At 72.7% G+C, this 110,574-nt stretch carries 103 protein-coding genes, 2 tRNA genes and 1 pseudogene (1 of these 106 only partly in view); 44 read left to right on the top strand and 62 right to left on the bottom strand.

The window, feature by feature from the left end:
* Positions 1 to 104 precede the first annotated feature (104 nt).
* Positions 105 to 818, top strand: a complete 714-nt coding sequence (locus ACIA8F_RS06735) for a DUF2293 domain-containing protein (RefSeq protein ID WP_399377150.1) — start codon at positions 105 to 107, stop codon at positions 816 to 818.
* Here the strand turns inward: ACIA8F_RS06735 and ACIA8F_RS06740 are convergent.
* A complete protein-coding gene (locus ACIA8F_RS06740; RefSeq protein WP_399377151.1) occupies positions 811 to 1,518 on the bottom strand; it encodes a chaplin in 708 nt (235 codons plus the stop codon). The genes ACIA8F_RS06735 and ACIA8F_RS06740 overlap by 8 nt on opposite strands.
* Positions 1,519 to 1,681: 163 nt before the next feature.
* Here ACIA8F_RS06740 and ACIA8F_RS06745 point away from each other — a divergent pair, with 163 nt between their 5' ends.
* Positions 1,682 to 2,227 (top strand): hypothetical protein, encoded by a 546-nt coding sequence (locus ACIA8F_RS06745; RefSeq protein WP_399377152.1) that lies wholly within the window; start codon positions 1,682 to 1,684, stop codon positions 2,225 to 2,227.
* On the opposite strand, the gene ACIA8F_RS06750 is transcribed toward ACIA8F_RS06745, so the two are convergent.
* From ACIA8F_RS06750 to ACIA8F_RS06760, 3 genes are all read right to left on the bottom strand, one after another.
* Complete coding sequence (locus ACIA8F_RS06750; RefSeq protein WP_399377153.1) at positions 2,208 to 3,416, bottom strand: SWIM zinc finger family protein; 1,209 nt, start codon at positions 3,414 to 3,416, stop codon at positions 2,208 to 2,210. The genes ACIA8F_RS06745 and ACIA8F_RS06750 overlap by 20 nt on opposite strands.
* Positions 3,413 to 6,289, bottom strand: coding sequence for a DEAD/DEAH box helicase (locus tag ACIA8F_RS06755; RefSeq protein ID WP_399377154.1), 2,877 nt, complete (start codon positions 6,287 to 6,289; stop codon positions 3,413 to 3,415). The genes ACIA8F_RS06750 and ACIA8F_RS06755 overlap by 4 nt, the downstream gene beginning before the upstream one ends.
* A gap of 213 nt (positions 6,290 to 6,502) precedes the next feature.
* On the bottom strand, positions 6,503 to 7,846 hold the full coding sequence (locus ACIA8F_RS06760) for a helix-turn-helix domain-containing protein (RefSeq protein ID WP_399377155.1): 1,344 nt from the start codon (positions 7,844 to 7,846) through the stop codon (positions 6,503 to 6,505).
* Between the two features lie 151 nt (positions 7,847 to 7,997).
* Between ACIA8F_RS06760 and ACIA8F_RS06765 the strand changes: the two genes are divergently transcribed.
* Positions 7,998 to 8,636 carry a hypothetical protein gene (locus ACIA8F_RS06765; protein WP_399377156.1) on the top strand — a complete coding sequence of 213 codons (639 nt, stop codon included), beginning with the start codon at positions 7,998 to 8,000 and terminating at the stop codon, positions 8,634 to 8,636.
* Between the two features lie 79 nt (positions 8,637 to 8,715).
* Positions 8,716 to 8,979 (top strand): DUF6343 family protein, encoded by a 264-nt coding sequence (locus tag ACIA8F_RS06770; RefSeq protein WP_399377157.1) that lies wholly within the window; start codon positions 8,716 to 8,718, stop codon positions 8,977 to 8,979.
* Positions 8,980 to 9,038: 59 nt separating this feature from the next.
* On the opposite strand, the gene ACIA8F_RS06775 is transcribed toward ACIA8F_RS06770, so the two are convergent.
* The 4 genes from ACIA8F_RS06775 to rpsA all read right to left on the bottom strand — a co-directional run bounded on the left by ACIA8F_RS06775 (position 9,039) and on the right by rpsA (position 12,956).
* The gene (locus ACIA8F_RS06775) at positions 9,039 to 9,434 is read right to left on the bottom strand and encodes a tetratricopeptide repeat protein (RefSeq protein WP_266958771.1); all 396 of its coding nucleotides are present in this window, start codon (positions 9,432 to 9,434) and stop codon (positions 9,039 to 9,041) included.
* Positions 9,435 to 9,647: 213 nt separating this feature from the next.
* Complete coding sequence (gene coaE, locus ACIA8F_RS06780) at positions 9,648 to 10,256, bottom strand: dephospho-CoA kinase (protein WP_399377158.1); 609 nt, start codon at positions 10,254 to 10,256, stop codon at positions 9,648 to 9,650.
* Positions 10,257 to 10,305: 49 nt separating this feature from the next.
* Positions 10,306 to 11,244, bottom strand: a complete 939-nt coding sequence (locus ACIA8F_RS06785; RefSeq protein ID WP_383948326.1) for a PAC2 family protein — start codon at positions 11,242 to 11,244, stop codon at positions 10,306 to 10,308.
* 194 nt (positions 11,245 to 11,438) lie between these two features.
* Entirely contained in the window at positions 11,439 to 12,956 is a 1,518-nt protein-coding gene (rpsA, locus tag ACIA8F_RS06790) for a 30S ribosomal protein S1 (protein WP_399377159.1), read from the bottom strand.
* 358 nt (positions 12,957 to 13,314) lie between these two features.
* On the opposite strand from rpsA, the gene ACIA8F_RS06795 reads away from it, so the two are divergent.
* Entirely contained in the window at positions 13,315 to 14,163 is an 849-nt protein-coding gene (locus tag ACIA8F_RS06795) for a class I SAM-dependent methyltransferase (RefSeq protein WP_399377160.1), read from the top strand.
* Between the two features lie 4 nt (positions 14,164 to 14,167).
* Positions 14,168 to 16,810 carry an ATP-dependent RNA helicase gene (locus tag ACIA8F_RS06800; RefSeq protein WP_399377161.1) on the top strand — a complete coding sequence of 881 codons (2,643 nt, stop codon included), beginning with the start codon at positions 14,168 to 14,170 and terminating at the stop codon, positions 16,808 to 16,810.
* On the opposite strand, the gene ACIA8F_RS06805 is transcribed toward ACIA8F_RS06800, so the two are convergent.
* From ACIA8F_RS06805 to ACIA8F_RS06815, 3 genes are all read right to left on the bottom strand, one after another.
* Positions 16,800 to 17,777, bottom strand: coding sequence for a DUF3068 domain-containing protein (locus ACIA8F_RS06805; RefSeq protein ID WP_399377162.1), 978 nt, complete (start codon positions 17,775 to 17,777; stop codon positions 16,800 to 16,802). The genes ACIA8F_RS06800 and ACIA8F_RS06805 overlap by 11 nt on opposite strands.
* Positions 17,778 to 17,791: 14 nt before the next feature.
* On the bottom strand, positions 17,792 to 17,932 hold the full coding sequence (locus tag ACIA8F_RS06810) for an SPW_0924 family protein (RefSeq protein WP_243338278.1): 141 nt from the start codon (positions 17,930 to 17,932) through the stop codon (positions 17,792 to 17,794).
* Between the two features lie 205 nt (positions 17,933 to 18,137).
* Positions 18,138 to 19,484: a lytic transglycosylase domain-containing protein gene (locus tag ACIA8F_RS06815; protein ID WP_399377164.1), complete on the bottom strand. Its 1,347-nt coding sequence runs from the start codon at positions 19,482 to 19,484 to the stop codon at positions 18,138 to 18,140.
* Between the two features lie 157 nt (positions 19,485 to 19,641).
* On the opposite strand from ACIA8F_RS06815, the gene ACIA8F_RS06820 reads away from it, so the two are divergent.
* Entirely contained in the window at positions 19,642 to 20,550 is a 909-nt protein-coding gene (locus tag ACIA8F_RS06820) for a DUF4184 family protein (RefSeq protein ID WP_399377165.1), read from the top strand.
* Between the two features lie 38 nt (positions 20,551 to 20,588).
* Here the strand turns inward: ACIA8F_RS06820 and polA are convergent, their stop codons facing one another.
* The gene (gene polA, locus ACIA8F_RS06825) at positions 20,589 to 23,312 is read right to left on the bottom strand and encodes a DNA polymerase I (RefSeq protein WP_399377166.1); all 2,724 of its coding nucleotides are present in this window, start codon (positions 23,310 to 23,312) and stop codon (positions 20,589 to 20,591) included.
* A 425-nt stretch (positions 23,313 to 23,737) separates the two neighbouring features.
* Here polA and ACIA8F_RS06830 point away from each other — a divergent pair, with 425 nt between their 5' ends.
* The 9 genes from ACIA8F_RS06830 (at position 23,738) to ACIA8F_RS06870 (ending at position 33,786) form a co-directional block, all read left to right on the top strand.
* On the top strand, positions 23,738 to 26,008 hold the full coding sequence (locus tag ACIA8F_RS06830; protein ID WP_399377168.1) for an FdhF/YdeP family oxidoreductase: 2,271 nt from the start codon (positions 23,738 to 23,740) through the stop codon (positions 26,006 to 26,008).
* A gap of 54 nt (positions 26,009 to 26,062) precedes the next feature.
* Positions 26,063 to 26,542 (top strand): PaaI family thioesterase, encoded by a 480-nt coding sequence (locus ACIA8F_RS06835; RefSeq protein WP_383948353.1) that lies wholly within the window; start codon positions 26,063 to 26,065, stop codon positions 26,540 to 26,542.
* A gap of 39 nt (positions 26,543 to 26,581) precedes the next feature.
* Positions 26,582 to 27,007 carry a hypothetical protein gene (locus ACIA8F_RS06840; RefSeq protein ID WP_399377169.1) on the top strand — a complete coding sequence of 142 codons (426 nt, stop codon included), beginning with the start codon at positions 26,582 to 26,584 and terminating at the stop codon, positions 27,005 to 27,007.
* Entirely contained in the window at positions 27,004 to 27,681 is a 678-nt protein-coding gene (locus ACIA8F_RS06845) for a Tat pathway signal sequence domain protein (RefSeq protein ID WP_399377170.1), read from the top strand. The genes ACIA8F_RS06840 and ACIA8F_RS06845 overlap by 4 nt, the downstream gene beginning before the upstream one ends.
* A gap of 300 nt (positions 27,682 to 27,981) precedes the next feature.
* On the top strand, positions 27,982 to 29,208 hold the full coding sequence (locus ACIA8F_RS06850; protein WP_399377171.1) for a branched-chain amino acid ABC transporter substrate-binding protein: 1,227 nt from the start codon (positions 27,982 to 27,984) through the stop codon (positions 29,206 to 29,208).
* 143 nt (positions 29,209 to 29,351) lie between these two features.
* Complete coding sequence (locus ACIA8F_RS06855; protein ID WP_383948364.1) at positions 29,352 to 30,281, top strand: branched-chain amino acid ABC transporter permease; 930 nt, start codon at positions 29,352 to 29,354, stop codon at positions 30,279 to 30,281.
* A 5-nt stretch (positions 30,282 to 30,286) separates the two neighbouring features.
* Positions 30,287 to 32,110, top strand: a complete 1,824-nt coding sequence (locus ACIA8F_RS06860; protein WP_399377172.1) for a branched-chain amino acid ABC transporter permease — start codon at positions 30,287 to 30,289, stop codon at positions 32,108 to 32,110.
* Positions 32,111 to 32,113: 3 nt separating this feature from the next.
* Complete coding sequence (locus ACIA8F_RS06865; RefSeq protein WP_399377173.1) at positions 32,114 to 33,073, top strand: ABC transporter ATP-binding protein; 960 nt, start codon at positions 32,114 to 32,116, stop codon at positions 33,071 to 33,073.
* Complete coding sequence (locus ACIA8F_RS06870; RefSeq protein ID WP_383948373.1) at positions 33,070 to 33,786, top strand: ABC transporter ATP-binding protein; 717 nt, start codon at positions 33,070 to 33,072, stop codon at positions 33,784 to 33,786. The genes ACIA8F_RS06865 and ACIA8F_RS06870 overlap by 4 nt, the downstream gene beginning before the upstream one ends.
* 79 nt (positions 33,787 to 33,865) lie before the next feature.
* On the opposite strand, the gene ACIA8F_RS06875 is transcribed toward ACIA8F_RS06870, so the two are convergent.
* Complete coding sequence (locus tag ACIA8F_RS06875) at positions 33,866 to 34,549, bottom strand: response regulator (RefSeq protein ID WP_327307288.1); 684 nt, start codon at positions 34,547 to 34,549, stop codon at positions 33,866 to 33,868.
* Positions 34,550 to 34,624: 75 nt separating this feature from the next.
* On the opposite strand from ACIA8F_RS06875, the gene ACIA8F_RS06880 reads away from it, so the two are divergent.
* Both ACIA8F_RS06880 and ACIA8F_RS06885 read left to right on the top strand, forming a co-directional pair.
* Positions 34,625 to 34,699: transfer RNA gene (locus tag ACIA8F_RS06880), tRNA-Leu, on the top strand.
* 109 nt (positions 34,700 to 34,808) lie between these two features.
* Positions 34,809 to 35,558 carry a transcriptional regulator gene (locus ACIA8F_RS06885; RefSeq protein ID WP_399377174.1) on the top strand — a complete coding sequence of 250 codons (750 nt, stop codon included), beginning with the start codon at positions 34,809 to 34,811 and terminating at the stop codon, positions 35,556 to 35,558.
* A 19-nt stretch (positions 35,559 to 35,577) separates the two neighbouring features.
* Here the strand turns inward: ACIA8F_RS06885 and ACIA8F_RS06890 are convergent, their stop codons facing one another.
* On the bottom strand, positions 35,578 to 36,201 hold the full coding sequence (locus tag ACIA8F_RS06890) for a TetR/AcrR family transcriptional regulator (protein WP_399377175.1): 624 nt from the start codon (positions 36,199 to 36,201) through the stop codon (positions 35,578 to 35,580).
* A gap of 85 nt (positions 36,202 to 36,286) precedes the next feature.
* On the opposite strand from ACIA8F_RS06890, the gene ACIA8F_RS06895 reads away from it, so the two are divergent.
* The gene (locus ACIA8F_RS06895; RefSeq protein WP_399377176.1) at positions 36,287 to 36,898 is read left to right on the top strand and encodes an alpha/beta hydrolase; all 612 of its coding nucleotides are present in this window, start codon (positions 36,287 to 36,289) and stop codon (positions 36,896 to 36,898) included.
* Between the two features lie 26 nt (positions 36,899 to 36,924).
* Here ACIA8F_RS06895 and pyk read toward each other — a convergent pair whose 3' ends face one another.
* Both pyk and ACIA8F_RS06905 read right to left on the bottom strand, forming a co-directional pair.
* Positions 36,925 to 38,352, bottom strand: coding sequence for a pyruvate kinase (gene pyk / locus ACIA8F_RS06900; protein WP_399377177.1), 1,428 nt, complete (start codon positions 38,350 to 38,352; stop codon positions 36,925 to 36,927).
* 146 nt (positions 38,353 to 38,498) lie between these two features.
* Positions 38,499 to 39,206 (bottom strand): SIMPL domain-containing protein, encoded by a 708-nt coding sequence (locus ACIA8F_RS06905; protein WP_399377178.1) that lies wholly within the window; start codon positions 39,204 to 39,206, stop codon positions 38,499 to 38,501.
* Positions 39,207 to 39,346: 140 nt separating this feature from the next.
* Here ACIA8F_RS06905 and ACIA8F_RS06910 point away from each other — a divergent pair, with 140 nt between their 5' ends.
* A complete protein-coding gene (locus ACIA8F_RS06910) occupies positions 39,347 to 41,158 on the top strand; it encodes a bifunctional metallophosphatase/5'-nucleotidase (protein WP_399377179.1) in 1,812 nt (603 codons plus the stop codon).
* A gap of 22 nt (positions 41,159 to 41,180) precedes the next feature.
* Here the strand turns inward: ACIA8F_RS06910 and ACIA8F_RS06915 are convergent, their stop codons facing one another.
* The 9 genes from ACIA8F_RS06915 to ACIA8F_RS06955 form a co-directional block, all read right to left on the bottom strand.
* Positions 41,181 to 42,590 (bottom strand): lysine N(6)-hydroxylase/L-ornithine N(5)-oxygenase family protein, encoded by a 1,410-nt coding sequence (locus ACIA8F_RS06915; RefSeq protein WP_399377180.1) that lies wholly within the window; start codon positions 42,588 to 42,590, stop codon positions 41,181 to 41,183.
* Positions 42,587 to 43,987 carry a pyridoxal phosphate-dependent decarboxylase family protein gene (locus ACIA8F_RS06920; protein ID WP_399377181.1) on the bottom strand — a complete coding sequence of 467 codons (1,401 nt, stop codon included), beginning with the start codon at positions 43,985 to 43,987 and terminating at the stop codon, positions 42,587 to 42,589. The genes ACIA8F_RS06915 and ACIA8F_RS06920 overlap by 4 nt, the downstream gene beginning before the upstream one ends.
* 1,404 nt (positions 43,988 to 45,391) lie before the next feature.
* The gene (pepN, locus tag ACIA8F_RS06925) at positions 45,392 to 47,965 is read right to left on the bottom strand and encodes an aminopeptidase N (protein ID WP_399377182.1); all 2,574 of its coding nucleotides are present in this window, start codon (positions 47,963 to 47,965) and stop codon (positions 45,392 to 45,394) included.
* 46 nt (positions 47,966 to 48,011) lie between these two features.
* Positions 48,012 to 48,383, bottom strand: coding sequence for a chorismate mutase (locus ACIA8F_RS06930; protein ID WP_399377183.1), 372 nt, complete (start codon positions 48,381 to 48,383; stop codon positions 48,012 to 48,014).
* A 96-nt stretch (positions 48,384 to 48,479) separates the two neighbouring features.
* Positions 48,480 to 48,716: a helix-turn-helix transcriptional regulator gene (locus ACIA8F_RS06935; RefSeq protein WP_266876969.1), complete on the bottom strand. Its 237-nt coding sequence runs from the start codon at positions 48,714 to 48,716 to the stop codon at positions 48,480 to 48,482.
* Positions 48,716 to 49,300: a DUF2975 domain-containing protein gene (locus ACIA8F_RS06940; protein ID WP_399377184.1), complete on the bottom strand. Its 585-nt coding sequence runs from the start codon at positions 49,298 to 49,300 to the stop codon at positions 48,716 to 48,718. Before ACIA8F_RS06940 ends, ACIA8F_RS06935 begins: the two co-directional genes overlap by 1 nt.
* A gap of 74 nt (positions 49,301 to 49,374) precedes the next feature.
* Positions 49,375 to 50,565: a sensor histidine kinase gene (locus ACIA8F_RS06945; RefSeq protein WP_399377185.1), complete on the bottom strand. Its 1,191-nt coding sequence runs from the start codon at positions 50,563 to 50,565 to the stop codon at positions 49,375 to 49,377.
* A 448-nt stretch (positions 50,566 to 51,013) separates the two neighbouring features.
* Positions 51,014 to 51,673 (bottom strand): response regulator, encoded by a 660-nt coding sequence (locus ACIA8F_RS06950; protein WP_399377187.1) that lies wholly within the window; start codon positions 51,671 to 51,673, stop codon positions 51,014 to 51,016.
* A 364-nt stretch (positions 51,674 to 52,037) separates the two neighbouring features.
* Positions 52,038 to 52,820 (bottom strand): serine protease, encoded by a 783-nt coding sequence (locus ACIA8F_RS06955; protein ID WP_399377189.1) that lies wholly within the window; start codon positions 52,818 to 52,820, stop codon positions 52,038 to 52,040.
* A 143-nt stretch (positions 52,821 to 52,963) separates the two neighbouring features.
* On the opposite strand from ACIA8F_RS06955, the gene ACIA8F_RS06960 reads away from it, so the two are divergent.
* Positions 52,964 to 53,857 (top strand): hypothetical protein, encoded by an 894-nt coding sequence (locus ACIA8F_RS06960; protein WP_399377190.1) that lies wholly within the window; start codon positions 52,964 to 52,966, stop codon positions 53,855 to 53,857.
* Positions 53,858 to 53,970: 113 nt separating this feature from the next.
* Entirely contained in the window at positions 53,971 to 54,651 is a 681-nt protein-coding gene (locus ACIA8F_RS06965; RefSeq protein ID WP_399377191.1) for an HAD family acid phosphatase, read from the top strand.
* Between the two features lie 18 nt (positions 54,652 to 54,669).
* Here the strand turns inward: ACIA8F_RS06965 and ACIA8F_RS06970 are convergent, their stop codons facing one another.
* The 5 genes from ACIA8F_RS06970 to hsaA are packed head-to-tail and all read right to left on the bottom strand — an operon-like array spanning position 54,670 to position 59,881.
* Positions 54,670 to 56,394, bottom strand: coding sequence for an FAD-dependent oxidoreductase (locus ACIA8F_RS06970; protein WP_399377192.1), 1,725 nt, complete (start codon positions 56,392 to 56,394; stop codon positions 54,670 to 54,672).
* Positions 56,391 to 56,912, bottom strand: a complete 522-nt coding sequence (locus tag ACIA8F_RS06975) for a flavin reductase family protein (protein ID WP_399377193.1) — start codon at positions 56,910 to 56,912, stop codon at positions 56,391 to 56,393. Before ACIA8F_RS06975 ends, ACIA8F_RS06970 begins: the two co-directional genes overlap by 4 nt.
* On the bottom strand, positions 56,900 to 57,805 hold the full coding sequence (locus ACIA8F_RS06980) for a VOC family protein (protein ID WP_399377194.1): 906 nt from the start codon (positions 57,803 to 57,805) through the stop codon (positions 56,900 to 56,902). The genes ACIA8F_RS06975 and ACIA8F_RS06980 overlap by 13 nt, the downstream gene beginning before the upstream one ends.
* 40 nt (positions 57,806 to 57,845) lie before the next feature.
* On the bottom strand, positions 57,846 to 58,715 hold the full coding sequence (gene hsaD, locus ACIA8F_RS06985) for a 4,5:9,10-diseco-3-hydroxy-5,9,17-trioxoandrosta-1(10),2-diene-4-oate hydrolase (protein WP_399377195.1): 870 nt from the start codon (positions 58,713 to 58,715) through the stop codon (positions 57,846 to 57,848).
* Positions 58,712 to 59,881 (bottom strand): 3-hydroxy-9,10-secoandrosta-1,3,5(10)-triene-9,17-dione monooxygenase oxygenase subunit, encoded by a 1,170-nt coding sequence (hsaA, locus tag ACIA8F_RS06990; protein ID WP_399377196.1) that lies wholly within the window; start codon positions 59,879 to 59,881, stop codon positions 58,712 to 58,714. The genes hsaD and hsaA overlap by 4 nt, the downstream gene beginning before the upstream one ends.
* Before the next feature lie 258 nt (positions 59,882 to 60,139).
* On the opposite strand from hsaA, the gene ACIA8F_RS06995 reads away from it, so the two are divergent.
* Positions 60,140 to 61,021 (top strand): IclR family transcriptional regulator, encoded by an 882-nt coding sequence (locus tag ACIA8F_RS06995; RefSeq protein WP_399377197.1) that lies wholly within the window; start codon positions 60,140 to 60,142, stop codon positions 61,019 to 61,021.
* Between the two features lie 236 nt (positions 61,022 to 61,257).
* Here the strand turns inward: ACIA8F_RS06995 and ACIA8F_RS07000 are convergent, their stop codons facing one another.
* The 10 genes from ACIA8F_RS07000 to ACIA8F_RS07045 all read right to left on the bottom strand — a co-directional run bounded on the left by ACIA8F_RS07000 (position 61,258) and on the right by ACIA8F_RS07045 (position 69,644).
* The gene (locus tag ACIA8F_RS07000; RefSeq protein ID WP_399377198.1) at positions 61,258 to 62,442 is read right to left on the bottom strand and encodes a 2Fe-2S iron-sulfur cluster-binding protein; all 1,185 of its coding nucleotides are present in this window, start codon (positions 62,440 to 62,442) and stop codon (positions 61,258 to 61,260) included.
* On the bottom strand, positions 62,435 to 62,674 hold the full coding sequence (locus ACIA8F_RS07005) for a hypothetical protein (protein WP_399377199.1): 240 nt from the start codon (positions 62,672 to 62,674) through the stop codon (positions 62,435 to 62,437). Before ACIA8F_RS07005 ends, ACIA8F_RS07000 begins: the two co-directional genes overlap by 8 nt.
* Complete coding sequence (locus ACIA8F_RS07010) at positions 62,674 to 63,822, bottom strand: Rieske 2Fe-2S domain-containing protein (protein ID WP_399377200.1); 1,149 nt, start codon at positions 63,820 to 63,822, stop codon at positions 62,674 to 62,676. The genes ACIA8F_RS07005 and ACIA8F_RS07010 overlap by 1 nt, the downstream gene beginning before the upstream one ends.
* Positions 63,823 to 63,922: 100 nt before the next feature.
* Entirely contained in the window at positions 63,923 to 64,963 is a 1,041-nt protein-coding gene (dmpG, locus tag ACIA8F_RS07015) for a 4-hydroxy-2-oxovalerate aldolase (RefSeq protein ID WP_399377201.1), read from the bottom strand.
* Positions 64,960 to 65,862 carry an acetaldehyde dehydrogenase (acetylating) gene (locus tag ACIA8F_RS07020; protein ID WP_399377202.1) on the bottom strand — a complete coding sequence of 301 codons (903 nt, stop codon included), beginning with the start codon at positions 65,860 to 65,862 and terminating at the stop codon, positions 64,960 to 64,962. Before ACIA8F_RS07020 ends, dmpG begins: the two co-directional genes overlap by 4 nt.
* Positions 65,863 to 65,868: 6 nt before the next feature.
* A complete protein-coding gene (locus tag ACIA8F_RS07025; protein ID WP_399377203.1) occupies positions 65,869 to 66,651 on the bottom strand; it encodes a 2-keto-4-pentenoate hydratase in 783 nt (260 codons plus the stop codon).
* A 145-nt stretch (positions 66,652 to 66,796) separates the two neighbouring features.
* On the bottom strand, positions 66,797 to 67,057 hold the full coding sequence (locus ACIA8F_RS07030) for a DUF397 domain-containing protein (RefSeq protein ID WP_399377204.1): 261 nt from the start codon (positions 67,055 to 67,057) through the stop codon (positions 66,797 to 66,799).
* On the bottom strand, positions 67,017 to 67,865 hold the full coding sequence (locus tag ACIA8F_RS07035; protein WP_399377205.1) for a Scr1 family TA system antitoxin-like transcriptional regulator: 849 nt from the start codon (positions 67,863 to 67,865) through the stop codon (positions 67,017 to 67,019). Before ACIA8F_RS07035 ends, ACIA8F_RS07030 begins: the two co-directional genes overlap by 41 nt.
* Before the next feature lie 104 nt (positions 67,866 to 67,969).
* A complete protein-coding gene (locus ACIA8F_RS07040) occupies positions 67,970 to 68,878 on the bottom strand; it encodes an SDR family oxidoreductase (protein WP_399377206.1) in 909 nt (302 codons plus the stop codon).
* Between the two features lies 1 nt (position 68,879).
* Positions 68,880 to 69,644 carry an SDR family oxidoreductase gene (locus ACIA8F_RS07045; protein WP_399377208.1) on the bottom strand — a complete coding sequence of 255 codons (765 nt, stop codon included), beginning with the start codon at positions 69,642 to 69,644 and terminating at the stop codon, positions 68,880 to 68,882.
* Between the two features lie 56 nt (positions 69,645 to 69,700).
* Here ACIA8F_RS07045 and ACIA8F_RS07050 point away from each other — a divergent pair, with 56 nt between their 5' ends.
* From ACIA8F_RS07050 to ACIA8F_RS07070, 5 genes are read left to right on the top strand one after another with little or no spacing between them, the layout of a single operon-like run.
* On the top strand, positions 69,701 to 70,492 hold the full coding sequence (locus ACIA8F_RS07050) for an enoyl-CoA hydratase family protein (protein WP_399377209.1): 792 nt from the start codon (positions 69,701 to 69,703) through the stop codon (positions 70,490 to 70,492).
* Positions 70,489 to 71,340 carry a CoA transferase subunit A gene (locus ACIA8F_RS07055; protein WP_399377211.1) on the top strand — a complete coding sequence of 284 codons (852 nt, stop codon included), beginning with the start codon at positions 70,489 to 70,491 and terminating at the stop codon, positions 71,338 to 71,340. Before ACIA8F_RS07050 ends, ACIA8F_RS07055 begins: the two co-directional genes overlap by 4 nt.
* Positions 71,337 to 72,101 carry a CoA-transferase subunit beta gene (locus ACIA8F_RS07060; protein ID WP_399377212.1) on the top strand — a complete coding sequence of 255 codons (765 nt, stop codon included), beginning with the start codon at positions 71,337 to 71,339 and terminating at the stop codon, positions 72,099 to 72,101. The genes ACIA8F_RS07055 and ACIA8F_RS07060 overlap by 4 nt, the downstream gene beginning before the upstream one ends.
* 4 nt (positions 72,102 to 72,105) lie before the next feature.
* Entirely contained in the window at positions 72,106 to 73,212 is a 1,107-nt protein-coding gene (locus tag ACIA8F_RS07065; RefSeq protein ID WP_399377213.1) for an NAD(P)H-dependent flavin oxidoreductase, read from the top strand.
* Between the two features lie 31 nt (positions 73,213 to 73,243).
* Positions 73,244 to 74,176 (top strand): tyrosine-protein phosphatase, encoded by a 933-nt coding sequence (locus ACIA8F_RS07070; RefSeq protein WP_399377214.1) that lies wholly within the window; start codon positions 73,244 to 73,246, stop codon positions 74,174 to 74,176.
* 71 nt (positions 74,177 to 74,247) lie between these two features.
* Here the strand turns inward: ACIA8F_RS07070 and ACIA8F_RS07075 are convergent, their stop codons facing one another.
* The 4 genes from ACIA8F_RS07075 to ACIA8F_RS07090 form a co-directional block, all read right to left on the bottom strand.
* Positions 74,248 to 75,939, bottom strand: a complete 1,692-nt coding sequence (locus tag ACIA8F_RS07075) for a DEAD/DEAH box helicase (protein WP_399377215.1) — start codon at positions 75,937 to 75,939, stop codon at positions 74,248 to 74,250.
* Positions 75,940 to 76,058: 119 nt separating this feature from the next.
* Entirely contained in the window at positions 76,059 to 76,262 is a 204-nt protein-coding gene (locus ACIA8F_RS07080; protein ID WP_112447913.1) for a cold-shock protein, read from the bottom strand.
* 127 nt (positions 76,263 to 76,389) lie between these two features.
* Positions 76,390 to 77,595 carry a sensor histidine kinase gene (locus ACIA8F_RS07085; protein ID WP_399377216.1) on the bottom strand — a complete coding sequence of 402 codons (1,206 nt, stop codon included), beginning with the start codon at positions 77,593 to 77,595 and terminating at the stop codon, positions 76,390 to 76,392.
* Positions 77,596 to 77,714: 119 nt separating this feature from the next.
* On the bottom strand, positions 77,715 to 78,851 hold the full coding sequence (locus tag ACIA8F_RS07090) for a peptidoglycan DD-metalloendopeptidase family protein (protein WP_399377217.1): 1,137 nt from the start codon (positions 78,849 to 78,851) through the stop codon (positions 77,715 to 77,717).
* Positions 78,852 to 79,080: 229 nt separating this feature from the next.
* On the opposite strand from ACIA8F_RS07090, the gene ACIA8F_RS07095 reads away from it, so the two are divergent.
* From ACIA8F_RS07095 to ACIA8F_RS07105, 3 genes are read left to right on the top strand one after another with little or no spacing between them, the layout of a single operon-like run.
* Positions 79,081 to 79,734, top strand: coding sequence for a response regulator (locus tag ACIA8F_RS07095; RefSeq protein WP_399377218.1), 654 nt, complete (start codon positions 79,081 to 79,083; stop codon positions 79,732 to 79,734).
* A gap of 52 nt (positions 79,735 to 79,786) precedes the next feature.
* Positions 79,787 to 80,596: a class I SAM-dependent methyltransferase gene (locus tag ACIA8F_RS07100; RefSeq protein WP_399377219.1), complete on the top strand. Its 810-nt coding sequence runs from the start codon at positions 79,787 to 79,789 to the stop codon at positions 80,594 to 80,596.
* Positions 80,597 to 80,615: 19 nt separating this feature from the next.
* On the top strand, positions 80,616 to 80,771 hold the full coding sequence (locus ACIA8F_RS07105; RefSeq protein WP_399377220.1) for a hypothetical protein: 156 nt from the start codon (positions 80,616 to 80,618) through the stop codon (positions 80,769 to 80,771).
* Here ACIA8F_RS07105 and ACIA8F_RS07110 read toward each other — a convergent pair.
* From ACIA8F_RS07110 to ACIA8F_RS07120, 3 genes are read right to left on the bottom strand one after another with little or no spacing between them, the layout of a single operon-like run.
* The gene (locus ACIA8F_RS07110; RefSeq protein WP_399377221.1) at positions 80,753 to 81,736 is read right to left on the bottom strand and encodes an acyl-CoA dehydrogenase family protein; all 984 of its coding nucleotides are present in this window, start codon (positions 81,734 to 81,736) and stop codon (positions 80,753 to 80,755) included. The genes ACIA8F_RS07105 and ACIA8F_RS07110 overlap by 19 nt on opposite strands.
* Complete coding sequence (locus ACIA8F_RS07115; RefSeq protein WP_399377223.1) at positions 81,736 to 82,881, bottom strand: acyl-CoA dehydrogenase family protein; 1,146 nt, start codon at positions 82,879 to 82,881, stop codon at positions 81,736 to 81,738. The genes ACIA8F_RS07110 and ACIA8F_RS07115 overlap by 1 nt, the downstream gene beginning before the upstream one ends.
* Complete coding sequence (locus ACIA8F_RS07120; protein WP_399377224.1) at positions 82,881 to 83,735, bottom strand: enoyl-CoA hydratase; 855 nt, start codon at positions 83,733 to 83,735, stop codon at positions 82,881 to 82,883. The genes ACIA8F_RS07115 and ACIA8F_RS07120 overlap by 1 nt, the downstream gene beginning before the upstream one ends.
* Positions 83,736 to 83,780: 45 nt before the next feature.
* Here ACIA8F_RS07120 and ACIA8F_RS07125 point away from each other — a divergent pair, with 45 nt between their 5' ends.
* Genes ACIA8F_RS07125 through ACIA8F_RS07140 form a run of 4 tightly spaced genes read left to right on the top strand, consistent with a single transcriptional unit; the run spans position 83,781 to position 87,553 of the window.
* On the top strand, positions 83,781 to 84,929 hold the full coding sequence (locus ACIA8F_RS07125) for an acyl-CoA dehydrogenase family protein (protein WP_399377226.1): 1,149 nt from the start codon (positions 83,781 to 83,783) through the stop codon (positions 84,927 to 84,929).
* A 5-nt stretch (positions 84,930 to 84,934) separates the two neighbouring features.
* Positions 84,935 to 85,720, top strand: a complete 786-nt coding sequence (locus ACIA8F_RS07130; protein WP_399377346.1) for an SDR family oxidoreductase — start codon at positions 84,935 to 84,937, stop codon at positions 85,718 to 85,720.
* A 24-nt stretch (positions 85,721 to 85,744) separates the two neighbouring features.
* Positions 85,745 to 86,380, top strand: a complete 636-nt coding sequence (locus tag ACIA8F_RS07135; protein WP_399377227.1) for a TetR/AcrR family transcriptional regulator — start codon at positions 85,745 to 85,747, stop codon at positions 86,378 to 86,380.
* A gap of 15 nt (positions 86,381 to 86,395) precedes the next feature.
* Positions 86,396 to 87,553, top strand: coding sequence for an acetyl-CoA C-acetyltransferase (locus ACIA8F_RS07140; protein WP_399377228.1), 1,158 nt, complete (start codon positions 86,396 to 86,398; stop codon positions 87,551 to 87,553).
* A 124-nt stretch (positions 87,554 to 87,677) separates the two neighbouring features.
* On the opposite strand, the gene ACIA8F_RS07145 is transcribed toward ACIA8F_RS07140, so the two are convergent.
* Positions 87,678 to 88,025, bottom strand: coding sequence for a hypothetical protein (locus ACIA8F_RS07145; protein ID WP_399377229.1), 348 nt, complete (start codon positions 88,023 to 88,025; stop codon positions 87,678 to 87,680).
* Between the two features lie 43 nt (positions 88,026 to 88,068).
* Positions 88,069 to 88,386 carry a hypothetical protein gene (locus ACIA8F_RS07150; protein ID WP_399377230.1) on the bottom strand — a complete coding sequence of 106 codons (318 nt, stop codon included), beginning with the start codon at positions 88,384 to 88,386 and terminating at the stop codon, positions 88,069 to 88,071.
* 67 nt (positions 88,387 to 88,453) lie between these two features.
* Here ACIA8F_RS07150 and ACIA8F_RS07155 point away from each other — a divergent pair.
* Positions 88,454 to 88,528 (top strand) — tRNA-Asp (locus tag ACIA8F_RS07155).
* Positions 88,529 to 88,549: 21 nt separating this feature from the next.
* Here the strand turns inward: ACIA8F_RS07155 and ACIA8F_RS07160 are convergent.
* The 3 genes from ACIA8F_RS07160 to ACIA8F_RS07170 are packed head-to-tail and all read right to left on the bottom strand — an operon-like array spanning position 88,550 to position 91,302.
* Positions 88,550 to 89,440 (bottom strand): alpha/beta hydrolase, encoded by an 891-nt coding sequence (locus ACIA8F_RS07160; RefSeq protein WP_399377232.1) that lies wholly within the window; start codon positions 89,438 to 89,440, stop codon positions 88,550 to 88,552.
* Complete coding sequence (locus tag ACIA8F_RS07165) at positions 89,437 to 90,162, bottom strand: SDR family NAD(P)-dependent oxidoreductase (protein WP_399377347.1); 726 nt, start codon at positions 90,160 to 90,162, stop codon at positions 89,437 to 89,439. Before ACIA8F_RS07165 ends, ACIA8F_RS07160 begins: the two co-directional genes overlap by 4 nt.
* 9 nt (positions 90,163 to 90,171) lie before the next feature.
* Complete coding sequence (locus ACIA8F_RS07170) at positions 90,172 to 91,302, bottom strand: LLM class flavin-dependent oxidoreductase (RefSeq protein ID WP_399377233.1); 1,131 nt, start codon at positions 91,300 to 91,302, stop codon at positions 90,172 to 90,174.
* 127 nt (positions 91,303 to 91,429) lie between these two features.
* Between ACIA8F_RS07170 and ACIA8F_RS07175 the strand changes: the two genes are divergently transcribed.
* Positions 91,430 to 92,089: a helix-turn-helix transcriptional regulator gene (locus ACIA8F_RS07175; RefSeq protein ID WP_399377348.1), complete on the top strand. Its 660-nt coding sequence runs from the start codon at positions 91,430 to 91,432 to the stop codon at positions 92,087 to 92,089.
* Between the two features lie 47 nt (positions 92,090 to 92,136).
* Here the strand turns inward: ACIA8F_RS07175 and ACIA8F_RS07180 are convergent.
* A pseudogene (locus tag ACIA8F_RS07180) lies at positions 92,137 to 92,550 on the bottom strand (flavin reductase family protein); the annotation flags it as partial.
* A gap of 143 nt (positions 92,551 to 92,693) precedes the next feature.
* On the opposite strand from ACIA8F_RS07180, the gene ACIA8F_RS07185 reads away from it, so the two are divergent.
* The 4 genes from ACIA8F_RS07185 to ACIA8F_RS07200 all read left to right on the top strand — a co-directional run bounded on the left by ACIA8F_RS07185 (position 92,694) and on the right by ACIA8F_RS07200 (position 97,020).
* A complete protein-coding gene (locus ACIA8F_RS07185; protein ID WP_399377234.1) occupies positions 92,694 to 94,343 on the top strand; it encodes a FadD3 family acyl-CoA ligase in 1,650 nt (549 codons plus the stop codon).
* Between the two features lie 11 nt (positions 94,344 to 94,354).
* Positions 94,355 to 95,638 (top strand): acyl-CoA dehydrogenase family protein, encoded by a 1,284-nt coding sequence (locus ACIA8F_RS07190; RefSeq protein ID WP_399377235.1) that lies wholly within the window; start codon positions 94,355 to 94,357, stop codon positions 95,636 to 95,638.
* Between the two features lie 95 nt (positions 95,639 to 95,733).
* The gene (locus ACIA8F_RS07195; protein ID WP_399377236.1) at positions 95,734 to 96,462 is read left to right on the top strand and encodes a VWA domain-containing protein; all 729 of its coding nucleotides are present in this window, start codon (positions 95,734 to 95,736) and stop codon (positions 96,460 to 96,462) included.
* 36 nt (positions 96,463 to 96,498) lie between these two features.
* Positions 96,499 to 97,020 (top strand): pyridoxamine 5'-phosphate oxidase family protein, encoded by a 522-nt coding sequence (locus ACIA8F_RS07200; protein WP_399377237.1) that lies wholly within the window; start codon positions 96,499 to 96,501, stop codon positions 97,018 to 97,020.
* Positions 97,021 to 97,050: 30 nt separating this feature from the next.
* Here the strand turns inward: ACIA8F_RS07200 and ACIA8F_RS07205 are convergent, their stop codons facing one another.
* Both ACIA8F_RS07205 and ACIA8F_RS07210 read right to left on the bottom strand, forming a co-directional pair.
* Positions 97,051 to 98,544 (bottom strand): glycoside hydrolase domain-containing protein, encoded by a 1,494-nt coding sequence (locus ACIA8F_RS07205; RefSeq protein WP_399377238.1) that lies wholly within the window; start codon positions 98,542 to 98,544, stop codon positions 97,051 to 97,053.
* Between the two features lie 109 nt (positions 98,545 to 98,653).
* Positions 98,654 to 99,148 (bottom strand): MarR family winged helix-turn-helix transcriptional regulator, encoded by a 495-nt coding sequence (locus ACIA8F_RS07210; protein ID WP_399377239.1) that lies wholly within the window; start codon positions 99,146 to 99,148, stop codon positions 98,654 to 98,656.
* Positions 99,149 to 99,244: 96 nt separating this feature from the next.
* On the opposite strand from ACIA8F_RS07210, the gene ACIA8F_RS07215 reads away from it, so the two are divergent.
* The 3 genes from ACIA8F_RS07215 to ACIA8F_RS07225 all read left to right on the top strand — a co-directional run bounded on the left by ACIA8F_RS07215 (position 99,245) and on the right by ACIA8F_RS07225 (position 101,363).
* Positions 99,245 to 99,736: an SgcJ/EcaC family oxidoreductase gene (locus ACIA8F_RS07215; protein WP_399377240.1), complete on the top strand. Its 492-nt coding sequence runs from the start codon at positions 99,245 to 99,247 to the stop codon at positions 99,734 to 99,736.
* 107 nt (positions 99,737 to 99,843) lie between these two features.
* On the top strand, positions 99,844 to 100,533 hold the full coding sequence (locus ACIA8F_RS07220; RefSeq protein WP_399377241.1) for an SgcJ/EcaC family oxidoreductase: 690 nt from the start codon (positions 99,844 to 99,846) through the stop codon (positions 100,531 to 100,533).
* Entirely contained in the window at positions 100,530 to 101,363 is an 834-nt protein-coding gene (locus tag ACIA8F_RS07225; RefSeq protein ID WP_399377242.1) for an SDR family NAD(P)-dependent oxidoreductase, read from the top strand. The genes ACIA8F_RS07220 and ACIA8F_RS07225 overlap by 4 nt, the downstream gene beginning before the upstream one ends.
* A gap of 15 nt (positions 101,364 to 101,378) precedes the next feature.
* On the opposite strand, the gene ACIA8F_RS07230 is transcribed toward ACIA8F_RS07225, so the two are convergent.
* The 7 genes from ACIA8F_RS07230 to gltB all read right to left on the bottom strand — a co-directional run.
* Positions 101,379 to 102,467 (bottom strand): hypothetical protein, encoded by a 1,089-nt coding sequence (locus tag ACIA8F_RS07230; protein WP_399377243.1) that lies wholly within the window; start codon positions 102,465 to 102,467, stop codon positions 101,379 to 101,381.
* Positions 102,464 to 102,670 (bottom strand): hypothetical protein, encoded by a 207-nt coding sequence (locus tag ACIA8F_RS07235; protein WP_399377244.1) that lies wholly within the window; start codon positions 102,668 to 102,670, stop codon positions 102,464 to 102,466. Before ACIA8F_RS07235 ends, ACIA8F_RS07230 begins: the two co-directional genes overlap by 4 nt.
* Before the next feature lie 158 nt (positions 102,671 to 102,828).
* Positions 102,829 to 103,734 carry a S41 family peptidase gene (locus ACIA8F_RS07240; protein WP_399377245.1) on the bottom strand — a complete coding sequence of 302 codons (906 nt, stop codon included), beginning with the start codon at positions 103,732 to 103,734 and terminating at the stop codon, positions 102,829 to 102,831.
* A gap of 53 nt (positions 103,735 to 103,787) precedes the next feature.
* On the bottom strand, positions 103,788 to 104,744 hold the full coding sequence (locus ACIA8F_RS07245; protein ID WP_399377247.1) for an FAD binding domain-containing protein: 957 nt from the start codon (positions 104,742 to 104,744) through the stop codon (positions 103,788 to 103,790).
* Positions 104,741 to 107,335 carry a molybdopterin-dependent oxidoreductase gene (locus ACIA8F_RS07250; protein WP_399377248.1) on the bottom strand — a complete coding sequence of 865 codons (2,595 nt, stop codon included), beginning with the start codon at positions 107,333 to 107,335 and terminating at the stop codon, positions 104,741 to 104,743. Before ACIA8F_RS07250 ends, ACIA8F_RS07245 begins: the two co-directional genes overlap by 4 nt.
* Positions 107,336 to 107,783: 448 nt before the next feature.
* Positions 107,784 to 109,244: a glutamate synthase subunit beta gene (locus ACIA8F_RS07255; protein ID WP_399377249.1), complete on the bottom strand. Its 1,461-nt coding sequence runs from the start codon at positions 109,242 to 109,244 to the stop codon at positions 107,784 to 107,786.
* A protein-coding gene (gene gltB / locus ACIA8F_RS07260; protein WP_399377349.1) for a glutamate synthase large subunit crosses the window boundary here: on the bottom strand, positions 109,237 to 110,574 show its end. Its footprint extends 3,213 nt past the window's final position; only the last 1,338 of its 4,551 coding nucleotides appear in the window; the start codon falls outside the window, past its right edge; the stop codon is at positions 109,237 to 109,239. Before gltB ends, ACIA8F_RS07255 begins: the two co-directional genes overlap by 8 nt.

Here is a 110,574-nt window from a genome sequence, read left to right on the forward strand (position 1 = left end):
ACTCACGGTAGGAGGACACCATGAGGTCAGGGAAGACTCTGTGAAACGACAACTATCCATTCCTACAAGGTGATATAGGGCCGGAACGACGGTATTACTTCGGCATGAGTCTGGTCGTTTTCGAGTCGACGAAGCAGATCCACTGCGCGGACTGCAGGCAGGGACCGCTGCGCCGCCTCGTCCGCGAGGCGGGCGTGCCCCGCTGCCTGGACTGCGCCGAGCTCGGACACCTCGTCTACCTGCCGCGCGGCGACACCGCCCTCACCCGCCGGGCCCACGAGGCCAGTTCGCTGTCGGCCGTCGTCGTCCGCTTCCACCGGCGCCGCCGCCGCTACGAGCGCATGGGCATCCTCGTCGAGGACGCCGCCCTGGCCCGGGCCGAGCGCGCCTGCCTCGCGGACGCCGAGGCGCGGGCCCGCCGCCGGGAGCGCGACCGGCTGCGCCGGGCGGCCGAGGACATCCGGTTCACGGCCGCCTTCGCCGCGGAGATCCTGAGCCTGTTCCCCGGGTGCCCCGCCGACCGGGCCCGGGCCATCGCCGCGCATGCCTCGGTGCGCGGCAGCGGCCGGGTGGGCCGCAGCGCGGCCGGCCGGGCCCTGGACCCGCCGGCCGTGTACGCGGCGGTGCGGGCCGCCGTGCGGCACCTCGACACCGAGTACGACTCCCTGCTGATGGGGGGCGTGCCCCGGTTCGCGGCCCGGGCCCGGCTGGCGCCCCGGATCGACGCGATCCTGGACGGCTGGCGGGCGGCCTCCGACGAGGACGACGCACCCGCCGACGCGTCCGGAGCGTCCGGCGCTTCCGCGCGGGCTAGTTGAGCCGGAACCGGCGGTAGAGCAGCACCCCGCCGAGCAGCATCGCGCCGCCACCGGAGAGCAGGTAACCGGTTCCCTCGGCTCCGGTGTGCGCGAGCGCCGAGGGGTGGTTGCGCGCCGGGGCCGGCGGGGTGACCGGCCGCACGGCGACGGGCGGCACAACGGGCGGCTGGACCGGCGGCTGGACGGGCTTGCCGACGACGGGCGCCGGCCCGTTGACGGAGGTGTTGCCCGCGGAGGCATTGCCGATGCCCACGACGCTCACCGAGTTGCCGCTGACGTTGAGCGGCAACTCGACGGGGAGCTGTAGTCCGTTGCCGGACAGCAGCCCCGGAGAATCCTTTCCGCGCCCGTCCGCGACCGCACCCCGGCCGGGTCCGCCGTGCCCGCTCTGGCCGCCGTTCCCCGCACCGTTTCCGGCGCCGGGTTTCGACGGATGCGAGGAGGGCGATCCGGGATGGCCCGGCTGGCCCGGATTCCCCCTGCCCTGCGGGGCATTGGCACACCGGTTCCCGGTGGCCGAGTTGAGGACGCCGACCACGCTCACGGTGTTCCCGCACACGTTCACCGGTGCGTTCACCGGAAGTTGCAGCAGGTTCCCCGACAGCACCCCCGGCGAGCCCACGGCCTGCCCGCCCGCCTCCGCGTCGGCGTAGGCGAAGCCGCCCGCACCCGCGACCGCGAGTCCACCCCCCGCAACCACCGCCGCGATCAAGCCATTCCGACGACTGTGACGCATCAGATTTCCTGCCTTCCGGAAGGGTCCACGGGCTGTGCACCCGTACCGGAAACAACGCTGTAACCCCATTTGGGTTATAGCGCCGGTAGGCATTTCACCCCATCGTGTACTGGGTAATCCCTACTTCATGACTCGCCCGCTGCTCCTCCTCGACGTGGACGGCCCCCTCAACCCCTTCCGGTCCCCCTTCGCCGGACTCCGCGGATACGCCAGCCACCGGATGCGTCCGAGCATCTGGCTGTCCCACCGCGAACCGGAGTCCCGCAGCGCCAGGCGCGGCCTGCGGGTGCGCCTGCACCCGGCCCACGGCGCCCGCCTGCTGGCCCTGCCCTACGAACTCGCCTGGGCCACCGCCTGGACGCACGAGGCCAACACCCTGATCTCCCCGCGCATCGGACTACCCGCTGATCTTCCTGTCATCGACTGGCCGGAACCCTTCACTCGCGACCCCGACGGCCTCTTCTGGAAGACCCGCCCCCTCCTGGAATGGGCGGCCGGCCGGCCCTTCGCCTGGGTCGACGACCTGATCACGCCCCGGGACCGCGACTGGGTGGCCGCCCATCACCCGGCCCCGGCCCTGCTCCTGCGGATCCATCCCCGCCACGGCCTGCGCGCGCAGGACTTCGCCACCCTCGAACGCTGGGCGGCCGGGCTCAGCCCAGCAGGGCCGTGACCGGGTCCGGGGAAGGGCTGCGGCCCGTGGGCCACCAGTCGTCGTCCCCCAGGCGGTTCTCGTAGGAGTACCAGAGGGCGTCCCGGCCGAGCCGGAGCTGCTGGTAGGAGCCCGTGAGCCGGTTGCGGTCGGGGCGGAAGGAGCCCTGGGCGGCGGCGAGGAGCGCCGGGCGGGCCCGGTCGAAGGGGCCGGCGGGCGGGTCCCAGGGCTCTTCGAGGGCGAGCAGCCCGGGCAGACCGCCCTGCCGCCAGGCGGCCGCCCCCCGGGCCAGGTCGGTGGTGCTGCGCCCCGTGGCGCGGGCCAGCTCGCGGTACAGGGCGCGGGCCGCGCCAGTGAGCCCGGCCGTGGGATGGGCCGAGGCCAGCCGGACGGCGTCCTGCCAGCGGCTGAGCCCGGCCATCGGATCCTCGCCGGTGCGCAGCAGCGCCAGGGCGCGGGCGGCCGCGTCCCCGGCGAGCTGGTCCAGGGCGAGCGGGTCCGGGGCCGCCGGGTCGGCCGGATACGCCGGCGGCAGCCCGGCGGCGGTGGGCGCCGCCAGCGGGGCGGGCAGCGGCGGCAGCACGGTGCGGACGAGGGCGGCCCGGGCCGGAACACCGGGGAAGTCCGGTGTCGCGTCGGGCTGTTCGCGCGCGGCGTGGGCGGCGTTGCGGCGGGTGAGCTCCTCCAGCAGCTCCCGCTCACCGCGGCCGCGCAGCAAGAGCAGGACGAACGGGTCGGCGTCCAGGAGTCGGGCCGCGCGGTAGCAGAGGGCCGCGGCGTGCTTGCAGGGCGGATGCGCGACGTCCGGGCAGGAGCAGCGCGGCACGAGCTCTCCCGCACCGGGCAGGACCGACTCCGAGAGGGACTCCGGGACCTCGCGCTCCAGCAGCGCGGCGAGCGCCGTCGGATCGGCCACCACCGCTTCCAGCAGCTCGCTCCACTCGGAGTCCGAGAGGGCGGGCAGGGACAGCTCGGTGCGGTACGGCCGCGGCCGGCTGCCCCGTACGTAGGCCACGATCCGGCCCGGGGTGACGGTGACGGCGTCGACGTGGCCCTCGGCGGCGTACGTCCGGCCCCGGGCCAGGCGGGCTCCGTCGCGGGCCGCCGTCTCCAGGGCGGACACCCAGGCCCGGCCCCACCAGCTGACGGCCTCCACCCCCGGCGGCACGGTCTCGAAGGTGCGGCGGCGGTCGTCGCGCGCGGTGATCATGCGGGCCTGCGCAGGGAGACGAGGTCGGCCAGCTCGCGGTCGGTGAGCTCGGTCAGCGCCGTCTCGCCGGAGCCGAGTACGGCGTCGGCCAGCGCCCGCTTGGCCTCCAGCATGTCGGCGATGCGGTCTTCGACGGTGCCTTCGGCGATGATGCGGTGGACCTGGACTGGCTGGGTCTGGCCGATGCGGTAGGCGCGGTCGGTGGCCTGTTCCTCGACGGCCGGGTTCCACCAGCGGTCGTAGTGGATGACGTGCCCGGCGCGGGTCAGGTTCAGGCCGGTGCCCGCCGCCTTGAGGGACAGCAGGAACACCGGGACCTCGCCCGCCTGGAAACGGTCCACGAGCTCCTCGCGGCGGGGCACGGGCGTGCCCCCGTGCAGCAGTTGGTGGGAGATCCCGCGCGCCGTGAGGTGGCGCTCGATGATGCGGGCCATCGTCACGTACTGCGTGAACACCAGCACCGAACCGCCCTCGGCCAGGATCGTGTCGAGCAGCTCGTCGAGCAGGGCCAGCTTCCCGGAACGGTGCGCGATCCGGGGCTCGTCCTCCTTCAGGTACTGGGCGGGGTGGTTGCAGATCTGCTTGAGCGAGGCGAGCAGCTTCATGATCATGCCGCGCCGCTCGATGCCCTCGCTCGCTCCGATCACGGCCATCGCCTCGTCGACCGCGGCCTGGTAGAGGGAGGCCTGCTCGCGGGTGAGGGACACGGGGTGGTCGGTCTCCGTCTTCGGCGGCAGTTCGGGTGCGATCCCGGGATCGGACTTCTTGCGCCGCAGCAGGAACGGCCGGACCAGCGCGGCCAGTCGGGCGACCGCGGCCTCGTTCCCCCCGTCCTCCTCAGTCTGGTGCTCCACGGGCCGGGCGTGCCGGGCCCGGAACGCGGTGAGCGGGCCGAGCAGTCCGGGCGTGGTCCAGTCGAGCAGCGCCCACAGCTCGGAGAGGTTGTTCTCCACCGGGGTGCCGGTCAGCGCCACCCGCGCGGGCGCCGGGATGGTGCGCAGCGCCTTCGCGGTCGCCGAGTGCGGATTCTTGACGTGCTGGGCCTCATCCGCGACGACCATGCCCCAGGGCTGTTCGGCCAGCCGGGCCGCTCCCGCGCGCATCGTTCCGTAGGTGGTGAGGACGAATCCCCCGCCGCCCGGGCCGGCCAGGCCGTCGAGGCTGCGGCCCGCGCCGTGGAAACGGCGCACCGGCACACCCGGGGCGAACCGCTCGATCTCCCGCTGCCAGTTGCCCAGCAGCGAGGCCGGGCAGACCACCAGGGTCGGCTCGGGGCGGTCGCGGTGCAGGTGGAGCGCGATGAGGGTGACGGTCTTGCCCAGGCCCATGTCGTCGGCGAGGCAGCCCCCGAGTCCGAGCGAGGTCATGAGGTCCAGCCAGGCCAGGCCGCGGGCCTGGTAGTCGCGCAGGGTGGCCTTGAGGCCGGCCGGCTGGGGCAGCGGGGCCAGCTCCCCGGTCAGCCGGTCCCGCAGGGCGGCCAGCGCCCCCACGGGGACCGCGGCCACCGGTTCCCCCTCGACCTCGATCTCGGCCGTCCCCGTCAACACGGCCGCCAGCGCCTCCACCGGGTCCAGCAGGCCCAGTTCCCGCTTGCGCGCCTTGCGCACCAGCTCGGGATCGACCCGCACCCACTGGTCGCGCAGCCGCACCACGGGCCGGTGGGCCTGCGCGAGGGCGTCCATCTCCCCCGGGGTGAGCCGGTCGCCGCCGAGGGCCAGCTCCCAGGAGAAGGCGAAGAGGTGCTCGGCGTCGAAGAACGCGGTGCCGTCGGTGGCGGAACCGGGCGCGGTGGATCGTACGACCGCGGTCGCGCTGAGCGTACGAGCCAGCTCGCGCGGCCAGTGGACCAGGACTCCGGCCTCCGCAAGCCGGGTCGCGGCACGGCCCAGCAGGTCTTCCAGCTCGGGGTCCGAGAGGGCCAGGACATCGGGGACCGGCTGGTCCAGCAGCCGCAGCAGCGGCGGCCAGACCCGGGCCGCCCGGCGCAGCGCGAGGACGGCGTCGATCCGGGCGCGGGGGCCGAAGCCGGCCGCGGCGGCGCCCGCCCAGAGCATCGCGGCGTCCGTGACCAGGGTCGGGTCGGCGAGGCTGTGGACCTGGACGACGGCGGCCCCGGCGCGGCGCACGTCCTCCTCCGGGTCCGTGCCGCTCTCGGCCTCGTCGAAGAGACGGAAGGAGGACAGGTCGAGGCGGAGCGAGATCCCGACTCCGGTGTCCGCGCCCGAGGCGACCTGCGCGGCCCAGTCCCGTATCCCCGGGACCTGCTGCGGCTCCCGGGCCGCGAACGGCCGGCCCGCGGCGAAGGGCGCCGCGGGGGTCCGGGGCAGGCTGTCGGCGACGGCGTCGAGGAAGGCCCTGACCAGCGCCTCCGGTTCGGGCAGGTGGAGCGGGCGGCGTCCGGCGAGCGGGGTCGCGTACCCCTCGTGCGGCAGGGCGGCGGCGACCGCGCGCAGGTGCGCGACGTCGGCGGCGTCCAGCGGCCCGGCCCGCCAGGCGTCGACCCCTTCGGGGGTCAGCCCGGGCAGCAGCCGGCCCCGCGCAACCAGGGACAGCGCCTGGACGGCGGCGGTCCCCCAGGCGCGGGTCGCGGGATGCGTGCTGTGCCCGCGGACGGCGCCCACGAGCACGGGCAGGGCGGCGGCGACCGTCAGCGTGACGGCGGGCACCGTGCGGGTACGGACGCCCTCGCCATGGGGACGGACCACATCGAGCGTGCCCGGTACGCCTTCGGCGGGCAGGGCGTCCCCGTCGGGAGCCCAGAACGCGATGCGGCTCTGGCGGGGCACGGCGGCGGGCAGGAACACGGCGGCATGGCGCGCCAGTACGGAAACCGGCACGGTCGCCTGCGCCGCGGCGTACCGCGTGGTCGGCATGGCGTCCATCCTGTCCCCCCCTCGCGCTCCCCGCGGCGTTCCCGGTCGACGCGGTCTGCGTCGGCACCCTCGCGGTCAGACGGATCCCGTCTGCCGCCGAGTCTAGGCGCGGCCACTGACAATGCCGCTGAGCTGCGCCTTTCCCGGAGCCGCACAGCCCGGGAAAGGCGGATCAGCGGATGCAGCGGGTCGGTTGGAGGCGGGAAAGGCGAGTCAGCGGATCCAGCGGGACTGTTCGTGGGCGTAGCCGTAGACCGGACGGTTCGGCGCGACGGCGGAGAGCCGCCAGGGACGGCCGGACTCGTCCAGGCGGAGGGTGCCGGAGCCGGTGGGACCGCTCCAGCGGAGGTCCAGGTACCAGTCGCAATCGCATCCGGTGCTGCTCGCCACCACCCGCAGGACGGCCGGTTCGGCGGCCGAGACCCGCATCGGGAAGGCGGGGGCCTCGATCTTCTCCCCCTGGTCGTTGCCGGCCGCCGGCCGGGCCAGCGGGCGCGGAGCGTCCAGGTTGACCGTGAACCCGGCCGGGGTGAGCCCTCCGCCGCAGCCCTGCGACATCTGGTACACGTTCCACGCCGGCGGGGTCCGCCGCGCGGGCACCCGCACCTCCAGGGCCTCCAGGACCACCGGGTCCTTCCCCGTGCCCAGCAGCGTGACCTCCACGATCTGCATCCCCGCGTGCACGGCCTTGCGCCCGGCCGCCCACGCGGGCGCGTCCGCAGCCACCGGGGGCGGGGGCACCGCCTCGGGCGCCGGAGCGGCGAGGTACGCGTGGTCGCAGTTCGCCGCCCACACGTGGGACCGTACGGACGCCCTCAGGGGCGGGGCCGCCGGAGCGGGGCCGCCCGTTGCCGCGGGCCCGGTCGGCACTCCCGTCGCGGTGCCGGTCGCCGACGGGGCCGGCGCGGGAGCGGCCGGTGTTCCCGGCCCGGTCTCCGGCGCCGTCGGCCCGGCCGCCGGGCCCGTCCCCGTGGCCCCGCCCGTGCCCGTGGGAGCGCCCGCGTCCGCCGCCGCCGTCGGTCCGGCCTGGGGTGCCCGGTCGTCCCGGCCCGTCTGCGGAAGCCACCGGACGCCCACCGCGAGGGCCACGACCGCGGCCGCCGCCACCCCGGCGAGCAGCAGGCGGCGCCCGGTCCGGGGAGACACGCGCGCACCGGGCGCATCCGCAACGGCCCGAACGGCCGGAACGGCCGAAACCACCGGCCCCACCGGACCTGCCGGACCCACCGGATCCGCAGCCGCCGCCCCCCGGTCCCCCGTATCCACCGGCGGCGCCTCCACCACCGCCCGTCGCCGCGCGTCCGCGAGCAGCCAGGCCCGGTGCAGCTCCACCGCCTCCGCCGGCTTCGCCCCGCAGGCCCGGGCGAAGCGGTCGACCACCGCGAACTCCGCGGGCAGCGCCTCGCCGCTGCAGTACCGGTGCAAGGTCGACGTGCTCGTGTGGAGGACCCGCGCGAGAGCCCCGTAGCTCAGGCCGCCGCGCTCCTTCAGTTCCCTCATCAACCGGGCGAACGCCTGCGCCTCGGCCGATCTCCCCGTCCCGGAAGTCCGTTCCATGTCCACGATGTTCCCGCAGCTGAGGGCCCGTACGGCCGTTCCATTGTCCCGAGTTCGTCCCGAACCGCCGGCCCGGGCCCGGGCCGGGGTACAGCCTTCTCACCAAGCACCGCCACACCGACCGCCACGGACCACACGGGGAGTACCGACCATGTTCCGACGCACAGCCCGCACCGCCCGCACAGCCCGCACCGCCACCGTCCTCGCGGCCACCGCGGCCGCCGCCACCGCCCTCGTCCTCGCCGCCTCCACCACCTCCACGGCCGCCGTCACCGCACCCGGGTTCCTGGCCGGCGCCGACCTGCCCCCGCACCCCAGCTCCCCCTGGTACGCCGGGAAGGTCACCAAGGGGCTCCCGGAGTTCGCGCCGTTCTGCCTGGAGGGCGTGCTCCCCAGCGCCGGGAGCTGGTACCGCGACTTCTCCACCGAGTTCGACACGGGCGCGGTACAGGTGTCCGTACGCGCCTCCTCCGACGCGGCGGCCGTCAAGCTCGCGGCGGCCCTGGAGCGCAAGGTGGCGGCCTGCGCCGCCGACTGGCTGCGCAAGACCCCCGGCGGTACGGCCTCCTGGCAGGACTACGGGAAGCTCACCGTCGAGGAGGGCGCGCACGTCTACGGGGTGCACACCTCCATGCCGGAGTCCGAGCCCGGCGTGCACCTGTACGGCATCGGCCGCGACGGCTCCACCGTGACGGTCGTGAAGTGGGGGCAGATGGGATACCTGAACGAGGCCCCCCTCCCGGCCTTCAAGAAGACGACCGTCAAGGCCGTCAACAAGCTCAACCCCTGACGCCCCGCCCCCGGTCCCGGCCGGGTGGGACCATGGAAGGAGCGGAGGGACCGGGGCGGGGGACGACCTCGAGGCGGTGATGTCCGTGCGCACCGGAAACGAGCCGGTGACCGCCCGCAGCGCGCTGCGGCTGCGCTTCTGGCTGAGCCTGTGGGGGATGGTCTGGTCCGGCGCCGGGGCGGCGGCGTTCTCGCTCGCCTCCCGGCCCGGGTGGGCCGCGGCCTGCGCCGCCGTCACCGTGCTCGCGGCCGTGGACCTGGGCGTGGTCCTTCACCGCATGCGTCAGGGCCCGCACTACCAGCCGGGCCGCGACGTTCCCCCGTACGAACCCCCCGGCCGTTAGACCGGCCGCCGGGCCGTTCCCCCGGGCCGGCCGCCGGACCAGCCCGGAGCCGGGCCCGGCTACTTCTCGAAGCGGGCCGCCGCCAGGTAGTCCGGCTGGGGGTCGAGGGCGGCCGCGAGCCTGAAGTGCTTGCGGGCCTGGTCCGGACGGCCGGCCCGCTCGTGGGTGCGGGCCAGCGCGAAGTGGGCGAACGCGTTGTCCGGCTCCCGCTCCAGCACGATCTCGAACTCCAGCTCCGCCGGACGCAATTGGGCGGCGGCGAAGAAGGCCCGGGCGCGCAGCAGCCGGGCCGCCGTGTTCTCCGGGTGGGCGGCTATGACCGAGTCGAGCAGCTTCACCGCACCGCGCGGGTCGCGCGCGGCGAGGAGCTGCTCCGCGGCCCGGTAGTCGATGACGTGCGTCTCGGGCGACGAGGATCGCGACGGCGGCGGGAGCTGCGGCGTGGTGTCGGACACGGTCTGTTCCTTCCCTCTACAGGCGCGTTCAACGCCCCGCACACCGCCCGCTATTCCGTGAACACGTCACGCACCACACGCCCCAGGTCAGGCGCTACGGGTCACGGGCCCGGGAGCGCAGGTCACCGGTGACGAGTCGCAGGTCACGAGCCACGGGTTCCAGGTCACGAGTCACGGGTCACCGGTGACGAGTCACAGGTGACGGGCCACACATCAGCCCGCGCCGCCCGCCGCCCGCGCCCTGAGCTCCTCCCACACCGTGCGCACCTGCGGCTCCAGCGCCTCCAGCGGCCCGTCGTTGTCGATCACGAGCGTGGCCACGGCCAGCCGCTGGTCCCGCGTGGCCTGCGCGGCCATCCGGGCCCGGGCCTCCGCCTCCTCCATGCCCCGCAGCTCCGTGAGCCGGGTGAGCTGGGTGGCGGGAGCCGCGTCCACGACGACGACCAGGTCGTACAGCGGGGCGAGCCCGTTCTCCGCGAGCAGCGGTACGTCGTGCACCACGATCGCGTCGGCTCCCGCGGCGGCTTCCAGCTCGGCGGACCGGGCCCCGACCAGCGGGTGCACGATCCCGTTGAGGATCTTCAGCTGCTCCGGGTCCGCGAACACGATCGACCCCAACTTGGGCCGGTCCAGCCCGCCTTCCGGGGTCAGCACGGACTCCCCGAAGGCGGCGACCACCGCCGCGAGCCCGGGCGTACCCGGCTCGACGACCTCCCGCGCGATCCGGTCGGCGTCCACGACGACCGCCCCGTACCCCGCCAGCAGCCGCGAGACCTCGCTCTTGCCGGCGCCGATTCCGCCTGTCAGACCAACTTTCAACATGCCCGGCAGACTAACCCCCGCGCCCTGGGCCCCGTACAGACCCCCGACCTCAGCCCTCGCCCTCGCGCTCCGCCAGGAACCGCTCGAACTCGAGGCCGATCTCGTCCGCCGACGGGATCTCGGCGGGCTCCGCGATCATGTTGCCCCGGGTCTCGGCCCCGGCCGCCGCGTCGTACTGGTGCTCCAGCCCCTGCACCAGGCTGACCAGCTCCTCGTCGCCCTCCCGGATCTGCCGGTCGATCTCCGTCTGCGTGCGGTGCGCCTCGGTGCGCAGTGCGTGCGCGACCGACGGCAGGACCAGCCCCGTGGCGGCGGTGATCGCCTCCAGGGCGGTCAGCGCGGCGTCGGGGTACGGGGAGCGGGCCACGTAGTGCGGTACGTGGGCGGCGACGCCCAGCACGTCGTGCCCGGCCTGGCCGAGGCGGAACTCGACCAGCGACTCGGCGCTGCCGGGGACCTGGGCCTCGTCGAAGGGGCTGCGGTGTCCCGGCATGAGGTCGGTGCGGTTGCCGTGCGGGGTGATCCCGACGGGACGGGTGTGCGGGACGCCCATGGGGATGCCGTGGAAGTTGACGGACAGCCGCACGCCCAGGCGCTCGACGATCTGCCGGACGGCGACGCAGAAGCGCTCCCACTCCACGTCCGGCTCGGGGCCGGACAGCAGCAGGAAGGGCGCACCCGTGGCGTCCTGGACCAGGCGCACTTCGAGCGCGGGCTCCTCGAACTCCGTCCAGTGGTCGCGCTGGAAGGTGAGCAGCGGCCGGCGTGCCCGGTAGTCCACCAGGCGGTCCGCGTCGAACCGGGCCACGACCTGGTGGGGCAGCGTGTCGAGCAGCCGCTCGACGATCTGCTCGCCGGTTTCGCCCGCGTCTATGTACCCCTCGAAGTGGTAGAGCATGACCAGCCCGGCCGAGTCCTGGGCAAGCGCCAGGTCGGCCACCGCCAGGCCCTTGGCGTCCCATTCGTACAAACCCTGTGGATCAAGCACCGCCACCACTCCTCCTCCGCCGCGTTCTCTGGCAAGAACGTCCAAGGACCCGCGACCATTCCCCAGTTGACGGTATTGCCCGGAGCAGGCGGTATTCACCGGGGCGGGCGGTGCCGAACGCGGCAAGGCCCGCCCCCCTGAGGGGACGGGCCTTGTCGGTGAAGATCAGCTCAGCTCACGCTGCGCTGCTGCGATCAGCTCTGGCCGCCGGCCAGCTTCTCGCGGAGCGCGGCGAGGGCCTCGTCGGACGCCAGGGCGCCAGAGGTCTCGTCCGCACCCTCGGAGGAGTACGAACCACCCGAGATGCCCGCACCGGCGCTGCTGCTGCTGCCCGCGGCCGGAGCGGCCGCACCCTCGGCAGCGGCGGCCTCGTCGGCCTCGCGGCTCTTGATGACCTGGGCCTGGTGCTGCTCGAAGCGCGTCTGCGCCTCGGCGTACTGGCCCTCCCAGGCTTCGCGCTGCTTGTCGAAGCCCTCGAGCCAGTCGTTGGTCTCGGGGTCGAAGCCCTCGGGGTAGATGTAGTTCCCCTGGTCGTCGTAAGACGCGGCCATGCCGTACAGGGTCGGGTCGAACTCGACCGACGCCGGGTCGGCACCGAAGGACTCGTTGGCCTGCTTCAGCGACAGCGAGATCCGGCGACGCTCGAGGTCGATGTCGATGACCTTGACGAAGATCTCGTCGTTGACCTGGACGACCTGCTCCGGGATCTCCACGTGGCGCTCGGCCAGCTCGGAGATGTGGACCAGACCCTCGATGCCCTCGTCCACGCGGACGAACGCACCGAACGGAACCAGCTTGGTGACCTTACCCGGGACGACCTGACCGATCTGGTGCGTCCGGGCGAACTGCTGCCACGGGTCTTCCTGCGTCGCCTTCAGCGACAGGGAGACGCGCTCGCGGTCCATGTCCACGTCGAGAACCTCGACGGTGACTTCCTGGCCGACCTCGACAACCTCGGACGGGTGGTCGATGTGCTTCCAGGACAGCTCGGAGACGTGGACGAGACCGTCGACGCCACCCAGGTCCACGAAGGCACCGAAGTTGACGATCGAGGAAACGACGCCGGAGCGGACCTGACCCTTCTGCAGGGTGGTGAGGAACGTCTGGCGAACCTCGGACTGGGTCTGCTCGAGCCAGGCACGGCGGGACAGGACCACGTTGTTGCGGTTCTTGTCCAGCTCGATGATCTTCGCCTCGAGCTCCTTGCCCACGTAGGGCTGGAGGTCGCGGACGCGACGCATCTCGACGAGGGAGGCCGGCAGGAAGCCGCGGAGGCCGATGTCGAGGATGAGTCCACCCTTGACGACCTCGATGACGGTACCGGTGACGATGCCGTCTTCTTCCTTGATCTTCTCGATCGTGCCCCAGGCGCGCTCGTACTGCGCACGCTTCTTGGACAGGATCAGACGGCCTTCCTTGTCCTCCTTCTGGAGAACCAGGGCCTCGATCTCGTCGCCGACCTTGACGACCTCGTTCGGGTCGACATCGTGCTTGATCGAGAGCTCGCGGCTCGGGATGACGCCCTCGGTCTTGTAACCGATGTCGAGGAGAACCTCGTCACGGTCGACCTTCACGATGACGCCGTCGACGATGTCGCCGTCGTTGAAGTACTTGATCGTCTCGTCGATCGCGGCGAGGAACGCTGCCTCGTCACCGATGTCGTTGACCGCAACCTGCGGAGTGGTGGCGGTGGTCTCGGTGCTGCTCGTCATGTGGGTAAGGGCTCCGGTTACGGACAGAAAGTCGTAGGTACTGCTACGCCGGGAGCCCTTATCGGCATCTGCCGAAGAAGCCGGACAGCCAAGGAAGCCCCAGTTCCGCGAAGTGCGGGGTGGGGGCCTCGAAAACCGAGGGGACATCAACAGATACAAGCGCAGCCTGCTAGGTCTGAGGAGCACAGGCTCGCAGCGCAACTTGTAGCATACGGGGGCAGCCGGACAGGGTCAATGCGCGAAGGCGCACACCCCGGGCGGATCACCGCACAACCGGCACAATTAGTGGGCGGGCAGGCGCCGATGGCCCTTCCAGCCCGCTTTCCGCAGACATTCGCAGACTACGACGACGGGCCCCATGAACCAAGAGGACTGCGCCCCCGAAGAGGCGTACGAGGCCGGATCGGCCGCCGAGGACGATTCCGAGGCCACGCGCCGTGACGCGGGCGAAGCGGAGAGCAGCCGGGCGAGCCGGAGCTGGTGGGACCGCAACGCCGACGACTACCAGAGCGAGCACGGAGCCTTCCTCGGCGACGACCGCTTCGTCTGGGGACCCGAGGGCCTGGACGAGGCGGAGGCGTCCCTGCTCGGTCCCGTCTCCTCCCTCAAGGGCAAGGACGTCCTGGAGATCGGCGCCGGCGCCGCCCAGTGCTCGCGCTGGCTGGCCGCCCAGGGCGCCCGCCCCGTCGCCCTGGACCTCTCCCACCGCCAGCTCCAGCACGCCCTGCGGATCGGCGAGGACGTCCCCCTGGTCGAGGCCGACGCCGGAAGACTCCCCTTCCGCGACGGCTCCTTCGACCTCGCCTGCTCCGCCTACGGCGCCGTCCCCTTCGTCGCCGACCCCGCGAACGTCATGCGCGAGGTGCGCCGCGTCCTGCGCCCCGGCGGCCGCTGGGTCTTCTCCGTCACCCATCCCATCCGCTGGGCCTTCCCCGACGAGCCGGGCCCCGAGGGGCTGTCCGTCTCGGCCTCCTACTTCGACCGCACCCCGTACGTCGAGCAGGACGAGCAGGGCCGCGCCGTGTACGTGGAGCACCACCGCACCCTCGGCGACCGGGTACGGGACGTGGTCGCGGGCGGCTTCCGCCTCGTCGACCTGGTCGAGCCGCAATGGCCCGCGTGGAACAGCCAGGAGTGGGGCGGCTGGTCCCCGCTGCGCGGCAACCTGATCCCCGGTACGGCGATCTTCGTCTGCGAGCGAGACTGAGCGCATGACGCGCACGCCCGAGCCACGCACGGCCGACCTCGACTCCCTTCCCGTCCGGGAAGCGGTGCCCGCGCTCGTCGCCGCGCTGGACGCCCGCGGCACCGCCGTCCTGTGCGCCCCGCCCGGCACCGGCAAGACCACGCTGGTGCCCCTGGTGCTGGCGGGACTGGTGGGGCCGACGGGCAGTGGTTCGGCGGCCGGCCCCCGCCGCCGGGTCGTGGTCGCCGAACCCCGCCGGATCGCGGCCCGCGCCGCGGCCCGGCGGATGGCCTGGCTGCTGGGCGAGCAGGTCGGCGCCTCGGTGGGCTTCACGGTGCGCGGGGAGCGGGTGGTCGGGCCGTCCACGGTGATCGAGGTGGTCACCACCGGGGTGCTGCTCCAGCGGCTCCAGCGCGACCAGGAGCTCTCCGGGACCGACCTGGTGATCCTGGACGAGTGCCACGAGCGGCACCTGGACGCCGACACGGTCGCCGCCTTCCTCCTGGACGTACGGGAGACCCTGCGCCCGGAGCTGCGGCTCCTCGCCGCCTCGGCGACCACGGACGCGGCCGGCTGGGCCCGCCTGCTGGGGGACGCCCCCGTCGTGGAGGCGGCCGGGGTCTCCCACCCGGTGGAGACCGTGTGGGCCCCGCCGGCCCGCCCGGTGCGGCCGCCGCACGGGATGCGGGTGGATCCCGCGCAGCTGACGCACGTGGCCTCGGTGGTGCGGCGGGCGCTGGCGGAACGTTCCGGCGACCTCCTGTGCTTCCTGCCCGGCGTCGGCGAGATCGCCCGGGTCGCCGGGCAGCTCGGCGGCGTCGACGCGGAGGTGCTCCAGATGCACGGCCGCGCTCCGGCCTCCGTCCAGGACGCGGCGCTGTCCCCGGCCCCGCACCGCCGGGTCATCCTGTCCACCGCCGTCGCGGAGTCCAGCCTGACCGTGCCCGGCGTACGGATCGTCGTGGACTCCGGGCTGGCCCGCGAACCCCGGGTGGACCACGCCCGGGGCCTGGGCGCGCTGGCCACCGTACGGGCGTCCCGCGCGGCCGGCCGCCAGCGTGCGGGCCGGGCCGGGCGCGAGGCCCCCGGCACGGTGTACCGCTGCTGGGCCGAAGCCGAGGACGGGCGGCTGCCCGCGTACCCCTCCCCCGAGATCCGGATCGCGGACCTCGCGCAGTTCGCCCTCCAGGCCGCCTGCTGGGGCGACCCGGACGCGACCGGCCTGGCCCTGCTCGATCCGCCGCCGGCCGGAGCGATGGCCGCGGCCCGCGAGGTGCTGCTCGCGGTGGGCGCGCTGTCCCCGGCCGGGCGGCCCACCCCGCGCGGGCTGCGGATGGCCCGGCTCGGCCTGCACCCGCGCCTGGCCCGGGCCCTCCTCGACGGCTCCGCCGCACTGGGTCCCCGGCGGGCCGCGGAACTGGTGGCCCTGCTGAGCGAGGAGCCGCCGCGGGAGTACGGCGACGACCTGGCCGCCGCCTGGCGCCGGGCCCTGGCGGGCGGCGACCCGTACGCCTCGCGCTGGCGCGCGGAGGCCCGGCGCCTGGAGCGCTCGGCGGGGCCGGAGGATTCGGCCCGCCCGGCGTACGAGGGCACGGGCGCGCGGCGCACGTACGGGGTCGGGGTCCGGGGCCGAGCCCCGGCTTCGGGAGGGGGCGGGGTGGGGGAAAGCCCCGCGGGGCCCGTCCCCCACGACGCCGCCGCCGGGCTGATCGCCGCACTCGCGTTCCCGGAGCGGGTGGCCAGGGCCAAGGGCCAGGGCGCCTTCCTCATGGCCTCCGGGACCGGCGCCGAGCTCGGCGAGGGGTCGGGGCTGCGCAGCGCGCCCTGGCTGGCCGTCGCCGTCGCCGACAGGCCCCCGCACTCCGCCTCCGCACGGGTCCGGCTGGCCGCGCTCCTCGACGAGGACACCGCCCGCGAGGCGGCCGGCCACCTCTTCCGCGCTGGCGAGGAGGTGCACTGGGAGGACGGGGACCTCGTCGCCCGGTCCGTGGAACGGCTCGGCGCCATCGAACTCGCCGCCCGCCCCCTGCGCGACCCCGACCGCGCCCTCGTCAGGGCGGCCCTGCTCGAAGGACTGCGCGCCGAGGGTCTCGGCCTGCTGCGCTGGACCCCGGACACCCGGGCGCTGCGGGCCCGGCTCGGCTTCCTGCACCGCACGCTCGGCCCGCCCTGGCCCGACGTGGCGGACGACGGGGAGCTGCTGGAGCGGGCCGACGACTGGCTGGAGCCCGAGCTGTCGCGGGCCCGCCGCCGCGGGGACCTCGCGCGGATCGAGGCGGGGCAGGCGCTGAACCGGCTGCTGCCCTGGGCCACGGGCGAGGCCGCCCGGCTCGACGAGCTGGCCCCGGAGCGGATCGAGGTGCCGAGCGGCTCCCGGATCCGCCTCGACTACGGCGCCGAACACGGGCAGCCCGTCCTCGCGGTCAAGCTCCAGGAGCTGTTCGGACTGGCCGAGACCCCGCGCGTCGCGGGGGTCCCCGTACTCGTCCATCTCCTGTCGCCCGCCGGCCGGCCCGCCGCGGTCACCGCCGACCTGGCCTCGTTCTGGCAGGGCGGCTACCGCGCCGTCCGCGCCGAGCTCCGCGGCCGCTATCCCAAGCACCCGTGGCCCGAGGATCCGGCGACCGCCGAGCCCACCCGGTTCACGAACGCCCGGCTCAAGCGGTGAACGGCTCCTCGTCGCGGGGGCGCCGGCCGCGCGCCTCCAGCCAGAGCGCCAGCGCGAAGAGCGCGAGCCCGCCGGCCGCCAGCCCGAGCGGGGCGTACGTGTGCAGCGCGAGGACCATGATCCGGTTCGATTTGACCAGGTCGACGGTGTAGTCGCTGTAGTCCTCGCGGATCTTGACGTGCCCGGCGAAGACGGTGAGCTTCCCGTCGGGCGCGTTGCCCGCGATGCTCCCGCCGCGCATCTCCTGCTGGATCTCCTGCTCGGCGTTGACGGGCGCCCCGGTCACCGGGTCGACCCAGAACATCGCCTTGGTCGTGTACCAGAGGCTGGTTCCGGTGGTCTGCTCGAACGTCGCCGGGTCGATGGCGTCGATCGGCATCTTCTTCGGCAGTCCGACCTTCGTCCACGGCACGGTCTGCTCGAAGTAGTAGACGTCCATGCCCTTGAACTTGCGCGGACCCACGTAGTGGATCGGCGAGGAGGTACGGGTCTGCGCGTCGAAGTAGAGGTAGTCGCGCGGCTCGGTGAAGAACGGCCACTTGAACTCGATGCCCTCGCGCTTGACCGGGTCCCCGTCCACGGCCTCGCCGGTGGCGTGCACCGGGTCCTGGCTGTGGGCGTCGAAGATGTAGCGCTCCGGGATCTCGGACACCATCTTCCCGTCCGGACCCATGATGTAGGTCAGGGTGTCCCAGACCACGACGTCCTTGCCGGCGCTGGCCTCTATCTCCTTCGACGCCTCGACGTTGCCCTTGAGGGTCTGGACGATGGTGACCTTGTCGACCTTCTTCGGCTGCAGGGTGGAGTAGTCGACGAGGGTCGCGTCCTTCGCCTCCAGCACCATCTCCTGGTACTGGTTCGGCGGGATCTTCGCGAGCCTGGGGTACGCGTACCAGCGCAGCAGCGGTGCGAGGGCTGCACAGAACACGGCTACGGCTAGCAGGACGAGGCTTGCTCTGCGTCGCATGGCCGGGCCCTCCTCTACTTTCCGGGCGCGGCGGGCGCGGTGGTGAGCAGGGGCTTCGGTGAGGTCTTGCCTTCCGGCGCCCCCGTCGCCGTGATGGCGAAGACGAGGAGCACCGCGAGGACGAGACCGCTGGCGGCGGCGACGAATGCGCGCATGCCGGGGCCTCCGGAATCTGATGGGGTGTCAGGGCGGTGGCACCGTAGCAATGCGGGTGGCAGATGAGAACCGTTTGCGCCACTGCTCGCGCCGTGACCTCGCGGTGGCCCGGTCACGGCCCGGCTGCGGGACCCTCGCGCCGTACCGGGTGGCATGCCGAAGCCCCGCCCCCCGGGCAGCGGGAGGGCGGGGCCGCGGTGTGCGTCAGGGGGTCGCCGTGGCCGCCGGACCGGCGGCGGACGGGGACGGTGACGCGGAGGGCTTGGCCGACGGCTTGGGCTTCGGCGACGGGGAGACCGAAGCCGTGGGCTTCGGAGACGGCGTCGGCGACGGGGTCGGGGTCGGCGTGGGCTTCGGACTCGGGGTGGGGCTCGGGGTGGGCTTCGGACTCGGGGTGGGGCTCGGGGTGGGCTTCGGACTCGGGGTGGGAGTCGGGGTGGGACTCGGCGTCGGGGTGGGTGTTGGGGTCGGTGTGGGCGTCGGCTTCGGCGTGGGCGTCGGGCTCGGCGTCGGAGTCGGGCTCGGCGTCGGCGTCGGCTTCGGCGAAGGCGTGGGCTTCGGGGTGGGGCTCGGGCTCGGCTTCGGAGGCGTCACCACCGGGGTACCGCCGTTCCCGTTCCCGACGCCGTTCCCGCTGCCGCTGCCACCGCCCCGGCCGTCCGGGACCTCGTGCACGCCCTTCAGGTAGTACGTGAACCACGACCTCACCGTCCGCAGGTACGCGGAGGACTGGTTGTACGACAGCACGGCCCGGTCCAGGTCCGCGTCCACCCGCAGGTCGCGCGTGCCGGCACACAGGTAGCGGCCCGCCGCGAGGGCGGCGTCGTGCACGTTGTTGGGGTCGCGCCGGCCGTCGCCGTTGGCGTCCTGGCCCCACGAGGCCCACGTGGACGGGATGAACTGCATCGGCCCGATCGCGCGGTCGTAGCGGGAGTCCCCGTCGTAGGCCCCGCCGTCGGTGTCCGAGATGTTCGCGAAGCCGTTGCCGTCGAGCACGGGGCCCAGGATCGGCCGCAGCGTCGTACCGGCGGAGTCGACCTGCCCGCCGCGCGCCTGTCCGGACTCGACCTTGCCGATCGCCGCGAGGAGCTGCCAGCGCAGTCCGCATCCGGGGTCGGTCCGGGCGATGGCCTGCTCCGCGCCCCGGTACGCGGCGAGCACGCTCGCCGGTATGCCCTGGGCCCCCTCGGCCCCGCCCGTGGCCGCGGGCTCGGTGCGCGGTCCCGGATCCGCGGCGGCCGGTACGACGGGCGGCGCCGCCGGCGCCCCGTCCTCGGGCAGCAGCAGGGCCGGCGGCTCGGGGCTCACCAGCGGCGGCAGGGCGGTGAAGTAGGACCCGTCGCCTGCGGAACCGTCGGGCACGGGCTCCGGCGCGGGCTCCGCGACCGGTGACGCGTCGGCGCCGGCCGCGAGCGGCCCCTGCGAAGCGGTCAGCACGGCGGCCACGACGGCGGAGACGAGCACGGCCGCCCCGCCCTTGCGCACCAGCCGGCCGATCCGCACGGATATCCCCGCGGATGCGCCTGCCGGTATCCGAATCCGAGCCGCCATCAGCCGGACCCCCTCCCCCTCGACGTCCGCGTGACCCTACGTCAACTCGCTGGACAGGGCACGCATCGCGAGCCGGAATTCACGATTTCCTCATGAGTTCCGCAGAGCACCCATACTGGACGCAGTCGATGAGCCGAGCCCCTGGAGATCAGGTTCCATGCCGTTCACCCTCAGCCACGCGGCCGCCGTACTTCCGGCCGTCCGCAGGTCCGGCCGTGCGCGCGGCCCCCTCGTCGGCTCGGCCCTGGTCCTGGGGTCGTTCGCTCCGGACACCTTCTACTTCGCCGACGCGGTGGTCTCGGGGCTCAGGCCGTACGGCACCTTCACGCACTCCCTGCCCGGCGTGCTGACCGCCGACGCGCTGCTGACCGCCGTCCTCGCGGGGTGCTGGCTGCTGCTGCGCGAGCCGCTGATCGCCCTGCTGCCCGGCGCCCGGCAGGGCAGGGTGCACTCCTTCGTCCGGGGCGAGGAGTGGCGGGGGCGCCGACTGCCCTCGCTGGCCCTCTGGTTCTACCTCTCGGCGGTCATCGGCTCCCTCACGCACGTGGTGTGGGACGCCTTCACGCACGTCGACCGCTTCGGGACGCGCACCCTGCCGGAGCTGGGCGAGCCGCTCGCCTTCGGGCTGCCCCTCTACTCCTACCTGCAGTACGGGACTTCGGCGCTCGCGGCCTGCTTCCTGGTCTGGTTCACGGTGACGGCGCTGCGCCGGCTGCCGGACGGGCCGGCCCCCGCGTCCGTCCCGGTCCTGGGCCGGTCCGGGGTGTGGGGCGCGCTCGCACTGGTCCTCGTCTGCGCGGCGGTCGGGGTCACCCTGCGCGTGCTGCGCTTCTTCACCTTCTTCGACCGGATCCGCACCCCGCTCGACATCATCCCGACCATCTGTTTCGGCGCGGGCGGCGGTCTCGCCGTGGGGCTGCTGCTGTACGGGGTCCTCGTGCGGCTGCACCAGCGGCGGATCCGCGGCCGCTCGTCGGCGTCGGCGTCCGCGTCGGTGTCGGTGTCGGGAGCGGCCCCCGCCCCGGACGCCGACGCGGACGCGAAAGCGCCCGTCCCCACCACATAGGCGGGGACGGGCGCTGCCCGGAGCAGGGGCACGGGCACTCAGTGCGCGGCGGACTCCCAGTCGGGGCCGACGCCCACGGACACGTCCAGCGGGGCCCGCAGGTCGACGGCGGCGGCCATCTCGCGGCGCACCAGCTCCTCCACCTGCTTGCGCTCCCCGGGGGCGATCTCCAGCACGATTTCGTCGTGGACCTGGAGCAGCATCCGCGACTTCAGCCCGGCCTCGGTGATCGCCTTGTCCACGCGCAGCATCGCGACCTTGACGATGTCGGCGGCGGTGCCCTGGATCGGGGCGTTCAGCGCCATCCGCTCGGCGGCCTCGCGGCGCTGGCGGTTGTCGCTGTTGAGGTCGGGGAGGTAGCGGCGGCGGCCGAAGACGGTGGCCGTGTAGCCGGTGGCGCGGGCCTCCTCGACGACGCGGCCCAGGTAGTCCCGGACCCCGCCGAAGCGCTCGAAGAAGGTCTCCATCAGGCCGCGGGCCTCGCCGGGCTCGATGTTCAGCTGCTGGGCGAGGCCGAACGCGGAGAGCCCGTAGGCCAGACCGTAGGACATGGCCTTGATCTTGCGCCGCATCTCGGCGTCGACCTCGGAGCGCTCGACGCCGAACACCTGGGAGGCGACGGTGGTGTGCAGGTCCTCGCCCGACTGGAAGGCTTCGAGCAGGCCCTGGTCCTCGGAGAGGTGGGCCATGACGCGCAGCTCGATCTGGCTGTAGTCGGCGGTCATGAGGGATTCGTAGCCCTCGCCGACGATGAAGCCGCGGCGGATGGCCCGGCCCTCGTCGGTGCGCACCGGCACGTTCTGCAGGTTGGGGTCGGTGGAGGACAGCCGGCCGGTGGCGGCGACGGTCTGGCTGAAGCTGGTGTGCACCCGGCCGTCGGCGGCGATCATCTTGACCAGGCCCTCGACGGTGACCCGCAGCTTGGCCTGCTCGCGGTGGCGGAGCATGAGCACGGGCAGTTCGTGGTCGGTCTGGGTGGCCAGCCAGGCGAGCGCGTCGGCGTCGGTGGTGTAGCCGGTCTTGGTCTTCTTCGTCTTCGGCAGGTCCAGCTCGCCGAAGAACACCTCCTGGAGCTGCTTGGGCGAGCCGAGGTTGAACTCGTGGCCCACCGCCGCGTGCGCCTCCTTCACCGCCTGCTGCACGGCCGCGGCGAACTGCTGCTCCATCGCTTCGAGGTGGCTCCGGTCGACGGCGATCCCGGCCCGCTCCAGGCGGGCGAGCAGCTCGGAGGTGGGCAGCTCCATGTCGTGGAGCAGTTCCGCGGCGCCCACCTCGGGGAGTTTCACGGTGAAGGCGTCGCCGAGGTCCAGGACGGCGCGGGCCTGCGCCATCAGGGCTTCGGCCTCGGCGGTGTCGTCGGCGCCGAAGGCGAGCTGCCCGTCGGCGGCGGCGGGCGCCAGCTCCCGGTGCAGGTACTCCTGGGAGAGCACGTCCAGCGCGAAGGAGCGGCGGCCGGGCTTGACCAGGTAGGCGGCGAGCGCGGTGTCCATGGCGACCCCGGCCAGGGTCCAGCCGTGCTCCGGGAAGACCCGCATCAGGGCCTTGGCGTTGTGCACCGCCTTCGGCCTGGCGGCGTCGGCGGCCCAGGCGGCGAAGGCCTGCTCGTCGGCCTCGTCCAGCGCGGACGGTTCGAACCAGGCGGCGGCGCCGTCGGCGGAGGCCAGTGCGATCTCGGAGACGTTGCCGGTGCCGAGCGCCCAGGTGTCGACGGTGGAGATGCCGAGCGGGGCTCCCGCGTGGCTCTCCAGCCACGGCGCGAGCTCGCCGGTGCCGAGCACGGAGCCGTCCAGCTCGACCGCGGCGGCGGCCGGAGCCGGGGCCTCCTGCTCGGCTGCGCCCGGGTCGACGGCGAGCAGCCGCTCGCGCAGGGAGGCGTTGCGGATCTCCAGTACGTCCAGGACTCCGGTGACGGCCGTCCGGTCGTAGGGGGCGCGGGCCAGGTCGGCGGGGGTCTTGGGCAGGGCGACGTCCTTGACCATCTCGGTCAGCACCCGGTTGAGCTTCACGGCGTCCAGGTGGTCGCGGAAGTTCTGCCCGGCCTTGCCCTTGACCTCGTCGGCGCGCTCGACGAGCTCCGCGAAGGACCCGAACTGGGTGATCCACTTGGCGGCGGTCTTCTCGCCGACGCCCGGGATGCCGGGGAGGTTGTCGGACGGGTCGCCGCGCAGGGCCGCGAAGTCCGGGTACTGCTGGGGGGTGAGCCCGTACTTCTCCTCGACCTTCTCGGGGGTGAAGCGGGTGAGCTCGGAGACGCCCTTGGTCGGGTAGAGCACGGTGGTGTGCTCGGAGACGAGCTGGAAGGAGTCCCGGTCGCCGGTGACGATCAGCACGTCGAAGCCGAGGGCCTCGGCCTGGGTGGCGAGCGTCGCGATCACGTCGTCGGCCTCGAAGCCGTCGACCGCGAACCGCGGCACGCTCATCGCGTCGAGGAGCTCGCCGATCAGCTCCACCTGCCCCTTGAACTCGTCGGGGGTCTTGGAGCGGTTCGCCTTGTACTCGGGGAACTCCGCCGAGCGCCACGTCTTGCGGGACACGTCGAACGCCACCGCGAAGTGCGTGGGCGCTTCGTCGCGCAGCGTGTTCGCCAGCATCGACGCGAACCCGTAGATGGCGTTGGTCGGCTGCCCGGTCGCGGTGGTGAAGTTCTCCGCGGGCAGCGCGAAGAACGCCCGGTACGCCAGGGAGTGCCCGTCCATGAGCATCAGGCGGGGGCGGTCCGCTGCGGTCGGCTGGTCGGTCTTCTTCGATGCTGAATCTGCCACGCCCCCGATCCTAGGCCGCCGCACTGACAATTCCGGCGCCGGTGGTCACCCGGTCAGTGGACGGCCGGCCGTGTCCGGCCCCGGCCGGGCCGCGCACCGGCCCCGTACGAGCCCGGCCGGCGGCTCGCCGGAGCCCGCCCGGCGCTTCCCCCGGGTCCGCCGCCCGCCCCCTCGAAGCCGGTCGCCGGCCCCCGGGGGCCGCCCGCCACCGCCCCCGGAGCCCGGCCCCGGAGCCCGCCCGGCCGCCCGTACCGGGGCCGCCCCGCCCGCCTCCCCCGGCGCATCCGTCACGGCAGCCGCCCCCGGCGCACGCGCCCGCCCGTCGACGCGCTCCCGGGCGCCCTCCCCGCCGCCCGGTCACCGTGCAAGGATCGGAGATGCAGCACTATGTGCTGCATTCGCACGCATGCTCGAAGGGGAGCGCCATGGCCACCAAGCCGCCCGCAGGGGATCCCGTACAGGACGCACCCCAGGTGACGCCCCCCAAGCACGCGGCCGCCGGCCTGCCCGCGATCGGGCACACCCTGAGGATCGCGCAGGAGCAGATGGGCCTGGCCCGTACGGCCCGCACCCTCCTCAAGGTCAACCAGAAGAACGGCTTCGACTGCCCCGGCTGCGCCTGGCCCGAGGGCGACAAGCGGCACGCCGCCGAGTTCTGCGAGAACGGCGCCAAGGCCGTCGCGGAGGAAGCCACCCTGCGCCGGGTCACCCCGGCGTTCTTCGCCGAGCACCCGCTCGCCGACCTCCAGACGCGCTCGGGCTACTGGCTGGGCCAGCAGGGCCGGATCACGCAGCCGATGTACCTGGCGGAAGGCTCCGGCCGGTACGAGGCCGTGAGCTGGGAGCGGGCCTTCGCGATCATCGCCGAGGAGCTGAAGGCCCTCGGCTCCCCCGACGAGGCCCTCTTCTACACCTCGGGCCGCACCAGCAACGAAGCGGCCTTCCTCTTCCAGCTGTTCGTCCGCGAGTTCGGCACCAACAACCTCCCCGACTGCTCGAACATGTGCCACGAGTCCTCGGGCTCCGCACTGAACGAGACCATCGGCATCGGCAAGGGCAGCGTCTCCCTCGAAGACCTCCACCAGGCCGACCTGATCATCGTCGCCGGACAGAACCCGGGCACCAACCACCCCCGCATGCTCTCCGCCCTGGAGAAGGCCAAGTCCGCCGGCGCGAAGATCATCTCGGTGAACCCGCTGCCCGAGGCCGGCATGGAGCGCTTCAAGAACCCGCAGACCCCGCTCGGCATGCTCAAGGGCACCGCCCTCAACGACCTGTTCCTCCAGATCCGCATCGGCGGCGACCAGGCCCTCTTCCGCCTCCTGAACAAACTGGTCATCGAGGCGGGCGACGCCACCGACGAGCAGTTCATCCGCGAACACACCCACGGCTACGAGGAGTTCGCGGCCACCGCCAAGGACACCGACTGGGACGCGACCCTCACCGCCACCGGCCTGACCCGCCCCGACATCGAGCGCGCCCTGGCCATGATCCTGGCCTCGAAGCGCACCATCGTCTGCTGGGCCATGGGCCTGACCCAGCACAAGCACTCCGTCGCCACCATCCGCGAGGTCGTCAACCTGCTGCTGCTGCGCGGCAACATCGGCCGCCCCGGCGCCGGCGTCTGCCCCGTCCGCGGCCACTCCAACGTCCAGGGCGACCGCACCATGGGGATCTTCGAACGCCCCGCGCCCGCCTTCCTCGACGCGCTCGACAAGGAATTCGGCATCACCTCGCCCCGCGAGCACGGCTTCGACGTGGTCCGCTCCATCCAGGCCCTGCGCGACGGCGAGGCCAAGGTGCTCTTCGCCATGGGCGGCAACTTCGTCGGCGCCACCCCCGACACCGAGGTCACCGAGGCCGCGATCCGCCGCGCCTCGCTGACCGTCCACGTCTCCACGAAGCTCAACCGCTCCCACGCGGTCACCGGCCGGCGCGCCCTGATCCTGCCCACCCTCGGCCGCACCGACAAGGACGTCCAGGCTTCCGGCAAGCAGTTCGTGACCGTCGAGGACTCCATGGGCATGGTCCACGCCTCCCGCGGCAACCTCGCCCCGGCCTCCCCGCACCTGCTCTCCGAGCCCGCGATCGTGGCCCGCATGGCCCGCGCCGTCCTCGGCGAGGCCTCCCGGACCCCGTGGGAGGAGTTCGAGCAGGACTACGCGGCCATCCGCGACCGGATCTCCCGCGTCGTCCCCGGCTTCGAGGAATTCAACGCCCGCGCGGCCCGCCCGGGAGGCTTCCAGCTCCCGCACGCCCCGCGCGACGAGCGCCGCTTCCCCACGAAGACCGGCAAGGCGAACTTCACCGCCGCCCCCGTGGAGTACCCGCACCTCCCGCCGGGGCGCCTGCTCCTGCAGACCCTGCGCAGCCACGACCAGTACAACACCACCATCTACGGCCTCGACGACCGCTACCGCGGGATCACCGGCGGCCGCCGCGTGGTCATGGTCAACCCCGAGGACGCCGCCGAGCTCGGTCTCGCCGACGGCTCGTACACCGACCTCGTCGGCGAGTGGCGCGACGGCGTGGAGCGGCGCGCCCCCGGCTTCCGCGTCGTGCACTACCCGACCGCCCGCGGCTGCGCCGCCGCCTACTACCCCGAGACCAACGTGCTCGTGCCCCTCGACTCCACGGCGGACACCAGCAATACCCCGGCGAGCAAGTCCGTCGTCGTGCGCTTCGAGCCGTCCTGATAGAACGCTCCCAGGACAAGATGGTTAACGAACGTTGACGAACGGAGTAGGCCCATGGGCGAGCAGCAGCACGCGGTGAAGTTCCCGCAGGAGGTCCTGGACGAGTACACGGCCCTGGGCATCGACCTGCCCGCGCTGTTCTCGGCGGGCGACCTCGGCAAGCGGATGGACATCCGCATCCTCGAAGCCTCCGCCGAGCGCGTCGTCGCCACCATGCCCGTCGAGGGCAACACCCAGCCCTACGGCCTCCTCCACGGCGGGGCCTCCGCCGTGCTCGCGGAGACCATCGGCTCGGTCGGCGCGATGATGCACGGCGGCATCACCAAGGTCGCCGTCGGCGTCGACCTGAACTGCACCCACCACCGCGGCGCCCGCTCCGGCCTGGTCACCGGCGTCGCCACCCCCGTGCACCGGGGCCGCTCCACCGCCACCTACGAGGTGGTCATCACCGACGAGCAGGACCGCCGGGTCTGCACCGCCCGCCTGACCTGCCTGCTGCGTGACGCGAACCCGCAACAGGACGGCAACAACTAGCCGTTGCCCTCGCCGCGGCGCCCGTCTAGCGTTCCCCGCATGGGATCCGGACCGGCGCCGCGGCGCGCCTTGGCCGCGGCGGCGACGACGGCGCTGCTGGCCGCCGCACCGCTCGGCTGCGCCGGCGGCGGGCCCGCCGCCCCTCCCCCCGGCTCCTCCGCCCCGGCCTCCGCCCCGGCCTCCGCCCCACCGGCGCCCCAGGAGGTCTGCACCCGCCTGATCACCCACTGGGCGGGCGTGATCCTCGACGCGGGCGAGGGCAAGGACGCCGTCCGCCTCGACTACCAGTCCATGGGCCTGTCCGGCGGCCAGAACGACATCCTGCGCGCCGTCCTCGCCGACGCCCGCGCCGAGCGCGACACCAAGGGCCCGGCCGCCGCCCACGAACTCACCGCCCGGGAGGCGGAGCGCCGCTGCGCGGACCGCTACCGGTCGGGCGCCCCGACGGACGGTCCCTGGCAGTGAGCGGCGGCATCGGCCCGGTGGAGCCCGGGGAGGGCACCGAGTCCCTCGACGGCAGCGGGGGCCCGCACGCCGCTCCCCGCCCGCCGCGCACGCCCCTGGCCGTCCGGCGGCTCCGCGAGGCCTACGGGGGCCACCGGCGGGCCTTCCTGACCCTCGGGGCGCTGACCTGCGTGTCCGCCGTCCTGGCCGGCGGCGCCGTGCTGTACGCGGCCCGGCCGCGCCCCGCCCCGTACAGGCCGCCCGCGCCCTCACAGGTGTTCTCCCTCGCCTACGTCGCCCCGGCCGGGCAGGATCCCGCGCCGGGCTCCGCGCAGGACCCCTCCGGCGCGGCCTTCGAGTTCACCGTCCGTGTGCGCGCCTCGGCCGGCCCGGCCGTCACCCTGGAGCGGCTGGGACAGTCCTCGCGGGCGCTGACGAGCGAGGTCCGGCCACCACTTCCGGCCACGCTCGCCCCGGGCGAGGCCCGTGACCTCGTCGTACGGATTCGGGTCACAGACTGCGTGCATGTGGCACGGAATTCCGGACTCCCATTCCTCGAAGTAACCCTAAGTAATGGGTTTGAGAAAGAGGATCACAGCTACATCCCCGGTGACCGATATGCACGGGATCTCTCCACCGCTCTGACCAGGGCCTGTCCCGAAGATCGAGACGCGAGCGCCCCGTCGCCGTCATGACCAAAAGGGCCCAGAGTCCTGGCGCGACAGTACCCAAACCACTCGATGGTCCTCACGCGTCTCACCATGCGGACAAGACGAACCGGCCGGATTTCCCCCTTTCCACCCGCAGACATCCGCTATGTATTACGCCGTGGCATAACAAGAGAGTCACATCATTGGCCTCAGCCCTCCATAACGTCCTAAGACCCGCTTAGAGTCACGGCCAGTCACCGCGACCACCGGATTCCTTTCAGTTCGGTTCCCCGCGTTCGACACGGTGCGTCCCACGGGGGACGCAGTGCCAGGAAAGGACTGATCGTGCGTCAGCGTTCTCTCATTGCCGTGACCGCCGCGCTCGCCGCGGGCGCCCTCACCCTCACCGCCTGCGGATCGCGCGGAGACAAGGCCAACGACGCCGGCAGCGGCGACACCACGGTCGTCATCGGCGTCGACGCCCCGCTGACCGGCGACCTCTCCGCCCTCGGCCTCGGCATCAAGAACTCCGCGGACCTCGCCGCCAAGCAGGCCAACGAGAAGAAGTACGTCAAGGGCATCACCTTCAAGATCGAAGCCCTCGACGACCAGGCGCAGGCCTCCTCCGGCCAGCAGAACGCCACCAAGCTCACCGCCGACAAGGACGTCCTCGGCGTCGTCGGCCCCCTGAACTCCTCCGTCTCGGAGTCCATGCAGAAGGTCTTCGACGACGCCAAGCTCGTCCAGATCTCCCCCGCCAACACCAGCCCCTCCCTCTCCCAGGGACCGAAGTGGGCCACCGGCGAGAAGGTCCGCACCTACAAGAGCTACTTCCGCACCGCCACCACGGACGCCATCCAGGGCCCGTTCGCGGCGCAGTACCTCTTCAACAAGGCCGGCAAGAAGAACGTCTTCATCATCGACGACAAGAAGACGTACGGCGCCGGCCTCGCGGGCACCTTCAAGGGCGAGTTCACCAAGCTCGGCGGCAAGGTCGTCGGCGAAGGCCACATCGACCCCGAGAGCACCGACTTCGGCGCCATCGTCACCCAGGTCAAGAGCTCCGGCGCCGACGTCGTCTACTACGGCGGCGAGTACCCCGCGGCCGGCCCGCTCTCCAAGCAGATCAAGGCCTCCGGCGCCAACATCCCGCTCATCGGCGGTGACGGCATCTACGACAAGAAGTACGTCGAGCTCGCCGGCGCCGGCGCCGCGGGCGACCTCGCCACCTCGGTCGGCGCCCCCGTCGAGAGCCTGCCCTCCGCCAAGGACTTCGTCGCCAACTACACCAAGGCCGGATACAAGGAGCCCTTCTCCGCCTACGGCGGCTACTCCTACGACTCCGCCTGGGCGATCATCGAGGCCGTCAAGGCCACCGTCGACGCCAACGGCGGCAAGCTCCCCGCCGACGCCCGCGCCAAGGTCCTCGCCGCAGTCCAGGGCGTCTCCTTCGACGGCGTGACCGGCAAGGTCTCCTTCGACGAGTTCGGTGACGCCACCAACAAGCAGCTCACCGTCTACAAGGTCGAGGGCACCGAGTGGAAGTCCGTCGAGTCGGGCACCCTCGGCTGACCCTCACCGGTCACCCACCCCACCCGTAGCCGGTAGTCCGCTCGAACGGCCGGCCACGGGAGCACCACCCACCTGCCGCGCGGGGCGCGCACAAAAGCGCCCCGCGCGGAGTCACATCCGTCGAAAGACTCGGAGGACCTGCGGTGCACGAACTGCCGCAACAGCTGGTCAACGGCCTGCTACTGGGATCCATGTACGGGCTCGTCGCCATCGGCTACACGATGGTCTATGGCATCGTCCAGCTCATCAACTTCGCGCATGGCGAGATCTTCATGACCGGCGGATTCGGGGCACTCACCGTCTGGACCATGCTCCCCGGCGGCACCACCATGTGGGTCGCCCTCCCCCTCATGCTCATAGGCGCGATCATCGTCGCCACGCTCATAGCCGTCGGCGCCGAACGATTCGCCTACCGCCCCCTGCGCAGCGCCCCCCGCCTCGCCCCGCTCATCACCGCCATCGGCCTCTCCCTCGCACTCCAGCAGGCCGTATGGGCCTGGTACCCCGGCGCGAAGTCGAAGGTCGTCTTCCCCGAGATCCCCGGCGGCCCCTTCCACCTCGGCAGCATCACCATCCAGACCGGTGACGTCTTCCTCCTGCTCGCCGCCCCCATCTCCATGGCCATCCTCGGCTTCTTCGTCAAGAAGACCCGCACCGGCCGCGGCATGCAGGCCACCTCGCAGGACCCCGACACCGCCAAGCTCATGGGCATCAACACCGACCGCATCATCACGGTCGCGTTCGCCCTCGGCGCCGCCTTCGCCGCAGTCGGAGCCGTCGCCTACGGCCTCAAGTACGGCGAAGTCAACTTCAAGATGGGCTTCCTGCTCGGCCTCAAGGCCTTCACCGCAGCAGTCCTCGGCGGCATCGGCAACATCTACGGCGCCATGATCGGCGGACTCGTCCTCGGCCTCGCCGAGACCCTCACCACCGCCTACGTCGCCGACATCCCCGGCTTCGAACAGCTCGGCGGACAGACCTGGGGCAACACCTGGGCGTTCGTCCTCCTCATCCTCGTCCTCCTCTTCAGGCCACAAGGCCTGCTGGGCGAGCGCGTCGCGGACAGGGCGTGATGACCATGACGACCACCACCACGGACACCACGACCATGAACGCAGAGCCCACCAAGGCCAAGGGGTTCATCCCCCTCCCGGAGAAGACCGGCCGCGCCCTCGCCACCGCGGGCGGCGCCCTCACCGTCGCCTCCTGCTTCCTCCCCTGGACCTGGACCACCGCCTTCCCCGGCGACCTCACCGTCGTCGGATACCCCGGCGGACTCCAGTGGCTCGTCCTGGTCGGCGGCCTCCTCACCACCCTCTTCGGCCTCTCCTCCTACGGGATCAAGGGCCTGGCCTGGCTCACCCCCGCGGGCGCCGACGCCGCCATCAAGCTCTCGGCCCTCGCCGCGTTCGCCACCACCTGGTACACGGTCCTCTCGATCATCAGCCTCAACGGCGTGATCGTCGACCTCGAACCCGGTGCCGGAGTCGCCGCCCTCGTCACCCTCCTCGCCCTCGCCGGCGCCCTCGCGCTCCCCTTCGAACGCCCCGCCCTCGAAGGACCCGACCCCGACGACAGCAGCTGGGAACAGTTCAAGCACAACGCGCGCAACAAGGCCACCAGCGCCAAGGCCGCCTTCACCTCCGGCCCGGCCAAGCCCGCCCGCGCGCTCCCCGCCTGGACCGAGATCCTGATCATCGCCGCCGTCCTCGCCGTCGGCCTCGGCGTCTTCACGTACGGCATCACCACCCCGTACCAGGAACTCTTCATCGGCTTCCTGATCACCGCCGCCTTCGGCTTCGCCGCCTTCAACAAGGCCGGCCTCATGGCGCGCATCACCACCCTCACCACCCGCCACCGCAACGTCGCCCTCGTCGGCGCCTTCGCAGCAGCGGCCGCCTTCCCCTTCACCCAGTCCGACGACCAGTACGCGACCCTCGGCGTCAACATCCTCATCTTCGCCACCGTCGCACTCGGCCTGAACATCGTCGTCGGCCTCACCGGCCTCCTCGACCTCGGCTACGTCGCCTTCCTCGGCGTCGGCGCCTACACCGCGGCCCTGGTCTCCGGCTCCCCCAACTCCCCCTTCGGAGTGCAGCTCCCCTTCTGGGCCGCCATCCTCATCGGCGCCGCCGCCTCCATGGTCTTCGGCGTCCTCATCGGCGCACCCACCCTGCGCCTGCGCGGCGACTACCTCGCCATCGTGACGCTCGGCTTCGGTGAGATCTTCCGCATCTCCATGAACAACCTCGACGGCGTCTCCGGCCCCGACATCACCAACGGGCCCAACGGCATCGCCAACATCCCCAACGTCGACCTCTTCGGATTCGACTTCGGCGCCGCCCACACCGTCGCCGGCTTCACCATCGGACGCTTCGCCAACTACTTCTTCCTGATGCTCCTGATCACCCTCATCGTGGTCATGGTCTTCCGGCGAAGCTCCGAATCCCGCATCGGCCGCGCCTGGGTCGCCATCCGCGAAGACGAGACCGCCGCCGAAGCCATGGGCATCAACGGCTTCCGCGTCAAGCTCATCGCCTTCGCCCTCGGCGCCACCCTCGCCGGACTCGCAGGCGCCGTACAGGCCCACGTGAACTACACCGTCACCCCGGACCAGTACGTCTTCGCCAACGCCGTACCCCCGAACTCCGCCTTCCTGCTCGCCGCAGTCGTCCTCGGCGGCATGGGAACCATCTCCGGCCCCCTCGTCGGCGGATCGCTCCTCTTCCTGCTCCCCAACAAGCTCCAGTTCCTGGGCGAGTACCAGCTCCTCGCCTTCGGCGTCGCCCTCATCATCCTGATGCGCCTGCGCCCCGAAGGTCTCATCCCCAACAAGCGCAACCAGCTCGAACTCCACAAGGACATGGAAGCGCCCACGGTCCTCGGCAAGGCAGGGGTCTGACCCATGACGACCACCACCACCGAAACCCCCGCCACCACGGCGGAGACCGTCCTCGACGCACGAGGCGTCACGATGCGCTTCGGCGGCCTCACCGCCGTCAAGAACGTCGACCTCACCGTGCGCAGCGGCGAAATCGTCGGCCTCATCGGCCCCAACGGCGCCGGCAAGACCACCTTCTTCAACTGCCTCACCGGCCTCTACATCCCCACCGAGGGAGAAGTCCGGTACAAGGGCACGGTCCTGCCCCCCAAGTCGTACAAGGTCACCGCGGCCGGCATCGCCCGCACCTTCCAGAACATCCGTCTCTTCAACAACATGACGGTCCTGGAAAACGTCCTCGTCGGCCGCCACACCCGCACCAAGGTCGGCCTCTGGTCCTCCCTCCTGCGCCTCCCCAACTTCAGCCGGGAAGAAGCAGCGAGCCGCAAGCGGGCCATGGAACTCCTCGAGTTCATCGGCCTCGCCGACAAGGCCGAACACCTCGCCCGCAACCTCCCCTACGGCGACCAGCGCAAGCTCGAAATCGCCCGCGCGCTGGCCAGCGACCCCGGCCTCATCCTCCTGGACGAGCCCACCGCCGGCATGAACCCGCAGGAGACCCGGACCACCGAAGAACTCATCTTCGCCATCCGGGACCAGGGCATCGCCGTCCTCGTCATCGAGCACGACATGCGCTTCATCTTCAACCTCTGCGACCGCGTCGCCTGCCTCGTCCAGGGCGAAAAGCTCATCGAAGGCACCGCCGCCGAAGTCCAGGGCGACGAGCGCGTCATCGCCGCCTACCTCGGCGAACCCTTCGAAGGCGCCCCCGGCGCCGAAGAACTCGCCGAAGTCGAAGCAGCCGAAGCACACAGCGAAGCCGTACACGCCGAGACGACGGGCGACGAGGCAGCGGACGGGACAGCGGACGAGGCGACGGACGGCACGACCAGCGCGACCAGCACGGACGGAGAAGACCGGTGACCGCACTCCTCGAGGTCGAGGACCTCCGCGTCGCCTACGGCAAGATCGAAGCCGTCAAGGGCATCACCTTCAGCGTCGACGCCGGCCAGATCGTCACCCTCATCGGCACCAACGGCGCCGGCAAGACGACGACCCTGCGCACCCTGTCGGGCCTGATCAAACCGCGCGGCGGCCAGATCAAGTTCCAGGGCAAGTCCCTCAAGAAGATCCCCGCGCACGACATCGTCGCGCTCGGACTCGCCCACTCCCCCGAGGGGCGGCACATCTTCCCGCGCATGACCATCGAGGACAACCTCCTCCTCGGCGCCTTCCTCCGCAAGGACAAGGACGGCATCCAGAAGGACGTCCAGCGCGCCTACGACCTCTTCCCGATCCTGGGAGAGCGCCGCAAGCAGGCCGCCGGCACCCTCTCGGGCGGCGAGCAGCAGATGCTCGCCATGGGCCGCGCGCTCATGTCCCGCCCCAAGCTGCTCATGCTCGACGAGCCCTCCATGGGCCTCTCGCCGATCATGATGCAGAAGATCATGGCGACCATCGCCGAGCTGAAGTCCCAGGGCACGACCATCCTCCTGGTCGAGCAGAACGCCCAGGCGGCGCTCTCCCTGGCCGACCAGGGCCACGTGATGGAGATCGGCAAGGTCGTCCTGTCGGGCCCGGGCCGCGAGCTCCTGGTCAACGAGGACGTCCGCAAGGCGTACCTCGGCGAGGACTGAGCAGTCCCCTCGTGCAACGGGTGAGGCCCGCCTCCGGATCCAGGATCCGGAGGCGGGCCTCACCCGTTCCCGCTCTGCCTCACTCGCCCTTGCCGGCGGCGGCCTTCTTCTCCTCGGCGTCCTCGATGACCGCCTCGGCGACCTGCTGCATGGACATCCGGCGGTCCATGGAGGTCTTCTGGATCCACCGGAAGGCGGCCGGCTCGGAGAGCCCGTACTGCGTCTGCAGGATGCTCTTGGCGCGGTCCACGAGCTTGCGCGTCTCCAGGCGCAGCGAGAGGTCGGCGACCTCCTTCTCCAGCGCGCGGAGCTCGGCGAAGCGGGACACGGCCATCTCGATGGCGGGGACGACATCGCTCTTACTGAAGGGCTTCACGAGGTACGCCATGGCCCCGGCATCCCGCGCCCGCTCGACCAGGTCGCGCTGCGAGAACGCGGTGAGCATCAGCACGGGGGCGATGGACTCCTCCGCGATCTTCTCGGCGGCGGAGATGCCATCCAGTACGGGCATCTTCACATCAAGGATGACCAGGTCGGGACGGTGCTCCCGAGCCAGCTCGACGGCGGTCTGCCCGTCTCCGGCCTCACCGACGACGGCGTAGCCCTCTTCCTCAAGCATCTCCTTGAGGTCGAGACGGATGAGCGCCTCGTCCTCGGCGATGACGACGCGCGTCGTCAGCGGCGGAACGTGCGACTGGTCGGCGTCGGGCGTGGGCGTCGACTCGTGCTCGGCGGTCACGAAGGGCTCCTCTTTGCGGGGCATATCAAGCTCCCCTGAGCCTACCTACCTCCTGTATGGTGGTGTCGCGCAGGGCTCCCCTAAGCCTTCGTTTCTTAGGCCCCAGTACTCCAACCGGTTAGAGAGGCCGCTCTCAAACAGCGGACAGTGTGGGTTCGAATCCCACCTGGGGCACATAACTTCGATTCCATGGTCACGCGAGGCTCGCGTGACCATGGCCCTTTCTGGCGAAGTCTTCCGAAATCCACCACGTGGACGCAGTACATGCAGCAGCGTCGGCCACATGTACGACATAGCAACACGCATCCACACTCTGAGCCTTCTTGACGAAGGCCGCAGCATGAGCTCCGTCAGCAAGGAAACCGGCATCTCCCGAGCTTCAATCCGCTCCTGGCGGATACGGGTGGAACCGCTGCCCCGCCAATTCCAGTCCAGCATCTGTCCACCCATCACGGACCCGGCGTCCTACTCCTACCTACTCGGCCTCTATCTCGGCGACGGCCACATAAGCCAGCCCGCGAGCCACCGCGTGCCGAGCCTGAGGATCACCTGCGACGACAAGTGGCCGGGCCTCATGAACGCCGCGGAAGAGGCGATGCGGCGCGTACTCCCCTTCAACCAGGTGTGCCGGGCGAGAAAGGTCGGCTGCCACGACGTCAAGGTGTACTCGAAGCACCTCACCTGCCTGTTCCCGCAGCACGGCCCGGGCAGGAAACACGAACGCCGCATCGCCCTCGAAGACTGGCAGCAGGCCATCGTCGACGCCCACCCGTGGGAGTTCATCCGCGGGCTGATCCACTCCGACGGGTGCCGGGTCACCAACTGGACCGTCCGCAACGGCAAGCGCTACGAGTACCCCCGGTACTTCTTCACGAACAAGTCCGACGACATCCGGAAGCTCTGCACGGACACCCTCGCCAAGGTAGGCGTCCGGTGGACGATCCTCGCCCGGGGCAGTGACCCCTTCAACGTGTCCATCGCCCGCAAGGAGTCCGTCGCCCTCATGGACGCCCACATCGGGCCGAAGTACTAGGCCGTCGCTCGGGTTGAGGTCAAGGGGACTTGGTGCCTGCCAGGCCGTGCAGGACCGTCGCCACGTGGGCTTCGGCGTCGGCGGGGTCCAGGGGAGTGTGGGCGATGAGGAGGCGGTACCAGAAGGGGCCGAAGACCAGGTCGGTGGCGTGGTCGAGGTCCGTGCCGGCGGGGAGTTCCTCGCGCGTGACCGCCCGGGTCAACAGAGTGGCGACGACCTCGCGGCGGGTGGCGACCCAGGCGCGGAAGGGGTCGGCGGAGGCGGGGTCGAGCTGGGCTTCGGCCATGAGGCCGGTGAGGGCTTTGGCGCGGACGGGGTCGCGGCCGGTGCGGTAGAGGTCGGCGACGAAGGCGGTGAGGTCGCCGGCGAGGGTGCCGGTGTCGGGTTCGGGGACGCTGGCCGCGGTTTCGTGGGCGTAGGCGTCCATGACGAGGGCGGGCTTGGATTTCCACCAGCGGTAGACGGTGCTCTTGGCGACGTTGGCCCGCTTGGCGACGCCTTCGATGGTGAGGGCGCCGTAGCCGTTCTCGACGAGGAGTGCGGCGGTGGCTTCGAGGACGGAGTGGTGGGCGTCTTCGTTGCGGAGGCGGCCGCCGGTGCGGGGCGGGGTGCTCGAAGAGTTGCTCGAAGGAGTGATTGACACGGCTTCACGATAGCCCTAGCGTTTTATCAAAACGCAGCGTCGCGTTTTGATTTACGAGTCGACCGGCAGTGCAGGGGGCGGAGCCATGGGCAAGATCGTGATCGCGCACGAGTACAGGTACGGATACGGGTGCGGGTACGGGATGAGTGCCGGGGAGCACTGGTACACGGCGGCGGGCGAGGAGTTCGCCTCAGAAGGGCACGAGGTGCGGATTCCGAACTTCCCCGAGCCGTTCGCCCCGGAACCGGGCGTGTGGCTCAAGGAGTTGCAGGCCGCGGCGGCGGACGGTGCGCCGGCCGGTGAGACGGTGCTGGTGGGTCACAGTCCGGGTGGGGTGAATGTGCTGCGGCTGCTGCAGGAGCACGACACGGAGGCCGAGGGGGCGTTCGCGGGGGTGGTGTTCGTGGCGTCGATGTCCGGCGAGGTGGGGTACGAGGCGTTGGCGCCGTTCTTCTCGCCGGAGTTCGACTGGCAGCGGATCCGCAGGGCCGCGCGGGAGTTCCGGGTGCTGCACCCGGCGGACGACCCGGAGACCGGGGAGGCGACGGGTGAGCATGTGGTGCGGCTCGTGCGGGAGTTGGGCGCGGAGGCCCGGGTGACCGCGTCGGGCGGGCACTTCCCGAGTGGGGGTGAGTGCCGGTTGGTGTTGCCCGACGCGGTGCGTCTTATACGTGAGGTTATACGTGAGGTGCTGTAAGTCGCTGGTGTCGCCGGTGGGCGGGGTCAGCGGACTGCGTCGCCGATGTGGTGGATGCGGACGAGGTTGGTGGATCCACTGACGCCGGGGGGTGAGCCGGCGGTGATGACGACGACGTCTCCGGGTACGCAGCGGCCGATGCGCAGGAGTTCTTCTTCGACCTGGGCGACCATGGCGTCGGTGGAGTCGACGTGGGGGCCGAGGAAGGTTTCGACGCCCCAGGTGAGGTTGAGCTGGGAGCGGGTGGCGGGGTCGGGGGTGAAGGCGAGGAGGGGGATGGGTGAGCGGTAGCGGGAGAGCCGGCGGACGGTGTCTCCGCTCTGGGTGAAGGCGACGAGGAATTTCGCGCCGAGGAAGTCGCCCATTTCGGCGGCGGCGCGGGCGACTGCTCCGCCTTGGGTGCGGGGCTTGTTGCGGTCGGTGAGGGCGGGGAGGCCCTTGGCGAGGATGTCTTCTTCGGCGGCTTCGACGATGCGGGACATGGTGCGGACGGTCTCGATGGCGTATTTGCCGACGCTGGTTTCGCCGGAGAGCATGACGGCGTCGGTGCCGTCGATGATGGCGTTGGCGACGTCGGAGGCTTCGGCGCGGGTGGGCCGGGAGTTGTCGATCATCGAGTCGAGCATTTGGGTGGCGACGATGACGGGCTTGGCGTTGCGCTTGGCGAGCTTGACGGCTCGCTTCTGGACGATGGGGACCTGTTCCAGGGGCATTTCGACGCCGAGGTCTCCGCGGGCGACCATGATGCCGTCGAAGGCGGCGACGATGTCGTCGATGTTTTCGACTGCCTGGGGCTTTTCGACCTTGGCGATGACGGGGAGGCGTCGGCCTTCTTCGTCCATGATGCGGTGGACGTCTTCGATGTCGCTTCCGCTGCGGACGAAGGAGAGGGCGATGATGTCGGCGCCGATGCGCAGGGCCCAGCGGAGGTCTTCGATGTCTTTTTCGGAGAGGGCGGGTACGGAGACTGCGACGCCGGGGAGGTTGAGTCCCTTGTTGTCGGAGACCATGCCGCCTTCGATGACGCGGGTGTGGACGCGGGGGCCGTCGACGGCGGTGACTTCGAGGGTGACGCGGCCGTCGTCCACGAGGATGCGTTCGCCGGTGGTGACGTCTCCGGCGAGGCCCTTGTAGGTGGTGCCGCAGGTGTGGCGGTCGCCTTCGTGGTCTTCGACGGTGATGGTGAATTCGTCGCCGCGTTCAAGGAGTACGGGGCCTTCGCGGAAGCGGCCCAGGCGGATCTTCGGGCCTTGAAGGTCCGCGAGGATGCCGACGCTGCGGCCGGTTTCGTCGGCAGCCTTGCGGACGCGCTGGTAGCGGTCCTCGTGTTCGGCGTAGGTGCCGTGGCTGAGGTTGAAGCGGGCGATGTCCATTCCGGCTTCGACCAGGGCTTTGATCTGGTCGTATGAGTCGGTGGCGGGGCCCAGGGTACATACGATTTTCGCTCGGCGCATGGAGCGAGCGTATGCCCCTACCAGGGAGTAGGAAATTGGTTCCGGGTGTCCACTCAACAACCTTTGAGCAAAAGGTTGTTGACAATTGTTGAATGTGCATGGGGGTGCTCTGATGAGCACCCCCGGGGCGGCGGTGGTGCGGGTTTTCAGAGCCGGGGAGGAGTCATCGTGAAGCGTGCGTTCACCTGTGCGTAGACGGTCTGGCGCTGGGGTTCGAGGTCGAGGGCGGGGGCGGGGGCGGCAGTGTCTTCGGCTGCGCTGAAGGCCATGGTGCGCATGCCGGCGCCGGCGGCCTGGAAGGGGGTGGGGGCGTTCTCGGCTCCGAGGTCGGCGAGTTCGACCAGGGCGGCGAGGTCGGCTCCGAGGGCGGCGGCGTATTCGCGGGCGCGCTGGACGGCTTCGAGTACGGCTTGGCGGCGGGCTTCGCCGTGGGCGGGTGAGGTGGGGCGCAGGGCCCACCAGGGTCCGTCGACTTGGGTGAGTTCGAGGTCGGCGAGGCGGGTGGCGAGTTCACCGAGGGTGGTGAAGTCGTTGAGTTCGGCGGTGAGGTGGACGCGTCCGTGGTAGGCGCGGATGCGTTCGCCGCGGCCGTGGCGGGTGAGTTCGGGGGTGATGGAGAAGGCGCCGGTTTCGAGTTTTTCGACGGGGTCGCCGTAGCTTTTGACGAGGTCGAGGACGGCGTTGTTGCGGCGGGTGAGGTCTTCGAGGGCGGTGCGGCGGTCGGTGCCGCGGGCGCTGACGGTGATGCCGATGCGGGCGATTTCGGGGTCGACTTCGAGGGTGGCTTCGCCGCGGACTGCGACGCGGGGGACTTCGGGGGTTCCGTAGGGCTGGTGCGATGCGTCCTGGGTCATGGATTCACTGTCGCACTGCTGCTCGTACGGGGGTGGTCATCGGATTGAAACCTGGTGGGGGTGTTGCGGCTTGTTACTGCTGGGTCAGAATCTACGCGCGTTGCCTGTCTGTACACACGCACCTCACAAGGGGAGATGGCATGGCGTTCGACCGTAGGACATTTCTGGGCACTTCGGCTGCGACGGGTGCGGCTGTGGCGTTGGCGGGGGCCACGAGCACCCCGGCCGCCGCGGCTGAGGCGGTGGCCGGCGGTGCTTCCGCCCGGGCGCCGAGGACGTACGCGTTCACGGTGATGGGGACGACGGACCTGCACGGGAACGTTTTCAACTGGGACTACTTCACGGACAAGGAGTTCGACGACAAGACGCACAACGACGTCGGTCTGGCGAAGATCTCCACGTTGGTGAACCAGGTCCGGGCGGAGAAGGGGCGGTGCAACACGCTGCTGATCGACGCCGGGGACACCATTCAGGGGACGCAGCTTTCGTACTACTACGCGAAGGTGGACCCGATCACCGCGCGGCGTGGTCCGGTGCATCCGATGGCGCAGGCGATGAACGCGATCGGTTACGACGCGGCGGCGCTGGGGAACCACGAGTTCAATTACGGCATTCCGGTGCTGCGGAAGTTCGAGGAGCAGTGCGATTTCCCGCTGCTGGGGGCGAACGCGCTGGATGCGAAGACGTTGCGGCCGGCGTTCCCGCCGTACAGCATGCACCGGCTGCGCACGCCGCACGGGCGGGACGTGAAGGTGGCGGTGCTGGGGCTGACGAATCCGGGGATCGCGATCTGGGACAAGGCGAACGTGCAGGGGAAGATGACGTTCCCGGGCCTTGAGGAGCAGGCTGCGAAGTACGTGCCGCGGCTGCGGTCGCTGGGTGCGGACGTGGTGATCGTGTCGGCGCATTCGGGTTCGAGCGGTACGTCGAGCTACGGGGACCAGCTGCCGTACATCGAGAACGCGGCAGGTCTGGTGGCGGAGCAGGTGCCGGGGATCGACGCGATCCTGGTGGGTCACGCGCACACGGAGATCCCGGAGTACCGGGTGCGGAACAAGGCGACGGGCAAGGACGTGGTCCTGTCCGAGCCGCTGAAGTGGGGGCAGCGGCTGACGCTGTTCGACTTCGAGCTGACGTGGGCGAAGGGCTGCTGGTCGGTGTCGAAGGTGTCGGCCCGGGTGCTGAACTCGAACACGGCGGTGGAGGACCCGAAGATCGTCGGGCTGCTGTCGGACGAGCACCGCAAGGTCGTGGCGTATGTGAACCAGGTGATCGGTACGTCGACGCAGGCGATGTCTTCGGCGGACGGTCCGGTCAAGGACGTGGCGATCATCGATCTGATCAGCCATGTGCAGGCGGAGACGGTGAAGGGCGCGCTGGCGGGTACGGAGTGGGCCGCGCTGCCGGTGCTCTCGCAGGCTTCGTGTTTCTCGCGGACGGCGGCGATTCCGGCCGGGCAGGTGACGATCAAGGATGCGGCGGGACTGTACCCGTTCGAGAACACGCTGGAGGCGCGGCTGTTGACGGGTGCGCAGGTCAAGGACTACCTGGAGTTCTCGGCGAGGTACTACGTGCGGACGGCTCCCGGCGAGGTGGTGGATCCGGCGAAGCTGACGAACGCGGAGGGGACGCCGGACTACAACTACGACGCCGTGTACGGGCTGACGTACGACATCGATGTGTCGGAGCCGGTGGGGTCGCGGATCGTGGGGCTGTCGTTCCAGGGGAAGCCGGTGGATCCGGCGGCGCAGTTCGTGCTGGCGGTGAACAACTACCGGGCTTCGGGCGGCGGCAATTTCCCGCACGTTCCGCAGTCCAGGCAGCTGTGGGCGAACTCGGATGAAATACGCAACACGATCATCCAGTGGGTGAAGGCGAAGGGGACGGTGGACCCGGCGCAGTTCGCGTCCGTGGACTGGCGGCTGACCCGAGCCGGGACACCTGTCTTCTAGGCGGTGTTCTGAACGTTTCTCCTTACGGGTGCTCGACCAGGGGGAGCAGTTCGCCGGCCGGTCGGGGCCGGGTGTGCTCCCGCTGTTCGAGGCCGAAAGTGGTGAAGGCCGTGCGGGTGGGCTGGGGGTAGGGCTCTTTGCCCGTGAGGGTGTTCAGGATGGCGGCGCTGCGCCAGGCGGCGAGGCCGAGGTCGGGGGCTCCGACGCCGTGGGTGTGGCGTTCGCCGTTCTGGACGAAGACGCTGCCGGTGACGGCGGGGTCGGTGATCATCCGGTAGCGGTCGTCGATGCGGGGGCGGCCGGAGGAGTCCTTGCGCAGGTAGGGGTCGAGTCCGGCGAGGAGGCGGGTGAGGGGGCGTTCGCGGTAGCCGGTGGCGAGGACGACGGCGTCGGTGGTGAGGCGTGAGCGGCTGCCCTGGTCCGCGTGTTCGAGGTGGAGTTCGACCTTGGTGGTGGCGACGCGGCCGGCGGTGCGGACGCTGACTCCGGGGGTGAGGACGGCGTCGGGCCAGCCTCCGTCGAGGGTGCGGCGGTAGAGCTCCTCGTGGATGGCGGCGATGGTGGCGGCGTCGATGCCCTTGTGGAGTTGCCACTGGGCGGGGACGAGGCGGTCGCGGACCGGTTCGGGGAGGGAGTGGAAGTAGCGGGTGTAGTCGGGGGTGAAGTGTTCCAGGCCGAGCTTGGAGTACTCCATGGGGGCGAAGGAGGGGGTGCGGGCGAGCCAGGTCAGGCGTTCGCGGCCGGCGGGGCGGGAGCGAAGCAGGTCGAGGAAGACCTCGGCTCCGGACTGGCCCGATCCGATGACGGTGACGTGGTCGGCGCCGAGGATGCGCTGCCGGTTGTCGAGGTACTCGGAGGAGTGGATCACCGGGACGGTGGGGGCTTCGGCGAGGGGGCGCAGCGGTTCGGGGACGTAGGGGGCGGTGCCGATGCCGAGGGCGAGGTTGCGGGTGTAGGTGCGGCCGAGGGCTTCGGCTTCTCCGTCGGCGTCGACTTGGGTGAAGTCGACTTCGAAGAGGTCGCGTTCGGGGTTCCAGCGGACGGCGTCGACTTGGTGGCCGAAGTGGAGTCCGGGGAGCCGGCCTGCGACCCAGCGGCAGTAGGCGTCGTATTCGGCTCGCTGGATGTGGAAGCTCTCGGCGAAGTAGAAGGGGAAGAGGCGTTCCTTGTGCTTGAGGTAGTTGAGGAACGACCAGGGGCTGGAGGGGTCGGCGAGGGTGACGAGGTCGGCGAGGAAGGGGACTTGGAGGGTGGCTCCGTCGATGAGGAGTCCGGGGTGCCAGCGGAAGTCGCGGCGCTGGTCGTAGAAGGCGGTGGCGAGTTCCGGGGCGCCTTGCTGGGGCAGGCCGTGGGCGAGTGCGGCGAGGGAGAGGTTGAAGGGGCCGATGCCGATTCCGACGAGGTCGTGGGGTGCATCGTGCTGGGCGGTCATCGGTGGGTGCTGCCTTCCAGGAGGTTCACGAGGGCGTCCAGGTCCCCCGCCGTGGTGTGGGGGTTGAGCAGGGTGGCCTTGAGCCAGAGGCGGCCGTCGGCGGTGGCCCGGCCCAGTACGGCGGTGCCGCTCTGGAGGAGGGTGCGGCGGAGGGTGGCGAGTGCGGTGTCGTCGGCGTGGGCGGGCCGGAACAGGACGGTGCTGATGGTGGGCGCCGCGTGGAGTTCGAAGGCGGGGTGTGCTTCGAGGAGTCGGGCGAGCTGTTCTGCGCGGGCGCAGGTGCGGTCGATGAGGTGGGTGAGGCCGTCCCGTCCGAGGGAGCGCAGGGTGGCGGCGATCTTGAGGGCGTCTGCGCGGCGGGTGGTGCGCAGGGAGCGGCCGAGGAGGTCGGGCAGGCCTGCTCGGGTGTCGTCGGGGGCGTTGAGGTAGTCGGCCTGGTGGGCGAGGGGGGTGAGGAGGGTGGTGTCGGGGACGGTGAGGAGTCCCGCGGCGATGGGTTGCCAGCCGAGTTTGTGCAGGTCGAGGGTGATCGACCGGGCGCGGTGGAGGCCGGCGAGTTTGTGGCGGTGGCGGGGGCTGAGGTGGAGGAGGCCGCCGTAGGCGGCGTCGATGTGGAGGTCGGCGCCGTGCTGGTCGCAGAGGTCGGCGAGGGCGTCGAGGGGGTCGATGAGGCCGGCGTCGGTGGTGCCTGCGGTGGCGGTGACGAGGACGGGGCCGGGGGTGGCGGCGAGGGCCTCGGCGAGGGTGGCGGGGGTGAGGATGCCGGTGGGGGTCGGGAGGCTGCGGGCGGGGGGCAGGCCGAGGAGCCAGGCGGCGCGCGGGATGGAGTGGTGGGCGTTGGCGCCGTGCAGGACGGTGAGGTGGGGGCCGTGACGTTCGCGGGCGAGGAGGAGGGCGAGGTGGTTGGCTTCGGTGCCGCCGGTGGTGAGGACGGCGTCGGGGTGGGGGGTGTCGTGGAACTCGGCTGCGAGGGTGCGGGTGAGGAGGGTTTCGAGGGCGGAGGCGGCGGGGGCCTGGTCCCAGGAGTCGAGGGAGGCGTTGAGGGCGCTGGCGGCGAGGTCTGCGGCGGCCGCGACGGCGAGGGGCGGGCAGTGCAGGTGGGCTGCGCACAGGGGGTCGGCGGGGTCGGCCGCGCCGGCGGTGAGGGTGTGGACGAGGGTCCGTAGTGCTTCGTGGTCGCCGTGCCCGTGGTCGGGGAACACCTCGCCGAGTGCGGCGGTGACGCGGGCGGTGACGGCCTCGGGTCCGCCGGCCGGGAGCGGTCCGCCGCGGGCGCGGGCTCCGGTGCGCAGGGCGTCGAGGACGGTGGCGAGGAGTGGTTGCAGCGCGTCGGGGCCGTGGGGTCCGCCGGCGAGCGGGGCGGTGCCGCGTCTTCCTGTGCCGGGGGGCGCTGTCATGCGGTGGTCCTCACGGGAACGGGTCGGGCTGGGGTCGGGCACCCGGGGGTACAACGATCCGACCCGAATGGGGTAACCGCCCGGGTTTATGCGTGGTTGATTTCAAGCCGCCGGGGTGGCTGGCGGGGAGGGGATGCGGTAGTCGTCGTTCACGACGCCGCTCGACTCGTCGTGTCCGCTCCTGTCCGGCCCCTGTCCCCCGGTAGCGCGGGCGCCGCCGATGCCTCCGGCCGAGGCGGTACCGGATCCGTCCGCGGCCGGTCGCCGGGCACGGGTGCGTCTACGTTGCGCTGCTGTTCGGCGCATTGGCCGACGCGGGGCGTTCTGACTGCCGACCCGGGGTCCCGTTGGGCTGCGGGCGTGTAGCGGACCGGTGGCCCCAACGCGGTACGACACGGCGGGCTCCCGGCGCCGGGCGGCTCCGCCCGGTGAGCCGCGACGTGCGGTGCGGGGGCCGGCGTAGCCCGGCCACGCCGGGAGCAGGCAGCGCCGGACCCGACACCCTCGGCAGGCGGGCCGGTTTCGGCTGGTCCGAGCCCGGACAAGTGCGGCCTCGGGCAGGCACGCCCGGCGGACCGCGACGTACGGAGCGGGCACGCCGAGGCAGGCACGGCGGGAGCCCCACTCCCCCGGCATGCGCGGCCGGTTGAGCTGACTCTGGCCCGGACGGGGACGACCTCGGGCAGGCACGCACTGTACGCCGCAACCGATGCGGAACGGGGCTGCGAAGTGCGGTCAGGCGCGGCCGGAGCCCGACCCGCCCGGCAGGCATGCCGGTTGGGCTAGGCCGTCTCTTCCGGATCTTGCCGGGCCCGCGACGCCCGGCACCGCGCCCGGCCGCACTGCCGGGGCGACCACGTACGCCCAGTACGCGAACGCCCCGGCAGCACGCCCGGGCACGGCACCGGACGCCGCGGGCTCGGCCGACAAGATCCGAAAGAGACGGCCTAGACCGGGCCCGGACGGGGACGACCTCGGGCAGGCACGCACTGCAAGCCGTGACGGGTACGGAACGGGGCTGCGAGGCGCGGCCCGGGCGGCGCCCGGCACGGCGGGTACCGGCGGGCGGAGCCGACCGCCGGCCACGACCCGGGAACGTGGAGCGGGGGCCGGTCACGACACGGACGGGCGGAGCGGGGGCCGGTCACGGCACGGGCGGGCTGGCGGGGCAAGCGTTGCCCGGCACCGGCGGGCCGGGCCGATCGCCGGCGGACGCGCCCGGGCGGAGCCGGGGGCGCGTCCGGGCTGGTCGGGTTGGGCGGCCCGCCCACGGGGGCCCGGAGGGACGGGGCTCCGGGACCCCGAGGGGTCGGGCCCCGGAGGGGGCTGGGCGTTCGGGACCGGAGGCGGCGGGACCCCGAGGGGGTGGGGGCGTTGGGGTCGGCCCCGCCCCCGGGGCGGGGGCTAGGGGTGGGTGTGGAGGGCTCGGGTTAGGTCGGCGAGGTGGTCTGTGAGTTTGCGGTGGAGGAGGGGGGTGATGTCGGGGCTGGTGAGGGCGGTGCGGGCGGCTTCGAGGTTGGCTTCGGTGATGTCGTGGCCCGGGAGGGCCCAGCGGCCCGCGGCTTCGGCGATGGCGGGGCCGCGGCGGGCTGCGAGGGTGACGGCCTCGGCGTAGGCGCGGGGTACGTAGTCCCGTACAAGGTCGGCCTGTTCGGGCTGCCAGAAGCCCTGGGCGGTGGCGGTGAAGAGGTAGTTGGACAGGGAGTCGTCGTGGAAGAGGCTCTCCCAGGTGGCGGCCTTGGCCTCGGCCGTCGGGAGGGCGGCACGGCAGCGGGCGGCGCCTTCGCGGCCGGTGGCGCTGGGGTCGGCGGCGAGGGCTTCCTCGATGGCGGCTTCGTCGGCAGCGCCGAGGACGGAGAGGCGGGCGAGGATGCGCCAGCGCAGTTCGGGGTCGATTTCGGGGCCGCCGGGGACGGTGCCGTCGGCGAGCCAGCCGGCGATGGTGTCGGGCTGGGTGGCGCTGTCGATGAGGGTGCGGACGGCGAGGAGCCGCAGGCCGGGGTCGGTGCCGTCCTCGGTGCGGCGCAGCAGGTCGCGGGTGATGGTGGTGAGGCCGGTGAGGGCTTCGCCCCGGCGGTCGGGGGTGAGGTAGCGGTCGGCGATCTGGGTGCGGGTGAAGGAGAGGACGCCCTGGACGATCGCGAGGTCGGTTTCGTCGGGGATGTGGGCTTCGGCGGTCGCCAGGTAGTCGGCGGCGGCCAGTTCGCCGTCGCGGACCATGTCGCGCAGGGAGTTCCAGACGACGGCGCGGGTGAGCGGGTCGGGGATGCGGGACACGCCGTGCAGGGCGGTTTCCAGGGAGGCCGGGTCGAGGCGGACCTTGGCGTAGGTGAGGTCGCCGTCGTTGAGGACGAGGAGGGCGGGGCGCGGGCCGCTCACGGAGAGGACCTCGTCGGAGGGGACGTCGAGGGCGAGGACCTCGCGGGGTTCGACGGCTCCGTCGGAGGCGCGGTCGTAGAGGCCGGCGGCGATGTGGTGGGGGCGGTTGCCGGTGCGGTCGACGGTGAGGGTCCAGCCTCCGTGGCTCTCTTCGAGGCGGGGGGTGAGGGTGTCGACGCCGGTGGTGCGCAGCCAGGTCTCGGCCCAGGTGTGGACGTCGCGGTCGGTGTGGGCGGCGAGGGAGTCGACGAAGTCGGCGAGGGAGGCGTTGGCGAACTTGTGGCGGGCGAAATGGGTGTTGATGCCGGCCAGGAAGTCCTTCTCGCCGAGCCAGGCGACGAGTTGGCGCAGGGCGGAGGCGCCCTTGGCGTAGGAGATGCCGTCGAAGTTGAGGAGGGCGGAGGCGGTGTCGGGGACGGCTGCGGCGTCGGGGGCGACGGCGTGGGTGGAGGGGCGCTGGTCGGCGTCGTAGCCCCAGGGTTTGCGTTCCATGGCGAATCCGGTCCAGGTCTCGGTGAAGCGGGTGGCTTCGATGAGGGTCTGGTAGCCCATGAACTCGGCGAAGGATTCGTTCAGCCAGATGTCGTCCCACCAGCTGAGGGTGACGAGGTCGCCGAACCACATGTGGGCCATCTCGTGCGCGATGGTGACGGCGCGGCGCTGGCGTTCGGTGTCGGTGACGGCGGAGCGGAAGACGTAGTCGTCGCGGAAGGTGACCAGGCCGGGGTTCTCCATGGCGCCGGCGTTGAACTCGGGTACGAAGGCCTGGTCGTAGGAGTCGAAGGGGTAGGGCTCGGCGAACTTCTCGTGGAAGCGGTCGTAGCAGGCGGTGGTGAGGTCGAGGATCTCCTGCGCGTCGGCGTCGAGGTGGGGGGCGAGGGAGCGGCGGCAGTGGATGCCGAAGGGGAGTCCGGCGTGTTCGGTGCGGACGCTGTGCCAGGGGCCTGCGGCGACGGCGGCGAGGTAGGTGGAGATGACGGGGGTGGGGGCGGAGGCCCAGATGCCGGCCGCGGAGGCGGAGGCGGAGGCGGAGGTGGCCTCGGAGGCGGAGCCGTCGCCCGCGCCGCTGCCGCGCTCGCTGTCGCTGTCGGCGGGGCGTTCGCCGATGCGGGTGGTGATGCCGTTGGCGAGGACGGTCCAGTGGGTGGGGGCGGTGACGGTGAACTCGAAGACGGCCTTGAGGTCGGGCTGGTCGAAGGCCGGGAAGACGCGCTGGACGTCGTCGAGGAACATCTGGGTGTAGACGTACGTCTCCCCGTCCGCGGGGTCGGTGAAGCGGTGGAGGCCTTCGCCGGTGCGGGAGTAGCGCATGCGGGCGGCGATGCGGAGCTCGTGGGGGCCTTCGGTGAGGCCGGTGAGGGGGAGGCGGCCGTCGGTGAGGGCGGCCGGGTCCAGGGGGTGTCCGTCGAGGGCGGCGGAGCGCAGTTCGTCCGGTTTCAGCTCGACGAAGGTGTCACCGGCGGTGCGTGCGGTGAACCGGATGACGGTGCGGGACTCGAAGGTCGCGTCGCCTGTGGTGAGGTCGAGGGCGACCTCGTAGTGCTGGACCTCGATGAGCCTGGCTCGGAGCTGCGCTTCGTTGCGCGTCAGTGCGGACATGGGGCCCATGCTGCCGGATGGCGGCGCCGGGCCCCAGCTCCTGGGCTCAGCCCCGGCTGTCGCCCGCGCTGCCGCCCGCGCTGTCGCCCGCGCTGCCGGCCTCGGCGTCGCCCTCGCCCGCGGCGATCGTCTCGTGGTGGCGGATGACCTCCGCGATGATGAAGTTGAGGAGCTTCTCGGCGAAGGCGGGGTCGAGCTTGGCGTTCTCGGCGAGCTGGCGCAGCCGGGCGATCTGGCTGGCCTCGCGGCCCGGGTCGGCCGGGGGCAGCTGGTGGCGGGCCTTGAGGTGTCCGACCTGCTGGGTGCACTTGAACCGCTCGGCGAGCATGTGGACCACGGCCGCGTCGATGTTGTCGATGCTGTCCCTGAGCCGGGCCAGCTCGGCGGTCACGTTGTCGTCGATGTCCCTGGTGTTCATGGTCACCGAGAATACGTGGCGCGCGCGGTCGGTTCCTCGGCCGATCGACCACTGAGACGGCGTGGCCGCGCCCGGACCCGCCCGGCTCAGGCCGGCTCAGGCCGGCTCGGCGGCGGGGTCGTGGGTGATCAGGTCTCCGGGCTGGCACTGGAGGACGTCGCAGATCCGGGACAGGGTGGAGAAGCGGATGGCCTTGGCCCGACCGTTCTTGAGCACGGACAGGTTGACGACCGTGATGCCGACCTGTGCGGACAGTTCGGTGAGCGTCATGCCGCGCTCGGCGAGGACGCGGTCGAGGTGGATCCGGATCGCGTGGAGTTCCTCTTCGGGCATCAGATGGTCCCTTCGAGGTCCTCTCGCATGCGCACGCCCTCGCGCATGATCTTCCCCATGATGACGGCGGCGAGGCCCGCGAGGATGAGCACCTGCGGATCGGACACCTCCGGCCCGGAGCCGATCATGGGCGCCATGCTGCCGACGAGCCAGGACTGCGACCAGCCTACGACGAGGCCCGCGAGCGGTGTGCCCAGGGTGACGAACCAGCCGAGGACGGTGAGGCGTCGGGCCACCTCGTCGGTGAACGGCCCCTGGGACAGGACGGCCTTCAGCAGCCGGGAGAAGAACAGCAGGGCGAGGGAGGCGAACAGCATCCAGGGCAGTCGGCTTCCGAGGTCCGCCGCGCGCTGTGCCGTGGAGGGGCTGTTCTGGCAGAGCCGGGTGGTGCTGCTGGACGCCTCGACGCCCTGGGCGACCGGCAGGCTGTCCTCGAGGGAGGCGTTGGCCCAGAAGCCCGTTTTCACGCAGACCGCGCCGTCGTCGAACAGGTGCGCGATGCCCGTGCCGACGAAGATGAGCCCCCAGAGCACCGCCAGCCCGAAGGTCACTGCGGCCAGGATTTTGATGAGTCGCGTGTTCACGGCATTTCCCCTTATCGACTTTCGATATGCCGAAGCCTAGAGGGCCATATCGATAATCGACAAGTGCCTGACCGTCAGAGGGGCAGGAGCGCCGTCACCAGCCAGCCGCCTTCGGGGGCGGGTCCGGCGCTGAGGGAGCCGCCGAGCGCTTCGGCGCGTTCGGCCATGCCCACCAGGCCGTAGCCTCCGCCGCGGGCGTTCTCGGAGAGCTTCGCGGGGCGACCGCCGTCGTCGGCGATCCGGACCTCCAGGCCCGCCGGGACGGTGCGCAGGCCGACCCGGACCGCCGTGGCGGTGGCGGCGTGCTTGCCGATGTTGGTGAGCGCTTCGAGGACGATCCGGTGGGCGGTGGCGGCGACGTCGGCGGGGAGCCGGGCCTCCAGGCCCTCCTCCACGTAGAGGACGACGGGCGGGCCGGTGGCGGCGAACCGCTCCGTCAGCCCGCGGATCTCCCGGAGGCCGGCGACGGGGGCCGTACCGGCGGAACCGCCCGCCCGGCCGGCGCCCTTGCCCGTCTCCGGGCCGGTGTCCGCGGCGCCCTCGCGCAGGATCTTGACCAGACGGCGCATGGAGCCGAGCGCCTCGTCCCCGGCGGTCTCGATGCGGCCGAAGATCTCGGCGGCGCGTTCGGCGGAGACCTTGGTGTAGCGGGCGGCCCGCGCCTCGACGACGATCCCCGTCACGTGGTGCGCGACGAGGTCGTGCAGCTCACGGGCCAGCTCCAGGCGCTCGGCACTGCGTACGGCGCGCAGCTCGCGGACGCGCTGGACGGACTGCAGGCGCAGCAGCAGGGAGTACGCGGTGACGACGACGGCCAGCCCGGAGAAGAGCAGCGTGAAGCGGCCCGGATCCCCGTCGCGCACGGGCGCCGCCATGGAGCCGAGGGCGAGCAGGGGGCCGAGGACGGCGGCGGTGCGGGCGGGGGCGTGGAGCAGCACCTGGGTGAGGAGCACGAGCAGGGCGACGGCCTCACCTCCGCCCCAGACGACGAGGGGGTGGCTGCTGAAGATCAGGGACAGGGTGACGGCCCAGGTGACGGCGGCGGCGAACCAGGCGCGGGCGAGCAGCGGGATGCGGGGCCAGGGTGCGGCGCAGAGGCAGACGAGGATGCCGGACACCCAGACGGCGGCGTGCGGGGTGCTGGGCTGGCGGGCGAGGACGACGCCCTCGAAGGTGACGAGGGAGAGGAGCGTGACGGAGAGGAGGATGCGGATCCAGTCCGCGGCGTAGGGGTGGCGGCGGGCCCATGGCCCCAGGGGGCTCATGCCGGGGCCCGATCGTCCCCGCGGGTGGCTCCGCCGGCTGTACGGGACCCCGCGCGGGTGGCTCCGCCGGCCTTACGGGATCCCGCGCGGGTGGGCGCGCCCGCGGGTCGGGCGGCTCCGCCGGGGGTGTGGGGGCCTTGGCGCGGCGGCCGGGGGGACTGGTTCGCCGGGGCGCGGCCTGTCTCCGTGGCGGCCGGGGTCGTCGGAGACGGCGTGTGCCGGGCTCCTGGGGCGCCGCCCCAGACCCTGCGCCTCAAACGCCGGCGAGGCTGGATTTGCCCGACGGCGCCCGCCCGGCAGCGCGGCCCGCACCGCACCACGGAGGCCAGAGTCGACGGAGACAGCGCGCGCCGGACTCCTGGGGCGCCGCCCCAGACCCCGCGCCTCAAACGCCGGCGAGGCTGAATTTGCGCGGCGGGCGCCGCATGTCGACGGGAGTGCGGGTGGGTCACGCCGGGGTGCCTGCCAGGCCGCTTTCCCAGGCCCAGGCGGCGATTTCCACGCGGTTGCGGGCGTCGAGTTTGGCCTGGACGTTGGCCAGGTGGGTCTTGACCGTGGAGAGGGAGACGAAGAGTTCCCCGGCGATCTCGGCGTTGGTCAGGCCGCGCGCGAGGCAGCGTACGACCTCGCGTTCCCGGTCGGTCAGGGGCTCCGCCGGGCGGCGGGCGGCTGCGGTGGCGGCCGGGGTGCGGTGGGCCATTTCGCGGAGCAGTCGTACGGTGATGGCGGGTGAGACGAGGGAGTCTCCGACCGCTGCCGCCCGCACCGCTTCAACCAGCATGGCCGGGCTCGCGTCCTTGAGGAGGAAGCCGGAGGCTCCGCCCTGGAGCGCCGCGTGGACGTACTCGTCGAGGTCGAAGGTGGTGACGATGACGATGCGGGGGGTGTCGCGGCCGGAGAGCCTGCGGGTGACTTCGAGCCCGTCGAGTTTGGGCATGCGGATGTCGAGGAGCAGGACGTCGGGGCGGTGTTCGGCCACGGCCGCGAGGGCTGCTTCGCCGTCTTCGACGTCGGCGACCACCTCGATGTCCGGCTGGCTTTCGAGGATCATCCGGAAGCCGGTCCTGACCATCTCCTGGTCGTCCGCGATGATCACTCTGATCGCCATGCGTCGCCTGCCCCACTGTCGCCACTGTCGCCACTGTTGCCCGTTGCCTGTGCCGTCCCGGTTCTCCCGGCGTTCCCGGTTCTCCCGGCGTTCCCGGTTCTCCCGGCGTTCCCGGTTCTCCCGGCGTTCCCGGTTCTCCCGGCGTTCCCGGCATTCCCACCCGGTGGGATCTCTCCATGGGACCTGCGGGCGACTCGGCCCGCAACCGCACAGCAGAGCGCCGGGAGCATGCCGCAAGGCCGGAACGGCGTCGTTCCGGCCTCACGGGACTGGGGTCGACCTTACGGACATGTCGGGCATCGCGCCTCGTTCTTCCGGCCCTCACCGGATGGGCCGGAAGGACTACCGGGGGCCCGCGGCGGGGTCAGAGCGTGGCGGCCGCGCTCCTGATCGCCGCCGCGAAGGTGGAGACCTCCGTGTAGACGCCGGGGTAGTCGGGGCGGGCGCAGCCCTCGCCCCAGCTGACTATGCCGACCTGGATCCAGGCGTTCGCGTTGTCCCGGCGGAACATGGGGCCGCCGGAGTCTCCCTGGCAGGTGTCGACGCCGCCCGCGGCGAAGCCGGCGCAGATCTCCTCGGCGGGTACGAGCGAGCTGCCGTAGGAGGCCTGGCAGGAGGCGTCGGAGACGAAGGGGACGGTGGCCTTCTGCAGGTAGCGCTGCTGGCCGCCGCCTTCCCGGGTGGCGCCCCAGCCGGCGACGGTGAAGGTGCCGTTGTCGTAGGCCTTGGTGTCGGCGATCTTGAGGGTGGGCAGGTTGATGGGCTTGGCCAGCTTGATCAGGGCCCAGTCCTTGCCGGTGCCGTTGTAGCCGGGGGCCTGGAGCACCTTGGTGGACTTGACCTTGATGGCGCTGGAGCTGTTGAGGTCGACGACTCCGGCGGTGGCGGTGATGGAGGTGTTGTTGCCGGAGCCGTTCACGCAGTGGGCGGCGGTGAGCACGATCTGCTGGGTGTAGAGGGCGCCGCCGCAGCCCATGGAGAGGCGGACCATGAAGGGGAACTCTCCCTGGGCGGCGCGGGTGCCGCCGACGACGGGCGCCGTGCCGGCGGTGGCGGTGCCGGGCTGGAGGCTGACGGCCGCGAGGGCCACGGCTCCGACGGCGAGGGCGCGCTTGAGGGTGGTGACGAGGCTGGACACAGTCGACACACTGCCTTTCGTGGGGGGTTGGGCCGTGCGTGTCGCCTCATGGCGGGTGGGACGGACCGCATGAGTGACGGGGACATGACACACCGCTCCCGCCGGGCCCATCAAGAACGCGTTTTCGGACAACTTCCGGCCGGGTGCGCCCCATGACGCACAACGGACGGCGCAGCGGCCCGATCGAGCACGGATTTCCTCATCTGGAGACGGTCCGCGCTTCCGTCACCGCGCTGTTCCGGCGGCTGTCCGCCGACGGGATCCGCGCCTACGACGCCCCCTTCGCCCCCGCCGATGCGGCCTTCCCCGCCTCCGAGGACCTGTATCCGGGCGCCCACCGGGTGGCGTCCGCGATGGTCCGCGCCCTGCGGCTGCCCGATGCGCGCCTGATCGTGGGTTTCCGGGCGATGGAGGAGGCGGCGACGGTGGAACTGACCGCCGGGCCGGAGTACTTCGTCGAGGTCAACGACCGCTTCCGGGTCCACCGCCGCGATCTGGCGGCCGCCCTCTCCCACGAGGTCACGCACGTGCTGCTGCACCGCCTCGGCCTGCGCTTCCCCGCAACCGCCGACAACGAGATCCTCACCGACACCGCCGCCGCCTACCTCGGCGCCGGCTGGCTGCTGCTCGACGCCTACCGGGAGGACGAGCTCACCCACCAGAAGCTCGGCTACCTCACCCCGGAGGAGTTCGGCTACGTCCTCGCCCGGCGCGGCCGGTTCCTCGGGGGCGAGGACCTCTCCGCGTGGTTCACCAGTCCGCAGGCCTACGAGGCGTACGTGCGCGGCCGCGCCCGGGCCGACCGGGACCTGCGCCGGGCCCCCCTGGCGGCCGCGGGCGCGGCGGAGCGGCTGCGGTACGCGGCGGCCCGCCGGGCCGGGGCCGCCCCGCCCGGAGCGGCGTACGGCTTCGAGGAGCACCCGGCCGGGCCGCGGGTGCGCTTCCCGTGCCCGGTGTGCGGGCAGCACCTGCGGCTGCCGGTCCGCCGGGGGCCGGTCCGGGCCCGCTGCGGGCTGTGCCGCACGGTGCTGGACTGCGATACGTGACGGAGGTTCACCGACCGTCCATGAAAAGTTACTTACCGGCCGGTAGACATGGGGTCGGGGTGATCCCCAACCTGATCACGTACACGCCGACACGTGATCGAGGAGCGTCCCCCATGCGCAGCACCCGCACCCGTACCCGCCGCACGGCCGCCGCGGTGGCCGTGGCCGCAGCGGCCGTACTGGCTCTGGTTCCGGCCTCCGCCGCCCAGGCGGCCCCCGCCCCGACGGCCGCCCCCGCCGCCGCCGTCGCGGCCGTCACCGCCTCCGCCCCCGGCGGCAACGCGGTGTTCCTCGGCATCGACTACGCCACCTGGCAGCGCGACGTCTCCGCCGTCCTCGACGCGGCCCGCCCCGGGATCGAGCAGCGCATCGCCGCCTCGCCGGCCGGTGAGAAGCCGGCGATCGTCCTCGACATCGACAACTCCTCGCTGGAGACGGACTTCCACTGGTTCTGGACCTTCCCCACCCCCGCGATCGCCCAGGTCCGCGATCTGACCCGGTACGCGAACGACCGCGGGGTCGCCGTCTTCTTCGTCACCGCCCGCCCGGGGATCGTGTACTCCCTGACCGAGCGCAACCTCAAGGCGGTCGGCTACCCGGTCTCGGGGCTCTACGTGCGCGATCTGCCCGCCCTGTTCGGCGAGGTCAGCGCCTACAAGACGGCCAAGCGGGCGGAGATCGAGGCGCGCGGCTACACGATCATCGCCAACATCGGCAACAACGAGAGCGACCTGGTGGGCGGCCACGCCGAGCGCACCGTCAAGCTGCCGGACTACGGCGGCAAGCTCTCCTAGACCGGCGCCCCAGGGGGCCTACTCCAGCCCCGCCGCGATCGCGTTGACGGCGGCCCAGCCGAAGGCCATGGCGGGGCCGATCGTCGCGCCGGGCCCGGGGTAGGTCTCTCCCATCACCGCCGCCGAGCAGTTGCCGCAGGCGTAGAGGCCCGGGATCGGGACGGAGTCCTCGCGGAGCACCCGGCCGTCGGTGTCCGTGACGAGGCCGCCCTTGGTGCCGATGTCCCCCGGGTGCACGGGGACCGCGTAGAAGGGGCCCTTCTCGATGGGCGCCAGGTTCGGGTTGGGCAGGGTCGGGTCGCCGTAGTAGCGGTCGTAGACGCTCTCGCCCCGGCCGTAGTCCCGGTCGGTGCCCGCCTCGGCGAAGGAGTTGAAGCGGCTGATCGCGGCGGGCAGGCCGGGGGCGGAGATCTGGCGGGCCAGGTCCTCCACGGTGTCGGCCTTCTTCAGGAAGCCGCTCTCCAGCCACTTCCTGGGGAAGGGCTGCCCGGGGAAGAGCCCGGCGAAGATGTACCGGGCCTTGGAACGGGCGTCCAGGATCAGCCAGGAGGGGACGGTCGAGGCCCCGGGCCGGTCGGCGGCGTACATCCGGTCCACGAACGCGTGGTAGGGCAGGGCCTCGTTGGCGTAGCGCTCCCCCGCCTCGTTGACGATGACCATGCCGGGGATGCCGCGGTCGGCGACGAGGAAGAAGGGCTTCTCCCCCGGCGGGCACACCGACGGTGCTCCCCAGACCTTGTCCAGCAGGTCGGTGGCGGCCCCCAGTTCCTCACCGAGCTTCAGGGCGTCGCCGGTCTGGCCCTCCGAGGCGTGCGTCCAGGCCGTGGACGTGGGCGCCGGCAGGTGCTTCTCGCGCAGGGCCTGGTCGTGCGAGAACCCGCCCGAGGCCAGCACCACCCCGCCCCGGGCCGCCACGGTCACCTCGCGCCCGGCGCGCAGGACCCGTACGCCCGTCACCCGGCCGGCCGGGTCCGTGACCAGGCCGGTCAGGGGCGACGACAGCCACAGTTCGCCGCCGAGCGCGTCGAGGGAGAGCCGCATGCGGGCGATGAGCGCCTCGCCGAGGGAGAGCAGCTTGCGGCCGGTGGCCAGCGCCCCGACGGCGCGCAGGCCCACCTTGACGGAGGTCTTCTTGCCCGCCCAGGTCCGGCTGACCATGTTCAGGAAGCGGAAGTCGTACGAGGTCATGGTCAGCCCGTACGTGGGCAGTCCGGCCCGGCGCATGGAGGCGCCGAGCGGGCCGAGCCGCTTGAAGTCGACGATGCACGGTTCGACGGAGCGGCCCTGCGCCATGCCGCCCTGGGCCTCGGGGAAGTAGTCCGCGTAGCCGGGGGTGTACATGAAGCGGATCTCGGTGCGGTCGTGGAACTCCCGCACCATGCGCGGGCCGTGGCTGAGGTAGGCGTCCTTGCGTGCGGCGGGGACCCGGTCGCCGACGGTGGCGTCGAGGTAGGCGCGGGCCTTCTCCCGGGTGTCGGCGAGGCCGGCCCGGTCGAGGTGGAAGTTGCCGGGGACCCAGATCGCCCCGCCGGACAGGGCGGTGGAGCCGCCGTAGCGGTCGGTCTTCTCCACGACGAGGACGCTCAGCCCGCGCAGCCGGGCGGTGACGGCAGCGGCGAATCCGGCGGCGCCGGAGCCGACGACCACCACGTCGTAGGCGTACTGCGGGGCAGCCTCGGCGGGTCCGGTGGCGGGTCCGGTGGCAGGCTCGGTGGCGGGCTCGGCGGTGTGCTCGGCTGTCATCCGAAGGCTCCCGTGGCGTAGTCGCTGCGGTAGTAGAGGAGGGGGGATCCGCCGTCCCGGGCGGTCAGTTCGAGGACCCGGGCGGTGACCAGGTAGTGGTCGCCCGCCTCGTGGACCTCTTCGAGGGCGCAGTCGACGGTGGCCAGCGCGCCGGTGACGCGCACGGCTCCGTGGGCGGAAGGTTCCCAGTCGACGCCGGCGAACTTGTCCTCGCCGCGGCGGCCCAGCGCCTCGCACACGGCGCGCTGCTCCTCGGCGAGGATGCTGACGCCGAAGCGGCCGGCGGCCCGGACCCTGGGCCAGCTGGAGGAGCCCTTGCCCACGCAGAGCAGGACCAGCGGCGGGTCGAGGGAGAGGGAGGCGAAGGACTGGCAGGCCAGCCCGGCCGGGCGGCCGTCGTCCGCGAGGGCCGCGACGACGGTGATGCCGGAGGCGAAGGCGCCGAGGACCTCGCGGAACAGGGCCGGGTCGACGGCGTCGGAAGCGGGGGCCGCGCCGGGGCCGGTCAGCCGTTCCACTGGTGGCCCCAGAAGCTGTCCGCGGTGATCTCCTTCGCGGTCCAGGTGGCCGGGTCGACGAGCAGGCCGTCCCAGCCGTACTCGACCTGGAAGCCGCCGGGGGCCTGCGCGTAGAAGGAGACCATGTGGTCGTTGGAGTGCCGGCCGAGGGTGGAGGCGATGGGGATGCCCGCCTGGTTCATCCGGTCGAGGCAGTAGCCGACGTCGTCGAGGGTCTCCAGCTCGACCATGAAGTGGACGATGCCGGGCGGCAGCGCGCCGGGGTAGAGGCCGAGGCTGTGGTGACGGCGGTTGGGGCTGAGGAAGTGCATCCAGTAGAAGTCCCGGCCGGGCCTGCCGGTGGGGACCGCGACCGGGGGCAGCCGCATCGAGTCGCGCAGCTGGAAGCCGAGGAGGTTCTCGTAGAAGTCGAGGGTGGTCTCGGTGTCGGCGGCGGGCAGGACCACGTGGCCGAGGCCGAGGCTGCCCTCGCGGCCGCCGGTGACGAAGCGGTTGCCGTACCGGGCCGGGAGCGGGGTGTGGTCCTGGGCCTGGCCCCAGTAGATCTCCAGGGGGTTGCCGCTGGGGTCCTCGCAGTGGATGAGGCCCTGGACGCGGCGGTCGGCGAGGGTGTCGGCGTCGCCCTGCTTGACGGGGTGCCCGGCGGCCTCCAGTTCGGCGGCGGCGTCTTCGAGGGCGCGGGCGTTGGCGACTTCGAAGCCGGCGGCGAGCAGCCGGTCCTGGGCGCCGGCGAGGAACTGGAAGCGGTGCGTGCGGTCGTCGATGCGGACGCCCAGGCAGGTGTCCGTGGTGCCGGCGGCTTCGGCCATGCCGAGGATGTCGAGGACGTAGGTGCGCCAGGCGGCGAGGTCGGCGGTCTCGATGCGGAGGTAGCCGAGTGCGCGGATGTCCATGCTGGAACTCCTCGGTGAGGTCAGTGCCCGCGGTGCGGGTTCAGTGGAGGAAGAAGTCGGTGGCGAGGCGGTTGAACTCTTCGGCGGCCTCGGTCTGTGCCCAGTGCCCGCAGTGCGGGAAGACGTGCAGCCGGGCGTCGGGGATGGTCTTCAGCGCGAGGAAGGCGCCGTCGACCGGGTTGACGCGGTCCTCGCGGCCCCAGGTCAGCAGGACGGGACGGCTGATGCGGTGCGCTTCGCGCCAGAGCATGGCGGCCTCGGGCCACTTGGCGAAGGAGGCGCCCATGCGGGCGTTGCCGAGCCGGGCTTCGGGGTCGGTGGCCTGGGCGTAGCGCTCCTCGACGAGGGCGTCGGTGACGATCGCCGGGTCGTGGGCGAGGGTGGTGAGGAAGGTCCGCATCTGCTCGCGGGTGGGGTCGGGGGCGAGGCTGAACTCGAAGAGCCGCTTCATGCCCTCGGTGGGGTCGGCGGAGAAGAGGTTGAGGGAGATCCCGCCGGGGCCCATGAGGAGGAGCTTGCCGACGCGTTCGGGGTGGTCCAGGACGAGCCGGGTGGCGGTGCCGCCGCCGAGGGAGTTGCCGATGAAGTGCGCGCGTCCGATGCGGAGTTCGTCCATGAGGGCGATGACGGCGTTCGCGCTGAAGGCGAAGTAGTCGCGGTCGGGTTCCGGTTTGTCGGAGCGGCCGTAGCAGGGCTGGTCGACGAGCAGGGTGCGGAACCGTTCGGCGAAGTGGGGCAGGTTGCCGCCGAAGTTGGACCAGCCGGAGGCGCCGGGTCCGCCGCCGTGCAGCATGATCACGACGGGTGCGTCGGCCTCGTGGAGGGGTCCTGCCTCGTGGTAGTGCAGGGTCATCCCGCCGGCCTTGGCGGTGCGGGAGGTGTTCTCGTACGTGAATGCCCGCGCGCTCACAGCATCGTGTCCTGGATGTCGAGGCCGAGGGCGCCCTGCCCGAACAGGACCAGGGCCCGCTCCGGGTCGTTGGCGGCGTGTCCGCGGCCGGTGTGGACGTCGCGCCAGGCGCGCTGGACGGGGTTGGGGCCGGTGCGCATGGCGCTGCCGCCCGCGTTCTCCATGAGGAGGTCGACGGCGGCGACGCAGCGTTCGGTGGCGAGGACCTGGTCGCGGCGGGCCCGGGTGCGCAGCGGTGTGGGGAGTTCCTCGCCGCGTTCGGCGAGGGCGTAGAGCTCGGAGACGTTGCGCCGGAGCTGGAGCCAGGAGGCGTCGATGTCGCTGGCGGCGCGGGCGATGCGGACCTGGGCGAAGGGGTCCTCGGCGACCTGCTGGCCGTAGGAGATGCGGAAGCGTTCGCGGGTCGCGCGGACGTAGTCCTCGTAGGCGCCTTCGGCGATGCCGACGATGGGGGTGGAGATGGTGGTGGTGAAGATGGAGGCGTAGGGGAGCCGGTAGAGCGGCTCGGGGTTGAGGCGGTGGCCGGGTACCTGGAGGGCGGTGACGGGGCCGAAGCTGAGGGCGCGGCGTTCGGGGACGAACACCTCCTCGACGACGATGTCGTTGGAGCCGGAGCCGCGCAGGCCGACGGTGTCCCAGACCTCGTCGATGCGGTACTGGGTGCGCGGGATCAGGAAGGTCCGCATGTCGACGGGGCGGCCTTCGGCGTCGGTGACCAGTCCGCCGAGCAGGGCCCAGTCGGTGTGGTCGCAGCCGGAGGAGAAGTGCCAGCGGCCGCTGAGGGTGAAGCCGCCGTCGACGGGGGTGACCTTGCCGGTGGGGGCGTAGGAGGAGCAGATCCGCGTGTCGCGGTCCTGGCCCCAGACCTCTTCCTGGGCGCGGGGGTCGTAGAGGGCGACGTGCCAGGGGTGGACGCCGACGACGGAGGCGACCCAGCCGGTGGAGCCGCAGGCCTTGGCGATCTCCTTGACGGCGGCGTAGAAGAGGGCGGGGTCGGCGGCGTACCCGCCGTGGGCCTTGGGCTGGAGCAGCCGGAAGAAGCCGGTGGCGGCGAGTTCCTTGATGCTCGCTTCGGGGACCTTGCGCAGGTTCTCGGCCTCGGCGCTGCGCTCGCGGAGGGCGGGGGCGAGGGCGCGGACCGCTGCGAGGACCTCTTCGTCACTCATGGTGTCCCCTTCTCAGATCAAGGATCTCCGGGTGTCCGGGATCGGTGCCCGGGACCGGTTTCCGGTTCGATGGCGAGGAACGTACGCCGGGTGGTCCGGGCGCGGAACGCGCTGTTCCCGCTGAGCGGGAAGCCCGCCCGAACTCCCGGAAACGACTACTTGAAGTATTACTGAATGAAATAGACCCCTCCGGGTGCTTCCCTCCGGCCGGGGGCCCGTGGCAGGGTCGCCCCAACGCCTCACGCAGGGGGTTTTCTCGTGCTGGACCAGTTCATGGAGCAGGTCGCGGAGACCGGGCTCGCACCGCTTTCGCTGCTGGAGAAGGCCGCGAAAGTACTGGGCGCCTTCGAAGGTCCGCAGCCTCGGCTGTCGCTCACCGAGGTCGTGCGCCGCTCCGGAATCCCACGCTCTTCCGCCCACCGGATCCTCGACCAGCTGGTGCAGTTGCGCTGGCTGGACCGCGAGGGCCGGGACTACCGCATGGGCATGCGCATGCTGGAACTGGGCGCGCTCGCCTCCCACCACAACCGGCTGCGCCGGGCCGCGCTGCCGCTGCTGCACGCCCTGCACGAGCAGACGGGCCGGGTCGTGCACCTGTCGGTGCTCGACGGGGCCGAGGTGGTGTGCCTGGAGCGGATCGGCGGCTCGGAGGCCACGGCCGTGCCCTCGCGGGTCGGCGGCCGGATGCCGGCGTACTGCACGGCCGCCGGGAAGGCGATCCTCGCGTTCAGCGATCCCGCCGCGGTGGAACACGTCCTCGCGCAGGGGCTGCGCCCGCGCACCGCGCGCACCCTGATCCGGCCCCTCGCGCTGCGTTCGGAGCTGGCGGCGGTCCGCGAGCGCGGGGTGGCCCACGACCGGGAGGAGAGCTTCCGGGGCATCTCCTGCGTGGCCGCCCCACTGCGGGGCGCCGGGCGGGCCGTGGCCGCCGTGTCGGTGTCCTCCGGCCGCGGCGAGCGGGATACGGCCCGTCTCGCGCCGGCGGTACTGGCCTGCGCGCGGTCGGTGTGGCGGGAGCTGTACGGGCCGGGCCGGCCGGGGCGGGCAGCCGCGGCGCCCGCGCGGGACCTGGAGCCGGCGGTCTCGGCGCAGGCGATGGACAACATGATGGGATGGCTGCGGTTCAGCGAGTGGATGTAGTGGGTAGTGGTACCGCACGCACGAGTGAACGAGTCCGGGCCCGACCCCTCGCCAGGGGGCCGGGCCCGTGGCCGTTGGGCGCCCGGCGGGCCCGGCGGCGCTGTCCGGGGGTCGGACCGGCCGCCGGACCAGCGGTCGGACCAGCGGTCGGACCAGCCGTCGGATCGACCGTCGGACCAGCCGTCGGATCGACCGTCGGACCGGCCGCCGGACCAGCCGCCGGACCAGCCGCCGGATCAGCCGTCGTAGCTGATGCGGATCCGGTCGCCGAGCGGACGGGCCTGGCAGGCCAGGACGTAGCCGTCGGCCAGGTCCTCGCGGTCCAGCACCTCGTTGCGCACCATCGTGACCTCCCCTTCCAGCACCCGGCAGCAGCAGGCACTGCAGGCGCCTTCGCGGCAGGAGTACGGGGCGGGGACGCCCGCGGCGAGCAGCACGTCGAGCAGCGGGGTCCCGGCGGGCCAGTCCACGGTGTGCACGCTCCCCTCGAACTCCACCTCGGCGGTGGCGCCGCCCGCCGCGGCGGGGGCGGGGGCCGGACCGGAGGCGGGACCGGCACCCGGACCGGGGGCCGGACCGGAGGCGGGATCCGGGCCGGAGTCCGGGCCGGTGAAGACGTCGCCGCTCAGCGAGAAGTACCGCTCGCGGTGGATCGCCCGCCCCCGGCCGCCCGCGGAGCGGATCGCCGCCTCCGCCGCGTCCATCAGCGGAGCGGGCCCGCACAGGTAGGCCTCGCGGAGCGCGTACGGGGCCACGAGCGGGCCCAGCTGCGGGGCGGTCGGCAGTCCCTGGAGGGTCTCCAGCCAGTGCACGACGGTGAGCCGCCCGGGGTGGTCCTCGGCGAGCCCCCACAGTTCGTCGCGGAAGATCACCGAGCCGGGGTCGCGGTTGGCGTACACCAGGGCGACGTGCGCCCCGCCGGTCACGAGCGCCGACTTCGCGATCGACAGCACCGGGGTGATCCCGCTGCCCCCCGCCACCAGCAGCAGGTCCCGGTCCAGGTCGGGCGGGGTGAAGGTGCCGGCGGGGGGCAGGATCTCCAGCTCGTCGCCGACGGCCACGTCCTGGCACAGCCAGCCGGATCCGAGGCCGCCGGGGACCCGCTTGACGGTGATGCGCAGCGGGTCCCCGGCGTGCGGGGAGCCCGACAGGGAGTAGCAGCGGGCCGCGCCGCCCGCCCCGCTCGACGGGGGAAGCCGCACGGTCAGGAACTGCCCTGGCCGGTACGGGAGTTCCGCGTCGAGTACGAGGGTGACCGCCTCGGGGGTCTCCTGGATCCGGTCCGTGACGCGGACCAGTAGCCTGCCGCCGGCTCCGCCCCGGGCGGAAGCCGGGGCCGGGCTCCGGACCTCCGCGGCACGGGGCGTCGTACGACTGTCGGTGTCGGTGTCGATGTCGGTGTCGATGTCGGTGTCAGACATCGGCCGGCACCTCCAGGCGGCCCGCCAGGACGGCGGCCTCGATGGCCGCGCTCAGGGCCCCGCAGGAGCGGACGCGGGCGCTGGGCCGGCCCGCCGCGACCTCGGCGGCGATGCGCGGGCATCCCCCCGGAAGCACGGCGGCCTCCTCGGTCCACTGGATCTGGGTGTGGGCGGGGCTGAACTTCTCGCAGAGCACCACCGCGGCGCACTCCCCGCAGGCGACGGGGGTCATCACGGGTTCCCGGCCGCGCGGCGGGCGAGGTTCTCGGCGACCTCGGCCTTCCAGGCGGCGGTGGCGCGGGCGGTGTCGATCTCGAACTCGAAGCGGCGGACCATCTCGTCCTTGACGTCGGCGGCGTCCACGTAGAACTGCTCGTACCAGCGGCGGAGCTGGTAGACGGGGCCGTCCTCCTCGGTGAGGAGGGGGTTGTCGATGCGGGTCTTGTTCTTCCAGATCTCGACGTCCTGCTCGAAGCCGACGGCCAGGCCCTCGGAGGTGAGGCGGGCGGCCTCGGCGGCCTGTTCGTCGGTCATGCCGGGGAGCTTCTTGACGATGGTCCCGTACATCAGCACGAAGCTGTTCTCGTCGATCGGGTAATGGCAGTTGATGAGGACCGATTCGAGTTCGACGCCGCCGCCGATGTCGCTCCACAGCTTGTCGATCATGTAGGAGGGGCCGTGGTACGAGGCGTCCGAGCGCAGGCCGCCGCCGGTGGAGAGGGTGCCGAGGTCCACGTCGCCGCGCGGGGTGGACTCCATGTACTGGGTGGCGACGTGGCCGTCGAAGACGTTCTTGAAGTAGTGCGGGAAGGCGTAGTGCACGTAGTAGAAGTGCGCCATGTCGACGACGTTGTCGACGATCTCCCGGCAGTTGGAGTTCTCGACGCGCAGGGAGTTCCAGCTCCAGTCGCTCCACTCGGGGTCGCCGACGCCCTCGATGACGGGGATCGTCACCTCGGGCGGGGGCGGGTTGCCCTCCGGGTCGTGCCAGACGTAGAGCTGGCCGTTGCGTTCCAGCGTGGTCCAGGCGCGGGTCCTGGCGCGCGGCGGGACCCGCCGGGCGTAGGGGATGCCGGCGCAGCGGCCGTCCGCGGACCAGCGCCAGTCGTGGAAGGGGCAGGCGACGGTGTCGCCCTTGACGGTGCCGTGGGCGAGGTTGCCGCCCATGTGGGGGCAGTAGGCGTTCAGGACGCTCAGCTCCCCGCTCCCGGCTCCCTGGAAGACGACGAGTTTCGTGCCGAAGGCCTGCACCTCGTGGGGGGCGCCGTCCTTGAAGGCGGCGGCGAGGCCCAGGCAGTGCCAGCCGCGGGCGAACCTCGCGGGCACGGCGGCGGCTTCGATGACGCGGGGCGCCTCGTCGACTGCGGTCGTTTCGGCCATGGGGTGGCCCTCCACTTCGTTGTGGGTGTGCTCGGGTGCGATGGGGGTGCGGCTACGGGGCTGCGTGGTTGCAGGGCCCCGGGGCTACGGGACTACGGGACTACGGGGCTTCGGCGGCGAGTTCGACGGCGATGTCGATGAGCTGGTCCTCCTGGCCGCCGACGAGGCGGCGCTCGCCCGCGCGCAGCAGGATCTGCGCGCCGGAGACCCCGTAGCGCTCGGCCTGCCGGTAGGCGTGCTTGAGGAAGCTGGAGTAGACCCCGGCGTGGCCCATGAGCAGGGCCATGCGGTCGAGGGTGCACTCGTCGTCCATGACGGGGCGGACCACGTCCTCGGCCGCGTCGATGATCTTCAGGACGTCGATGCCGGTGCGGATGCCCATCTTGAGGCAGACGGCGGCGAAGGCCTCGACGGGTGTGTTGCCCGCTCCGGCGCCCAGGCGCCGGGTGGAGCCGTCGATCTGGAGCGCTCCGGCGCGGACGGCGGCGACCGAATTGCCCACGCCCAGCCCGAGGTTCTCGTGGCCGTGGAAGCCGACCTGGGCGTCGGCGCCGAGCTCGGCGACGAGCGCCGCGACCCGGTCGGTGACCTCGTCCATGACCAGGGCGCCCGCCGAGTCGACCACGTACACGCACTGGCAGCCGGCGTCGGCCATGATCCGGGCCTGGCGGGCCAGGTTCTCGGGGGTGGTGGAGTGGGCCATCATCAGGAAGCCGACGGTCTCCAGGCCCATCTCGCGGGCGAGCCCGAAGTGCTGGACGGAGATGTCCGCCTCGGTGCAGTGGGTGGCGATCCGGCAGATCTGCCCGCCGTTGCCGTGGGCGGCGCGGATGTCGTCCTTCACGCCGAGCCCCGGAAGCATCAGGAAGGCGATCTTCGCCCGGCCCGCCGTCTCGGCGGCGATCTTGATGAGCTCCTGCTCGGGGGTCTTCGAGAAGCCGTAGTTGAAGGAGGATCCGCCGAGTCCGTCGCCGTGCGTGACCTCGATGACGGGGACCCCCGCGCCGTCGAGCGCGGAGACGATCGACCGTACGTCCTCGCCCGTGAACTGGTGGCGCTTGGCGTGCGAGCCGTCGCGCAGGGAGGAGTCGGTGATCCGGATGTCGAGGGTGTCGGAGTAGCTGGTCACGTCCGCGCTCACTTCTGCAGTCCCTTCGCGAACTCCTCGCCGACCTTGGTGGCGGCGGCGGTCATGATGTCGAGGTTTCCGGCGTAGGGCGGCAGGTAGTCGCCGGCGCCCTCCACCTCCAGGAAGATCGCGACCCGGGCCAGGCCCCCGTTGAGCGGGGAGGGGTCGTCGAACTGCGGCTCGGTGCGCAGCCGGTAGCCCGGTACGTACGAGGCCACGTCCTCGGCGACCTGCTTGACGGAGGCGGCGATGGCCTCGCGGTCGGCGTCGGCCGGGATCGCGCAGAAGACGGTGTCGCGCATGATGACCGGCGGGTCGGCGGGGTTGAGGATGATGATGGCCTTGCCGCGGTCGGCGCCGCCGATCTCCTCGATCCCGCGGGCGGTGGTACGGGTGAACTCGTCGATGTTGGCCCGGGTGCCCGGGCCCGCCGAGACGGAGGCCACCGAGGCGACGATCTCCGCGTAGGCGACGGGGACCACGCGGGAGACGGCGTACACCATGGGGATGGTGGCCTGGCCGCCGCAGGTGATCATGTTGACGTTGGCCCGGTCGAGGTGGGCGGTCAGGTTCGCGGGCGGGACCACGGCGGGGCCGACGGCGGCGGGGGTCAGGTCGACGGCCTTGATGCCGAGTTCGGCGTAGCGCGGGGCGTTGGATCGGTGCACGTAGGCGGAGGTGGCCTCGAAGACCAGGTCCGGCAGCTCGTCCTGGGCCAGCAGCCAGTCCACGCCCGCGTGGGAGGCCTCGATTCCGGCGCGGCGGGCGCGGGCCAGGCCCTCGCTGGCGGTGTCCACGCCGATCATCCAGCGGGGTTCTATGTGCGGGGAGCGCAGCAGCTTGTAGAGCAGGTCGGTTCCGATGTTCCCGGAGCCGACGATGGCGGCGGTCGCTTTCCTGGTGTTCGTCATGGCACCTCAGATGAAGGAGAGGGAGACCGGGCCGAGCCCGGTGAAGTCGGCGGTGTAGGTCCGCCCGGCGGCCACGTCCACGGCGCGGGTGCAGGACCCGGGCAGGATGAGGTGGCCCTTGCGCAGCTCGACCCCGAAGCGGGCGACGGTCCGCGCCAGCCAGGCCACGGAGGCGGCGGGATCCCCGAGCACGGCGTCGCTGCGGCCGCTCGCCAGGGTGTCGGATCCGCGGGTCAGGGTGGCTTCGATCGCCTTCAGGTCGAGCCCGCGCGGGTCGCGGCCCTCGCCGATGACGTATCCGGCGGAGGAGGCGTTGTCGGCGATGGTGTCGGCGATGGCGATCCGCCAGTCGGCGATCCGGCTGTCGATCAGCTCCAGGGCGGGGACGACCCGCTCGGTGGCGGCCAGCACGTCGGCGACGGTGCAGCCCTCGCCGGGCAGGTCGGCGCCGAGCACGAAGCCGACCTCGACCTCGACGCGCGGAGCGATGTACGCGGCGGCGGGGACGGGGGTGTCCTGGCGCAGCTCCATGCTCGCCAGCAGGTGTCCGTAGTCGGGTTCGTCGACGCCCATCATGGCCTGCATCACGGGGGACGACAGGCCGACCTTGTGGCCGGTGATCCGGTCGCCGTCGGCGAGACGGCCGCGGATGGCGAGGAGCTGGATCTCGTACGCGTCCTGCACGTCGATGCCCGCGTGGAGCTCGGTCAGGGGCCGTACGGGGGTCCGCCGGAGCTCTGCCGTGCGCAGCAGGTCAGCGGCTTCGCGCCGGCGCCGGTCGTCGAGCATGGGGTCCTCCCGGCTGCGGTGGTGTGTGGTGCGGCAGACGGTAGGCGGGGCCGGGGCGCGGACGGGAGGGCGTGTTCCCGCTGAGCGGGAACGAGTGCGGGCCGGGACCTTTTTCAGGTCCCGGCCCGCGTGTATCGCTGTGCGACTACAGGGTGCCGACGAAGGCGGCGAAGGCGGCGTGGCCGACGGTGAAGGCGGGGCCTTCGGGGTTCTTGGAGTCCCGCACGGCGACGAGGCAGGGCTGGGCCGAGACCTCTACGCAGTCACCGCCGGTGTTGCCGCTGTACGAAGCCTTGCGCCAGGCGGCGGAGCCGAGGGGGGCACACTCGACGCACTCGCCGCCGGTGCCTCCGCTGTAGCTGGACTTACGCCACGACGCGCCTGTCAGGTTCTTGATGGTCCCCATAACGTTCCTCCCGTACGCGGGCGATCAGCGCCGCAGACTGCTCCACGGACAGGGCCGCGGCCTGCAGGTGATCGTAACGGTGCGCACAGTCCCTGACCGTTTCCGGATTGGCCGTCACGTTGGCCAAGCCATAACTCTCGGCGTAGAGGACGTCCGGATCCCGTTCGAACCGTAGGACGGTGAATGACCCCACTGTTGCCGGGTGTTGCCCGGCAGTGAATGGGAGCACCTGGATTCGCACCTCACGTCGGTCCCCGAACTCCAACAAGTGAAGGAGCTGGCTCCGCATGACCTCGCGACTCCCGAACGGCCGGTGCAACACACCTTCGTCCAGTACAACCCACACCAGAGGTGGGCGCTCCCTCTTCAGAATTCGCTGGCGCTCCATCCTTGCGGCCACCGCCTCATCAAGCTTGTCCGACCACCCCGCGTGGAGCACCGCCCGCGCGTACTCTTCCGTCTGCAACAACCCGTACACCAACTGCGCCTGGAAGCTGGAGATGTAGGTCGCCTTCGCCTCCATCTCAGCGAACGCCTGGAACCACGCCGGCAACTGACTCCGCAGCACAAGCCCCACCAACCGCGAGAACACCCCGCCAGTCCCGAGCGCCGCGTCCACCCGTTCCGAGAACTCCCGCGTCGGCACTTTCCTCGCCGTCTCGATCTGCCCGATCAGCGACGCCGCGCAGAAGATGATGTCGCCCAGCTGCCCCTGTTTCAGCCCGGCGGCTTCCCGCAAGCGCCGCAGCTCGGAGCCGTAGTAGTCCAGCGGAGACGCGCTGGGATCGAGATCGCGAATGTTGACCACGAGGCGGCCACCCCCAAGTTCACGCCCTGCGGCGTCCGTTCAGGTCCGTAGCCGAGCGTAACCAGGCCACCGCCCACCGGTGACCCGAATCACGCAACTCCCCCTCAACGGGCCCCGTACACCGGCTGCGGCCGCTCCGATTCAGCGAGGAGCTTCGCCGCCGTCTCCCCCGCCTCCGACGGAGTCCACCGCGCGCCCAGGTCCACCGTCGGGCCGGGCCGCCAGCCCTCCATGACCGTGATGCGGCCGCCCTCCGCCTCGAAGACCCGGCCCGTGACCCCGGCCGAGGCGTCGGAGCCCAGCCAGACCACCAGCGGGGACACGTTCTCGGGGGCCATCGCGTCGAAGGCGCCGGGCTCGGGGGCGGCCATGGTCTCCGCGAAGGCCTGCTCCGTCATCCGGGTCCGTGCGGCCGGGGCGATGGCGTTGACCTGGACCCCGTACCGGCCCATCTCCGCCGCCGACACCAGGGTCAGCCCCAGGATGCCCGCCTTGGCCGCGCTGTAGTTGCCCTGTCCGACCGACCCCAGCAGCCCTGCCCCCGACGAGGTGTTGACCACCCGCGCGGCAACCTGCCGGCCTTCCTTCGCCTCCGCCCGCCAGTACGCCGCCGCGTGCTTCAGCGGCAGGAAGTGCCCCTTGAGGTGCACCCGCATCACGGCGTCCCAGTCGTCCTCGTCGAGGTTCACGAGCATGCGGTCGCGCAGGAACCCGGCGTTGTTGATCAGGGTGTCCAGCCGCCCGAAGGCCGAGACGGCCGTCTCGACCAGCGAGGCCGCACCCTCCGTCGTGGCGATGTCGCCGCCGTGCGCGACCGCCTCCCCGCCCGCCGCCCGGATCTCCTCGACCACGAGCGCCGCCGGGCTGTCCGCCGCCGGGAGCCCGTCCAGGCCGACCCCCAGGTCGTTGACCACGACCCGTGCCCCCTCCGCCGCGAAGGCCAGCGCGTGGGCGCGGCCCAGCCCCCGTCCGGCGCCCGTCACGATGACCACACGGCCTTCGGCAAGTCCCATGTCAGCTCTCCTTGTTCGCAGTTGCCGCATCCAAAAACGCCGGGCGCTCGCCGCCCCCGTGCACGAGCAGGCTCGCCCCGCTCACGTACGCCGCCCGGTCCGAGGCTAGGAAGACCGCCGCGTCCCCCACGTCGGAGGGCTCCGCCAGCCGTCCCAGCGGGACGGTCGCGCCGACCGCCGCGATGCCCGCCTCGTCGCCGTAGTGCAGGTGCGACAGCTCGGTCCGCACCATGCCCAGGACCAGCGAGTTGACCCGTACCTCGGGGGCCCACTCCACGGCCATGGAGCGGGCCAGGTTCTCCAGGCCGGCCTTCGCAGCCCCGTAGGCCGCCGTGCCCGGCGAGGGCCGGGTCCCGCTGACGCTGCCGATCATGACGATCGAGCCCCGCGCCTCCTTCAGCCAGGGGTACGCGGCGACCGAGGCGGTCATCGGGGCGATCAGGTTGAGCTCGACGACCCGTGCGTGGCGCTCGGCCTCGCCCTCCCCCAGCAGCCGGTACGGGGTCCCGCCGGCATTGTTCACCAGGCAGTCGAGCCGCCCGTGACGGCGGGCCACCGCGCCGAAGAAGTCCTGCACGGCGGCCGGATTGCGCAGGTCGACGGCGGTGAACGACGCCGCGCGGCCCTCCACCGTCACCGGTTCCTCAGGCGGCCGGCGCGCGCAGACGACGACTTCGGCTCCCGCCGCGAGGAACGACCGCGCGATCCCGGCGCCGACGCCCCGGGTTCCGCCGGTGACGACGACAACCCTCCCGTTGAGCTCCATCGGCTGCTACCTTCCTCACCTAACAAATGTTTGGTGGAAAGGTAGCTGATCCGCTCATGGGTGTCTCCACCTCAAGCCCCGACAAGGGCATCGCACTCGTCACAGTCGACTTCCCGCCCGTCAACGCACTGCCCGTGCAGGGCTGGTACGACCTGGCCGACGCCCTGCGCGCGGCCGGCCGCGACCCGGAGGTGCGGTGCGTGGTGCTGGCCGCCGAGGGCCGCGGCTTCAACGCCGGCGTCGACATCAAGGAGATGCAGCGCGACACCGGCCACGCCTCGCTCATCGGCGCCAACCGGGGCTGCTACGAGGCCTTCGCCGCCGTCTACGAGTGCGAGGTGCCGGTCGTGGCGGCCGTGAACGGCTTCTGCCTCGGCGGCGGGATCGGCCTGGTCGGCAACGCCGACGCCATCGTGGCCTCCGAGGACGCCACCTTCGGACTGCCGGAGCTGGACCGGGGCGCCCTCGGGGCCGCCACCCACCTGGCCCGGCTCGTCCCGCAGCACCTCATGCGGACCCTGTACTACACCTCGCGCACCGCCACCGCCGCCGAACTGCACGCGCACGGCTCGGTGTGGAAGGTGGTGCCGAGCGCCGAGCTGCGGGCGGCCGCCCTGGAGCTGGCCGCCGAGATCGCGAGGAAGGACGGCTACCTCATCCGGCTCGCCAAGGCGGCCATCAACGGCATCGACCCCGTGGACGTGCGCCGCAGCTACCGCTTCGAGCAGGGCTTCACCTTCGAGGCCAACCTCAGCGGCGTGGCCGACCGGGTCCGCGACACCTTCGGCAGCGGCAGCACGGACGCGAAGACGGACGCGAAGACGGACGCAAAGGCGGAATCGGCATGACCGACAAGAGCATGACCCCCGAGGAGGCGGTCGGCCGCCTCAGCAGCGGAATGACCCTCGGCATCGGCGGCTGGGGTTCGCGCCGCAAGCCCATGGCCCTGGTGCGGGCACTGCTCCGCTCCGAGATCACCGATCTCACCGTGATCTCGTACGGCGGCCCCGACGTCGGCCTGCTCGCCGCCGCGGGCCGGATCCGCAAGCTGGTCACCCCCTTCGTCACCCTCGACTCCATCCCGCTGGAACCGCACTACCGGGCCGCCCGCGAGAGCCGCGCCTTCGCCCTCACCGAGCTCGACGAGGCCATGTTCATGTGGGGCCTGCACGCGGCCGCCAACCGGCTGCCCTTCCTGCCCGTCCGCGCCGGCCTCGGCTCCGACGTCATGCGCGTCAACCCCGAACTGCGCACCGTCACCTCCCCGTACGCCGACGGGGAGGAGTTCGTGGCGGTCCCCGCCCTGCGCATGGACGCCGCCCTGGTCCACCTCAACCGCGCGGACCGGCTCGGCAACGCCCAGTACCTGGGCCCGGACCCGTACTTCGACGACCTCTTCTGCGAGGCCGCCGACGAGGCGTACGTCTCCTGCGAGCAGCTCGTGGAGACCGCGGAGCTCGCCAAGTCCGGGCCTCCGCAGTCCCTCCTGGTCAGCCGCCACTCGGTCACCGGGGTCGTGGAGACCCCGAACGGCGCGCACTTCACCTCCTGCGCCCCCGACTACGACCGCGACGAGGCCTTCCAGAAGCTGTACGCGACCACCCCCTGGCCCGAGTTCGCCGAGCGCTTCCTCTCCGGCGGCAGCGAGCACGCCTACCAGTCGGCCGTCCAGGCCTGGCACGAGGAGCAGAAGTGAGCACGCCGGTGAGCACGCCCCCCACGACGACCGCGGCCGCGGTCACCCGCGCCGAGTACTGCGTGATCGCCTGCGCCGAGGCCTGGCGGGACAACGGCGAGGTGCTGGCCAGCCCGATGGGCCTGGTGCCCTCCTTCGGGGCCCGCCTCGCGAAGCGGACCTTCTCCCCCGACCTGCTGCTGACCGACGGCGAAGCCATGCTGGTCGGGCTCGACGGCTCGGCCGAGGGCTGGCTCCCTTACCGCCGCCACCTGACGATGGTCACCGGAGGGCGCCGGCACGTGATGATGGGCGCCAGCCAGATCGACCGGTTCGGCAACCAGAACATCTCCTGCATCGGCGACTGGGAGCAGCCGGCCCGCCAGCTCCTCGGGGTGCGCGGCGCCCCGGTGAACACCCTGAACAATCCGGTGAGCTACTGGATCCCCAAGCACTCCACCCGGGTGTTCGTCGAGCGCGTCGACATGGTGAGCGGCGTGGGCTACGACCGTGCGGAGGCGGCCGGGGTGACCCGCTTCCACCGCCTCCCCCGGGTGGTCAGCGATCTGGGCGTCTTCGACTTCGGCGGCCCGGACCACGCCATGCGCCTGGCCTCCCTGCACCCCGGGGTCACGGTGGAGCAGGTCCGGGCGGCCACCGGCTTCGAGCTGGACCTCCCCGAGGAGGTCCCGTACACGCGTGAGCCGACGGCGGAGGAGCTGCGGCTGATCCGCGAGGTCATCGACCCCAAGGGGCTGCGCGACCGCGAAGTGCGGGTCTGAGCCGATGGAGACGGCATTCACCAAACTGGTCGGGGTCGAGCACCCGATCGTGCAGACGGGCATGGGCTGGGTGGCCGGTCCCCGCCTGGTGTCGGGGGCGGCCAATGCGGGCGCGCTCGGCATCCTGGCCTCGGCGACCATGACGATGGACCAGCTGCGGTCGGCGGTCCACGAGGTCAAGTCCCGTACGGACGCCCCCTTCGGGGTCAATCTGCGCGCGGACGCCGGGGACGCGGCCGAGCGGGCGCAGCTGATCATCGACGAGGGCGTCCGGGTGGCCTCCTTCGCGCTCGCCCCGTCCAGGGAGCTGATCGCGCGGCTCAAGGACGCGGGCGTGGTGGTGATCCCCTCGATCGGGGCCCGCCGGCACGCCGAGAAGGTGGCCGCGTGGGGCGCGGACGCGGTGATCGTGCAGGGCGGCGAGGGCGGCGGGCACACCGGTGACGTGGCCACGACCGTGCTGCTGCCGCAGGTGGTCGACGCGGTGGACATCCCGGTGATCGCGGCGGGCGGTTTCAGCGACGGCCGCGGTCTGGTGGCGGCGCTGGCCTACGGGGCCGCGGGCATCGCCATGGGCACCCGGTTCCTGCTGACCTCCGATTCGACGGTCCCGGACGCGGTGAAGGCCGAGTACCTGAAGGCGGGCGTGAAGGACGTCACCGTCACCACGGCCGTGGACGGGCTCCCGCACCGGATGCTGCGCAGCGAGCTGGTCGCCTCCCTGGAGCGGTCCGGGCGGGCGAGGGCGCTGGCCAAGGCGGTGCGGCACGCGGCCGGCTTCAAGAAACTGTCGGGCCTGTCCTGGGCGGAGATGATCCGGGACGGCCTCGCGATGAAACACGGCAAGGACCTGTCCTGGAGCCAGGTGCTGCTCGCCGCGAACACCCCCATGCTCCTCAAGGCGTCCATGGTCGAGGGCCGTACGGACCTCGGTGTCATGGCATCGGGCCAGGTCGCGGGCGTGATCGAGGACCTTCCGTCCTGTGCGGAGCTCGTCACCCGCGTCATGGCCGAGGCGTACGCCGTGCTGGAACGGCTGAACGCCCCCACTCCCCCACAGCGTGTCCCCCTCCCCCCGCACCCGCTCGGCACCCTGCCACCACCAGGGTGATCCCCCTTCTCCGTTACAGGAGTTGCCCCAGATGAGCCGTGCACGAATCCGCCTGGCGACCGCGGTGCTCGCTTCCGCCCTCGCCATCGGGACCCTGCCCGCCGCCGCGTACGCCGCGCCGGCCGGCAGTGCCGCCGCCTCGCGTCACCCCTGGCACACGCAGTCGACGGAACCGATCCGCCAGATCCCCCTGCAGGGCGCGGTCAACGTCCGCGACCTCGGTGGCTACCGCACGTGGACGGGAGGCCAGGTTCGTCAGGGACTGGTCTACCGCGCCGACGCGCTGGGCAAGCTGACCGCCCCGGACATCACGGCCGTCGGTGGTCTGGGCCTCACGAAGGTCCTCGACTTCCGCATCCCGATGGAGGTGCAGTACGACGGGGCCGACAAGCTTCCCGCCGGTCTGGCCTCCACCGCCCGCCCGGTCAACGACAACGGTCTGTACGGGCTGCTGCTGTCCGCGATCGGCAGCGGTGATCCCGTGAAGCAGGAGCAGATGCTCGGCGGCGGCCGCGCCGAGGCGTACATGCGCGAGGTCTACCGCGCGTTCGTGACCAGTCCCGAGAACCGGGCGCAGTTCGCGGCCACCCTCCGCGACATCGCCGACGGCAACCAGGGCCCGCTGCTGTACCACTGCACGTCGGGCAAGGACCGGACGGGCTGGATGAGCTACCTCCTGCTGAACGCCCTGGCCGTCCCCAAGGCCACGGCCGAGCGGGACTACCTGGCCTCGAACACCTTCCGCGCGGCGTACGACGCCCAGGTGCGGGCGGGGCTCAAGGCGTCCGGCCGGATGCAGAACCCCGATCTGCTGATCCCGCTCCAGGAGGTCCGCCAGACCTATCTGGACGCGGCGACCGCGCAGATGGAGGCCGACTACGGCAGCCTCTACGGCTACCTCACCGAGGGCCTCGGCCTGGATCTGCGGACCCTGGCGAAGCTCCAGGCGAAGATGGTCCGCTAGGCAGCCGAAAACACCCCTGCGCCGGGCGGCGTGTGCCGCCCGGCGCAGGGGTGCGTACGAGATCGTCCGGATCAGGCGGAGCGGCGGCGGCCCTGGCCGGCGCCACCCACCCGGCTGCGGGCCGAAGCCGCGGCCGCACCGCCGGCGGGGGCACCGCCGGTACGACGGCCGCGCTCGCCGGAGCCGCCCGTGGCGCCGCCCTGTCCGCCCTGCCCGCCGCGGCGGGCCTGGCCGGAGCCGGAGGCCGGAGCCTGCCCGGCGGCGCCGCCACCGGTGCGACGGCCGCGGCCGCCCCCGGCGGCCGGAGCCGCGCCCGTGCCGGAGCCGGTGCGCGGGCCGCCCGAGCGGCGGCGCGCGCCGCCGCCGGAGCCGCCGGCCTGGCCGGTGGAGCGCTGGCGCGGCGGGGTGGCCTGCGGCACCTCCATGACGACCGGGATGCCCGAGGGCTCCTTGGCGCCGGTGATGCGCGCGAGCTCCTCGTCGGAGGACTTGATCTGCGCGGTGCGCGGGGAGATCCCGGCGTCCGACATCAGGCGGGTCATGTCGCGCTTCTGGTCGGGCAGGACCAGGGTGACGACGCTGCCGGACTCACCGGCGCGGGCGGTGCGGCCGCCGCGGTGCAGGTAGTCCTTGTGGTCGGTCGGCGGGTCCACGTTGACGACGAGGTCGAGGTCGTCGATGTGGATGCCTCGCGCGGCCACGTTGGTGGCGACCAGCGCGGTGACCTCGCCCGTCTTGAACCAGTCGAGGGTCCGGTTGCGCTGCGGCTGCGAGCGGCCGCCGTGCAGGCCGGAGGCGCGGACGCCGTCGGCGAGGAGCTTCTTGACCATGCGGTCGACCCCGCGCTTGGTGTCGACGAACATGATCACCCGGCCGTCGCGAGCGGCTATGCGCGTGGCCACGGCCTTCTTGTCGGTCTCGTCCATGACGTACAGGACGTGGTGCTCCATCGTGCTGACCGCACCGGCGGACGGGTCGACGGAGAAGGCGACCGGGTCGGTGAGGAACATCTTGACGAGCTTGTCGATGTTCTTGTCGAGGGTCGCCGAGAACAGCATGGTCTGGCCCTCGGGCTGGACCTGCTTGAGCAGGGCGGTGACCTGCGGCATGAAGCCCATGTCGGTCATCTGGTCGGCCTCGTCGAGGACGGTGATGGAGACCTGGGAGAGGTCGGCGTCACCGCGGTCGATGAGGTCCTTCAGGCGGCCGGGGGTGGCGACGAGCACCTCGGCGCCGCGGCGCAGGGCGCCGGACTGCCGGTTGATCGACATGCCGCCGACGACGGTCGTGATCCGCAGGTTGACGGCCGTGGCGTACGGGGACATGGCGTCGGTGACCTGCTGCGCGAGCTCGCGGGTCGGTACGAGGACCAGGGCCAGCGGCTGCTTCGGCTGGGCGCGGCGGCCGGCGGTGCGGGCCAGCAGGGCCAGGCCGAAGGCCAGCGTCTTGCCGGAGCCGGTGCGGCCGCGGCCGAGCAGGTCACGGCCGACGAGGGAGTTCGGCAGGGTCGCGGCCTGGATCGGGAACGGCTCGGTGACGCCCTGGGCGGCGAGGGTCTTCAGCAGCGCCTCGGGCATGTCCATGTCTCCGAACGCGTCCACCGGCGGCAGGGCCGGGGTCAGCGGTTCGGGCATGGTGAATTCTTGGGGCCTGGCTACGGGGGCGGACTTCTGCCGTCCCGCGCCAGCCTTCGGACGTCCCTGGGCCGCACCTCGACCCCGGGTGGGGCGGCGGCTGGGTCGTGCGGAGCTGGAGCTGGTCATGCGGGAAAGCCCTCCTGAAACCGGCAGGTACTACTAAGGCACTGCAATCAAATGGTGCGAAACAGCAGACAAGCCGGGGCCCGCACCTACTCGGTGCGGACCCCGGCGTGCTGACTGCCTTAGGCGGGGAGGATGTTCTCCGCCTGGGGGCCCTTCTGGCCCTGGGTGACGTCGAAGGACACGCGCTGGCCCTCGTTGAGCTCACGGAAGCCCTGGGTGGCGATGTTCGAGTAGTGGGCGAAGACGTCCGGGCCGCCACCGTCCTGCTCGATGAAGCCGAAGCCCTTTTCCGAGTTGAACCACTTCACGGTGCCAAGTGCCATTTTTGAATCTCCTGAATAGGCGGCAAAGGGCCCCATCCGGAGATTCCGGCAAAACAATAAAAGCGCCTGTCGGAGCAATCCCGTCAGGCGCACATAAAGTTCATGGGTACCACAACTGCAACGAGCTCTAAGCTAGCACACGTCGGTCGGGGAGTGTCGCCGCGAGCATGTGACCTCCGTCCTGGGTGGGTCCGGCGCGCAGGTTGCCGCCCACCTCCGTGAGGGCCTGCCGGAGCCCCGGAATGCCCATGCCGCCGGAGTCGAGGACGATCCGCTCCCCCTCCGGGGCGGTGTTGACCACGTCGAGGCGGACCTCCCCGTCCTGGGCGTACAGATTCATCCGGACGGCGGAGCCGGGGGCGTACTTCGCCGCGTTGGTGAGGCCCTCGCGGGCGATCCGCAGCAGGAGCCGCCCGTCGGCCGCGGGGAAGGCGCCCAGGCCGGGCCGGGTGTGGTGGGTGATCTCCATGCCGGTGGCCCGCATGTTCCGGGCCAGGGAGCCGAGGAAGCGGCCCACGTCCACGGGCGAGGTGTACGCGCGGCTGCCCGCGGGGTCGGTCAGCATGTCCAGCACCTCCCTGACCTCGGCCATCGCGGCCCGCGCCGATTCCTCCACGGCTCCGGCGGCCTCCCGGACCCGGGGGTCGGCCCCGGCGTCCAGGCGCAGGGCGGCGGCCTGCAGGGTGAGGGCGGTGAGGCGGTGGCCGAGCCCGTCGTGGGTGCGCTGGGCCAAACGGGTGCGTTCCTGGACGACGGCCAGATCGGCCGCCTGGTCCACGGCGGCGTGGGCCTGGCGGGCCCGCTCGCGCAGTGCGGTCATGACGTGCCGGTTGCGCCGCACGGTCTCCCCGTACAGGGCGGGCACGAGGATGGAGCCGAGGACGAAGGAGGCGGGGTCGCGTCCCGCGTAGCCGAGCGGCAGGATCACGTCGCGGGTGGCGGCGTAGACGAGGGCCATCAGCAGGATCCCGCCCCAGCGGTGGGCCCTGCCGTACGCGGCCAGGGCGTAGGCGCCGAAGACCAGGGGGCCCCGGTCGTCGGAGATCAGGGTGGCGGCGGTGGCCACGAGGGCCGGGAGCCAGGCGTGGGAGCGGCGCCAGAGCAGGGAGAGGGCCGCGAGCCAGCCGACGGCCAGGCTCGTGGGGTAGTCGGTGACGAAGCCGAAGCGGTGGACGTCGTGGAGGTTGAGGGTGGTGAGCAGTCCGCAGGCCAGGGCGAGCCAGAGGTCGGTGCGGTGGGCCCGCACCGGGTCGGGCGCCCCGCTGCTCTCCCCGGTCAGGGTGCGCAGACCCCGTTCCAGCAGCTGTCCGGCGCGACCGGGCACGGCCTGCATGACTCCACCCCTCCCCCGCCTGCGCATGGAAATGCGCAGAACACACCAGAACGTCCCCCCAGGTTGCCCTTCTTCCGCCGAAGGGGCATCCCGGGGGGACGTGTTGAGCCGGTTCGCGGCTACAGGGAGACGCCGAGGCCGTTCAGCCAGGTGACCGGGTTGACGTCGGCGCCGTAGCTGTTGCTGGAGCGGACCTCGAAGTGGAGGTGCGGGCCGGTGGAGTTGCCGGTGTTGCCGGAGCGGCCGATCTGCTCGCCGGCGGAGACCCGCTCGCCTTCGGAGGCGGTCGCCGAGGAGAGGTGGGCGGACAGGGTGTAGCGGCCGTCGTCGTGCTTGATGACCACGGCGTTGCCGTACGCGCCCTGCCAGCCGGAGGAGACTACGGTGCCCGCGGCCGCGGCCCGGACCGGGGTGCCGGTGGACACCGCGAAGTCGATGCCGGTGTGGTAGCCGGCGGCCCAGCCGCCCGCCTGGTGGTAGCGGGCGGAGATGCTGCCGCCCGAGACGGGCAGTACGCCCTCGGCGCCGCTGCTCTTGGAGCTGCCCTTGGCACTGCTCTCGGAGGATTCCGAGGAGCTGGAGGAGCTCGTCTTGCCGGCCGGCTTCGGCGCGGCGGCCGGGGTGCTGCTGCCGGAGTCGGCGGAGCCGCCGGAGCCGTACGCGAGGCGCTGGCCCGGGAAGATCACGTCGGGGTCGGACCCGATCACCGAGCGGTTCTCGGAGTAGAGGGTCTGCCAGCTGACGCCGAGTTCCGAGCCGATGGTGCCGAGGGTGTCGCCGGCGGCGACGGTGTAGGCGTTCGCGCCCCGGGCCTTCGGGGCGGCGTCGCCGTTCTTGTTCGCGGTCGAGGTGCCGGCGCCCCCGGCAAGAGCTTCGGGAGCTTCCGGTGCCTCGGGGGCCGGGCCGCCGCGCTGGAGGCCGGCGAGCTTGCCGCAGGAGGGCCAGGCGCCGGGGCCCTGGGTCGCCAGGACCTTCTCGGCGACGGCGATCTGCTGCGCCTTGGTGGCCTGGTCGGCCTGGGGGGCGTACTGCCGGCCGCCGAACTCCGCCCAGGTGCCGGAGGAGAACTGCAGGCCGCCGTAGTAGCCGTTGCCGGTGTCGATGCTCCAGTCGCTGGTGGACTCGCACTGGGCGACCTTGTCCCACGTGCCGACCGACGCGGCGGACGCGGGCTGTGCCACGAGACCCACGGCGGCGGGTGCGGCGATACCGGCGACGACGAGACCGGCGAGGGTGCGGGCAGAGGGGAAAGACATGCGGGGTTCCTGACGTCGGGGACATGTGCGGAGGCCGGTGCACCGGGTGGAGCGGTGGTGCGTTCCGCCTCGGTATCCACCGTCCGGGAGGACGGGGGGTCCTCGAAGTCGCCGAAAGAGGACAAGCGGGACAGCAAAAGGGGACTGGGGAAGGAGGGTTGACGGGCCTTAAGTCCCGGTATGCCGGTAATGTCCGCACAGAGACGGGGATTCAGGGGAGGTGGGTCACATGACGATCCGCGTGATGGTGGTCGACGACCAGGGCCTCATACGGTCGGGACTGGTGACCCTGCTCGCGAGCGCGCCCGACATCGAGGTGGTCGCGGAGGCCGCCGACGGGGCCGAGGCCGTACCGCTGGCGCGCACGTACCGGCCGGACGTGGTGCTGATGGACCTGGTCATGCCGAAGGTCGACGGCCTGGAGGCCACCGTGCAGCTGCTGCGTCTGCCGGAGCCTCCGCGCGTGCTCGTCCTCACCGGGTACACGGCGGACGACCTGGTCCTGGACGCGCTGCGGGCCGGGGCGGCCGGGTTCCTGCTGAAGGACCTGCGCCCCGAGGAGCTCTTCGCCGGCATCCGTACGGTCGCGGCGGGCGGCAGCGCGCTGGCCCCCGGGGTGATGCGGGTCCTCCTGGAACGGGCGGACACCCGCACCGGCACGCCCGACCACGCGGAGCAGCTCTCCACCCTGTCCCCCGGCGAGCGCGACGTCCTCGCCCTGGTCGGCGAGGGCCGCACGAACCTGCAGATAGCGCAGGCGCTGCACCTGTCCCCGGCGAGCGTGAAGACGTACGTCTCCCGGATCCTGACGCAGCTCGACCTCTCCAACCGCACCCAGGCCGCGATCCTCGCCTACGAGGCGGGGCTGGTCCGCGCCGCGTGAGCCCGGCCCCGGAGGGCTGGCCTGGACGGGCCCGGTCGAAAAGAATGGCTTCATGACAACCCAGCCGACGCGGACGGCTCCCCGCTCCCGGGCGCGGTCCTTCGACGGTGCCGCCGCTCTCTACGGGCGGCACCGGCCCGGTTATCCCGAGGCGCTGTACGACGCGGTCGAGGAGCTGGCCGGGCGCCGGTTCGCCGGGGCCCGGGTCGCCGACGTGGGTGCGGGGACCGGGATCGGGACGGCGCCGATGCACGCCCGGGGGGCCGAGGTGGTGGCGGTGGAGCCCGGGGACGGGATGGCCGCGGAGTTCCGGCGCACCCGGCCGGGGATCCCGCTCGTGCGCGGGGACGGGGACCGGCTGCCGCTGGCCGGGGCCGCCTTCGACTTCCTGACGTACGCCCAGGCCTGGCACTGGACGGATCCGGCGCGGTCCGTGCCGGAGGCCCGCCGGGTGCTGAAGCCCGGCGGGGCGCTGGCGATCTGGTGGAACGATCTGGACGAGTCGGCCGGCTGGGTCGCGGCGCAGGGCGAGCGGATCCGCGCCTTCTTCGGGGCGGACGGCCCGGGCGGCGCGGTCGCGGGCGGGGCCGGTGCGGTGGGCGGGACCGCCCAGACGCTGGGCTACCGCACGCTCCCGCGCGGCCTTGCCTCCGGTTTCGCCACGACGACCGTCCCGTGGTCCCGGCGGATCCCGCTGGAGGCGCACCTGGCGAACCTGGCCAGCCACTCCGCGTTCCTGCTGCTCGGCGAGGCCGGCACCCGGGAGTTCCTGGACGCCGAGCGGCAGCGGCTGGCTCCGGCGTTCCCGGACGGAGTGGTGGAGGAGCCGTACCTGGTCACCCTCAGCGTGGCCGTCATCTGAGACGGCCCGGCGCGGAGTGGTGGGTTCCGCCCCGGCAGCTCGGGTGAAGGCGGTGGTGTTCGGCGCCGCCGCCCTGGCGCTGGTCGCGCTCGGGCAGCGGCTGCCGGTCCTGTGGTTCGCGGTGATCGTGGTGGTGAACGCCGTGTCGGCGGCCTTCTACCGCAGCCGCTCCTGAAGCACCGCCGCCCGGCACTGCGCGGGGCTTCCCCAGGCGTCGCGCAGCGGGCGGGCCTTGCGCAGCCACAGGGAGAGGTCGAGTTCCTCGGTGTAGCCGACGGCTCCGTGGAGCTGGAGGGCGGTCAGCGCGGCCGCGTACGCCGCTTCGCCCGCGGTCAGCTTGGCCGCCGCGACCTCCCCGGGGTCCAGGGAGAGCGCGGCGGCCCAGAGCAGCGGCCGGGCGAACTCCAGGCCGAGCAGGGTGTCGGCGAGCCGGTGCTTCACCGCCTGGAAGCCGCCGATCGCGGTACCGAACTGCGTGCGCTGCTTCGCGTACTCCACGGTGCGGGCGAGAAGGGCCTCGCCGGTGCCGAGGCACTGGGCGGCGGTGAGCAGCCGGGCCCAGTCGGCGGCGTCCCGGGCCGCGGCGGTGACCGCCGGGCCGGTGGCGAGGAGTTCGCCGCCGCCGTCGGGGAGGGCGAGGCGGCGGGCGGGGTCGGTGGAGGTGCGCAGCGGTCCGGCGCCGGGGGCGAGGCGGAGCTCCCCGGCCGGGGAGACCGTGAAGAGGTGGGTGGCCGCGTCGGTGTCGAGGGCGTACGGGCCCCCGCCGGGCAGGGTGAGGGTGGCCGAGGTCTCTCCCGCCACGAGTCCGGGGAGGAACCGCTTGGCCAGTGTTCCGTCGCCGAGCCGGGTCAGGAGTACGGCGGCGGCCGCCGTTTCCACCACCGGGCCGGGGACCCCGGCGCGGCCCAGCTCCACGTATCCGAAGGCCATCTCCGCCGGGAGCAGGCCCATGCCCTCGTGGGCCTCGTCGGCCGCGAGGGCGAACAGTCCGGTGGCGGCGAGCCGCGCCCACAGGGCCTTGCCCGGGGTGTGGTCGCCCGCGCCCCAGGCCCGTACCGCCGCCGGGACGTCGGAGGCGGCGAGCAGGGTGCGCAGGGTGCGGGCGAAGTCGGACTGTTCCTCGGACGGCAGGAAGCGCATCAGCGGCGGCCCTTCGGGAGGCCGAGCAGCCGCTCGGCGATGATGTCGCGCTGGATCTCGTTGGTTCCCGCGTAGATGGGGCCGGCGAGGGAGAAGATCCACGGCTCGGCCCATTCCCCGTCGGCGAGTTCCGCGTCGGGGCCCAGCAGGTCGAGGGCGCTCTCGTGCAGGGCGATGTCGTACTGGGACCAGAACACCTTGTTCAGGCTGGACTCGGCGCCGATCGTCTCCCCGGCGGCGAAGCGGGAGGCGTTGGCCCAGGTGAAGAGCTGGTAGGCGCGGGCTCCGACGACCGCGTCGGCGACCCGGTCGCGCAGGGCGGTGTCGGCGGGGTCCCCGTGGCTCCGCCACAGGTCCACGAGCCGGTCGGCCGCGGCGAGGAAGCGGCCGGGGGCGCGCAGGGTCAGTCCGCGCTCGTTGCCGGTGGTGGACATGGCGATCCGCCAGCCCTGGCCGGGTTCCCCGATGACGTCCGCGTCGGGGACGTAGACCTCGTCGAGGAAGAGCTCCGCGAAGGCGGGCTTGCCGTCGAGGCGGCCGATGGGCCGCACGGTGACCCCGGGGGCGTGCAGGTCGAACATCAGGTAGGTGAGGCCCTGGTGGGGTTTGGGGGCGTCGGGGTCGGTGCGGAAGATGCCGAAGGCCCGGTCGGCGAAGGCGGCCCGTGAGGACCAGGTCTTCTGCCCGGTGAGCAGCCAGCCGCCCTCGGTGCGCACCGCGCGGGAGGTGAGGGAGGCGAGGTCGGAGCCGGATTCGGGCTCGGACCAGGCCTGGGCCCAGATCGTCGCGCCACTGGCCATGGAGGGCAGGATGCGGGCGCGCTGTTCCTCGGTGGCGTGGTCGAAGAGGGTGGGGGCGAGCAGGTTGATGCCGTTCTGCGAGACCCGGCCGGGTGCGCCGGCGGCCCAGTACTCCTCCTCGAAGACCAGCCAGTGCTCGATGCCGACGCCGCGGCCGCCGTACTCCTCGGGCCAGGAGACCACCGACCAGCGGGCGGAGTGCAGGAGCGCCTCCCATTCCCGGTGGGCTGCGAAGCCCACGCGGGTCTCCAGCGAGGGCAGGGGGGTGGCGGGCACGTGGGCGGCGAGCCAGGCGCGCGCCTCGGCCCGGAAGGCCTCCACGTCGGCCGCGTGGTTCAGGTCCATCAGCTGTTCGCCTCCTTCATGGCGGCGATGTTCATGCCGCCGAGCGAGTCCGCCGCCGTCTCGGCGTTGTGGGCGTGGGCGAGGTGGTGCAGGCCGAAGACGGAGTCCATGCCGGTGTGCAGGCCCTGGAGGTCCTCGGCCTGATTGACGGCCCGCTTGGTGAGGGCGAGTCCGAAGGAGGGCATCTCGGCGATGCGCAGGGCGAGCCGGTCGGTGGCCGCGGCCAGTTCGGTCCGCTCGACGACGCGGTTGACCATGCCGATCTCGTGGGCCCGGCGGGCGGGCATCCGGTCGCCGGTGTAGAGGAACTCCTTGGCGATGCGCGGGGGCATGGCCCAGGGGTGGGCGAAGTACTCGACGCCCGGGATGCCCATGCGGACGACGGGGTCGGCGAAGAAGGCGTCCTCGCTGGCCACGATCAGGTCGCAGACCCAGGCGAGCATCAGCCCGCCGGCCACGCAGGCGCCGTGGACGGAGGCGATGACGGGCTTGGGCAGTTCGCGCCAGCGCCGGCACATGCCGAGGTAGACCTCGGATTCGCGGGCGAAGCGGGATTCGGCTCCGGAGCGCTGGGAGTGGTCCCACCACAGGCCCGCCCGGCGTTCGAAGGGCAGGTGCGCGTCGCGTTCGGGGGTGCCGATGTCGTGGCCCGCCGAGAAGTGCTCGCCGGCCCCGGCCAGGACGAGGACCTTGACCGCGGGATCGTCGGCGGCCCGGTAGAAGGCGTCGTCGAGGGCGTAGGTCATCGCGCTGTTCTGGGCGTTGCGGTACCGGGGGCGGTTCATGGTCACGTACGCGACCGGGCCGCGGCGCTCGTAGAGCACGGGGGTTTCGTCGGGCGTCTCTTCGGGCATCCCTGATCCTTCCCTAACAAGTGTTTGGTAGGTTAACGTACGGGCATGAGCAGCGTCGAGGAGTTCCGCACCGAGGTTCGGAGTTGGCTGAAGGCCCACCTCACCGGCGAGTTCGCCGCCCTCAAGGGCCGCGGCGGACCGGGCCGGGAACACGAGGCCTTCGCCGAACGCCTCGCGTGGGAGCGGCATATGGCGGCGCACGGCTGGACCTGCGTGGGCTGGCCCGTCGCGTACGGGGGCCGGGGCGCGAGCACGGCGCAGCAGATCGCCTTCCACGAGGAGTACGCGCTCGCCGACGCGCCCGCCCGCGTCAACCACATAGGGGAGCAGCTCCTCGGCCCCACCCTCATCGCGCACGGCACCGAGGAGCAGCGGCGGCGCTTCCTGCCGCCCATCCGGGCCGTGGAGGAACTGTGGTGCCAGGGCTACAGCGAGCCCGACGCCGGCTCGGACCTGGCGAACATCCGCACCCGGGCCGCCCTGACGGACGGCGCGTGGGTGGTGGACGGCCAGAAGATCTGGACCTCCCTGGCCCACGAGGCGCAGTGGTGCTTCGTCGTCGCCCGCACCGAGCCCGGCTCCCGCCGGCACGCCGGGCTCTCCTACCTGCTGGTCCCGATGGACCAGCCCGGGGTGGAGGTCCGGCCCATCGTGCAGCTGACCGGGACCTCCGAGTTCAACGAGGTCTTCTTCGACGGGGCCCGCACCGACGCCGCCCACGTGGTCGGCGCGCCCGGAGAGGGCTGGGCCGTCGCCATGGCCACCCTCGGCTTCGAGCGCGGCGTCTCCACCCTCGGCCAGCAGGTCGGCTTCCGCCGCGAGCTCGAAGACCTGGCCGCACTGGCGCGGCGCAACGGGGCGATCGCCGATCCGCTGATCCGCGACCGGCTCGTGCGGGCCTGGATCGGCCTGGAGACCATGCGCGCCTCCGCGCTGCGGCCCGGGGTCGCCCCGTCCACGGCCAAGCTGTACTGGGCCCGCTGGCACCGGGACCTCGGCGAACTCGCCATGGACGTCTGCGGAGCCGCCTCCCTCCTCGCGGCCGGGGCGCACGGGGACCCGTACGACCTCGACGACTGGCAGCGGCTCTTCCTCTTCTCCCGCGCCGACACCCTCTACGCCGGCTCCGACGAGATCCAGCGCACCATCGTCGCCGAGCGCATCCTCGGCCTTCCCAAGGAGGTACGGGCGTGAACCCGATCGGCAACGCACCCCAGTACGTGTCCGGACACGGGCTGCTGGCCGGCCGGAGCGCCGTGATCACCGCGGCCGCCGGCGCCGGCATCGGCGGGGCCACCGCCCGCCGCTTCCTGGAGGAGGGGGCCCGCGTCCTCATCGGCGACGCGCACGCCCGCCGCCTCAAGGAGAGCGAGGAGGCGCTGGCCGCGGAGTTCGGCGCGGACCGGGTCGCCTCCCTGCCCTGCGACGTCACCGACGAGGAGCAGGTGGGCGCCTTCTTCGCGCTCGCCGAGCGGCTCCACGGCCGCCTCGACCTCGTCGTCAACAACGCCGGGCTCGGCGGCACGGCGCACCTCGTCGACATGACCGACGACCAGTGGTCGCGCGTCCTCGACGTCACCCTGAACGGCACCTTCCGCTGCACCCGCGCCGCGATGCGCGCGATGAAGGCCTCCGGAACGGGCGGGGTGATCGTCAACAACGCCTCCGTCGTCGGCTGGCGCGCCCAGACCGGGCAGGCCCACTACGCCGCCGCCAAGGCCGGGGTGATGGCGCTGACCCGCTGCTCGGCGCTGGAGGCCGCGGAGTTCGGCGTACGGATCAACGCGGTCGCGCCGAGCCTGGCCATGCACCCGCACCTGGTGAAGGTCACCAGCGAGGAGCTGCTCACCGAACTCACCGCCCGCGAGGCCTTCGGCCGGTACGCCGAGCCCTGGGAGGTCGCCAACGTCATCGTGTTCCTTGCCAGCGGCTACTCCTCGTACATGACGGGCGAGACCGTGTCGGTCAGCAGTCAGCACGCGTAGGCGACCTGTGACGAGAATGGCCGGGTGCCAACGAACAAGCCGATCGCATCGACGGCCAAGAAGAAGCCCCAGGTGACGGCGTCGCCCGAACGCCGCCGCGAACTCCTCGACACCGCCGCCGAGGTTTTCGCCGCGCAGGGCTACAACGCCACCACCGTCCGCAAGATCGCCGACGCCGCCGGCATGCTCGCCGGCAGCCTCTACTACCACTTCGATTCCAAGGAATCGATGCTCGACGAGATCCTCTCCGCCTTCCTGACCGAGCTGTGGGAGGGGTACGACACCGTCCTCGCCGCCGGTCTCGGCCCCAGGGAGACCATCGAGGCCCTCGTCACCGAATCGTTCCGGGAGATCGACCGGCACCGTGCCGCGGTCGCCATCTACCAGAAGGAATCCCGGACCCTGTCGGTCCAGCCCCGCTTCCACTACCTCTCCGACTCGCAAGTCAAGTTCGAGAAGGCGTGGCTGGGGACGCTGGAGCGCGGGGTCGCGGACGGCATCTTCCGCGCCGACCTGGACATCCGCCTCACCTACCGCTTCGTGCGCGACACGGTGTGGGTGGCGGCGTCCTGGTACCGGCCGGGCGGCCAGCACAGCCCCGAGGAGATCGCCCGCCAGTACCTCTCGATGGTCCTGGACGGCATCGCCACACGCACGTAACCCTGAGGAGTTCTGATGCCCGAGGCCTACATAGTCGAAGCGGTACGCACCCCCGTGGGGCGGCGCAAGGGAGGCCTGTCCGAGGTCCACCCGGCCGACCTGGGAGCGCACGTGCTCAAGGCACTCGTCGAACGGTCCGGGATCGACCCGTCGGCCGTGGAGGACGTGGTCTTCGGCTGCCTCGACACGGTGGGACCGCAGGCCGGCGACATCGCCCGGACGGCCTGGCTGGCGGCGGGACTCCCCGAGGAGGTGCCGGGGGTCACCATCGACCGCCAGTGCGGCTCCTCGCAGCAGGCCGTGCACTTCGCGGCGCAGGGAGTCATGTCCGGCACCCAGGACCTGGTGGTCGCCGGCGGCACCCAGAACATGTCCATGATCCCCATCGCCTTCGCCTCGCGGCAGGCGGCGGAGCCGCTCGGCTTCACCGAGGGCCCCTACCTGGGCTCGGAGGGGTGGCGGGCCCGTTACGGGGACTCCCCCGTCAACCAGTTCTACGGAGCCCAGCTGATCGCCGAGAAGTGGGGCATCTCCCGCCTCGACATGGAGGAGTTCGCCCTGCGCTCCCACCAGCGGGCGCTGCGCGCGATCGACGAGGGCCGCTTCGAGCGGGAGATCGTGCCGTACGGGGCGGTGTCGGTGGACGAGGGCCCGCGCCGCGACACCACCCTGGAGAAGATGGCGGGGCTCAAGCCGGTCATGGAGGGCGGCACCATCACGGCGGCGGTCTCCTCCCAGGTCTCGGACGGCGCGGCGGCGATGCTGCTGGCTTCGGAGCGGGCCGTACGGGAACACGGGCTGCGCCCGCGGGCCCGCATCCACCACCTCTCGGTGCGCGGCGAGGACCCGATCCGCATGCTGTCGGCGCCGATCCCGGCGACGGCGTACGCCCTGAAGAAGACGGGCATGTCCCTGGCCGACATCGACCTGGTCGAGATCAACGAGGCCTTCGCCCCGGTGGCCCTGGCCTGGCTGAAGGAGACGGGCGCGGACCCGGAGCGGGTCAACGTCAACGGCGGCGCGATCGCCCTGGGACACCCCCTCGGCGCGACGGGCGTCAAGCTGATGACGACCCTGCTCCACGAACTGGAGCGCACGGGCGGCCGCTACGGCCTCCAGACCATGTGCGAGGGCGGCGGCCAGGCCAACGTCACCATCATCGAGCGGCTGTAGCCTCCGGCATCCAGCCTCGCCGGCGTTTGAGGCGCGGGGTCCGGGGCGGAGCCCCAGAAGGGGTCCGGGCACAGCCCGGGGAACGGGCGAAGGGCGGGTAGGGGAAAAGCCCCTCCCGCCCCGCTCACGCGTGGAACTCGCGCACCACTTCGATCCGCCCCACGATGTGCGCGTTGAACTCGTCCAGCTCCTCCGCCGGAACCCACAGCTCCAGGATGGTCTCCCCGCCGGCCTGCCGGACCGGGTACCGCTCCAGGAACGCCGAGTCCACCTCGAACCGCGTCACATAGCCGGACCCGCTGTGCTTGACGTTCCAGTCACTGGCGATGCGGACCGCGTAGTCCTCGTTCAGCACCGGATAGAAGATCGGCTGCTCGGGCAGTCGCGGCGGCCAGGCCCGCCAGTCGAGGTCGCGGACCAGGCCGAGCTCCACCGGGCCCGTCGGGCGCCACAGGGTCGTAGTAGGGGACATGGGCGCAGCGTAGGCGGGTGGCAACGGCTGCGACCAGCGGTTTTCAGGTGCGCGAGAGGCGGGTCAGGGAGACCGTCTGGGTCAGGACCAGGGCGCCGGTCAGGAGCTGCCAGAGGAGCGGGTCGGCGGCGTCCAGGGCTTGGGCCGCGGACAGGGCGATCGCCACCGCGCCCAGCGCGAGCACGATCCGGTGGACGAAGCCGGCTTCGGTGCCGTGGGGCAGTCCGGACACGAGCGCGACCAGGGCCAGCAGCACCGGCAGCCAGTGCGACTGGGAGCCGCGCATCAGCAGAGCGGCGGCGAACTCCGCTGCGAGGGCCAGGGAGTTGCGCACCAGGGCCCCCGGGGCCGATATCGACATGCGCACATCATGCCGGGGGTATTCGGATGCGCGTCCGGCGGGGCCGGGACTAGGATCCGGGGCAAGGGCTGGGTCGTAGCACAGAGGTAGTGCGCCTACACATCATGGAGGAGGACGCCGGTTCGAATCCGGCCGCCCAGCCCCCTTCCCCCTCACCTCTCCCCTACTTCGCGGCCGTCGCCGCGATCCACGCCCCCGCCGCCCCGATCGCCGAGGCCGCCGCGGGCAGCGGCAGGCCGAGGAAGCCGTGGAACACCCCGGGGACCAGGTGGATACCGCAGTCGACTCCCGACTCGCCCAGCCGGCGCCCGTAGGCCAGGCCCTCGTCCCGCAGGACGTCGCAGTCGGCCAGGACCAGCAGCGTGCGCGGCAGCCCCGAGAGGTCGGGGGCCCGCAGCGGGGAGACGTGGGGGTGCTCCGGGTCGCCGCCGTACTGGTCCCAGTACCAGGCCATGTGCGCGGCCGTGTGGAAGTACCCCTCCCCGAACTCGGCCACCGAGGGGTGTCCCATCGAGGCGTCCAGCGGCGGGTAGAAGAGGAGCTGGCCGGCGATGAGCCCGGGGGCCCGCAGGGCGGTGACGGCCGCGAGGTTGCCTCCGCTGGAGTCTCCGGCGACGACCAGCCGCGCGGGGTCGCAGCCCAGCGCGGCCGCCCGGGCCCGGGCCCACAGCAGCACCGTCAGCGCGTCGTCGGGCGCGGCCGGCCAGGGGTGCTCGGGCGCGAGGCGGTAGTCCGCGGAGACCACCACCGCGCCCGAGGCCACGGCCAGGGCCCGGCACAGCGCGTCGTGGGTGTCGGGGCCGCACATGACCCAGCCCCCGCCGTGGAGGAACACCACCAGCGGGCGCCCCCCGGCGCCCGGGGCCGGGTCGTAGATCCGGACGGGGACCCCGTCCGCGACCGCGTCCCGTAAGGAGGCCACCTCCGGGCCGCCGCCCGGGGAGGCGGAGGCCGCCGCCCGCAGGGCCGCCGCGTCCCCCGGCCCGGGGAAGTGGGCCGCCATCGCGTCGCAGAGCCGGCGGGCCGCCGGGGACAGGGAGCCGGCGCCGCTCATCGCGCGGTCATCCCGCCGTCGACCGTGAACTCCGCGCCCGTGATGTACGAGGAGCCGTCCGAGCAGAGGAACAGGACGAGCTCCCCGACCTCCTCGGGCCGTCCGATCCGCCCCAGCGGCAGGTGCGACCAGTCCCGCCCCGCGACGGCCTCGCTGACCATCGGGGTGTCGATCGCCCCCGGATGCACGGAGTTGATCCGGATCCGGTCCCGCGCCAGGTCCAGCGCGGCCGACTTGGTCAGCCCGCGCAGGGCGAACTTGCTGGAGCCGTACGCCGCGTGGCCCGGGATGCCTACCAGTCCGGCGGTGGAGGAGACGTTGACGATCGAGCCGCCCCCGCCGGCGCGCAGTACCGGGGCCACCGCCTGGATGCCGAGGAACGGCCCGAGCAGGTTGACCCGCAGGAGGGCCTCGAAGTCCGCCAGGCCCTGGCGCTCCACGTGGGCCGTGCGCCACAGCGCGGCGTTGTTGACGAGGGCGGAGACCGTCCCGAAGGCCCGTACGGCCTCGCGGACCACCTCCGCCCAGCTGTCGGCGTCGGCCACGTCGTGGCGGACGTAGAGGCCCCGGTCGCCGAGGGAGGCGGCGACCTCGCGGCCCTCCTCCTCCCGGATGTCGGTGACGACGACCCGTGCTCCGGCCTCGGCGCACAGCCGGGCCTCGGCGGCGCCCTGGCCGCGTCCGGCGCCGGTGATGACGACGACCTTGCCGTCGAGGGAGATGCTCACGGGTCAGCCTTCCAGGGCACGGAAGTGCGGGATGACCGTTTCGCCCCACTGGCGGATGGTCTCCATGCAGGCCTCCTGGGGGACGGTGCCCATCTGGATCAGGCACATGACCTCGTCGACGCCGATCTCGCGCAGCTGCTCGACGTAGGCGATGGCCGTCTGGGCGTTGCCGTAGGCATGCTCGGCGTTGTAGGTGCCGGTGTCTATGGGGCGGGCCGGGATGTTCGCCTCGTGGAGCTTGGCGACCAGCTCCTGGCGGCCCTTGTCCAGCGCGGCCACGTGCTCCTCGGCGGTCTCGTCCTCGGAGTAGCCCGTCGGCTCGGGGGCGTTGCCGTACCAGTGGGCGATGGACTCGGCGAAGAAGCGCTGGCCGCGGGTGCCCAGGCGCAGGGCGCGTTCGGCGTCGTCGAGGACGATGGTGGGGCAGAGCGCGGAGAGGTGGTCGTTGACCTCGGTGGAGACGAAGCGGTCCCCGCTGCGGGTGGCGATGGCCTCGTCGTAGACCTTGCGCATGGTGCGGACGTCGTCGGCGCCGGCGAAGCCCATGACGAGGGCTCCGATGCCCAGTTCGGCGGCGAGCTTGAGGGTGTCGTGCTTGGAGCAGGCCATGAAGAGCGGCGGGTGCGGGTCCTGGACCGGCCGGGGCAGGATCGCGCCGGGGCCGATGTCGATGGAGCCGTGCCACTCGAACTCCTCCTCCCGCCAGGCGGAGGAGAAGATCCGCAGCGCCTCTTCCATCTGCGGGTAGGTGTCCTCGGGGCGGACCCCGTACATGGACATCTCCTGGCGGGTGGCCCCGCGTCCGGCGCCGATGTCCACGCGGCCGCCGGAGAGCACGTCGAGCATGGCGGCGCGTTCGGCCACGCGCACGGGGTGCTGGTAGCCGAAGGGCATGGTGACGACGCCGTGGCCGATGCGGATCTTCTCGGTCCGGGCGGCGACCCAGGTCAGGAAGATCTCGGAGGCGCTCATGTGGGCGTACTGGGTGAGGGAGTGGTGTTCCACGGCCCAGATCCGGTCGAAGCCCATCTCCTCGGCGAACACGGCCTGTTCGACGCAGTCGTGGATGACCTGGCGCTCGCGTGCGGGCGTCGGGTCGACGAGCTGCGCCTCGAAGATCATCGAGAACTTCACGGGGTGCCTCCCAGCCGTGCGCTGTGCACGGCACATCGGTGATGTATTTCGAATAGGAATACTTCTAGCAGTCATATTGGGTTGGGGGAAGAGCCACCACGAGGACCGGCCGCGGACCGGTCGTAGACTGCGCTGCGTGACCAACGAGGCGGCAGAAGACACGAACGGGCGCACGCTCCCCGCGACCAGCTGGGCGGTGCTCGGGCTGCTCTCCTTCGGGGAGGAGCTCTCCGGTTACGACCTGAAGAAGTGGTCGGACTGGTCGCTGCGCTTCTTCTACTGGAGCCCGTCCTTCAGCCAGATCTACAGCGAGCTCAAGCGGCTGGAGAAGGCCGGCTACGCCTCTTCGCGGATGGTCGCCCAGGAGACCGGCAGCCGCGACAAGCGGGTCTACCGGATCACGGACGAGGGCATGACGGCCGTACGGCGCTGGGCGCGCGAGGCACCCGTCGACCCGCCGGTGCTCAAGCACGGGCCGATGCTGCGGCTGTGGCTGGGCCACCTGCTGGAGCCGGAGCAGATGCGCGAAGTCCTCGTACAGCACCAGGAGTTCGCGGAGAAGATGCGGCGGCGCGCGGTGGCCGACGCGGACGGGGCCCGGGAAGAGGCCGCGTGGGCGTACCCGACGCTCACCCTCAAGTGGGCGGAGCGGTACTACGCCTCCGAGCGCGACCTGGCGGCCGCCATGCTGGACGACATCGCCGCGCTGGCGAGCGGGCGCACGGCGGACCCCGCACCGGATCCCGCACCGGACCCCGCCCCGGGCACGCCCGGCAAGCGCCCGTAGGTGCGCCGGAAGTAGAGCAGCGGCGCGCCTTCGCGGTGCGCCGTCAGGGCGGTGACCCGGCCCAGCGCGATGGCGTGGTCGCCGCCGTCCAGGACCGCCTCCAGATCGCATGCGACGGTGGCGAGGACCCCGTCCAGCAGCGGTGCGCCGTTGCCGCCGGCCCGCCAGGGGACCCCGGCGAACTTGTCGCCCCCGGTGACGGCGAACCGGCGGCACAGTTCCTGCTGGTCGGCGGCGAGGATGTTGACGGCGAAGGCTCCGGCCGCCTGGATCCGGGGCCAGGTGGTGGACGTGCGCGCCGGGCAGAAGCAGACCAGCGGCGGGTCCAGGGACACGGACGAGAAGGACTGCACGGCCATCCCGACGGGACGGCCGTCGGCTCCGCGCGCCGTGATGACGGCGACGCCGGTGCAGAAGCTGGACAGGACCGACTTCATGGCGGACACGACTTCCTCCCTCATGGGAACCCCCTGATTATTTCTACTAGGTATATGCCTAACCGAAACACCTGTGATTGGATACCGCCCACGCTCGCTCGTCAAGTAGGGAGGGTCCGATGCCACCACCACCCCCGCCTCAGCCACAGCCACAGCCACAGCCCCGGTTGCAGCCGCAGCCGCCCGGCACGCTCGCCCGGCTCCCCGAGTACGCCGCCGCCGCGTACGGGGAGCGCGAGGCGCTCGCCGACGGAGAGGTCCGCTGGACCTTCGCCCGCCTCGCCGCCGAGATCTCCGCGGCCGCCCGCGCCGCCATCGCCCACGGCATCCGCCCGGGCGACCGGGTCGCGATCTGGGCCCCCAACAGCCGCCACTGGATCACCGCCGCCCTCGGCGCGGTCGGCGCCGGAGCCGTCCTCGTACCGGTCAACACCCGCTACAAGCCCGCCGAGGCCGCCGACATCATCCGGCGCAGCGGCTCCCGCGTCCTGCTCACCGAGCGCGGGTTCCTCGGTACCGACTACGCCCGTGACCTGCACGCCTCCGGCGAAGACCTCGGGGCGCTCGCCTCGACCGTGATCCTGCGCGACGGACGCGAGGGGGTGCGCGAGGGTGCGCGCGAGGGGGACGGCGGCGCAGGGCCCGGCGGCGCAGGGCCCGGCGGCCCGCCCGGGGCCGTCTCCTGGGAGGCGTACCTGCGGGCCGGCGAGGAGGTCCCCGACGCCGAGCGCGCCGCACGCGGGGCCGCCGTGCGCCCCGAGGACCTCAGCGACATCCTCTACACCTCCGGCACCACCGGCCGCTCCAAAGGCGTCATGACCACCCACGGCCAGACCCTCCGGCTCTACGCCTCCTGGTCCGGCCTCGTCACCCTGCGCCCCGGCGACCGGTACCTGCTGGTCAACCCCTTCTTCCACACCTTCGGCTACAAGGCCGGGGTGCTCGCCTGCCTGCTGCGCGGGGTCACCATGCTCCCCGAGGCGGTCTACGACACCGACCGCATCCTGCACCGCATGGCCGCCGAGCGCGTCACCTGCCTGATGGGCCCGCCGACCGTCTTCCACGGCCTGATCCGCCACCCCGCGCGGGCCGCGCACGACCTGTCCGCGCTGCGCCTGGCCGGCACCGGAGCCGCCTCGGTGCCCGCCTCCCTCGTCGAGGAGATCCGCACCGAACTGGGGGCGCCCGACGTGTTCACCGCGTACGGGCTCACCGAGTCCGGCGGGGTCGTCTCCGTCTGCCCCACCGACGCCGATGCCCGGACCCTCGCCCACACCGTCGGCCCGCCACTGCCGGACACCGAGGTACGGATCACCGACCCGCTCGGCGCGGTGCTGCCCGCCGGGGAGCCGGGCGAGGTGCAGGTCCGCGGCTACCACGTCACCCCCGGCTATCTGGACGACCCGGCGAGCACCGCGGACGCCGTCCTGCCCGGCGGCTGGCTGCGCACCGGGGACATCGGCGTGCTCGACGGGCGGGGCTACCTCTCCATCACCGACCGGCTGAAGGACATGTACGTGGTCGGCGGGTTCAACGCCTACCCGGCGGAGGTGGAGAACGTGCTGCTGACCCACCCCGCCATCACCGACGCGGCGGTCGTCGGCGCCCCCGACGAGCGGCTCGGCGAGGTCGGGGTGGCCTACGTCGTCACCACCGGGCCGGTCACCGCCGAGGAGCTGACCGCCTGGACCCGGGAACGGCTGGCCAACTTCAAGGTGCCGCGCCGGTTCACCCGGCTGGCGGAACTCCCGCGCAACGCGGGCGGCAAGCTGCTGAAGACGGAGCTGCGCCGCGCGGCGCGAGGGGAGTCGGCATGAAGGGGGTCGGCATGAGCGGAGCCGGCACGAGCGGGGTCGGCACGGGCCTGCTGGAGCCGACCGCGGAGCACGGGGAACTCCGGGACGCGGTACGGGCGGTCCTGGCCCGCCACCCCGGCCACGCGGCCTGGGCTCCGCTGACGGCGCAGATCGGCGCGGCCGCGCTGGCGGTCCCCGAGGAGTACGGCGGGCTGGGCTGCGGTCCGGCCGAGGTCGGGGTGGTCATGGCGGAACTGGGGCGCGCGCTGAGCCCCGTACCGTACCTGGGCTCGGCGGTGCTGACCACAGGGGCCCTGCTCGCGTCCGGTGACCGGGAGGCCTGCGCGAAGCACCTGCCGCAGCTGGCGGAGGGGACGGCCGTGGGGGCCCTGGCCTGGGCGGAGGATCCGGGCGACGGACCGGCGCCCCGCAAGGCCGGCGCGGGCTCGCGGGCGAGCAGCGGCTCCGGCGTGGAAGCCGGGGCAGGCGCGGAAGCCGGGGCGGGCTCGGAAGCCGGGGCAGGCGGCCCTCGCGGGAGCTGGGAGGCCCACGAGCTCACGGCCCGGGCCGAGCCGGCGGGCTCCGGCTGGGTGCTCACGGGCAGCAAGCGGTACATCCTGGCTGGCCCGGCGGAACCGTCCCTGCTGCTGGCCTTCGCCAGGACGGCCCCGGTCCCGGGCGCAGCCGGCGGGCCCGGGGCCGGAGCCAGTAACGGCACCGGACCAGGCCGGGGCCACGGACCGCTCGGGCTGTTCGAACTCCTCGCCCCGCCGGCGGCCTTCACCGTACGGTCCACCATGGACCTCACCCGGCCCCTCGCGGAGCTGACCCTGGACCGGACCCCGGCCCGGCTGCTGTCGGCCGACGGGGCCGGGGTCCTCGCCCGGGTCCGGGACCTGGCCTGCACGGCGCTGGCCGCCGAGCAGGCGGGCGCGGCGGCCCGGGCGCTGGAGGCGACGGTCCGGTACGCGAAGGAGCGGGTGCAGTTCGGGCGGCCCATCGGCTCCTTCCAGGCGGTCAAGCACCGGCTGGCCGACCTGCACACCGCGGTGGAGGGAGCCCGCTCGCTCGCGCTCGCGGCGGCCGCCGCCGACGCGGACCCGGACCTGGCGGCCGCCGCCCGGTCCGCCTGCTCGGAGGCCTTCGCGTACGTGGCGGGCGAGATGATCCAGCTGCACGGGGGCATCGGCATCACCTGGGAGCACGAGGCGCACGAGTACTTCAAGCGGGCCCACGGCTCGGCCCTGCTCTTCGGCTCCCCCGCAGCCCACCGCGAACGGCTGGCGGCCCGGCTGGGGTTCCTCCCGGCCGGGTGACGCGGGGGCGGGTTACGCGGGGGCGGGTTACGCGGGGGCGGGCCGGGCCCGGGAAGCAGCGGCGCGCAGCGCGCGGGCTGTCGTACGCTCGGCCCATGACGGGCAGCGCGATGGACCTCCGGAAGATCGAAGAGACCGCCCCGGCGCTGGTGAGCCTGTACAAGAGCGCCGGGACCTCGCTGCGCACCCACGGTCTGGAGGGCGGCCGGGCGGCGGTCTACCTGGTGCTCGACTACTCCGGCTCCATGCGCCCGTACTACGACGACGGCAGCGTGCAGGCCCTCGCCGACCGGGTGCTGGGGCTGTCGGCGCACCTGGACGACGATGCCCGCGTGCCGGTCGTGTTCTTCTCCACGGAGGTCGACGCGGTCGAGGAGATCTCCCTGGCCGGCCACGAGGGGCGGGTCACCGCCATCGCCGCCGGCCTCGGCCACATGGGCAAGACGGCCTACCACGCGGCGATGGACGCGGTGATCGACCACTACCTGGACTCGGGATCCACGCTCCCCGCGCTCGTGGTCTTCCAGACCGACGGCGGCCCCATCAACAAGCTCGCCGCCGAGCGGTACCTGTGCAAGGCGGCCCGGCTGCCGCTCTTCTGGCAGTTCGTCGGCTTCGGGAACACCCGCAGCTCACAGTTCGACTTCCTGCGGCGGCTGGACGAACTGCCCGTCCCGCAGAAGCGGGTGGTGGACAACGCGGGCTACTTCCACGCCGGCCCGGACCCGCGGACCCTAGCGGACTCGGAGCTGTACGACCGGCTGGTCGGGGAGTTCCCGGGGTGGCTGGCGGCGGCCCGGGCGGCGGGAATCGTGCGCGCCTGAGCGGCGGGTGGGAGCGCCTCGCGCTTTGATGGAGCTATGACGACGAACAACTGGGCCGTATTCGAAAAGGCGGAACCGGAATTCGCGGGGGCCGTCCGGGCCCGCTTCGCGCAGTTCCCGCACCACGTCCTGGCGACCCTGCGCAAGGACGGCTCCCCGCGCGCGACCGGGCTGAACGTCGAGATCCGCGGCGGCGAGCTGTGGCTGGGCATGATGCCGGGTTCGATGAAGGGGAAAGACCTGCGGCGCGATCCCCGCTTCGCCCTGCACACCAACCCGGGCGCGGGCGAGACGATGCCCGACGGGGACGTGCGGATCGCCGGGCGGGCGGTGGAGATCGTGGAACAGCCCGAGCTCCACCGGTACGCGGAGGAGGCCGAGGAGAACGACACCCCGCACCCCTTCGACCTGTTCCGCGCCGAGCTGACGGAGGTGGTCCACGTCGGGGTGGAGGGCGACGACCTGGTGGTCCGCTCGTGGACCCCGGAGCACGGACTGCGCACCCTGCGCCGGGGCAACGACGACGAACCGGCCCGCGAGGAGCCTGCGGCGGGCTGAACCGGGGGCTCGCCCCAGGGTCTCCCCCCTCTAGACCCTGGCCGGGTTCTTCGCCGGGGCGGCCGCCGGCGAACCGGCGGGCGCCTTGACCGGGAGTTCGACCGGGAGCTTGAGCGGAAGCTTGGCCGGGGACGTGGCCGGGATCTTGGCGGGGGCCTTGCGGGACTTCGCGGGAGCCTTCTTGGTCTTGCCCGGGGCCTTCGGGGCCTTCGAGGGCTTCGGGGCCTTCGGCGCCTGGGCCTTGGCCGGCGTCAGGGCGCCGACGTCCAGCCAGCTCCGGTCGATGTTGAGCGTCACGTCCCCGTACGTGGCGTCGTGGTCGCCCCGGAACTGGTGGGCGCGGCGGCCCCCCGTCCACTGGCCGGTCCCGGCGGGGAGCCCCAGGTCGGCGTCGGTGACCGAGGCCGATCCGTTCCAGCGGGCCACCCACAGCACGTCGGGCATGGCCTCCGGGGCCTGGGCGTAGTGGGCGCTCAGCGCCTTGGCCCCGGAACTCGCCGAGACGTAGGCGGCGGCCCCGTAGCCCAGTTCGTGCAGCCGGACCGTCCAGGCCGTGAGGTAGGCGACGACCGGGGCGTCCCAGGTGGCCCGGTCCGTGTAGTTCTCCAGGTCGTTGTAGAGGACCGTGCCCCCGGCCATGCCCAGGGCCGCGGCCGCGTGGGCCGCGCCCTCGGCCTCGGCCCGGCCCTGCTCGTCGGCCTCCGAGGGGTCGGTGGAGAGCCCCGTGGAGGAGCTGTTCCAGGGCTGGGGCCCCACCCAGATCGGCATCAGGTGCCAGCCCGCCCCGGCCTGCCGGCTCACCCAGCCCGCGGTGAGCTGCGGCTGGGCGCAGGCGCGGGCACGGCCGCCGATGTAGACGCCGACGGCTCCGAAGGGCGAGTCGGCCCGCCACGCGTCCATGGTGCGCTGGGTCGGGGCCGTGCAGGCGTCGAACCCCTCGCCGGTGAAGGGGGTCTGGACGGTCGTACGGGACCCTCCGCCGATGACGCCGACCGGATCGACGGGGACCGGGCCGGGGGCGGCCGGGGGTGTGAGGGCGCGGGCCCGGGTGAGGACGGAGCGGACGGCCTCGGGGGTGGACCCGTAGGAGACGGTGGCCATCACCCCGGCGCGGCGCAGGGCGTAGCGGATCTCGTTGCTGTCGCCCCGGACCTTGGGCAGGGGGTCGCCCTCCTCGCCTCCGACCGTGGGGATGTCGGCGCGCGGCGGGGCCCCGTCGAGCGGCTCCAGGTGCAGGGTGTCGGCGCGGGGGGCCGCGGCGCGGGCGGCTCCGCATTCGCCCTGGGCGCCGGCGTGCCCGAGGTAGAGGGTGGGCACGTCGAGGCGCAGGCAGGCGCCGGGGTGGCGGTCGAGGTCGACGACCCGCCAGTCGGCGGGGACGGTGAGGCGCAGCCCGCGGTAGTCGACGGTGCGGCCGTCGGCGCCGGCGCCGGTGCCGGTGTGGCTCTCGGCGGCCCCGAGGGGGACGGGGGCGAGCAGCGCGGCACCCAGCAGGCAGCTCAACATCATGTGGGAGGGGAGCATGTGACCCACTGTTACCAGAAGGTCCGGGGGTTGACGCAGAGGCACGAGAGCCCGCCGTCACCTGTTGACGGGACGGCCGCACCGCTCCGCGGCCACCCCCCTCGCTCCCCTACTCGGCCGCCGGCCGGCCCTTGCTCCGGCGCGGGGCGGTGCCGGCGCGGATCTCCTCCGTGGCCGCGCGGAACGCGGGTGCGGCGCGGGCGAAGTAGTCGAAGAGCAGGGCCTGCTGCTCGGGGGTGTAGGAGCCGATCACGGCCGCGATGTGCCGGCGGGCCGGTCCGACCACGCCCTCGATGCGGTCCAGCGCGTCCGGTACGGGTTCCACGATGACCCGCCGCCGGTCCCCCGGATCGGCGGCCCGGCGGGCGTAACCGGCCCGTTCGAGGCGGTCGATGAGCCGGGTCGTCGCGCCGGTGGTGAGGCCGGTGCGCGTGGCGAGCTCTCCGGAGGACAGGCCCCCTTCCAGGGTGATGAGGCTGAGTGCGTACCACTCGGAGGTGTGCAGTCCGGCCGCCTCGGCGCTGGCCAGCCCCTGGAGGCCGACGGCGTCGAGGTACTGCCGGAAGACCGTGTGCGCGTCCGCGCCGCCGCTGCCTGTTGCCATTCCCGGGATCTCCTCCTACATTTATATCTGCACGCATGCAGATACTGCTTTCAATCAGTATCTGCCTCAGTCTAACCAATTGGGGAGTGGTCCGTCATGCAGCAGTCCACCAGCGAGTCCCCCGGCGAGTCCACGAGCGGTTCCGCCGCCGCCGTCCGGACCGTGCTCGACCGGCTCGTCGCCGCCTGGGAGCAGCACGACGCCGAGGCGTACGGCGAACTGTTCACCGAGGACGCCACGTACATCACCTACGTCGGCACCTACTACCGGGGCCGCCGCGACATCGTGGAGAGCCACCGCACCCTCTTCGCCGGGTTCCTCAAGGGCACCCGGCTGGCCGACGAGATCCTCGACGTCCGCTTCTACGGACCGGGCGTGGCCGTGGTCAACGGCCGCGGGGACACCTACAAGGGCAAGCGCCCGGCGAAGCTCACCAAGATCCAGACCTACACCCTCGTCCGCGACGCGGACGCCGGGCCGGACGCGCCGTGGCGGATCGCCGCCTTCCAGAACACCCGGCGCAAGCCCCTGATGGAGGCCGTGTCCTACCGGTTCGCCCCGGGCCTCGTCCCGGCCGCCGATCGGTGACCGCGCACCCGGGCCACTCGGCCTCCCCTGTCCCTGCCCCTGTCCCTGTCCCTGACCCGGCCCCTGACCCGGCCGGCGCCACCCGGACGACCTTACGGAGAGCCCGCATGACCACCGCCCAGCTCCAGGACCCCGCCACCGCCACGGACGCCGCCCCGGCGGCCCCGCCCGTACCCCGCCCCCGCTCCCGGCGGCGCACGCTCAAGCGGGCCCTGACCGGCGCCGCGCTCGCCCTGGGCCTCACGGCCGGGGCCGGCTACCTGTGGCTCGACGCCACCTCGGAGGTCAAGGCCACCGGCTCCGCCGCCTGCACGGCCGTCACCGCGACGGGCGCCGGTACCGGCACGGGTACGGGTACGGGCGACCGCGACGCCGTCTGCGCCGTGCTGGCCTCGCTCGCCGGGGCCTGGGGCGCCGCCGACGCCGACGCGTACGGAGCCCTCTTCACGCGGGACGCCACGTACACGACGTACGTCGGCACCCACTACCAGGGCCGCGGCGACATCACCGAGGCCCACCGGGCCCTCTTCGGCGGCTTCGTCAAGGGCACGAAGCTGGCCGACTCGGTCCTGGGCATCCGCTTCCTCGGCCCCGACGCGGCCGTGGTGACCAGCCGCGGCGACACCTACGAGGGCGGCCGGCCCGCGGAGCTCTCGAAGGTCCAGACGTACACGCTGACCCGCGAGAGCGACGGACGGTGGCGGATCGCCGCCTTCCAGAACACCCAGCGGCAGCCGGTCATGGAGCGGGCCTCCTTCCTGCTCTCGCCCGGCACGGTGCCCGGAGCCGAGAAGTGACGGCGCGCACCGCCCTGGTCACCGGGGCCAGTTCGGGCATCGGCCGGGCCTTCGCCCGCGAACTCGCCGCCGCCGGCTGGACCGTGACCGCCGTGGCCCGGGGCGAGGACCGGCTTCGCGCGCTGGTCGCGGAACTCGGCCCCGGCCCCGGCCCCGGTCTCGGCCCCGGTCTCGGCCACCGCCACCTGGCCGCCGACCTCTCGACGCCCGAGGGCCGGGAACTGGTCGCCGCCGAGCTGCGCCGACACCCCGTCAACCTGCTGGTCAACAGCGCCGGCACCGCCCATCACGGCCCCTTCGCCCCGGCCGACCCGCGCGAGGCCCTCGCCGCCACGCGCCTGGGCTGCGACGCCGTCGTCACACTGGCGCACGCCTTCCTCGCCGGAGCCCGACGCGGCGACGCCCTCATCAACGTCTCCTCGACCCTCGGCAGCGCCCCGGCGCCCGGCCTCGCCGTCTACAGCGCCGGCAAGGCCTTCGTGACCGCCTTCTCCGAGGCCCTCTGGCACGAGCAACGCCCCCTCGGGGTGCGGGTCATGGCCCTCTGCCCCGGCCCCACCGGCGACACGACGGCAGCGGCGGAGGCAGCGCCGCAGACAGCGGCAGAGGCAGAGGCAGCGGCGATGCCCCTGCCCGCGGCCCCGCCCCGTCGGCACCAGGACGCACCTGCGGCCCTGGTCCAGAGCCCGCGGGCCGTCGCACGCACCGCCCTGCGGGCCCTGGAGCGCCGCAGTCGCCCCACCGTCGTCCCCGGGCGCGCGAACGCCCTCTTCATCCTCGCCGCGCGCCTGCTCCCGCGCCGGGTTATCCTCGCGCTGCTCAGCCGCTAGGGGGCCCCCGCCGCGCTACTCCCCCTGTTCCCGGAAGGCCGGCAGGGCGAAGATCCGTTCCTTCCCCGCCTCGTCCATGAGCTCGACGAGGGGCAGCACCAGCTCCCACAGGTCCTGCTTGTCGACCTCCCGTACGAGGCCTTCGAGCTCCGCGTCGCCCAGCCCGGCGGCGGCATCGGCCACCACCTTGCGCGCCTCCTCCGGCAGGACGCCGACCAGCGGCAGGAAGGCGCCCCACAGTGCGGTCGCCACGACGGCCCGTACCACTCCGGCCAGGACGAGCGGGTCCCGCAGGGAGTCCAGCCGGGCCACCGCGAGCCGGTCCTCCTCGCCGAGCAGCGCCACGAGCGGGAGCAGGGACTCCCACAGCCCCTCGGCATGCGTCACCCGTACGAGCGAATCGAGCTCGGCCGGACCCAGGCGGGCGGTGAGTTCCGCGATCCGCAGCCGCTGGTCGCCGCCGACCATCGCGGCGACGCCGAGGGCCTCCTCCCAGAGCCCCTCGGCGGCAGCGGCCCGTACGACCGCGCCGAGGCGGTCGTCGCCCATGAGCTCCAGGATCCGGGGCAGCCGCTCGGGCAGGTCGACGTAGAAACCGGCGCGCAGCACCACCGCGTCGTCGACCTGGTCGAGGATCCGGCGGAGCACCTGGTCCCGCATGTGGCCGACGAACCGGCCCATGGTGAGGTGGTCGCGGTTCTCGGCGAGGGTGGTGGCGATGCGTACGACGAGCCCCTCGTCGAGCCGGTCCACGATCCCGGCGATCTTCCGCGGGTCCAGGTGTCCGCAGGCCTCGGCGGTGAAGGAGACGGGCAGCTTCTCGATGATGGCGGCGGCCCGGCCCGCCTCCAGCCGGCCGGCCACGCCGGCGGCCAGCCGGGGTCCGAGCGCCTTCTGCGAGATGGCGGCCGCGACCCCGGCCGGCACCAGTTTGGTGGCGGCGGCGATCCGGTCGAGCATCTCGGGTGCTCCGTCGTTCAGCACCCCGCTGACCTGCTCGCGGAAGGCCCGTACGTCCTCGTCCGGCAGCCCGCGCAGGAAGCCGAGCTCCGCGGCGTCCGCGCCCACCAGCCGGGCGATCTTCTCCACTTCGGCGCGGCTCACCGGAACAGCACCTTGCGCACGGCCCCGCGCGCGAGGGCGGGGACCAGCCCCAGCGCCTCCTCTGCGGCCCGGTTCAGCCCTTCGGCCTGGCGCGCCCGCTCCGCTTTGAGCGCTTCGGCGAGCCGCGCGAGCTCCCCGGCAGCCAGCTCCTCGAACGAAGCGGGCGGGCGGACTCCGCCCAACTCTCCGCTCAAACGGCCCATTTCCTCATCTGTACGCACGGGACGACCTCCCACACCAGAGACGACACGACGGCTCGCGTCGAGCGTGGGCCCGAATTGACTAATAGTCAATACTCACGGGTAGGGTCGGCCGGAGCTGTCCGCGCGGGGCCGGCGGCGATGCCATGCCCTGGACGGGGTCAGCCGGCCAGCCGGGCGAGGGCCAGCGCGTGGGCGCGGTCGAGGGCGTCCGCAGCGGCGCACGGAACGTCCGGCTGCACGCCGACGCCCTCCCAGTTCGTGCCGGAGACGGGGTTGACGGCGCGGCCGAAGGGGACGGTGACCTCCAGGTGCGGGTGCACCGTCCAGCCCTTGCACGGGTGGGCCCCGCCGCGGGTGCTCTCGCCGACGACCACGGCGCGGCCGAGCTGCTGGAGGTCGTACGCCAGCTCCTCTGCGGCGGAGAAGGAGCTGTCGCTGGTCAGCACGTACAACGGCTTGCTGCCGCCGAAGCGCTCGCCGGGAACGTACGGCAGGCTCCAGGACTGCTCCCTGCGCTCGCCGCCGCGCCAGTGCATGGTGTTGAGGTGGGTGCGCTCGTCGAGCAGGTGGCTGCAGACGAAGGCGACCGTGTCCGGGTCGCCGCCCCGGTTGGCGCGGAGGTCGACGATCAGAGCCCGGGCGCGGGAGGCCAGGGTGAGCGCGGCGCCCAGCGGTTCGGCGGCCCACTCCAGCGGGAACAGCATCGGCGCCAGCTCCACCACGGCGACCCCTCCGTCGAGCAGCTGCACCCGGGGCGCACCGCCGAGCGAGGTGTCGAAGTCCCTGCGCATGGCCTGCAGGGTGGCCCCGTCCTGCTTCGCGGGCACCGGATCCGCGTGGTGCTTCAGCCTCAGGTGCCGGTCGCCGTTGACGGATTGCAGGTCCGCGGTGACCAGACGGGCGAGCTCCTCGGCGTCGTCGACCCCGTAGGCCCCCTCGGCGAGGCGGCGTCGCAGCAGATCGGCGAGCTGCTCGGCTATCTCGGGGAAGACGTAGTGCTCGGTCAGGAGCCGGACCGTCTCGTCGACGACCGGGGCCGGCGCAAGCTTCGTTGAATTCGTCATGGCAGGGAGTAGAGCACGGCGCCCTGCTCCCTGGGCCACGGCCCCCGCCTCCGTCAGGCCGCTTGCCGCGCGGCCCGTTCCAGCACCTCCAGCACGGTGTCGCGGAACAGCGTGGCCTTGTAGCCGGTCTGCGGCAGCGGCCGGCAGCGGGCGAGCACCGTCGCGGCCGCCGCCTCGAGCAGTCCGGGGGTGACCTCCCTGCCGATCAGGACGGTCTCCACCTCCGGCAGCCGCAGCGGAACCCGCGCCACTCCGCCCGCCGCGACGGCGGCGTGCGTGACGGTGGCGCCGTCCAGCGCGAGCCGGGCGGTGGCCTCGACCAGGGGCCATTCGCCGTGGGCCCGGCTGGTGGCCCGGTGGTAGGCGGCGCGCTCGCCCGGCAGGGGCGGCGGCAGCAGGACGGCGGTGAGGACGCGGTCCGGCGGCAGCAGGTGGTCGGCCTGGTGGAGCCGGTCGCCGTCCCCGTACAACCCGGCCACCATGCGCGGCGATTCCCCGTGGATCTCGGCCCCGGCGTCGTAGGTGAGCAGGGCCGTCGCGAGGGTCGAGGGGTGCGGGGCCACGCACGGGCCGTCGCCGCTGACCACACCGAAGTGGTGGTCCCCCTCGCGCGCGGGGCAGCCGGAGCCGCCCTTCTGGAGGCAGCTGAAGTGCGGATTGCGGTAGTACCAGCAGCGGTTGCGCTGGAGCAGGTTGCCGCCCAGGGTCCCGGCGGCACGGATCTGCGGGGTCGCCGCGGCCCCGGCCGATACCGCCAGGGCCGGCCAGCCGGAGCGCACCCGCGGATCGGCGGCCAGTGCGGCGAGCGTGGTCAGGGCGCCGATCCGCAGCCCGCCGCCGGGCAGCGGCGTACAGCCGCGCAGGCTGCCCGCGCCGTCGAGGTCGGTGAACGGGCCGGCGGCGATGCCCGCGCGGTACCGGGCGCCGGTGTCGGTGCCGCCGGCGCGCAGCTCCCCGCCGCGCGTCAGGACGGCGGCCGAGAGGTCGGTGAGGGTGGGCTCGGTGCTCACGTACCCAGTCCTTCCAGGATCCGGTCGGGGCGGATGGGCATGTCGTACGGGCGCCGGCCGGTCGCGTCGTGGACGGCGTTGGCCAGGGCGGCCGCGGTGGGCAGGGTGGAGATCTCCCCGAGGCCGACTCCGCCGCCGGGGACGTGGGCGAAGCCCTCCTGGTGGAAGTGGACGGTGATCTCGGGGGTGTCCCCGATGCCGGGGATGCGGTAGTCCTCCAGGTTGTCGGTCAGCACCCGTCCCGTGGCCGGGTCGGTGCGCCGCTCCTCGAACAGGGCGTAGCCGACGCCCTGGACGACGGCGCCCTCGCACTGGCTGCGGGCGAGCCGTTCCTCGTGGATGCGGCCCGCGGCGATGCCGCTCCACACGCGCAGCGGGCGGATCCGGCCGAGCCGGGTGTCCACCTCCACTTCGGCGACCTGCACCGATCCGGTGAAGCCGCGGCCGATCGCGATGCCGCCCATGGTCAGGTTGAGGGGGGTGACGAAGCCCCGGCGGTCGCGGGGGCGCCGGCCGGTGACCCGTACGCCGTTCGCAAGGCCCAGCCGAGCGGCCACGTCACCGTCATCGCCGCCGTGACCGGGGCCGTCACCGTCACTGCCGCCGCCGAGCGCCGCGCGCAGCCGTTCGGCGGCGTCCAGGGCGGCGGGCACGATCGACGGCGTGGTGCGGCTGCCGCCCGAGGTGGGTCCGTGCACCGTGTCGCTGTGCCCGACCTCGGCGCGCACCCGCTCCTGCGGCACGCCGAGCCCTTCGGCGACGGCCCGGCGCAGCACGGTGCGCGAGCCGGTGCCCATGTCCTGCACGGCGCAGCGGGCCACCACGATCCCGTCCTCGACGGTGAGCTCGACCTCGGTGACGGGGTCGAGGAAGTACAGCCAGTTGGCCGCGGCCACCCCGACGCCCCGGCGGAACCGCCCGGTGCCGCCGCGGGTGCCCGACCAGGCGGGGAGGGCCGCGGCCAGGTCGTACAGCGCGTGCCGTTTCGGATTGCCGTCCCAGCGGCGCCGCAGGGCGATCGGATCCTCTCCCAGCCGGTGGGCCATCTCGTCGACGGCCTGCTCCAGCGCCCAGCACATCGTGGGGCCGCCGGGGCCGCGGAAGGGCGCGCCCGGGGGCCGGTGGGTGACGGTGTCGAAGTCCCGCAGCCGGCGCGGGGCCTTGCCGTACATGAACCGGGCCAGCGCCGCGACGGTGCCGCCCACCGCGACCCCGCCGTCGGTGTCCACGTCCATCGCCAGCGCGCTCAGCCCGCCCCCGGCGTCGGCGGCCATCGCCAGCCGGATCCGGGTGCCGGGCCGGTACCCGCCGTCGGTGAGCTCCTCGGCCCGGTCCAGCACCACCCGTACCGGCGCGCCGTGCAGCCGGGCCAGCTCCACCGCGGCGACCACGTCGGAGGTCAGCCCCATCTTGCAGCCGAAGCCCCCGCCCACGTGGACGGCCCGGGCCACCACCCGGTCGAGGGGCACGCCGAAGCGTTCGGCGGCGAGTACCGCCACCTGCCTGACCGACTGCGTGGACACCTCCAGATGGAGGGTGCCGTCGTCCCACCGGGCCAGGCAGGCGTGCGGTTCGAGCGGGGTGTGCGTCTGCGCGGCGGTCGTGAACAGCCCCTCGACCACCCGCTCGGGGCTGTTCCTGCGGGCCTCGGTGATCCGGCGCACCGCCGTGGCGGGCCGCTTGCTCATGGCCGAGGGCCCGCGCCGGTTGCCGCGCCAGCGGGCGGGCGTCAGCTGCGGGGCCTCACCGGATCCGGGCGCCAGCTTCCGCGCCGCCTTGTCCTCGTAGACCAGCGGCCCTTCACCGGCCCGCGCCCGGTCCACGTCGAGGGCGGCCGGCAGCACCTCGTACTCCACGGTGACCCGCCCGGCGGCCGCCAGCGCGGAGACCCGGTCGGGCCCCGCGACCGCCGCCACCGGCTGCCCCACGTAGCGGACCACGCCGTCGGGCGGGAGCATCGGCACCACGGCGACGTCCCCGGCCTCCAGGGACCGTACGTACGCATGCGCGTGCGGCGACCGGATGATCACCCCCTCCAGCAGCCCCTCGGGCAGCTGATCGGTGGTGTACCGGGCCGACCCGTCGACCTTCTGGGGAGCCTCGGCGCGCGGAACGGCGGCCGTCTCCCCCTCGTAGTCCCCCGCACAGGCCGCCGCGACGGCGCTGAAGATCCCCTCGTAGGCCCCGCACCGGCACAGGTGGCCGGCCAGTGCCTCCGCGATCTCCTCCCGCCCCGGCCTGCTCCGCCCGTGCGCGGCCCGCCACCGCTCGAAGAACGCGGCCGCCTCCACCACGAACCCGGGCGTGCAGTACCCGCACTGGAGGGCGTCCTCACCGGCGAAGGCACGCCCGACCGGGTGCCCCGCCAGACCCTCCACCGTCGTCACCCGCCGCCCGCCCAGCCGCACCGCCGGCGTCAGACACGCCACCCGCGGCTCCCCGTCGACCTGGATCGTGCACGCCCCGCACACCCCGCCGGCACAGACCAGCTTGGTCCCGGTCAGCCCCAGCTGCTCCCGCACCACCTCGACGGCGGCCGGATCACCGTCCACGTCCACCGTGCACGGGACGCCATTGACCTCGAACTCCACGGGAAGCACTCCTCAGCGCCGGGGGCGGCGACCCCCACCCATCCGAGGCTCGCCTTCACCCCCTTGATAACCCGCCCCCACCCACCCCGCAGCCCGAAGCCCGGCGAACGGCCGCAGCCCGCCCACCCCACAACGCCACAACGCCCGCCACCCCTGGTCGGGGACGTGGCGGGCGTCGTGTCGGAGTGCCGCACTTCGTTGTACGGACCGTATGAGGGGTCCCGGCCGGGGCCGGGGGTACTGCTGGGCCTCAGTGACCACCCGACGGCCGGAGGCCGGCGCAGCCGGGCGAAGCCCGGGAGGCCGCCTGCGGCCGAGCGGTGCGAGCACGGCGTCCGGAAGGAGTCGTGGCGGGCGTCGTGTCGGAGTGCCGCACTTCGTTGTACGGACCGTATGAGGGGTCCCGGCCGGGGCCGGGGGTACTGCGCGTCGGGCTGGGTGGTACGGGTCAGACGGTGATCGAGCGGTCCGTCGGCTTGACCGGGTACGGGAGGGCGCTGGTGCCGGTCAGGAAGCGGTCCACGCCGCGGGCGGCCGAGCGGCCCTCCGCGATGGCCCACACGATCAGCGACTGGCCGCGGCCGGCGTCACCGGCGACGAAGACGCCGTCGACGTTGGTCGCGTAGGAGGCGTCGCGCTCGATGTTGCCGCGGGCGTCCATCGCCAGGCCGAACTGCGCCGTCAGGCCGTTCTCCTGGTCGGTGCCGGTGAAGCCCATCGCCAGGGTGACCAGCTGCGCGGGGAGGACGCGCTCGGTGCCGGGCTTCTGGACGAGCTTGCCGTCTTCGAAGGCGACCTCGACCAGGTGGAGGGCCTGGACGTTGCCGTCCTCGTCGCCCTCGAAGTGGGTGGTGGAGACGGAGTAGATCCGCTCGCCGCCCTCCTCGTGAGCAGAGGTGACCTTGTACAGCATGGGGAAGGTCGGCCAGGGCTGGCCGGCCGGCCGGTCCTCGGAGGGACGCGGCATGATCTCCAGCTGCGTGACCGAGGCCGCGCCCTGGCGGTGGGCGGTGCCCACGCAGTCCGCGCCGGTGTCGCCGCCGCCGATGACGACCACGTGCTTGCCCTCGGCCGTGATGGGGGGCGCCATGAAGTCGCCCTCCTGGACCTTGTTCGCGAGGGGGAGGTACTCCATCGCGAAGTGGATGCCGTTCAGTTCGCGGCCCGGGACCGGGAGGTCGCGGGAGATCGTCGCGCCCGCCGCGATGACGACCGCGTCGAACCGCTTGCGCAGGTCGGTGGCGGTGATGTCGCGGCCGACCTCGACGCCGGTACGGAACTTGGTGCCCTCCGCGCGCATCTGCTCGATGCGGCGGTTGATGTGCACCTTCTCCATCTTGAACTCGGGGATGCCGTAGCGCAGCAGCCCGCCGATGCGGTCGGCGCGCTCGTACACCACCACGGTGTGGCCGGCCCGGGTCAGCTGCTGGGCCGCGGCGAGACCCGCCGGGCCGGAGCCGATGACCGCGGCGGTCTTGCCCGACAGGCGCTCGGGCGCCTGGGGGGTGACGTCGCCGTTGTCCCACGCCTTGTCGATGATCGAGACTTCGACGTTCTTGATGGTGACGGCCGGCTGGTTGATGCCGAGCACGCAGGCGGACTCGCACGGAGCGGGGCACAGACGGCCCGTGAACTCCGGGAAGTTGTTCGTCGCGTGCAGACGCTCCGAAGCCGCGGTCCAGTCCTCGCGGTACGCGAAGTCGTTCCACTCGGGGATCAGGTTCCCAAGCGGGCAGCCGTTGTGGCAGAACGGGATGCCGCAGTCCATGCAGCGGCCGGCCTGCTTGCTGATGATCGGCAGCAGCGAGCCCGGAACGTAGACCTCGTTCCAGTCCTTGAGGCGCTCGGCCACAGGACGGGTGCAGGCGGTCTCGCGCGGGGTGGTGAGGAAGCCCTTCGGGTCAGCCATTGGTCGCCGCCTCCATCATCTTCTCCGTGGTCTCGGACTCGGAGAGTCCGGCGAGCTCAGCGGCGTCCTTGGCGGCGAGCACTGCCTTGTACGTGGTCGGGATGATCTTGCTGAAGCGGGCCGCCGAGGCGGTCCAGTCGGCCAGGAGCTTCGCGGCCACGGTCGAGCCGGTCTCCTCCTCGTGGCGGCGCACCACATCGTGCAGCCACTGGGAGTCGGTGTCGGAGAGGGCCTCGAGCGCGCCCGTGTTGCCGACGTTGACGTTGGCCGGGTCCAGGTCGATGACGTACGCGACGCCGCCCGACATGCCCGCCGCGAAGTTGCGGCCCGTCTCGCCGAGGACGACCGCGGTGCCGCCGGTCATGTACTCGCAGCCGTGGTCGCCCACGCCTTCCGAGACGACCAGCGCGCCGGAGTTGCGGACGCAGAAGCGCTCGCCGGTGCGGCCGCGCAGGAACAGCTCGCCGCCGGTGGCGCCGTAGCCGATCGTGTTGCCCGCGATGGTCGAGTACTCGGCCAGGTGGTCGGCGCCGCGGTCGGGACGGACCACGACGCGGCCGCCGGAGAGGCCCTTGCCGACGTAGTCGTTGGCGTCGCCCTCCAGGCGCAGCGTGACGCCGCGCGGCAGGAAGGCGCCGAAGGACTGACCCGCGGAGCCGGTGAAGGTCAGGTCGATGGTGTTGTCGGGCAGGCCCGCACCGCCGAACCTCTTCGTGACCTCGTGGCCGAGCATGGTGCCGACCGTGCGGTTGATGTTGCGGATCGCGACCTGGGCGCGGACCGGCTGGGCGGTCTCGGCCGAGTCGGCGTTCAGCGCGTCCGCGGCGAGGCGGATGAGCTCGTTGTCGAGCGCCTTCTCCAGACCGTGGTCCTGCTCGATCAGGGCGTGGCGGACCGCGCCCTCGGGCAGCTCCGGCACGTAGAAGAGCGGCTCCAGGTCGAGGCCCTGCGCCTTCCAGTGCGTGACGGCCTTGCTGGTGTCGAGGAGCTCGGCGTGACCGACGGCCTCCTCGATCGTGCGGAAGCCCAGCTCGGCGAGGAGCTCGCGCACCTCCTCCGCGATGAACTCGAAGAAGTTGACGACGAACTCGGGCTTGCCGGAGAAGCGGTCGCGCAGGACCGGGTTCTGGGTGGCGATGCCGACCGGGCAGGTGTCCAGGTGGCAGACGCGCATCATGACGCAGCCGGAGACGACGAGCGGCGCGGTCGCGAAACCGAACTCCTCGGCGCCGAGCAGCGCGGCGATGATGACGTCGCGGCCGGTCTTGAGCTGGCCGTCCGTCTGGACCACGATGCGGTCGCGCAGCCCGTTGAGCAGCAGGGTCTGCTG

Origin of the sequence: Streptomyces sp. NPDC051563, assembly GCF_044454225.1 — a bacterium.
GTDB lineage: Bacteria > Actinomycetota > Actinomycetes > Streptomycetales > Streptomycetaceae > Streptomyces.

Bases quoted from the DNA above. Each gene is read 5' to 3' on its own strand.
- ACIA8F_RS07045 (WP_399377208.1), bottom strand. From the start codon at position 69,644: ATGGAGCTCAACGGGAGGGTTGTCGTCGTCACCGGCGGAACCCGGGGC.
- ACIA8F_RS06750 (WP_399377153.1), bottom strand. From the start codon at position 3,416: ATGATCACCGCGCGCGACGACCGCCGCCGCACCTTCGAGACCGTGCCG.
- ACIA8F_RS06960 (WP_399377190.1), top strand. From the start codon at position 52,964: ATGACGCACAACGGACGGCGCAGCGGCCCGATCGAGCACGGATTTCCT.
- coaE (WP_399377158.1), bottom strand. From the start codon at position 10,256: ATGTTGAAAGTTGGTCTGACAGGCGGAATCGGCGCCGGCAAGAGCGAG.
- ACIA8F_RS07095 (WP_399377218.1), top strand. From the start codon at position 79,081: ATGACGATCCGCGTGATGGTGGTCGACGACCAGGGCCTCATACGGTCG.
- ACIA8F_RS07210 (WP_399377239.1), bottom strand. From the start codon at position 99,148: ATGGCAACAGGCAGCGGCGGCGCGGACGCGCACACGGTCTTCCGGCAG.
- ACIA8F_RS06800 (WP_399377161.1), top strand. From the start codon at position 14,168: ATGACGCGCACGCCCGAGCCACGCACGGCCGACCTCGACTCCCTTCCC.
- ACIA8F_RS07000 (WP_399377198.1), bottom strand. From the start codon at position 62,442: ATGTCTGACACCGACATCGACACCGACATCGACACCGACACCGACAGT.
- ACIA8F_RS06745 (WP_399377152.1), top strand. From the start codon at position 1,682: ATGACTCGCCCGCTGCTCCTCCTCGACGTGGACGGCCCCCTCAACCCC.
- ACIA8F_RS07140 (WP_399377228.1), top strand. From the start codon at position 86,396: ATGCCCGAGGCCTACATAGTCGAAGCGGTACGCACCCCCGTGGGGCGG.
- ACIA8F_RS06885 (WP_399377174.1), top strand. From the start codon at position 34,809: ATGTACGACATAGCAACACGCATCCACACTCTGAGCCTTCTTGACGAA.
- ACIA8F_RS07080 (WP_112447913.1), bottom strand. From the start codon at position 76,262: ATGGCACTTGGCACCGTGAAGTGGTTCAACTCGGAAAAGGGCTTCGGC.
- ACIA8F_RS06965 (WP_399377191.1), top strand. From the start codon at position 53,971: ATGCGCAGCACCCGCACCCGTACCCGCCGCACGGCCGCCGCGGTGGCC.
- ACIA8F_RS06765 (WP_399377156.1), top strand. From the start codon at position 7,998: ATGTTCCGACGCACAGCCCGCACCGCCCGCACAGCCCGCACCGCCACC.
- ACIA8F_RS07090 (WP_399377217.1), bottom strand. From the start codon at position 78,851: ATGTCTTTCCCCTCTGCCCGCACCCTCGCCGGTCTCGTCGTCGCCGGT.
- ACIA8F_RS07205 (WP_399377238.1), bottom strand. From the start codon at position 98,544: ATGCTCCCCTCCCACATGATGTTGAGCTGCCTGCTGGGTGCCGCGCTG.
- rpsA (WP_399377159.1), bottom strand. From the start codon at position 12,956: ATGACGAGCAGCACCGAGACCACCGCCACCACTCCGCAGGTTGCGGTC.
- ACIA8F_RS07010 (WP_399377200.1), bottom strand. From the start codon at position 63,822: ATGGCCGAAACGACCGCAGTCGACGAGGCGCCCCGCGTCATCGAAGCC.
- ACIA8F_RS06875 (WP_327307288.1), bottom strand. From the start codon at position 34,549: ATGCCCCGCAAAGAGGAGCCCTTCGTGACCGCCGAGCACGAGTCGACG.
- ACIA8F_RS06760 (WP_399377155.1), bottom strand. From the start codon at position 7,846: ATGGAACGGACTTCCGGGACGGGGAGATCGGCCGAGGCGCAGGCGTTC.
- ACIA8F_RS07070 (WP_399377214.1), top strand. From the start codon at position 73,244: ATGAGCCGTGCACGAATCCGCCTGGCGACCGCGGTGCTCGCTTCCGCC.
- ACIA8F_RS07120 (WP_399377224.1), bottom strand. From the start codon at position 83,735: ATGCCCGAAGAGACGCCCGACGAAACCCCCGTGCTCTACGAGCGCCGC.
- ACIA8F_RS06830 (WP_399377168.1), top strand. From the start codon at position 23,738: ATGGCCACCAAGCCGCCCGCAGGGGATCCCGTACAGGACGCACCCCAG.
- ACIA8F_RS06810 (WP_243338278.1), bottom strand. From the start codon at position 17,932: ATGCGCGCATTCGTCGCCGCCGCCAGCGGTCTCGTCCTCGCGGTGCTC.
- ACIA8F_RS07145 (WP_399377229.1), bottom strand. From the start codon at position 88,025: ATGTCCCCTACTACGACCCTGTGGCGCCCGACGGGCCCGGTGGAGCTC.
- ACIA8F_RS07005 (WP_399377199.1), bottom strand. From the start codon at position 62,674: ATGACCCCCGTCGCCTGCGGGGAGTGCGCCGCGGTGGTGCTCTGCGAG.
- ACIA8F_RS07240 (WP_399377245.1), bottom strand. From the start codon at position 103,734: ATGACGAATTCAACGAAGCTTGCGCCGGCCCCGGTCGTCGACGAGACG.
- ACIA8F_RS06980 (WP_399377194.1), bottom strand. From the start codon at position 57,805: ATGGACATCCGCGCACTCGGCTACCTCCGCATCGAGACCGCCGACCTC.
- ACIA8F_RS07115 (WP_399377223.1), bottom strand. From the start codon at position 82,881: ATGGACCTGAACCACGCGGCCGACGTGGAGGCCTTCCGGGCCGAGGCG.
- ACIA8F_RS07085 (WP_399377216.1), bottom strand. From the start codon at position 77,595: ATGCAGGCCGTGCCCGGTCGCGCCGGACAGCTGCTGGAACGGGGTCTG.
- ACIA8F_RS06835 (WP_383948353.1), top strand. From the start codon at position 26,063: ATGGGCGAGCAGCAGCACGCGGTGAAGTTCCCGCAGGAGGTCCTGGAC.
- ACIA8F_RS07100 (WP_399377219.1), top strand. From the start codon at position 79,787: ATGACAACCCAGCCGACGCGGACGGCTCCCCGCTCCCGGGCGCGGTCC.
- ACIA8F_RS07200 (WP_399377237.1), top strand. From the start codon at position 96,499: ATGACGACGAACAACTGGGCCGTATTCGAAAAGGCGGAACCGGAATTC.
- ACIA8F_RS06910 (WP_399377179.1), top strand. From the start codon at position 39,347: ATGGCGTTCGACCGTAGGACATTTCTGGGCACTTCGGCTGCGACGGGT.
- ACIA8F_RS07195 (WP_399377236.1), top strand. From the start codon at position 95,734: ATGACGGGCAGCGCGATGGACCTCCGGAAGATCGAAGAGACCGCCCCG.
- ACIA8F_RS06860 (WP_399377172.1), top strand. From the start codon at position 30,287: ATGACGACCACCACCACGGACACCACGACCATGAACGCAGAGCCCACC.
- ACIA8F_RS07065 (WP_399377213.1), top strand. From the start codon at position 72,106: ATGGAGACGGCATTCACCAAACTGGTCGGGGTCGAGCACCCGATCGTG.
- ACIA8F_RS07190 (WP_399377235.1), top strand. From the start codon at position 94,355: ATGAGCGGAGCCGGCACGAGCGGGGTCGGCACGGGCCTGCTGGAGCCG.
- ACIA8F_RS07040 (WP_399377206.1), bottom strand. From the start codon at position 68,878: ATGGGACTTGCCGAAGGCCGTGTGGTCATCGTGACGGGCGCCGGACGG.
- ACIA8F_RS06795 (WP_399377160.1), top strand. From the start codon at position 13,315: ATGAACCAAGAGGACTGCGCCCCCGAAGAGGCGTACGAGGCCGGATCG.
- ACIA8F_RS06755 (WP_399377154.1), bottom strand. From the start codon at position 6,289: ATGCCGACCACGCGGTACGCCGCGGCGCAGGCGACCGTGCCGGTTTCC.
- ACIA8F_RS07235 (WP_399377244.1), bottom strand. From the start codon at position 102,670: ATGGGCCGTTTGAGCGGAGAGTTGGGCGGAGTCCGCCCGCCCGCTTCG.
- ACIA8F_RS07075 (WP_399377215.1), bottom strand. From the start codon at position 75,939: ATGACCAGCTCCAGCTCCGCACGACCCAGCCGCCGCCCCACCCGGGGT.
- ACIA8F_RS07110 (WP_399377221.1), bottom strand. From the start codon at position 81,736: ATGCGCTTCCTGCCGTCCGAGGAACAGTCCGACTTCGCCCGCACCCTG.
- ACIA8F_RS06915 (WP_399377180.1), bottom strand. From the start codon at position 42,590: ATGACCGCCCAGCACGATGCACCCCACGACCTCGTCGGAATCGGCATC.
- ACIA8F_RS06935 (WP_266876969.1), bottom strand. From the start codon at position 48,716: ATGCCCGAAGAGGAACTCCACGCGATCCGGATCCACCTCGACCGCGTC.
- hsaA (WP_399377196.1), bottom strand. From the start codon at position 59,881: ATGAGTGACGAAGAGGTCCTCGCAGCGGTCCGCGCCCTCGCCCCCGCC.
- ACIA8F_RS07020 (WP_399377202.1), bottom strand. From the start codon at position 65,862: ATGACGAACACCAGGAAAGCGACCGCCGCCATCGTCGGCTCCGGGAAC.
- ACIA8F_RS06815 (WP_399377164.1), bottom strand. From the start codon at position 19,484: ATGGCGGCTCGGATTCGGATACCGGCAGGCGCATCCGCGGGGATATCC.
- ACIA8F_RS06920 (WP_399377181.1), bottom strand. From the start codon at position 43,987: ATGACAGCGCCCCCCGGCACAGGAAGACGCGGCACCGCCCCGCTCGCC.
- ACIA8F_RS07125 (WP_399377226.1), top strand. From the start codon at position 83,781: ATGAGCAGCGTCGAGGAGTTCCGCACCGAGGTTCGGAGTTGGCTGAAG.
- ACIA8F_RS06805 (WP_399377162.1), bottom strand. From the start codon at position 17,777: ATGCGACGCAGAGCAAGCCTCGTCCTGCTAGCCGTAGCCGTGTTCTGT.
- ACIA8F_RS07215 (WP_399377240.1), top strand. From the start codon at position 99,245: ATGCAGCAGTCCACCAGCGAGTCCCCCGGCGAGTCCACGAGCGGTTCC.
- ACIA8F_RS06930 (WP_399377183.1), bottom strand. From the start codon at position 48,383: ATGAACACCAGGGACATCGACGACAACGTGACCGCCGAGCTGGCCCGG.
- ACIA8F_RS07150 (WP_399377230.1), bottom strand. From the start codon at position 88,386: ATGTCGATATCGGCCCCGGGGGCCCTGGTGCGCAACTCCCTGGCCCTC.
- ACIA8F_RS06770 (WP_399377157.1), top strand. From the start codon at position 8,716: ATGTCCGTGCGCACCGGAAACGAGCCGGTGACCGCCCGCAGCGCGCTG.
- ACIA8F_RS06970 (WP_399377192.1), bottom strand. From the start codon at position 56,394: ATGACAGCCGAGCACACCGCCGAGCCCGCCACCGAGCCTGCCACCGGA.
- ACIA8F_RS07160 (WP_399377232.1), bottom strand. From the start codon at position 89,440: ATGAGCGGCGCCGGCTCCCTGTCCCCGGCGGCCCGCCGGCTCTGCGAC.
- ACIA8F_RS06895 (WP_399377176.1), top strand. From the start codon at position 36,287: ATGGGCAAGATCGTGATCGCGCACGAGTACAGGTACGGATACGGGTGC.
- ACIA8F_RS07025 (WP_399377203.1), bottom strand. From the start codon at position 66,651: ATGCTCGACGACCGGCGCCGGCGCGAAGCCGCTGACCTGCTGCGCACG.
- ACIA8F_RS06865 (WP_399377173.1), top strand. From the start codon at position 32,114: ATGACGACCACCACCACCGAAACCCCCGCCACCACGGCGGAGACCGTC.
- ACIA8F_RS06820 (WP_399377165.1), top strand. From the start codon at position 19,642: ATGCCGTTCACCCTCAGCCACGCGGCCGCCGTACTTCCGGCCGTCCGC.
- ACIA8F_RS07255 (WP_399377249.1), bottom strand. From the start codon at position 109,244: ATGGCTGACCCGAAGGGCTTCCTCACCACCCCGCGCGAGACCGCCTGC.
- ACIA8F_RS06905 (WP_399377178.1), bottom strand. From the start codon at position 39,206: ATGACCCAGGACGCATCGCACCAGCCCTACGGAACCCCCGAAGTCCCC.
- pyk (WP_399377177.1), bottom strand. From the start codon at position 38,352: ATGCGCCGAGCGAAAATCGTATGTACCCTGGGCCCCGCCACCGACTCA.
- ACIA8F_RS06950 (WP_399377187.1), bottom strand. From the start codon at position 51,673: ATGGCGATCAGAGTGATCATCGCGGACGACCAGGAGATGGTCAGGACC.
- ACIA8F_RS07220 (WP_399377241.1), top strand. From the start codon at position 99,844: ATGACCACCGCCCAGCTCCAGGACCCCGCCACCGCCACGGACGCCGCC.
- ACIA8F_RS07050 (WP_399377209.1), top strand. From the start codon at position 69,701: ATGGGTGTCTCCACCTCAAGCCCCGACAAGGGCATCGCACTCGTCACA.
- pepN (WP_399377182.1), bottom strand. From the start codon at position 47,965: ATGTCCGCACTGACGCGCAACGAAGCGCAGCTCCGAGCCAGGCTCATC.
- ACIA8F_RS06840 (WP_399377169.1), top strand. From the start codon at position 26,582: ATGGGATCCGGACCGGCGCCGCGGCGCGCCTTGGCCGCGGCGGCGACG.
- ACIA8F_RS06735 (WP_399377150.1), top strand. From the start codon at position 105: ATGAGTCTGGTCGTTTTCGAGTCGACGAAGCAGATCCACTGCGCGGAC.
- ACIA8F_RS07055 (WP_399377211.1), top strand. From the start codon at position 70,489: ATGACCGACAAGAGCATGACCCCCGAGGAGGCGGTCGGCCGCCTCAGC.
- ACIA8F_RS06945 (WP_399377185.1), bottom strand. From the start codon at position 50,565: ATGAGCCCCCTGGGGCCATGGGCCCGCCGCCACCCCTACGCCGCGGAC.
- ACIA8F_RS07030 (WP_399377204.1), bottom strand. From the start codon at position 67,057: ATGGGGACCATCAAGAACCTGACAGGCGCGTCGTGGCGTAAGTCCAGC.